This is a genomic window from Martelella mediterranea, assembly GCF_021021415.1.
Taxonomy (GTDB): domain Bacteria; phylum Pseudomonadota; class Alphaproteobacteria; order Rhizobiales; family Rhizobiaceae; genus Martelella; species Martelella mediterranea_C.
Genome location: NZ_JAINWJ010000001.1, coordinates 228,304 through 343,646 on the forward strand (window position 1 = coordinate 228,304; position 115,343 = coordinate 343,646).

Genomic DNA, 115,343 nt, shown 5'->3' on the forward strand with positions numbered 1-115,343 from the left:
ACACCACGCCGATGCTGCTCAAGACGCTGGGTGCCGGCAAGGTCGATCCGGGCAGGCTGGTAACCCACCGCTTCGCGCTCGACAAGATCATCGACGCCTATGAGGTGTTCGGCAATGCCGCCCGCGAAAAGGCGATGAAGGTCATCCTCAACGCCTGACCCTCCCCGCCCGGACGCCGGAAACGGTGTCCGGGCGGGAAGAGCCGCCGCGCATCGGATTTCAATCCCGCCAGCCGTGATGCTGCCTCAGGGCGGCGATATGGGCGGCGTTGAACGCCGCTCCCGGCTGCTGGGCATCCACGATCCCCATGAAGGGGTCTTCCACCGGGTCGCTGACGCCCGCAAGCCCAGCCATCACAGCGTGGGCGCAGAACGGCACATAGGCATCCGAATAGCCGCCTTCCTGAACGACGGCCAGCCGACCCTCGCACACCGTATTCGACAGCTTCGAAACCGCTTCGGTCATCGCCGCGAAACTGCCGGCGTGAAGCAGCATGCGCGCCAGCGGGTCGACGGCATTGGCATCGAGCCCGTTGACGACAATGATCATGTCGGGCGCAAACTCTGCGACCGCGGGCAGCACGATATGCTCAAGCGCGGCCATGTAGACCGCGTGACCGCTGCCTGGCCAGAGCGGAACGTTGAGATTGAAGCCCTCGCCGGCCCCTGTCCCGCGTGAATCGGCGCCGCCGGACCGGCCGGGCGGGAAGCAGCTTTCCTGATGCATCGAGACCGTCAGCACCGACGGGTCGTCATAAAAACACGCCTCGGTTCCGTTGCCATGGTGAACGTCCCAGTCGATCACGGCGATCCGCTTGCGCCCCTTCGCCTGCGCCGCTCTGACGGCGACCGCCACATTGGCAAGCAGACAGAAACCCATCGGCGTGTCGGGCAGGCAATGATGGCCGGATGGCCGAGTGATGGCATAGGCCCGGCGGCGCTCGCCGACGGCAACGTCGGTGACGGCGGCAAGCGCCTGCCCGGCGGACAGAAGCGCGATCTCGTAACTGCCGGCCGCGAACGGAGCCGTCGGATGCAGCGCCCCGCCGCCGGCATCGCTGACCTCCTTCAGCCGATCGAGATAGGAGGCCGGATGGATCGTCAGAAGCGCCTCGCGCGCGGCTTCGGGCGCGACCTTGCGATCATAGGCATTAAACAGGCCCGATACGGCTGCCAACGAGACCGTCCGGCTTTTCGGCTCGGGCGAATCGGCGTGGCCGCCGGACGCCGGGGGCTGCACCCAGCCGCCGACCGGCACGACCAGTGCCGATTGACCGGCGGAAAACCACAATGTCTGCTCGTGAAAGTAAAACGCTGGCCGCGTTGCCGTCGCTGCTGTCATATTGGTTGCTCCTTTGCTTTCAAACGCTCCGGGAAGGCGCGTGCCCGGAGCAATGGTCAGGTTCTGCCGGTCGCGGACCGGGTTGATGAAGGCAGCGGCCCTTTAGAGCGCCCGGAGCAGACTATCTGTAGGCTACGCAGACCGACTTGGTTTCGAGGTAGTTGTCGAGCGCACCACGCCCGTGTTCGCGGCCGATGCCGGACTGTTTGATGCCGCCGAAGGGCATGTTCTGATCCGGGATGTTGTGGCTGTTGACCCACACCGTGCCGGCCTCGATCTTCGGCACGTAGCGCATCACCTTGTTGAGATCGTTGGTCCACAGCGATGCGCCGAGCCCATAGCGGCTGTCATTGGCCATGGCGATCGCCTCATCCGGCTCGTCAAACGGCGTCATCGTGATCACCGGCCCGAACACCTCGTCCTGCATCAGCGCCATGTCCTGACGGACATCGGTGAACAGTTCCGGCGCGACGAAAAAGCCTTCCGCCGGCGCCTCGGCGCCGATAACGGGCTTTGCCCCATCTTCCAGACCGCGGGCAATGCAGGCCTTCACATGGGCCTGATGGCGAGCTGAAACGACCGGGTTGATCTGATTGTGCGGATCGAGGCCAGAGCCGATGGCGAGGCTGCGCGTCACATTCGCGATCACCTCCAGCGCCTTTTCGTAAATGCCCTTCTGCGCATAGATGCGCACGCCCGCGCAGCAGGTCTGACCCGTGTTGAAGAAGCTTCCGATGCCGGCGGCAGCCCCCAGGAGATCAAGATCCATATCGTCGAACATGATCATCGGCGCCTTGCCGCCGAGTTCCAGCGTCACCCGCTTCATGTCCTTCATCGCCTGAATGCCGATCAGCTTGCCGGTCTCGGTCGATCCGGTGAAGCCGATCTTGGCGACGCCGGGATGGGCGACGAGCGCCGCGCCGGCGGTCTCGCCCATTCCGGTCACGACATTGACGACGCCCTCGGGAAACCCCGCCTCAAGGCAGAGCTCGGCAAGCCTGATGGAGGTGAGCGGGGTTTCCTCGGCGGGCTTCAGAACAACCGTGCAGCCGGCGGCAAGCGCGGGCGCGATCTTCCAGCTTGCCATGTTCAGGGGAAAGTTCCACGGCGTGATTGCGGCAACGACACCTACCGGTTCCTTACGGGTATAGGCCTGATAGCGCATGCCCGGCGGGATCGCGATCGATACGTCGAGCGTCGAGCCTTCGATCTTGGTCGCCCAGCCGGCCATGTAGCGGAAATATTCCGCCGAGGACTGCACCTCGACAAGGCGCGACAGCATGATCGACTTGCCCTGGTTCAGCGTTTCGAGCTGGGCAAGTTCCTCGCCGTTTTCCTCGATCAGGTCCGCAAGTTTCAGCAAGAGGCCCTGCCGATGAACGGGCAGCATTTTCGACCACGGGCCTTCGAGCGCGGCCTGCGCCGCCTTGACCGCGCGATCGACATCGCCATCGCCGCAGGCCGGAACCGCGGCCAGAACGTCGCCGGTCGCCGGATTGTAGACGGGATAGGTTTCGCCGCTTTCGGCGGGTTCGGATCTGCCGGCGATCAACGCCTTTGGCGCCGCCAGGAAATCCGTGACAATAGCCGATACGTCCTCGACAATCGTGTCGGGTTGCTCAATTTTCATCTGTTCGCCTCCTCATTTTGGTAATTTTTCCTGCGAAAACGCACGCGAATTTCGCTGTTACGAAGTCTGAAGTTCGTTTCGTCGCACCTTGCGCCAGATCCTCACGAGAAACGCTCCAGCCGATAGGGCGCGGGATCGACGATCGGCGGCGCGTTCATCACCAGATCGGCGGCAAGCGCGCCCGCCGCCGGACCCGTGCCGAAGCCGTGGCCGGAAAAGCCGGTTGCCAGCGTCAGGCCGGGCAGTTTCGGCGCGGCCCCCATGACCGGCAGCGAATCCGGCGTGATATCCATCATCCCGGCCCAGACCTCGGCAATGACGGCGTTGGAAAAAGCAGGCCACGCGGCCGTGATGTTGCGCATCGCCTCGGCATTGATGGCGGCATCGGCATCCGGGTCCATGGTCCTGACTCGCTCGAACGGCGATGGCCCCTTCGCGCCCCAGCGGCGCGGCAGGCGGAGGTCGTTGACGAAGTCCCGGCCAAGCCTGATGCGCAACAGCCCCCGCTGCCCGCGCAGCATCGGCAGATAGCGCAGGCCTATCAGCAGATGATCGAGCATCAAGGGCGCGCCGAGCGCGCCGCGCTGGGTGATGGTGTAGCCGCCGTCATGGCGCTTGCGGAACGAGAAATCCGGTCCGCCGACGGCGATTTCCGTCGGCCCGTCCATCGGCTCCGTGCGGATCACGGACGAGATCAGCGGCAGTGTCGGTAGCGAAATGCCGAGATTGCCGAGAAACTTCCGCGACCACAGCCCGCCCGCGAGCAGCACTTCCTCGCAGCGGATTTCCCCGCGTTCGGTCGCGACGCCGGAGACCCGACCGCCGGCGGTCGCAAGCGTACGAACGGCGCAGTTCTCCACGATCACCGCGCCCTTTGCGATCGCCGCATTGGCGATGGCCGAGGGGGCCAGCGTCGGTTCCGCGCGCCCGTCAGACGGAGTGTATATCCCGCCCGCCCAGTTTTCCCTGCCGCCCGGCACCAGATCGCCGATCGCGCGATTGCTCAACGGCCTTGAATCGAGCGGCAGTTGCTCGACGGTTTTCAGCCATTGCCGGTGCATGTCCATCTCCGCCTCGGTGCGGGCGAGATACATGATGCCGGTCTGGCGATAGCCGACATCGACGCCGATGCGCTCCGGCATTTCTGCCCAGAGCCGGTCCGCCGCAAGCGACATCGGCACGTCCGGGGCCGCGCGCCCCATCTTGCGCACCCAGCCGAGATTGCGCGACGACTGTTCCGCGCCGACGCGCCCCTTTTCCAGCACCACGACGGGAACGCCGCGTTCGGCAAGCGTCAGCGCAGCGCTCAGGCCCACAATCCCCGCGCCGATGATCACGACAGAGGTTTTGGCGGGAAATGTTTCGGCTGTGTTCACTGGCGGCAATGCGGGAGCCATGATGGTCACCTGAAGGAATTGAAAGACAGGTATGATGCGCGGCGACCGCGCATCGTCGGATCAGAGCGAAACCTGCTTGCGCTCGGTTTCGGCCGCGCCCGCGCCGCGATAGGCGGTCACCTCGATTTCGACCTTGTAGACGGTCGAACCGAGCGGCGGGCACGTGACTGTGCTGGCGGGATCGACGCCACGAAATTTCTCGCCGACAATGGTCATGACCGTCTCCGTGTCGGCCGGGTTCTGGATAAAGACCCGGGAGGCGACGACATCCTCAAGCCCGGAACCGGCGGCCGCCAGCGCCGCGCCGATATTGGCGAAGACCTGTTCGGTCTGCGCCCTGACATCGTCGGAGATCACCTTGGTCTCGGGGTTGCGGCCGGCGGTGTTGGACACGAAGATCCAGTTGTCGAGAGCGACCAGCCGCGAATAGCTGCCATGCTCCTCGAATTTGGAGCCGGTCTTGATTTTCAGAACTTTGGTCATGTGGTTTCCCGTCATTGCGTTTGCCGTCAGAGGGCTTCTGTCTTGGCGGGCGGCAATGGGCCCGCCCGCCATTCCGGCGCTCAGCGCAGAACCGGAACGTCCCAGAGGTTGAGCTTGACGCCGATGCCCTTTTCGATGGCGTTGCGGTAAATCACCGTGCCCCAGGCGACGTCCTCGACGGGCATGCCGCCGACCGACATGATGATGATCTCGTCGTCATTCTGGCGGCCCGGCGCTTCGCCGGCGACGATCTTGCCGATGTCCTCAAGGTCCTCCTTCGCCATCCGCCCCTCGGCGATCATGTCCATGAACTTCACGCCGATGATCGGCACATGGACATGCGCGGGCTTGGGCAGTTCATGGAACCAGGCTTCATAAAGCCCGGTATTGTCGACCACCTTGCGGATGTCGGACTTTTCCATCCCTTCATCCATGTTGCAGAGCGCAGGCATCGACAGAAACGTGCCGGGCCGCACCCATTCGCGCCGGACCATGGGATAGGTGGAGGGATCGCCGACCGCGCCCGAATTGCAGAAGGTGACGATGTCGCTGTCGCGCACCACCGCCTCGATGCTGTCGACCACCTCGACCGTCGTGATCTGCGGATAGGTCTCGCGAACCCAGGACAGGAAGGAATCGAGGCTCTTCTGGCCGCGGCCTTTGACCTTGACGGTATCGATCGACGGACAGGCCGCCATGAAGGCCGAAAGCGAGGTCTTGCCCATCACGCCCGGCCCGAGAATGCCGACGACCTTCGAATCCTTGCGCGCCAGATGGCGGGCGCCGACGCCCGGAACCGCGCCCGTGCGATAGGCCGACAACAGGTTCGCCGACATATGGGCGAGCGGCGCGCCGGTATCCGTGTCGTTCAAGGTGAACATCAGGATGGAGCGCGGCAGGCCCTTTTCGCGATTGGCGATATTGGAGCCGTACCACTTCACGCCCGTGGTGCCGAAACGCCCGCCGAGATAGGCCGGCATCGCCATGAACCTTCGGTCGGCCGTCGGTTTCGGCATGGTGGGAAACGGGGAGTGCTCGGGAAAGGAGATGGCGGCGCCATGGGAATCGCTGTTGGGCCCGGCCATGCGATAGTCGCCATGGTAGAGCAGCGCGAACATTTCTTCCATCGTGTCGACGCAGGCGGGCATGTCGGTGACGCCGGCGGCCAGCATGTCCTGTTCCGACAGGTAGATGAAATCGATCCGTGTATCTTCGGTCATTTGGGCACTCTCGATAGGTTGTGACGAAGGGTTCGCGGCAGCCGAGCCGCCGCGTGAAATAATGGTCGTTGGGCAATCGCCCGGTCCCTGAGGGGGGGACCGGACCGATCGCGGTGCTATTCCTCGAAAACCTTGCCGAGCGCCTCATAGCGCGCGGGATCGGACTTGCGGATGCCGAGCGCGAAGAGGACACCGCCAATGCCGGTCAGCACGACGAGATAGGGGAAGGAATTAACGACGATGTTGGACGTTCCGGCCAGAAGCTCCAGATTGGACGTCACCAGAACCAGCGCGCCGATCAGCCCGATGAGCGCGAGCACGGGCGCCACCGCGGTGCGCCAGAGCCCGTGGCCGAGCCTGTTCTTGCGGAAGAACATGATGATCGCGACGCTGACCAGGACCTGAACCCCGAGAATTCCGAGCACCGCCAGCGCCGACATGTAGGAAAACACCACGGCGAACGGATCCTGCCCGGTGATCGCGAAGGCCGCGAGAATGATCGCGGCGATCGCCGATTGCAGGATCCCGGCCACATAGGGCGAACCGTGAATGTGATGCACCTTGCCAAGCACGCTGTGCGCCAGCCCCTCGCGGCCGAGCGCGAAGAAATAGCGGTTCAGCGTGTTGTGGAACGACAGAACGCAGGCAAACAGGCTGGTGATCAGCAGAATGTTCATGGTGAGCGCCGACCAGCCGCCCAGCACATTGGCCGCAGCGTCGAAATAGAAGGTATCGAGCGCGCCGGCCGCGGCCTCCTGAACGTTGGACGGTCCGTAATACTGGGTGATCGCCCAGGTGGAGAAGGCATAGAAGATCGCGATCAGCAAGACCGAGATATAGGTCGCGCGCGGAATGGTCTTTTCCGGATGCTCCGCCTCCTCGCCGAAGATCGCCGTCGCCTCGAAGCCAATGAACGAGCCCACCACGAACACCAGCGTTACGCCGAGCGCGGGTGTGAACACCGTGGCGGGCGCGAAGGAGGAAAAGCTCAAGCCTTCCGGCCCGCCCTGGGCGACGATGCCGACATCGAGCAGCAGCAGTATGATGATCTCCGCCAGCATGCAGACGCCTAGGATCGCGCCGGAGAAAGCGATGTTGCGCTGGCCGGAAAAGTGCACGATGACGAGAAAGGCAAGAGACCAGACCCACCAGGGCAGGTCGAGGCCGAGACCGGCGACCGCGCCCTCGGTGAAAAGCCCGAGCAGCCCGTAAACCGCGATCTGCACGGCGCTGTAGGTCAAAAGCGCCATGAACGCGCCGCCGACGCCGGCCGGCTTACCGATGCCATGGGTGATATAGGTATAAAAGGCCCCCGCCCCGCCGATATGACGGCTCATGGCGGTAAAGCCCATCGAGAAAAGGAGATAGAGCAGGCCTGCGAGAACGAAAGCGCCGGGCACCCCGGCGCCGTTTCCAAAGGCGAAGGCCGGCGGCGTGGCGCCGACGACCGCAGTCAGCGGCGCGGCGGCCGCAACGACGAAGAAGACGATGTGGGCAATGCCCACGGAATTTCTGGCCAGGCGCCCTTCAGGCGTCGGCTCGCTGGATGCGACAGACATATGAACCCCTTTTGGTTTTGATTATTGTTAATGAGAATAGGAGGAGGTTCGCTGAGGCATATTGCAATTTGTGCCGCTAACTTGATAATTTGCGCCAAACAACGCTGCATTGCACCATGAACACCGCCAAGACCAGCACCGCGACGACGCGATCCGTCACCTATATCAGGGTGTCGGCCTTTACGCCGTTGATGGACACGCTGCTGAAGTCGCATGTGTTCCTGCCGCCGCTTCTGGCGCGCCACAGCATCTCGATGCGCGAGCTGAAAGACCCCTACGCCCTGATCCCGCTTCACCGTTATGTCGCCTTTCTCGAGGACGCCGCGGCGGCGGCGGGCGACCCGGCCTTCGCGGCAAGGCTCGGCGCCCATTTCAAGCCCGCCGATATGGGGCCGATGGGCATATTGTTCTCGCTCGCGCCGACGATACGGATCGCGTTCGAACGCATCTCGAAATATGTGAACGCCCTGCAGAGCGCTACGAAATCGGGGCTGGCGGAAGAAGACGGAATGATCGTCTGGCACTATCGGATTTCGGACCGGACGATCTGGCCGCGCAGGCAGGATGCGGAATATTCGCTCGCCGCGTCCTGCCAGCTCGTGCGCAGTTGCTTCAGCACCGGCCTGAACCCGCTGGAAGTGCATTTCGAGCACGAAAGCCCCGAGGATACGGGCCCTCTGGCCCGACTGTTCCGCGCGCCGATCTTTTTTGGCCAAGCCAACAACCGCCTCGTCTATTCCGTGGAAGATGCCGACCGGATCTATCGCAGCGAGGACGCGCAGCTGACCATGATCCTCGAGCACCATCTCAACGATCTGATCGGCGAGGTCGAGGCGCAGGAGGCGTTTTCCGACAAGGTCCGCCTGCTGATCCAGCTCTATATGGGACGACGGCCCGTCACCACGCGCTTCCTGGCCGAGGAGCTCGGCATTTCCGTGCGCAGCCTGCAACGCCAGCTCGGCGCGGAAGGCCTGTCCGTCCGCCAGCTGACGCGCGAACACCGCGCGGAACTGGCCGTCGGCCTTCTGGAACAGTCCGGCACCAGCGTCTCCGATGTCGCCCAGGCGCTCGGCTATGCCGACAGCGCGGTCTTTTCCCGCGCCTTCAAGCAATGGACGGGCAACGCGCCGCGCCAGTCGAAGCGCGCGGCATCCGATCCGAAAGACTGATCCCCTGCAGAAGAACGGCCGTTTGAGCCGGACGCATCTTAAGACGCGTCCGGCGGTGCCTGGTCTATTTGAAATAGACCGGGGCGATTTCCTTGAGAACCTCGACAACATCGGGCGATTTGAAGCCGTCATAAAGGGCATCGAGCATTTTCCGCGTCCCCGCCTCGCCGGTGAACGGCCGCAGAGCTGTCTGCATGTTCGCCACGGCCTTCGCATATTCGGGATCGGCCGCGGCCTTCGCGATGGCATCCTGCCAGGCGGTCACATATTCTTGCGGCGTTCCGGGCGCGAGGACATAGATCATCTGCGCGGCGGCTGCCTGATTGAAGGCCGAAAACAGCTTGTATTTCGGCGTGTCGAGCACCTCGGGCGCATATTCGCGCACCATCGTATCGAAGGTCGGCGCATCGATCGCCGGTTCCGGATCGAACCTGTCTCCATTCGGGATGCCGACCTGGCCGAAGGGCCTGACGGACCCCGCTTCGGCGATGGCCGTGCTCTGGACGGCGTAGTAGTCACCGTTGAGGCTCGTGACGTTCGTTTCTCCCTGTGTAACCGACTGAACCATATTGCCCGCCAGCCTGTAGCCGCCGATGATGTTGACCTTGGCGCCGAAGATATTGGCGAATACGGCGAAGCGGCTGGCGTTCTCGCTGGCCGGAGAGGTTGCGCTGAACAAAAGCGGCTTCGGCGTGTGGGCGAGATCGGTCGGTTTCGACACGTTCATGTCATCGCGTATGAGGACAACGGTGTTGACCGGCTGGCTTCCGGCGATTGCGAGATCGCGCAGATCGAAGTCGAAGTCGTTGACGGTCACCCACCTGACCGGCATCGAATTACACAGGCAGATTTCCATTCCGTCAGGCGGCGAGGAATTGTGCATGTAGATGCCGGCCTGAATACCGGCCGCACCCGGCTTCGGTTCGACAACGACGGTCGGCTGCCCCGGCAGGTATTTCTGGATGAACGGCGCAATCGTGCGAGCGAAAAGATCCGTGGATCCTCCGGCGCCGTAGTTCTGGATAATGCGCAGGGTCTTGCCGGAAAAGTCCACATCCGCGGCCCCCGCAGGGCTCGCCATGGACAAAATGGCAAGGGCGCCTGATACAGCTACAATCAGTTTCAGCTTCATTTTTTCCTCCTCCTTGGGTGCACGAGACTGGTCAATCAGCAACCGGTGCACGCGGTCGCCTTTGGAAAACGGCGCTTACCTCCCTGCCCCGCCTTGCCAAGCATTCCGGTTTAGGCCCGATCGAGGCGAGCAGGCTCCTCTTCCAGCTCGTCGCACCGACCGCCCCCCTCTTTCCGCTAGGAAAAGAGGTACCAGGGCTGCGGAAGCGGAAGGCGCAGCACCCGCTCCACCACGATCACGAGAAAGACCAGCGTTGCCGCCGACGCGATAGCCGCCGTCGTCCACCGCTCGCCATGCGCCAGCATATAGCTGAGAACAAAAAGCGGCGCGGCGACGGGAAAGCCGAATGCGACGGCTCCGGCAAAGAACGCGCAAATCCAGGCCGCGTAACGCAATGTAAGGCCGAAAGGCGGCTTCTCGCCCTCAAACATCGGGGATGAGGCTTCGGACTGCGGCAGCAGCGTATGGGCAATGCCGCACACAAGCATCACCACGCAGTTGAAGATCGGGAAGCTGGCCGCCATCGTGTCCCAGCTCAGCGCCGCGATCAGGGCGACGACCGCCGCCGCGGAAAGCACAACGCCAAACCACCATGAGACATCCCGGTTCCTGACCATGTCACGCATCGGCATCTCCTTCCAGGGTCTGGGCGCGTTCCCTCGCCCGCCGAAGCAGCATCACCAGCAGGAAGGCCAGCATGACCACAAGCGTCGACAGGACGATCGGACGCTGCCACAGCCAGGAGATGCCATAGACCTGAACGGCGATGAAGAAATTCGGCTCCGCGAGTTCCCCGAGCACCATGCCGATCAGAAGCGGCACCCGAGGCCAGTCATAGGCTTTCATGAAAATGCCGAGAGCGCCGAAAACGCCAAACGCGACAAGATCTCCGAATGAATTGCTCGCGAAGGTCGCGCCGATCGCCATGAAGGCGATGATGAGGGGAGCGATGATCGACGCACGGACCTGACAGATCTTGACGATGTATCGCTGCAGGACAAGGCAGAGGATCGCCACCACGATATTGGCGAGGATGACTGTCCAGAGCATCTGGAATGTGAGCGGCAGCTGCTCGTTGAGCATTGCGCTTCCCGGTCGCAAGCCGACGATGAGAAAGACCCCCAGCATGACCGCCATTGAAGCGTTTCCGGGAATGCCGAGGGCCACGGTGGGAATGATGGCGCCTGGCTTCTGGGCGGTTGTGGCGGCCTCCGCCGACAGCACGCCGCGAATGTCGCCCTTGCCGAATTGCGACTTGTCGCGGGCGGATTGTACGGCATGGGAATAACCGAGCCACTCGGCCGCCGATCCGCCAAGCCCCGGAACGACGCCGCAGACGCCGCCTATGATAGAGCAACGCACGACCAGCCAGCCGTGGCGGATCGTATCGCGCAGCCCCGCCATCGCGCCGCCTTCAGCGGAGAAGGAATGGGCGATGGACGAGCGACGGATCATCAGTTCCATCACTTCCGGCACGGCAAAAAGGCCAAGCGCCACGGGAACGATGGGCATGCCGTCCTCGAGATAATAGGTCCCAAGCGTGTAGCGATGGTCGCCCGTGGAACCCGCCACGCCGATACACGAGATCAGCAGCCCGGCTGCCGCCACCATCAATCCGCGCGGAATATTGGGGCCAACCAAAGAGGCTGACATCACAAGGCCCATCATCGCCAGCATGAAGAATTCCGGAGATCCGAAGGAATTGATGATCGGACGGATGATCGGCAGCAGAACCAGAAAAATCGCTGAAAACACGATGGTGCCGACAATCGAAGCGAAGTAGGAGGCCGACAATGCGCGGCCCGCCTCGCCGCGTTTGGCCATTGGATAGCCGTCGAGATAGGTCGCCTGTGCCGCGGATGTACCGGGAATTCCGAGCAGGACCGCCGGAATGGCATCGGTCTGGGTGGTGACGGCATACATGCCGAGCAGGAATGAGAACGCCACCTCGGGCGGCTGCCCGATAGCGAACGGCAGCAGCAGCCCCATGCCGGTGAGGCCGGAAAGCCCCGGAATAAGGCCGAAAAACATGCCCGCTAGGATACCCACGAAGGTCCAGGTCAGGACCTTTATCGTGAGTATCGTAGTGAGGCCGAGAAACAGGGCCCCGAAAATATCCTCCATTCCCGCTTCTCCTCCACGCGGTGACGAAATTCAATTCACGCCATAGCGCGCACTTTTCAGGTTGGTGATGTGCAGATGGCTGCCGGCAGGGACATTTGTCGTGGTTATGCCGATCACCTCTCCCCCCTTGATCACATAGGTTTTGTCCGCGAGTGGTCCGACCGTGAACTTGTGGTAGCGTGGGATGACCTCCCTGATCTCCACGCGGCGCTCGCCATCCGGCGTCGTGATCAGCGCCGTGTCCCCCGGCTCAAGCGGCGTGAGCGCCAGAGCCACGTGGTCATCACTGTGGAGCATCAGGCCCGAATATTGCGTTGCGTTCTCCGTCATAGCGACTCTCCGCATCTGCTGATGGTCTCGGCCCCCTCGGACAGGATCTCGCCGTAGGTGAGCGTTCCCGAAGCGACGTCAACCATGCGCGCCAGCAGCAGTTGCGTCGCCTCGGCGAAACCGAGCGCGCCCGTCAGAATGGCGCTGGCATCGAAATCGATTTGCTCGGTCAGGTTGGCGCAGGTGTCGGCATTGGCCGACAGTTTGATGGTCGGCGCCAGCAGGCTGACGAAATTGTTTCCCGGACCGGTGGTGAACAGGATCATGTGGGCGCCCGCCGCGACGAAGCCGGAGAGGGATTCCGGGCTGTAATAGGGCTGGTCCATCAGCCATACGCCGGCCTCCTTGGGCGCCTCGCCCTGCTGCAGCAGGCCCTGTATCGGCGCCGAACCCGATTTCCTGACGGCGCCGAGCGATTTTTCCTCAAGAGTTGAAAGGCCCATCGCTATGTTGACCGGCCCCGGATTCGTGCCGATCAGGTCAATTCCGGCCGCCTCGGCGCGGTCTATCCGCCGGTTGATCGCATCGCGCAGCGCCTGCATGATTTCCGGCGTTTTCGCGCGCTTTTCCAGAAGATGTTCGGCCCCGAACCATTCCATCGTCTCACCGGCAATGACCCTGCCGCCGGCGCTGGCGATAGCATCGGCGACATGACCAACGAGGGGATTTGACGCAATCCCCGATGTCGTGTCGGACCGTCCGCACTCAACGCCTATGCACAGTTCCGACAGATCGGCCGGACTGCGGCGCGCCGCCGACAATTGCTGGAGTAAACGGGCGCCGGATCTGACGGCGGCATCGGTCAAGCGCAGGCTGTCATGACCAAAGTCATCAAGGACCAGCATTTCAACCGGCCGTCCGGACGCGGCGATCCTGTCGCGAAACCGCCGGCCTTCCGGAAAATTGCAGCTAACCACAAGCACTGCGCCGACATTTGGATGCAGTGCGAATCCTTCCAGCATGCGCAGCCTCAAGCTGGCGTCCTCGGCTATGATGCCGCCCGTATAGGCGGTCGTGATAACCTTGGCCTGTTTCAAAATGCCGCCGATCCGCTGTGCGATGGGTGCTGCCAGCCCCGATATCGAAAGGATCAGCAGGTCATTTCTCAGCCCGATCGAACCATCCGGTCTGCGATAGGCGTCAAATTGGAAATTGTCAGTCATCACAATCAACGATCCTCACTCCGAAAAATATGTTCATTCCCATTCTTGCTTCGGCCGATGGCCCACCGGCCGGACCTCCCGAAAAAGCAACGACATTCTCGTTCTGTCCTGGCGCTTGTCTGCGCCCCGGCAGGTTCTGCCGCCAGGTGGTGTATGAACGACGCCTCATTTCCCGTTTCGGTTGTGCAAACTCCCCGTTACCCCTCTCATTTGTTCGCAATGTGTCCGCCGGAAAGCTCTCCCGATGCGCTGCCGCATTCCCTTTGGAGAGGCCCGCTCAGGCAGGCTGAGACAAAGACCGAGGGCAAACGAGAAAACGCCGGGTTCATGTCTGCGCGACAGCACCCGGAATACGGTGGGAAGAAACCTCGGCGACCACGACCAGCGCGAGAACGGACACCCGCACCTAATCGGCAATACCAGTCACCGGCCTTCTGTTTCTTCCTGCCGGATCCACAACGCCCGCTGCGAAGGCCGTCGGTGGTCTACTGCCAACTTGCCCTGCATCTGCCCTCCCTCCTCTGTGCCGCCCTCCCCGGCGACAAGCTGTGAAGGCCTGAAGATTGACATGATGGAGTGAAAGTGAATAGACGTATATTCCGCTCAAGTGATATGGTTTTGTTATGGAAAGACGTCAACTCAACATTGAGCGCCTTCGCCTTCGCCACCTGAAGCTGCTGGAAATGGTGGAAAGCCATGACTCGCTGCGGGCGATCGCGGAGGTGCTGAACACGAGTCAACCGGCCCTGTCACAATTGGTCCGCGACCTCGAAAACGCCTTTGACGCTTCGCTCATCAACCGTTCGGCGCGCGGTGTGAGCCTGACCGCTGCCGGTCAACTCGCCCTGCAGCGCTGTCGTCAGGCGCTTGCAACCATCGATCATCTGGCCGAGGAACTTCAGATCGGCGAAATTCCGACCTTGCGGATTGGAACGAACCCCGTACTTTTGCATGATGAAGCCTTCCCGACGGCCTTCGCAAACATGTTCGCCGAAGGCGCCACGGTTCGCTACAAGATCAGCTCGGCGCGCGAGAGACTGATGGTTCAGGCCCTGACGGACGGCGAGATTGACTGCTATCTGGGCATTGTGAACTGGGACAGGATGCCGAGCCGCAGCGCGATCGATCTCAGCTACGAATCGCTTGGTCGCACACCGCTGACGGTCATCTGCAATCGTGAGCACCCATTGTTGAACCGTGAACCTCTTTTCGCCGAAGAATTGCTTGAATGGCAGTGGGCGCTGCAACCGGACGGTTCCTATCATCGCAACCTGTTGGAAAACGCCTTCCGCGATATTGATCTGCGGACGCCGAGCCCGGTGGTGGAAGTCTCTTCGGATCCTTTCGCCCTGGTTCAACTCATCGCGCGGACCCAACTGCTGGCGTGTATTCCCGACACGACAATCGCGCGCGCCGGGTCCGACGGCCTTGTGAAACGTTTGTCGGCCTGCGATCTCAACATCGAGGCCAGCAATATTCAATTCGTCACGCTCACCCAAAACCGCAGTTTCGAGCCGCTTAACCAGCTCTACAAGCACCTCAAAGCGTCATTTTCCGGCGATGGCAACGACGCCGCGGACTGACAACGCGAGCCCGACTATCGACACTGCTTTTCACCATGCGTGCAAACCGGCAGCCCCGAGCGAATATCGAGACATCGTATCAGTCGTCTTTCGCCGCCAGAGAACGGAGACCTGCAAATGGCCCGTGTCGCGGGAAAGTCATAGTGATACGTTTTCACTATCGGATGAGAAGATATTACGTCTTTTAATTTTCGCTATCGGGTAGACAATAGGATAAGTCGACGGGAGCACCGGCCCGGGTCATCCGGTCCCCGCCGCGGGAGGAGTTGCGGTGGCAATCTCGGAATTCACGGCAAGGCGCCTGGCGGGCGGTTAACCCGTGCGGCGAGAGGATGCCCGTTTTCTGAAGCCGCAAGTTGATTGCCCGATGGTTGCAACGCAGTTGCAGCCGTTTGTGGGGCGTCACCGGGGGCGAGATGACGAACAGATCCGAATTACAACCCGAATTTCCGAAGAGCGATGGCGACGCGCCCGCTGTTGTCGCCGATCCGCTCACGCGCGCATTGCGGGTCGTGGGCATGGCGCTGGCCGCGCTGATCGCGCTGAACACCATCTACGTTGCCTATGCCGGGCAGGTCGTGGGCCTGGAATTGTTGCGCGCAGGCTCGCTTTTCGTCTGCGCGGCGATTGTTATCTTCACCACGCCGCTTTCGGAGAACCTGCGTGTTTCCGCCAGACCCGCCGTCTATTCGTTGTGGGCCGTCGATTTCCTGCTTCTGGCGAACCTCGCCTATGCCTGCTTCAATTTCCTGAACAAGATCTACGACATGGAAAATCTTGTCGCGATCTTTTCGCCGGTCGATCGCGGGACGGCGCTGGTTGCCGTGCTGACGCTGATCGAGCTGACGCGCCGGACCTTCGGCGGCGTTCTCGCAAGCGTCGGGCTTGTCACGCTCGCCTACTGCCTGTTCGGGGCGAACCTGCCATGGATATTTCATCACTCCGGCTTCAGCCTGGAAATGACCATGGAAATCCTGTGGTTCGGCGTTCAGGGCATTTTCGGCGACCCTGTTGGGATCGTCATCCTGCTGATTTTCATCTTCATCGTGTTCGGCGCCCTGCTGGAGGGCACCGGCGCCGGAGAGGTGATGATCCGCATGGCTCTGGCCGCAACCGCCCGGACCCGGGGCGGTCCCGCTCATGCTGCGATCATCGCCTCGGGCGTCTTCGGCATGTCGTCCGGTTCCGTCGTCGCCAATGTGGTCGGCACGGGCGTGGTCACGATCCCGCTGATCAAGAAAAGAGGCTTCAAGGGCAATTTCGCCGGCGCTGTCGAGGCCGCCGCCTCCACCGGCGGTCAGCTGATGCCGCCCGTCATGGGGGCTGCGGCATTTCTGATGGTCAGCCTCGTCGGCGTTCCCTATCGCACGATCTGCATCGCCGCCCTGATCCCGGCGCTTCTCTACTATGCCAACCTCTTCCTCGCCGTGGTGCTGGAATCGCGGCGGCTGGGTCTGGAGCCAACGCCCAAGGAGCAGCGCCGCAAGATCGAACGGCGCGACTGGGTGCAGTCGCTGATGTTCTTCATTCCGATCAGCGCCATCGCCATCACGCTCGGCATCGGCTTTTCGCCTTCGATGGCCGGATTTTGGGCCGTGGTCACCGCCGTCATATCGGGGTTCGTGTTCAACAAGGCGCTTCGTCAGCGACCCTGGCGGCTCGTCGAGGCATTGGCCCGGGGCGGCGCCGCCGGAGCCCGGATTATGATGGCCGTCGGCACGATCGGCGTGTTGATCGGCGTGTTCAATCTCACCGGCCTCGGCCTGAAATTCGCCACGCAGATTGCGCTGCTCGGCGACCACTCGCTGTTTATCGCGCTGGTGCTGGCGGCGCTTTCATGCCTGATCCTGGGCATGGGCATGCCCACCTTGCCGGCCTATCTCATTATCGTTCTGGTTCTGGGCGTCGGTATCAGGAAACTGGGCGTGCCGGATCTCTCGATCCACCTGTTCGTCTTCTATTTCGGCGTGCTCTCGGCGGTGACGCCGCCAGTGGCGCTGGCGGCCGTGGCGGCTGCGCCGATCGCGGGGGCGGAACCGGTGCGCACCGGCATCAACGCACTGAAACTGTCCCTGGTCGGCTTCATCGTTCCCTTCATGTTTATCTATGAGCCGACAATTCTTCTCGTCGTATCGGACTTTCACCTGCCGGAATTCCTGTGGGCGATGGGCCGGCTGTGTTTTGCGATCTGGCTGCTGGCGACAGGCTTTATCGGTTTCGGGATTACGCCGCTGCCTTTCTGGTCGCGCGTTCTTCGCCCGTTGGCCGGGATCGCCGTCATCACAACATACCCCGAATTTCAACTGGCCGGCATAGCGGCCGGCATCGCCTTGACGAGCCTGGAGTTTATCGGCGCCCGCAAACCAGCAGGTGCGCCATGATGTGATGCCACTGAAGAAACCAAGTCTGTCAAAGGGAGGAAACAGACATGAAACGACGTGATTTTCTTGCCGCCGTCTCGGCGCTCGGGGCGAGCGTGCCATTGAGGGGCGTATGGGCGCAATCCAAGACCTTTCTGACGATGGATGGCTTTCCGCCGGGATCGTCGGCCGGCCAGCTCAGCATCGCATTCTCGCAGATCGTGCAGAAATATCTGCCGATCGAAATCCAGGTTTCCGTCGGCAAACCATCGACAAAATCAGCCCTGGATGCGGCCCAGGACAAGGTCGACCTGTTCGTCAGCGCGCCATCGATAAACCAGTACATGAAGACCCGGACGGCAATGTTCGCGAAGGTCGAGAACGCACCGGAACTTGTGACCAATCTTCGCAATATCCTGGCCTACAAGATCGGCGAGCTCCACATCGTCGCTTATGAGGATTCCGGCATCACGAAGCTTGAGGATTTCAAGGGCAAGAAGGTTTTTCTGGGGCCGCCGGGAAGTGCCGCGACCAGTGTCTATCTGAACATGGTGGAGGCCGCGACCGGCATGGTCGCCGGCAAGGACTACGAGGTCATGCGCTATGACTGGCAGTCGGCCGAGACCGCGTTTCTCGACCGGCAGATGGATGTCTACATGATCGCGACCTACCTGCCGAGCCCCTCGATCCAGCAGTTTGCCATGGTCAACCCGATCCGGCTGATCGGATTGAGCGAGGAACAGCTGGCGAAGCCGGGAATGAAGGCCGTGCTCGATCTTCCGGGCCGAACCGTTGAAGTGATCCCGGCGGGTTCCTACGAAAACCAGGTCAACAGCGAAGAAATCGTGACGCTCGGCACCTGGGGCAGTCTCGATACCAACAAGTGGCTGGACGAGGAACTGGTCTACGAGATGACCGGCGCGGTTTTCGACCACCTTGCCGAATTCCAGTCCACCGCAGCGTGGATGAGTTCCATCAACAGGAACACCGTCTTTACCAAGGGCAACATCCCTCTGCATATCGGGGCCTATCGCTATTACAAGGAAAACGGGTTCGACGTCCCGGCGGATCGCATTCCCCCCGAAGCGTGACGGCGCAAGAGCGCGGATGCGAGCGCGGCCAGTGCTCGCCCGCATCCGTGGCGTTCGGCATGGATGGCGGCGAGGCGCTGCAACGGATTTGAAAACCCGAGCGTGAGGTTTTCGGGCCGCGCAATCACCCGACATTGCTTTGGGAGGAACAGGGCCATGGATGCAATCGAGACCGCCGGTCTGATACGCAGCGGCAGGATGTCGGCCTGTGAGGCCGTGGAAGAGGCGATCCGACGGGCCAAGCGGACCGATCACCAGATCAATGCCATCGTCTGGCAGCGTTTCGATGCGGCACTCGAAGACGCGCGGACGGGCCGGTTCAATGAAGCGGGCCCGCTGGCGGGGGTGCCGACGCTGCTGAAGGATTTCGCCACCCCGGTCGCCGGCGAACCGGAGATCGAGGGCAACAGGATTTTGAGGGACCTTGGGTTGATCGCTGCCGTGGACAGCAATGTGGTCGCGAGGCTGCGGAAAGGCGGCCTGATTTCTCTCGGTCGCTCGCATTCTCCGGAATTCGCCGTCGGCAAGGCCGGCGCCGCTTGCGAGACGGAGGCATTCGGGGTGACCCGAAATCCCTGGCGCGCCGAGCTTTCGACCATGGGGTCGAGCGGCGGCGCGGCGGCGGCCGTGGCCGCCGGCATTGTGCCGGTGGCGCATGGCAATGATGCCGGCGGCTCGATACGGATGCCGGCCAGCGCCTGCGGCATTGTCGGGCTGAAGCCTTCGCGGGGCAGGATATCCTGGGGCCCGCTCGCCGGCGAAGTGCGCAATGGCGCGGCGACCCAGGGCATGCTGACCCGCACCGTGCGCGATGCGGCGTTGACGCTGGATATCCTGTCCGGATACGAGCCCGGCGACCACTATACCGCCCCGCCGCCCGAACGCCCGTTTCTGGAGGAAGTCGGTCGCGATCCGGGTTCGCAGCGGATCGGCTTTTGCACAAGCCTGCCGGAGGGGCGGGTCGACCCCGCCTGTGTTGCAGCCGTCGAAAAGGCGGCCTCATCGCTGTCGGCTCTGGGACATCATGTCGAAAGGGCGCATCCGGACGCCTATTTCGAACGTCAGGCGCTTCTGAACCACCGGTCCTATGTCGGCGCTTGCTTGGCCTCGACGCTTGATGGATATCAGACCCGCATCGGGCGTGCATGGACGGCCGACGACATGGAAGATGGAAGCTGGCTGGCCTATCAGCAGGGCAAGGCGCTTTCGGCGGCGGATTATCTGCGCATCGTCCGCGAGACCAATCAATACGCCCGCCGGCTGGCCTCCTGGTGGGAGAGGGACGCCGGTTTTGACCTGCTGGTGACGCCGACCCTTTCCGGCCCGCCGCCTGCACTCGGCTATCTGACCGAAGGAGACTATTCCGAACGCCGGAACCGGTCGCGGAACCTTGTCGCCTTCACCGTGCAGTCCAATATTTCGGGCCAGCCCGCCATTTCCCTGCCGCTTCACTGGACAGACGACGACATTCCGATCGGCGTACAGCTCGTCGCGCGGTTCGCCGGTGAGGCTTTGCTGATACGAGTGGCGGCGCAGTTGGAACAGGCGCTCCCCTGGGCGGACCGGCATCCGCCGATCTACGCCGAATGACTGTCGGTTGCCGCCGGTTCGCGCCACAGGGTTACTTTCGTCGCGCCTTTTCCGCGCCGCAGTCGTATGGCGTCATTTCCGAAACGGCGAAAGGTTTCGGAAGATGATGCCTCCAACTTATCACTTGAGAGAAAATGAGCATCTTCATTTATCACTTGAGCGGCGATACGTTTCCGCAGATGCGGTAAACGTGGACACAGGGAAACGCTCAAAGCGCCGATCCGGTTCTATGCGATGGAAAAGCGCGCTGGCAGGCCAAGGGTGGGAAAGCATGCGCCGGCGATGTCTCGAAAAATGCACCATTTCAGTTTAAGCAGCATCGAGTTCGCTGTTGGTTGTCGTTTTTGAATTCTGTGTTTGGCCTGGCACCAAGGGATAGGAGGAAATTCGTTGTCCTTGCAAAATGAGATGAATGGAGCCGAGAGTCTCGTTCGCACGCTTTTGAAGTCGGGCGTCGATACCTGTTTTGCCAATCCGGGAACCAGCGAAATGCACTTCGTTGGCGCGTTGGATCGTATTCCAGGCATGCATTGTGTCCTCGGGCTTCAGGAAAATGTCGTGACGGGCATGGCGGACGGCTATTACCGGATCGCCGGCAAGCCGGCCTGTACCCTGCTCCATTGCGGCCCGGGTCTGGCCAATGGAATGGCCAATCTGCACAATGCGCGCCGCGCGCGCGCCGGCATCGTCAACATAGTCGGCGATCAGGCGACCTATCACCGGCCGCTGGATGCTCCCCTGACCGCCGATACCGAGGGCATGGCGCGCACCGTTTCCCATTGGGTCCGCACCTGCTCCAATGCGGGGGATGTCGGGCGCGATGCCGCCGCCGCCGTGCAGGCGGCAAGCGCGCTCTCCGGCCAGATCGCGACGCTGATCCTTCCCGCGGATTCATCATGGAACACGGGCGGCGTGGTTGCGGAACCGCTTTCCGTGCCGCCGCCACCGCCGGTTGACCCGCATGCGGTCACGACGGCAGCCCGCATCCTGCGTTCCCAAAAGAACGTCCTGATCCTGATTGCCGATCAGGCGACGCTTGCGCCTTCCCAGCACCTTGCCTGGCGCGTGGCCGAGGCGACCGGCGCCGACCTTATGGGCAGCTACACCAACGGACATTTGCAACGCGGGCGCGGGCGCGTTCCCCTGCCCCGCGTTCCGTATGTCGTCGATGCCGCGGTGGCGGCGCTCGACAAATACGAGCATATCATTCTGGTGAACGCTGAACCGCCGGTTGGCTTCTTTGCCTATCCCAACCGGCCGTCGGCGTTGTATCGCCCGGATGCCCAGCTTCATGTCCTGTCCCGGCCGGACCAGGATTCCGAAGCAGCGCTTCAGGCGCTTGTGGACGAGATCGGCGCGCCGGAAATCGCCATTCCGGACCCCGGTCCCCTGCCCGACGCCGGCGCTGGCGCGCCGACGCCGGAGGGGCTGGCGCAAACCCTGGCCGCCCTGATGCCGGAGGGCGCCATCATCTCGAACGAGAGCATCTCATACGGCGGATATCTCGAGCATTTCACCTATGCCGCCCCCGCGCATGACTGGCTCAATCTCGGCGGAGGGGCGATTGGCGATGGCCTTCCCGTTGCGACTGGCGCCGCAGTGGCGGCCAGGGGCGAGCGGCGGGTGATCAACCTGCAGGCGGATGGTTCGGCCATGTATTCCCTGCAATCATTGTGGACGCAGGCGCGCGAGAAACTGCCCTGCACCACCATCCTGCTCAACAATCGCAGATACAATATTCTCATCGGGGAATACGCAAACGTCGGCGCCGAACCCGGGCCGACCGCCATGGGCATGCTGGATCTGTCCAGACCGGATCTGGATTGGGTGAAAATGGCCAACGGCATGGGAGTGGAGGCCGCCCGCGCGACGACGCTGGAGCAATGCGCGGATTTGATGCGCCAAAGCTTCAATCAGACCGGCCCGTTCCTGATCGACCTGATCATCTGACCAACGGCACCACAGGCAAAACCTGACGAGGCGAAACCTGTGGTCCGCCTCGCGAGGGACTTAGCGCTCGCCGAGCTCGATCAGGATTCCGTCAGGATCGCGGCAGAAGGCGACCTTGGTCATGATATCGCTGTTATAGGCTTTGCGCGGGGCCTCGACCAGCTCGACGCCGGCCTCTTCCAGTTTGCGGTAGAGCGCCTCGACATCATCGAAGCAGAAAGTGAGATGGCGCAACCCCGCGCGCCCGGCCGCCACGTCTTCGGCCAGAAGCGCGCCTGTCGCCGGCCCCGTCATTTCAAGCATCGCATTGCCGGCATCGAGGAAGCAGAATTCGAAACCGTGTTCGTCCTGTCCCTTTCGGCGCACGACCAGCTTCAGGCCAAGCAGGTCAACATAGAAGTTCAGGCTTTTGTCAATATTGCTGACAGTCATGCCAACATGTTCGAAACCCTTAAGCATTTATGATCTCCACCTTCTCATTCTTCCCCGCCATCGGAAGAAAACCGGCCCAGTTCGTCCGCGCGCAGCAGTTCATCCGTGACATTGTTGATATGGCGTATCATCGCATGACGCGCGGCTTCCCCATTGCGCATTTTCAACGCGGCAACGATCGCATAGTGATCGCCGATCCAAAGCGCGCGCACCTTCGGGGCATGGATGTGCCGGTGGACCCGCTGCCACATGCGCGAGGCGTCACGCTGATCCCACAAGGCCTGGATCATCGAGAGGATGATGGCGTTGCCGGTCATGTTCGCGATCGTCAGATGAAACTCCCGGTCTCCCTTTTCATTCAGGAAAACCTCGTCGGTTTCCAACTGCATGCGCTCGATGCATTCCTCGAGCTCCATGATGTCGTAGCGTGTGGCCCGCTCGGCGGCGAGCGCGGCCGCACTCGATTCAAGCGCCAGCCGGGCTTCCAGCAATTCGAACGGTCCCGGACCGATATCGGTATTGATAGCGTCGAAGCTGAGCGGGTTGACATGGGCCGGCAGCACCACGATGCCAGCACGGCCCCGCACCTCGACGATGCCACGCATCTCCAGCGCGATCACCGCCTCACGCACCACCGTTCGGCTCACCTCCAACTGTTCGGCGAGTTCCCGTTCGGATGGCAGGTGCCAGTCTTGCTTGCCCTGATTGTCTTCAATCATGCGGGCGATCCGCCGCGCCACGACCTGGTAGAGCCGCTTGGCCGCGAGCAGACGCACTTTTCGCCCCTCCCCCTTCAGGCCTTGAGCGGCCGCAGTCGATCCTTCGGTGTTCGGGTTGGGTGTGTTGGAACTGCGCACGCGCCCTGCTACTCCTTCCCCGCCTCCGGTAGCCATGACCGATAAAGCGGATGGTCCTCGGTAATCGGTAACCCTGTGGGCTTGCCGGTACGATCTGAATAATACGCTGCGGTGACCAATGCCAGCGAATTCCTGGCGTCCTCAAGCGTGACCGGCGGATCGCGATCCTCGACAAGCGCTTCGTGAAACAGTTCGAACTGGCGGGTGTAGCCATCCTCCGTAGCCACCACCTCGGCGAGAGCGGCATCGACGCGCGCCTGGTGCGCCTCGTCGCCGGCGACGAACCGCCAGGGGTCACGCCCCATCGTGTAGGGCTCATGGATACTCTCGACGGTGACGTTCTCGAAGCAGAAACGCAGTCGTGAAATTTCCTCGCGTGAGCCGAGCGTCATCGACAGGCTCGCCAGCGATCCGTTTTTCATTTTCACGGCCAGCGCCATGGTGTCCTCGACCTCGATCCTGTTGACCAGGGTTGCACCGTAAGCGAAAATCTCGGCACAGGGACCATGGACATAGTTGAGCATGTCGTGGGCGTGAATGGCGTGGCCGAGAAGGCCGCCGCCCAGTTCCGTTGCCCATTTGCCGCGCCATTCCACAGCGAAATAGGGCGGCGGCCGCCACCAGTGGGTCTCGATCGTGGTCATGAACGGTCGGCCGGTCAGGCCCTTGGCGATCAGGTGTTTCAGCTTCTGCAGGCCGGTGCCATAGCGATATTGAAAGATCGGCATGATCTTTCTGCCGGATGCGGCGGCGATTTCTTCCATGGCGTCGACATCGGCGAGCGAGCCGAACAGCGGCTTTTCGCAAATGACGTGCTTGCCCGATTCCAGCGCCTTGCGCGACAGTTCGAAATGGTTATGCGGCGGCGTGCAGACATCGATGATGTCGATATCGTCGCGGGCGAATAGAGATTCGGTATCCTGCGTGTATTCGGGCACGCCGAATTCCTCGCAAAGAGCCCGGCCACGATCCTCGTCGAGCGAGCAGATCACCCTGACCTCGAAACGCTCGGCATTCCACTTGTAGCCCACCATGTGACGGGCGGCGATACCGGCGCCGATCACGGCGACGCGAAACTTCCTGGTCATGTTCTTTCCTCCCGCTCCGCTCAGCGCGCAGTGATGTTGTGGGCTTTTTCCTGGGCCTCGAGCGACAGCCGGCAGACCTCAAAGACATGGGCCTGGCTCATGGCGGTTTCCGTCCGCTCGCGCACATCGACGACGAACTGATCGAAGTAATCGAGTTTGTCCCCGGAGCAATCGATGTATTCGGTGTGGGTCTGGTCGACGAGAAAGAGGTGATCCTTGCCTTCACGGCCGCCGATATCGACATATTTCCGCAGCTCGATATAGCCCTCCGTTCCAAGGATGGTCAGCCGCCCGTCGCCCCATGTCGGCAGCCCGTCCGGGGTGAACCAGTCGACGCGGATATAGCCGGCGGCGCGATCGCTGCGCAGCAGAACCTCGCCGAAATCCTGAAATGCGGGATGGTCGCCGGTGGCGAAATTGCCGATGCTGGCGGCGGCGATATCGGCCGTCTCGGAGCCGGTGTAGAACAGAAACTGGTCGATCTGGTGCGAGGCTATGTCAACGATGATGCCGCCGAACCGATCGAGCTTGAAGAACCAGTCCGGCCGCTGGTCCGCCGACATGCGGTGCGGCCCCATGCCGATGGTCTGCACCACCTTGCCGATCGCCCCCGCCTTCACCAGTTTGCCGGCCCTCACCGCGGAGGGAACACACAGCCTCTCGGAAAAGCAGATCGAGAAAATCCGCCCGGTTTTCTCGACCGTCTCACGTATGGCGGCAAGTTGCGCCCGCGTGGTCATACCAGGCTTGTCCACGATGACATCCTTGCCCGCTTCCATCGCGCGGATCGCCAGACCGGCACGGTCCGCGGGGATCGCCGCGATGCAGATGACATCGATACTGTCATCGTCAAAAAGCGCCTGCCGCTCGATGACAGGCACATCGGGATAGGCCCGCCGGAAGGCGTCCAGAAGCCCGGGAACCGAGGTTTTGTCGCAATATCCTGCGAATTCCGCCCCTGCGGCCAGCAATCCGTTGACGTGATCGAAAATATGTCCGTGGTCGATGCCCACGACGCCAAACCTCAACATCTACCCCAATCCTCCATGGTGTCGACAAGCCTCGCGGCATGTTTGAGTCTGACTGCTTCACTCACCAGAACCCAACTTTGGACAGACCAGACAGAAATACCACACGTCTGTCAAGCGTCGTTTTTACGTGAGTTAAACGAATTTCCGCTGTTTTTGGGGGATAATCGCCGAAAAAATTGCGGTGTTGACATTTTGGTCAGGCCAATAAATAGTTTTCTGGTCGGACCAACGTTTTCGACAGGACAAGATGTCTAGCGGAGGGCTGGCATCGTCCAATGGGAGGAGCAAAATGAGACTTTCCGCTTTCGCTTACCCGGCGGCCGCCGGCGCCTTTTTCGCATGCGCCGTTGCCGCTTCCGCACAGAATGGCGCAGCCACGATCCTTTGCGACGACACCGGTTTCGGCTGCATCACCATGCAGCCCGTGGCCGATCGCTACAATGAAGAGCACCCCGACCTGCCGGTCAAACTGGAATCCGTGAGCTATCAGACGATCGTGGAGAGCCTGCCGGTCCAGCTCGAATCCGGCGAAGGGCCGGACGGTGCGATCATTACCGATCTCGGGGGCTTGAGCCGTTTCTACCTTGATCTCACCGAATATGTCGATGCGGCACAGTTCGAGAAGGACTACGGCCAGACCCTGTCCTGGCTGCGCGGCAGCGACCCCGATGGCAACGCGATTTTCGGCATGCCAACCTCGCTCACGATCAATGGCGCCTATGTCAACAAGACCCTGTTCGAGCAGGCCGGCGTGCCGCTGCCGGAGGAAGGCGCAACCTGGGATGATTGGGCGGCGGCGACACAGAAGGTCGCCGAAGCCACCGATACCGACTTTCCGATGGAGATGGACAGATCCGGCCACCGCTTCGCCAGCTTCGCCATCAGCCAGGGCGCCGAACTGGTCGACGATCAGGGCCGACCGGTCGTTGATGACGGCCTTCGCAACGCCATCGAGAAATTCAAGAACTGGCATGAGACCGGCGTGATGCCCATGGACCTCTGGGGCGCGGTCGGCGGGGCGACCCATCGCGAATTGTTTGCCGATTTCCTCAATGCCAATGTCGTCTTTTATTTCGGCGGCTCCTGGAATCTCGGCAAGATGGATGCCGAAGTCGGCGACCTGTTCGACTGGGAGGTCGCACCCGCGCCTTGCGGCCCGTCCTCCTGCACGGTGATGCCAGGCGGCGGCGCGCTGGTGGCGTTCAAACACACCGAACACCCGGAAGCCATGGGCGCCTTCATCAACTATCTGTCTCAGCCCGAAAACCTCACCGAGGTGATCGCCGCCTCGGTCGAGATCCCGGCTTCCCGCTCGGTTGGCGATGCCGGCGTCGAATATCCGGGCGCTTCGGAGCGCACCCAGGAAGCGCTCGCGACCTTTAGCGCCCAGGTGCCGAAGATGGCCGACGCCGCCTACCGTTTCCAGGGCTGGCGCTACCAGCGCGCGATGATGAACTCGCTCACGACACGCATCAGCCAGGTGCTCAATGACGAACTGACGGTCGACGAGGCGCTTGCGCGGATCGAAGCGGATGTAAACCTGGCGATCGATGCCGCCCAGGGCAACCAGTAAAGCGGGGCCGCCAGAAGATGGCCGGTGACATGGGGGCGCCCGGTGAAGGGGCGCCCGCCTCGAAGCCAGTGGGAGGAACGGATGACCGCACGCATGCACCCCGGGCGGGTTCTGGCCAATGTGGCGACCTTGCCGGCGCGCCTGGTCGAACCGGTGATGACCGGCGTCCAGAAGACAATCGGCATCAAGCGGATGCCCTGGATTTTCCTGATCCCCAATCTGACGGCAGTGCTGCTGTTTGCCCTGCTTCCGGTTTTCATCAATATCTTTTATTCCGTCACCGGCAGCGACAGGCTCTATCCCACCGATCGGCCGTTCATCGGGATGGCCAATTACGAAACCCTGCTCGACTGCGGGAACTATCTCCAGCCGTCGACCTGCTCGCGCGATCTGTTCTGGCGCGCACTCGGCAACAGCCTCGTTTTCGTGCCGACACAGGTGGTGCTGATGATCGGCATTTCACTGCTGACCGCCATCTGCCTCAACCGCGAGATCAGGGGACGCGGCTTTTTCAGAGGCGTTTTCTTCTTCCCCGTCATGCTTTCGCCGGTGGTCGTCGCGCTCACCTGGCAGTGGATCCTGCAGCGCAACGGCGCACTCAACGGGCTCCTTGAGGCTGTCGGCCTCAGCGGCATTAATTGGCTGATTCACGCCGACACGGCCTTCGCCTGGGCCGTCGCGGTCACGATCTGGGCGCATATGGGGTTTTACACCATCATTCTTCTCGCCGGCCTTCAGGCCATCCCGCGTGATGTCTATGAGGCCGCCAAGATGGATTCGGCCAGCCACTGGCGGGTGTTCCGGCGCATCACCCTGCCGCTTCTGCTGCCCGTGCTTCTTGTGGTCTTCGTCCTGTGCGTGATCCGCTCGGTGCAGACATTCGACGAACTCTATGTCCTGACCGGCGGCGGACCCGGCTCTGCAACCATGCTGATGGTCCAGTATATCTACGAGGTCGGCTTTGCCGCCCAGCCGCGCAATTTCGGCCTCGCCGCGGCCGCCTCGCTGCTGCTCGGCCTCGTGCTGCTGGTGTTCACGGCCCTGCAGCTGAAGCTTTCCAGGAGCGCCCGGAATGACTGACCTCGACGACATCCGCATCGCCCGAAACCCGCCGACGCCCAGCCTTCTCGGCCTGATCTTCGGCAAACGCGGCGGCAGAAAAGCCGACTGGACCGACTACCTGACCTATGGCTACCTCCTGCTCGGCCTGGTCATCATGTTCGCGCCCGTGCTGTGGCTGGTGATCTCCTCGTTCAAGACGCCCGCCAATCTGCAGGATTTCCCCCCGACCCTGCTGCCGGTCACGACGGAAACGGTCTCCGTCGAAGGTTTCGATGAACCACTGCCGCTCTACGACGTCAGGACCGAGGACGGCGAGACCATCCGGCTCGCCCAGATCCGCCGCGTCGGGCTCAACGCCCAGATGATCGACCCCGCCAACCCGGGTGCGGGACGGATCGTCGTCAAGGTCGCCAATGCCGAGCCGGTGCGCAAGATCCGTTTCACGATCAACAACTATGTCAATCTTCTGACCACGGCGGGCGCGGACATCTGGCGCTATGTCTACAATTCGCTGTTCATCACGGTGGTTGCCACGGCGATCACGCTGGTGATGAATTCGATGGCGGCGTTCGCGCTGTCGAAATACCGGTTTCGCGGCTCGACGGCCGCGCTGACAGCCATACTGGCGACGCTGATGATCCCGGCCACCGTGGTTCTGGTGCCCGTCTATCTGATCGTTGCCCAGCTCGGCCTCGTCGGCAGTCTGTGGGGCGTGATCCTGCCGACCGTCGCCACGCCCACCGGCGTGTTTCTGCTGCGCCAGTACATGCTCACCATTCCCGACGAACTGCTGGAGGCGGCGCGCATGGACCATGCCAGCGAATGGCGGATTTTCTGGCGTATCGTCCTGCCGTTGTCCTCGCCGGCGCTGGCGGTGGTCGCGATCTTCTCGATCCTGTCGCGCTGGAACGATTTCCTGCTACCGCTGATCGTGCTGAACAACCGGGAATCCTTCACCCTGCAGCTCGCCCTCGCCTCGTTCCAGACGGAATTCGAGATCCGCTACGACCTGCTTCTGGCGATGACCACGCTGACCGCCCTGCCGCTCGCCTTCGCCTTTATCTTCCTGCAGCGCTACATCACCAGCGGCATCGCCTCCACCGGCATCAAGTAGGCTCGACAACATGGCAAAACTGACCCTCGAAAACCTCAATAAATGTTTCGGCGTCGTCGAAGTCATTCCCGATGTCAACCTGACGATCGACGACGGCGAATTCGTTGTCTTCGTCGGGCCCTCCGGCTGCGGCAAGTCCACCTTGCTGCGCATGATCGCCGGGCTGGAGGATGTGACCGGCGGCGACATCCGGATTGACGGCGAAAGCGTCGCGCATGTGGCGGCGGCCGATCGCGGCGTGGCGATGGTGTTCCAGTCCTATGCGCTCTATCCGCACATGACGGTGCGGGAAAATCTGAGTTTTGGGCTGGAAAACATCCGCATGCCGAAGGATGAGATCAACCGCCGCGTCGCGATCGCCGCCGAAATGCTGCAGATCGATGCGCTGCTCGACCGCCGGCCCAAGCAGCTTTCCGGCGGCCAGCGCCAGCGCGTGGCGATCGGTCGTGCAATCACCCGCGATCCGAAGATATTCCTGTTCGACGAACCGCTTTCCAATCTCGACGCCGAATTGCGCGTCCACATGCGCCTCGAGATCACCAAACTGCATGAACGGCTCGGCAACACCATGATCTACGTGACCCACGACCAGATCGAGGCGATGACCATGGCCGACAAGATCGTGGTATTGAGACGCGGCGTCATCGAGCAGGTCGGCGCGCCACTGGAACTCTACAACACCCCGCGCAACACCTTCGTCGCCGGCTTTATCGGTTCGCCCCGAATGAATTTCGTCGAAGGCAAGCTCGGCGAGGCGGTCGACGGCGCGCTGGTTTTCAATGCGGAGCACCTGCCGCCGCTTAAACTCGCGGACCATGCCGCCGGGCATGCGGCCGGACAGAAGGTAACGCTCGGCATCCGGCCCGAACACCTCGTGACGGCCGAAGAGCACGCGCTGACATGGCCCGTTACCGTCTCAGTCTCCGAGCAGCACGGCGCCAACACCTATCTGCACTGCACGCTGCCGGATGGAACACCGGTTCTGATCCATGAGCCGGGACAGAGCGCGCTTTCGCGCGGCGACGTCGTCGATGTTCGCCCGAGAGAGAGCCACTGGCATCTCTTCGACGAAACCGGCCAGCGGATCGATCTGGAATAGGCAGCCGCGCGGCAAAGCGAACGACACGCTGACACCGGGCCGGGCGCTCCAAGAAGTGCGAAGAATGGTTCAGCTTTCCTCAACGACAGAATCACGGCGATGCCTGCTTATCGCCGCACCGTCGCGCGTAAAGTGATTGTCGGTCCGCAATCCTCAAGACCATGTCTGTGAATCATTCACGCGCAGTCTCACCGCGCGCGAGAAGCTCCTGCGCCCTCGCGATCCCAGGTGTCGGCGGTTACGCCGTCCTTGCGCAGCAGGTGCTTTTGCACCTTGCCGGATGCCGTTTTCGGCAGGTCTTCGAGAACGCGCAGGTAGCGCGGCACCATGAAGCGCGGCAGCGTCCCGGCAAGCCGCTCGATGACGGAGGCCGGATCGATGCTGTGACCGCTGGCGGGCGATACCACGATCAGCACGTCATCCTCGGTGAACTCGGACGGCACCGCAACGGCGGCACATTCGCGGATCTCCGGCAGGTTCAGCACTTCGCTTTCCAGCGCGAAGGACGAGATGTTTTCGCCGCGCCGGCGGATGACGTCCTTCAGCCGGTCGACAAAGTAGTAGGTGCCATCCTCGTCCCGCCGGAAGCTGTCGCCGGTGTGGAACCAGCCATTGCGCATGGCCTCAACGGTTGCCGCAGGATTGTTGTAGTAGCCCGCCATCAGCGCCCAGGGGCGGTGCGATCGGATGATCAGCTCGCCCACCGCGCCGTCACCCAGCGGCATGTCGTTTTCATCGACGATCCGAAGCTCGCACCAGGGGCGCGGTCTGCCGGCGATGCCCTTGGTTTTGATGCCGGGGCCCGCGTGCAGGGGGCTCGCGATCTCCGTCATATTGTAGATAGTCCAGGCCTCGATGCCGAACCGTTCCGCAAACAGAGGGCCATCCTCACCGAACGGCGTAATGAAGGCGCGGCGCAGCGGATGATCGCGATCATCCGGCCTGACCGGTGCCTTGAGCAGGAAGGCAGCCATGACGCCGAGAAGGAGGCAGTAGGTCGAGCCGGTCTCGCGAACGGCCTGCCAGAACGTATCGGTCTTGAACTCGCGCATCAGGCCGATCGAAAGGCCGCGCGCCAGCATCGCGTTTACGTAAAGCGTTGAACCGCAGTGGAAGATTGGCCCGCAGATCATGCAGCGGTCATCGGCCTCGACACAGTCGAAGGCGTCCGGCCCCATCGTATAGTGCTGGGCGTAGGTGCTCATCACCCCCTTGGCGTTGCCGGTCGTGCCTGAGGTATACATGATCGCATGCAGGTCCCAGGGCTCGATCGGTTGCGAAAGGTTCAGCGCTTCCGCGTCCTCGACTTGCGGGTCGACCAACGGCTGAATGTCGTAGCCCGCGATCGCGGCAGGCTCGCCCTCGGCCACCAGCACGGTCTTCACCTTTCCAGGCTTCACATCCGCCAATCGCTCGATCAGCGCGGCCTGCGCGATCAGGACGGGCGCATCGGCATCGCTGAGGATATGTTCGAGCATGTGACCGCGCGCGCCGGTATTGATCGGCACATAGACCGCGCCGAGATAGTTGATCGCGAACCAGCTGCATAAAAGGTCGGGGCTGTTGCCCATCAGACAAAGCACGTGATCGCCGCGCCTGACGCCGGCTTGCGCCAGCGCGCTGGCCCTGAGGCGGACCCTGCGATGCAATTCGCCATAGGTCCATGTCGGACCCGGCCAGAACTGGACGAACGGTGCCTCTGGCTGGGTTTGCGCATACCCATCAAGGACATAGCGCAGAACGGAGCGCTTTCTGTCCAAAGCCGGATCGGCCGTCGCAGCGGTTTCGGGGGCCTTGCCCGGTGGCTTGAGGGCCATCTTGTCCTCCTCAGGAAAAACTCAAATTCAGGACGCGCTTCGGCTTCCGTCCTCTCATATTTCATATTGCATTGTTGTGCCTCATTGTGCAACATACTTAGTAGTATGTCGCTTGGCGACGGTGAAATGACGAGGAAAATGGCCGCTATGTCCGGTGTTGAGGTTGAGGTAGAAGGCGCGATTGCAACCGTGCGATTCGATCGTGGCGGTAAGGCGAATGCGCTGGATCACGCGATGATCGACGCGCTGGAGACGGCGGCAAGAGAGCTGTCGCTCAATCCCGACGTTTCGGTGATCGTCCTCGCTGGCACGCCGAAAATCTTCGCCGCCGGCGTGGACCTGAAGGACCCGCGGCTGTGGGACCCGCAAGGCCCGGCGGTCGCTCGCCACCTGTCGATGAATGCGGGCGTGCGCATGAGCACGGCGTGGCGGCGGCTGCCGCAGATCGTCATCGCCGCGCTTGAGGGGCCGGCCATCGGCGGCGGCGCGATCCTCGCGCTTTGCGCCGATTTCCGCGTCATGGCCGAGGATGCCTATCTGCGCTTCCCGGAAGTGCGTCTCGGCATGACGCTCGGTTGGGGCGGCCTGCCGCTTCTGACCGAGCGCGTCGGCGCGGGCCGTGCCAAGAGAATTCTGTGCTGCGACGAAACGATCGGCGCCGACGAGGCGCTGACGCTCGGCCTCGCCGACCGCACGGTTCATCAGGGCGCGGCGCTTGACGAGGCGAAAACTTGGGCGAACGCGATCGCGGAAATACCGCCGATGTCGCTGCGCATGACCAAATCCGCCATCGACGCCCATGCCCGCCGGAATTGGGCCGAAGGCGCCGAGGGCGACCAGTTTCTGCTGGCCAAGCTGCTTGCCGAAGGCGGCGGCGGGGCCTGATCACCGGCCGGCGCGTAAGATACGTCCGGCTTTTTCACGCACCCGAGCGGTGCAAAACGGGAGGAGAATATTTATGACTGTAATAACAAAGGCCATTCTGACGTCGGCCTTCTCCGTCGCGCTGGCGGCGGGAGCGCAGGCCGAGCCCTATCGGATCGGCGTTCTGACCGACATGTCGGGGATGAATTACGACCTTTCCGGCAAGGGCTCGCAAGTCGCCGCAGAGATGGCGGTCGAGGACTTCGGCGGCAAGCTTCTGGGGGAAGATGTCGAGGTCATCGTGGGTGACCACCAGAACAAGCCGGATGTCGGCTCGACGCTGGCGCGCCGCTGGATCGACGAGCAGAACGTGATCGCGATCGCCGACGTGCCGACGTCCTCGGTGGCACTCGCCGTGCAGGAAATCACCCGCCAGAGCGATACGGCGCTGCTGATCTCGACCGCGGGCTCCTCGGCGCTCACCGGCGCTTCCTGCTCTCCCTCGACCGCCCAGTGGACCTGGGACACCTATGCGCTGGCCAACGGAACCGGCCGCGCGATGACGCTGCAGGGCGACAAGACATGGTTCTTCCTGACTGTCGATTACACCTTCGGCCATGCGCTTGAGGCCGATACGGCTGCGGCCGTCGAGGCCGCCGGCGGCACGGTTGTCGGGCAGGTCATGCATCCGCGCGAAACCTCCGATTTCTCGTCCTACCTGCTGCAGGCCCAGGCCTCCGGCGCGGATGTGATCGCGCTTGCCAACTCCTCCGGCGACACCATGACCGCGCTGAAACAGGCGGAAGAGTTCGGCATCACGGCCGGCGGACAGGATATCGCCGGCATGCTGCTGTTCCTGACCGATGTCCATGGCGTCGGCCTTGACATCGCCCAGAACCTGACGCTGACGACCGCCTTCTACTGGGACATGAATGACGAAACCCGCGCCTGGTCCGAGCGGTTCGGCGAACGCATGGACGGCAAGATGCCGACCATGGTGCATGCCGGCGTCTATTCGTCGGTGATGAACTACCTCAAGGCCGCCGAGGCATCGGGCCAGGCAAAGAGCGGCTCCGAGGTGATGGAAACCATGCGCGGCATGGATATCGACGACTTCTTCAACCACAATGCCTCCCTGCGCAAGGATGGCCGCGTCGTCCATGACATGTACCTCGTCCAGGTCAAGACGCCCGCCGAATCCGAGGGTCCGTGGGACTACTACAAGGTCCTGCGCACCATCCCGGGCGACGAGGCTTTCCGGCCGCTTGACCAGAGCGATTGCCCGCTCATCGACGGGTAAGGCGACATCATGACGATGGCTACCGTTTCGGCGCGCCCCGCGCCGGAGAGCGCCCGTGCCGCACTGTCGGCACGGGGTCTCAGCAAGTCCTTCGGGAACTTTCAGGCCGTGACGGATGTCGACATCGACATCCGTCACGGCCGGATCCACGCGCTGATCGGTCCGAACGGCGCCGGCAAGAGCACGGTGTTCAACCTCCTGACCAAGTTCCTGCAGCCGAGCGCGGGGACAATCATGGTCGGCGAGACGGACATCACCCGCATGGCCCCGGCGCAGGTGGCGCGGCTTGGCGTCGCCCGGTCGTTCCAGATCTCCGCCACGTTCGGCGACATGTCGCTGGTGGACAATGTCTGTGTGGCGCTGCAAAGGCAAAACGGGCTTGCCGTGCAGTTCTGGCGCTCGCTTGCCAGCCTGTCGCGGCTGAGGCCCCGCGCGATGGAATTGCTCGGTCGCGTCGGCCTCGCCGACATGGCCGATCACAGGGCGGCGGATCTCTCCTACGGGCGCAAACGCGCTCTGGAGATTGCCACCACGCTGGCGCTCGACCCGAAAGTGCTGCTTCTTGACGAGCCGCTGGCCGGCATGGGTCAGGAGGATGTCGAGACGATGGCCCGACTCATTTCAGATGTCGCCCGCGACTGCGCCGTCCTGATGGTGGAACACAATATCAAGGTGGTTGCCGATATCGGCGACGACATCACCGTGCTGCAGCGTGGCGAAATCCTCACACAGGGAAACTATGACGCGGTCAGCGCCGATCCGCGCGTGCGCGAAGCCTATATGGGGACCGAGGACGATGACTGATGCATCCGCGACGACGCGCGAGACCCGCGGCCCGCAGCAACTGAAAGTGCGCGGGCTCGAAGCCTGGTACGGAGAGAGCCAGGCGCTTTATGGCGTCGATCTCGACGTCTACCCCGGCGAGACCGTGACTCTGCTGGGCCGCAACGGCGTCGGCAAGACCACCACATTGCGCAGCCTGATGGGGATCGTGCGCAAGCGGACCGGCACGGTCGAATTCGATCAACGGTCGATCCTACGCCTGCCGCTGCACCGGGTCGCGCATGCCGGCATCGGCTTCGTGCCCGAGGAACGCGGGATCTTCGCATCGCTCAGTGTGGAAGAGAACCTGATGCTGCCGCCGATCGTGGCCCGCAACGGCAAGGAAATGTCGCTCGACGAGATCTACACGCTGTTTCCGAACCTGCTGGAGCGCCGGCACAGCCCGGGCACCAAGCTTTCGGGCGGCGAGCAGCAGATGCTGGCGATCGCCCGCATCCTGCGCACCGGCGTCAGCCTGATCCTGCTCGATGAGCCGACCGAAGGTCTGGCCCCGGTGATCGTGAACCGGATCGGCGAGATGCTGAAGGCGCTGAAGGCGCACGGTCTCAGCGTCCTTCTGGTCGAACAGAATTTCCGTTTCGCCGCCAGGATCGCGGATCACTTCTACGTCATGGATCAAGGCGAGATGATCGACAGCTTTGCAGTCGCCGAACTGCCCGGCAGGCGCGAGGCGCTCAACAAGGCACTGGGAGTTTGACATGACAATGATTTTTGGCGTGCCGCTTGTGGTGCTCACCGGGCAGGTGATGATCGGCCTGATCAACGGCTCGTTCTACGCGCTGCTGTCACTCGGTCTGGCGGTGATATTCGGGTTGCTGCGCGTGGTAAACTTCGCCCACGGCGCCTTCTACATGCTCGGGGCCTTCGCCGCCTGGATGCTGGGACAGTATCTGGGCCTCGGCTACTGGCCGTCGCTACTGCTTGCCCCGGTCCTCGTCGGCCTCGTCGGCGCGCTGGTCGAGCGCACCATGCTGCGCCGCCTCTACGATCTCGATCACCTTTACGGCCTGCTCTTCACCTTTGGCCTCGCGCTGCTTCTGGAAGGCGCGTTCCAGCATTTCTACGGCGCATCCGGCAAACCGTTTTCGACCCCGGCCGAAATGCGGGGCGTCATCCGCACCGATTTCGTGACCGTGCCGATCTATCGCGGCTGGGTGGTGGTTGCCTCGCTGCTGATCTGCTTCGGCACATGGGCGCTGATCGAAAAGACCAAGATCGGCTCCTATCTGCGCGCCGCGACCGAAGATGCCACGCTCGTACAGGCCTTCGGCGTCAACGTGCCGCTGCTGTTGACCCTGACCTATGCCTTCGGATGCGCGCTTGCGGGCGTTGCAGGCGTCCTCGCCGCTCCGATTTTCCAGGTCAGCCCGACGATGGGCTCCAACATGATCATCATCATCTTCGCGGTGGTCGTGGTCGGCGGCATGGGCTCGATCCTCGGCGCGATTGCCACGGGCTATCTGCTGGGCGTGGTCGAGGGTCTGACCAAGGTGTTCTACCCCGAGGCGGCGAATATCGTGATCTTCGTCATCATGGCGATCGTGCTGCTCTTGCGTCCTGCAGGTCTCTTCGGAAAGGAAAACTGAGATGATCGAAGCCGAAGAATTCGAGACGGTGGCCGAGACCGCCCGCCCGCACCGGCTGCAACAGCTCGTTGTTCTGGCGCTCATTGCCCTGCTGATGCTGCTGCCACTCTGGATCTATCCGGTATTGCTGATGAAGCTGATGTGCTTCGCGCTGTTCGCGTCGGCCTTCAACCTGCTGCTTGGCTATGGCGGCCTCCTGTCCTTTGGCCATGCGGCTTTCTTCGGCGGTTCCGCCTATGTCACGGCGCATGCGCTGAAGGTCTGGGAGGTGAACCCCGAATTTGCCATTCTCTCAGGCGTCGCCGCAGCACTTGTGCTGGGCCTGATCATGGGGCTTCTGGCGGTGCGCCGGCAGGGCATCTATTTTGCGATGGTCACGCTCGCGCTGGCGCAGATGTTTTACTTCTTCTGCCTGCAGGCGCCCTTCACACACGGCGAAGACGGCATTCAGGGTTTTTCGCGCGGGCGCCTTTTCGGGATGATCGATCTCGCCGACGGCAATGTGCTCTATTACGTCATCGCCATTGTGTTCGTCGCCAGCATCTTCGCGATCTGGCGGATCGTGCATTCGCCCTATGGCATGGTCCTGCAGGCCATCCGCGAGAATGAACAAAGGGCAATCTCTCTCGGCTACTCGGTGCAGCGCTATAAGCTCGGCGCCTTCGTCATGTCGGCGGGCTTTGCCGGTCTGGCCGGCGGGCTCAAGGCGATCCTGTTCCAGTTCGCCACATTGACGGATGTGAACTGGCACATGTCCGGCGAGGTGATCCTGATGACGCTTCTGGGCGGGATCGGCAGCATTGCCGGGCCGATCGTCGGCGCGGGGCTGGTCGTCACCCTGCAGAACTACTTCGCCACCACCGGCTTCCCCGTGACCACGGCGCTCGGCGCAACCTTCATCGTCTGCGTCCTGCTGTTCCGCCGCGGGATCGTGGGCGAAATCCGCCACCGTTTCGCAGCCAGGAGCAAATCATGAGCAACGCCATATTCCAGAGCGCGTTCCGCGTACTTCCGGACTGGGTGGACTATAACGGCCACATGGGCGACTTCGCCTATGGCATCGCCTTTTCCCGTTCCGTCACAGCGCTGATGGAGGAGATCGGCCTTGACGAGGCCTATCGCGCCGAAAGCGAAGCCACGCTCTATACGCTGGAGATGCGGATCGGTTATCAGCGCGAATGCCATGAGGGCGACGCCTTTACGGTCGCCACGCGGGTTCTGGCGGTCGATGCCAAGCGGATGCACCTCTATCAGGAGATGCTGGACGAGAGCGGAGAGCGGCTGGCCTGGTGCGAGCAGGTGCTGCTTCATGTCGCCCGTAAGTCCGGTAAACCGAAGGCCGCCCCTTTTCCTCCGGATGCCGCCGCGCGTCTGAAAGAGATGGAAATGGCGCAGCGGGATGTCCCCTACCCGGACTGGCTCAACCGGCGCACTGGTCTGGGTTGAAGCTACCGTTTGCCTGCTCGAACACCGCTCTGCGCGGTTCGGCTGGCTTTCCGTCGTGCCACGAAAAGAAGACGGCCACCGCGCGCGGTGGCCGTCGCATTGCTTTGGAGCGTCCGGTTCAAAGAACCTCGAACAGCCCGGCCGCACCCATGCCGCCGCCAACACACATGGTGACCACGACATAGCGCGCGCCGCGGCGCTTGCCCTCGATCAGGGCGTGGCCGACCATGCGCGCGCCCGACATGCCGTAAGGATGACCGATCGAGATCGCGCCGCCGTTCACGTTCAGCAGTTCGTCCGGAATGCCGAGCCGGTCGCGCGAGGGGATGACCTGCGCGGCAAAGGCCTCGTTGAGCTCCCAAAGACCGATGTCGTCAACGCTCAGATCATGGGTGGCAAGAAGCTTCGTGACCGCTGATATCGGGCCGATCCCCATCTCTTCGGGCGAAACACCGGTGACGGCGATGCCTCGATAAAGACCGAGCGGCGCAAGCCCCCGGCGTTCCGCCTCGCGGCTTTCCATCAGGACAGCGGCCGAGGCGCCGTCGGACAATTGCGAGGCGTTGCCCGCTGTCACAAACGCGCCTTCAGACACCTGCTGGCCATTCTTGAATACCGGGGCAAGGCCTGAGAGACCGTCCAGTGTCGTGGAAGGTCGGTTGCCCTCGTCGCGCTCAAGGGTCACCTCGCGCATCGTGGTTTCACCGGTTTCGCGGTCGGTGACCTGCATGACGGTGCTGAGCGGCACGATCTCGTCATCGAACCTGCCGGCTGCCTGGGCGGCAGCGGTGCGCTGTTGCGACTGCAGGGCATAGGCATCCTGGGCTTCGCGGCTTACGCCATTGCGACGCGCCACGATCTCGGCGGTTTCCACCATAGACATATAGGTTGCCGGCAGCCGGTCGCTGATCCATGGGTCGTGCCAGTGACGGGTGTTCATCTCGGGCGTCTGAACCAGAGAAATCTGCTCGACGCCGCCGCCGATCGTCACCGCCATCCCGTCCGATATGATCTCTTTGGCCGCGATCGCGATCGCCATCAGGCCGGAGGCGCATTGCCGGTCGACGCTCTGCCCCGGAACGGTCACCGGAAGGCCGGCGCGCAAAAGGCCCGTGCGCGCGATGTTCATATGGGTGGTGCCCTGCTGCAGGGCGGCGCCGACAACCACATCCTCGATCTCCGCCGGGTCGACGCCGGCACGGTTGACGGCATGCTCGATGGCATGGCCGATCAGCCGGGGCGCGGTGGTGGCGTTGAACGCGCCGCGATAGGCCTTTCCGATCGGCGTGCGGGCGGTCGAAACGATAACGGCTTCCCTCATGACGGGGTCTCCTTGTTGTCTGTGGCAGGATCGCGCAGCAGAGCCTCTGCGCAGGCCCGCAATTCGGGCGTGAGCGGGATCGGGCGTCGGGTGGCGCGGTCCACATAAACGTGGACAACGCGCCCGCGAGCGGCGCATGCGCCGCCCGCCCGGTCAAAAAGGCCAAAGCCCCAGGTCAGGCTGGTGCGCCCGATGGCCTCGACGCGAGCGCCAATGCTGAGCTTCGCGGGGAAGGTAATCTCCCGGAAGTACTGCGTGCCGTTCTGCACCACCAGCCCGATCGGACCCTCGGCCTCGGCGGAGAGATCGAGCGCGCCGTGCTCGATCAGCGCCATATTCATCGCCGTATCGAAATAGGACAGGTAGGCCACGTTGTTCACATGGCCATAGATGTCGCAATCGTTCCATTGCGGCGCGGTATCGTAATGCCAGGCATAGGCGCCGCGCGGAAGCGGCACGAGACGTTCGCTCATCGCCTCAATCCTTCTTCGCCAATGCCGCGCGGGCATGCGCGACGATTCGGTCAACGTGATCGAGACCGGCCATTACCTCGATCTGCCCGTCGAGGCTGGCGATCTCGTCGAAACGCGCGCCGACGGTTTCGGGCGTGAATTCCTGGCCTGCGAAGCAGACGCCCTGGCTCTCGACCAGCGCAAGGCGCGCGACGGTGCCCGCGCCTGCGAGCAATGCGGTGCGCGAGGGCGCGTCACGGCTCACCAGCCAGACTGCGGCGGGCGACACCAGGTCGGGCGCGAGCAATTCCAGCATTGCCGGGTCCATCATGTCGCCGGTCATGCGCGTGGCGGCGGTGGGCACGATGGCATTGACGTGAATGCCGTATTTCGCGCCTTCGAGATGGAGCACGTTCATCAGCCCGAGCACGCCCATCTTGGCGGCGCCGTAGTTGGACTGGCCAAAATTGCCATAGCTGCCGGAGGTCGAGGAGGTGACGAGGATGCGGCCGTATTTCTGTTCGCGCATCTGCGCCCAGACGGCCTTGGTCGCGATCGTCGTGCCCATCAGGTGCACCTCGACCACGCGCCGGAAATCCTCGATTTCCATCTTCGCGAAGGACTTGTCGCGCAGGATGCCGGCATTGTTGATCAGCACGTCGATCCGACCGAAGGCCGAAAGCGCCTGCTCGACCATCTCCGCCATATCGGCCTCGGAGGCGACGTTGCCGGCATTGGCGATGGCGCGCCCACCCGCCGCGGTGATTTCCCGCACCACGGCTTCGCTGGCCTCGGTGGTGCCGCCGCTGCCGTCGCGCGCGCCGCCGAAATCGTTCACCACGACGGCCGCGCCGTGGCTGGCAAGCATGAGAGCGTGGGAACGGCCCAGACCGCCGCCCGCGCCGGTGACGATCGCCACCTGATCCTTGAATGAAACCGTCATGTCATCTCCTCCAAAATCGGTTGTCTTGATAATTCCGGTGTTGCTTGCGCCCGCGTCGCGCGGTCAATCCGTCTCTTGGTCCCCGCCCACCGTCAGGACCAGCCAACTGGCTGCCAGGGCCGGGCGCTCCGCCCCTTCGATTTCGACGCGCGCGTCGTAGCTGCGCAGAACGCCTCCTGCCTTGGGGGTTTCATTCTCCAGGGTAAAGCTGCCGCGTATGCGCGACCCGACCGGGACGGGGCTGAGAAAGCGCAGCTTGTCGAAGCCGTAGTTGATTTCGACCGCGCCCGTTTTTGCCGGCGGCAGGGCGCTGCGGGTGAAGGCGGTCAGCATCGAAAGCAGGTAGAAGCCGTGCACGATCGTGCCGCCATAGCTGGTTTCCGCCTTCGCCCGTTCCGGGTCGACATGGATGAACTGGTGGTCGTCGATCGCGTCGGCGAATCGGTCGACCATCGGCTGGTCGACGGTTACCCACTCGGAAAGGTGGGGGGCGTGCGCTTCATTCAACTTGGGACCTCCTTGCATATCGGCGACTTTCTTATTGCAACATACTCCGTAGTATGCCAATCCGGAACTGTCCAGACCGCAAACGCGACATCAAGTTTGTTGTGAGCCTTCGATATCGGCTTTATTGCTGGAAGGACGCAGATTGGGAATTGACCGCAGGGGGAACCGGTGGCGAAGAACGACATGCACCGCGAGTGGGCGTTGAAGACCCGAGGTCAGGAAGAATCGGGCGCTCTCGTCGAGAGCGTCGTCGAAATCCTCGATTGCGCCGCACTCTGCTTCACCGAAATGGGGTTTCAGGGAACCAGCATCGATGATGTTGCCCGTCGCCTCGGCGCGACCAAGGGTCGCATCTACCATTACTTCCGCTCCAAGACCGATCTGTTCTTCGAGGTGCACCGCGAAGGCATGAGACGGCTGATGGACGCGGTGAATGAAGCGATGTCGGCCGGCGGCACCGGTCGCGAAAAGCTCACGCGCATGCTTGAGGCGCACGCTCTGACAATGATGCAGAACATTGCCTATGAAGCGGTCGTCGTGCAGGGCGTGCACATGCACCGCCTGGGCGCGACCACCCCCGAACAGCGCATCAGCCTCGATGAACTGATGGATATCAGGCACAAATTCGAACTGCTTTTCGTGGAAGCTTTCCGCCAGGGCCAGACCGACGGCAGCATCCGGCAAGACGCCGATGTTTCCTTGGCCGTGAAGGGCATGCTCGGCGCGGTCAACTGGATGGCGATCTGGTACCGCCCCCGCTCCGGCGAAAGCCCCGAGCAGCAGCGCGCGATGGCGCGCCGTATCACCGAGCTACAGATTGGCGGAATCGCCGAATGAAACCGCCCCGCCTCGCCGGCTAAGTCGTTCTTTCGAGGAAACCATGAATAAATTCGCTTTCAACACCGCGAAATCCATCCGCTTCGGCGTCGGCGCCCTGGAGGAACTGCCGACGCTGGTGAAGGCCCAAATCGGCAACCGCATCATGCTCGTCACCGATCCGGGCATGATGGCGACGGGGATCGTCGACCGGGCGGTGGACCTTTTGCGCGACGGCGGCATCGCCGTGGAACTGTTCGGCGATGTCCAGGCCGACCCGCCCGAGCATGTGGTGCTTTCAGCCGTCGAAGCGGCGCGATCGGCTAAAGCGCAAGGGATTGTCGGCCTTGGCGGCGGGTCGTCGCTGGATGTCGCCAAGCTGGTAGCACTTCTGGTTCCGGCCAGGGAAACACTGGCGGATGTCTACGGCGTGGACAAGGCGCGCGGCCCGCGCCTGCCGCTCATTCTCGTACCGACGACCGCCGGGACCGGCTCGGAAGTCACGCCGATATCGATCGTCACCACCGGCGCCAACGAGAAGATGGGCGTGGTCTCGCCGGTGCTTCTTCCCGATATCGCCCTGCTCGACCCCGCCCTGACCTATGGCCTGCCCCCGCACATAACCGCGGCAACGGGCATCGACGCCATGGTGCATGCGATCGAGGCCTTCGCCTCGGCGAGCCCGAATAACAACCCGTTGTCGCGCATTCTGGCGACGCAGGCGCTGACATTGATGGGCCGCTCGCTTCTGAAGGCGGTCGAAGACGGCGCGGACCAGGCGGCGCGCTCCGACATGCTGCTGGGCTCGATGCTGGCCGGACAGGCCTTCGCCAATTCGCCGGTCGCCGCAGTCCACGCGCTGGCCTATCCGCTCGGCGGGCATTTTCACATCCCGCACGGTCTCTCGAACGCGCTGGTTCTGCCGCATGTCCTGCGGTTCAATATCGTCACCTCCCCTGCTCCCTATGCCGAGCTCGCGCCTTTCGTGTTTCCGGAACTGTCGGTTCTGGAGGGACAGGAACGGGCCGCGGCCTTTTGCGAGAAGCTTGCGGAACTGTCGCGCGCCTGCGGCCTGCAACCCAACCTCAGAGCGATGAATATTCCCGAGGACATGCTTCCGAAACTGGCCTCAGACGCGATGAACCAGACACGGCTACTGGTCAACAACCCGCGCCCGCTCTCCGAGGAAGATGCGCTTTCGATCTACCGCGCGGCTTTCTGAACCGGCATCGGCGCCTGAGTCTTGAGGGTTTCATACAAAGGGGCGTTTGAGTGACGACCATTCTCAAAAGGTCGGCGGCGTGCTGGCGGAGACGATGACGCAGTCTTCCGGCCCCACCTGACGGAAACGATGGGGCTCGCGGCTGTCGAAATAATAGGCGTCGCCGGGGCCCAGTATCTTGCGCTGGTCGCCGACGGTGATCTCGATTCGGCCGGAAATCACGATCCCGCCCTCCTCGCCCTCATGGCGATACATCACCCGGCCGGTATCCGCGCCCGGCCTGTAGGTCTCCTTCAGGATCATCATCGCGCGGCCGATGGAATTGCCCACCTGTTTCAGCGACAGCCGCGCCTTGCCGATCTCGGTCAGTTCCTCGGCGGCATAGAACACCGTCTTCTCGGCCTCCGGCGTAAAGGCGAAGAATTCAGACAGGCCGATCGGAATGCCCTCGAGGATCCGCTTCAGCGAACCGACCGAGGGATTGAGCCTGCCGGATTCGATCAAGGAGATGGTCGAACTCGATACATTCGCCTTTTTCGCCAACGCCCGCTGCGACAGCTTGGCCCGCTCGCGCACGGCCCTCAGCGTCCGTCCAAGCTCGATATCGTCATGCGAAGCGCTGAGCATGCTTCATATCCTCATCATTCCTGCTTCGATACCAAGTAAATCAATATCTTGCCTTCAGCAAGAAACAGACTTTTTTACCGATCGAAAGCCACATACGCTCCGGCCATGAAGACAGCGGCAAGGACCGCCAAACCAGGAGCAGCTCATGTTGAATTCGGACATCGCCACGCGGCGGGACGCGGCCATTTCGCGCGGCGTTGGCATGCAGACACAGATTTATGTCGACCGCGCCAAGAACGCCGAGGTCTTCGATGTCGAGGGCCGGCGCTATATCGACTTTGCCGCCGGTATAGCCGTGGTCAATACCGGGCACTGCCATCCGAAGGTGATGGCGGCGGTGGAAGATCAGCTCAAGCGCTTCACCCATACCTGCCATCAGGTGCTGCCCTATGAGCATTATATCCGGCTCGCCGAGCGGCTGAATGCCGCCGTGCCCGGCGATTTCGACAAGAAGACCGTGTTCGTCACCACCGGCGCCGAGGCGGTTGAAAACGCCGTAAAGATCGCCCGCGCCGCCACCGGGCGTTCGGCCGTGATCGCCTTCAATGGCGGGTTCCATGGTCGCTCCTTCATGACCCTGTCGCTCACCGGCAAGGTCGCGCCCTACAAGACCGGCTTCGGGCCAATGATGCCGGATGTGTTCCACATCCCCTACCCCGCCGAACTGCACGATACCTCTGCCGAGGACAGCCTGAAGGCGCTGAAGTCCCTGTTCAAGACCGATCTGGACCCGACCCGCGTCGCCGCCATCATCATCGAGCCCGTGCAGGGCGAAGGCGGCTTCTACCCAGCCCCTGCCGAACTGATGCGCGCCATCCGCGCGATCTGCGACGAGCATGGCATCGTCATGATCGCCGACGAGGTGCAGACCGGCATCGGCCGCACCGGCAAGCTCTTCGCCATGGAAGCCTATGATGTCGCCGCCGACCTGACGACGATCGCCAAGGGCATTGGCGGCGGCCTGCCGCTTGCCGCCGTCACCGGCCGGGCGTCGATGATGGACGCGGCCGGCCCCGGCGGGCTTGGCGGCACCTATGGCGGCAACCCGCTTTCCATCGCCGCCGCCAATGCCGTGCTCGACGTGATCGCGGAAGAGGACCTCTGCAACCGCGCCAACCGGCTTGGCTCCTACCTCAAGCAGCGGCTGGAAGCGATCCGCGCGACCACGCCCGAGATTGCCGAAATCCGCGGTCCGGGCTTCATGGTCGCTGCCGAGTTCATGACGAAAGACGGCGCACCGAACCCGGAGATGACCAATGCCGTGCGGCTGGAAGCCCAGAAGCGCGGCCTCATCCTGCTCTCATGCGGGGTATACGGCAATGTCATCCGCTTCCTCGCCCCGCTGACGATCGAGGAAGCGGTTCTGGCGGAAGGCGTCGACATTCTCGAAGCATCGATTGCCGCCGTGAAGGAGAGGCAGGCATGAGCGTGGCATCGAAGCTGAAAGACCCGTCCCTTCTGGAGCACCGCGCCTATATCAACGGCGCCTGGATCGAAGGCGGCAGAACCTTCGACGTCTTCAATCCAGCCTCCGGCGAGAAAATCGCGGCCGTCGCCGATCTTTCCGTTGACGATATCCGCGCCGCGATCGATGCCGCCCATGCTGCAAAGGCGGCATGGGCGGCGCTCACCGGCAAGGAGCGCGCTTCGTTCCTGCGCAAATGGTATGAGCTGACGGTGGAAAACGCCGACGATCTGGCGACCATCCTGACGGCCGAGATGGGCAAACCGTGGCCGGAAGCACGCGGCGAAATCCTTTATGGCGCAAGCTTCATCGAATGGTTTGGTGAAGAGGCCAAGCGCGTCTATGGCGATACGATACCGGGCCACCAGCCCGACAAGCGCATCATCGTGATGAAGCAGCCGGTCGGCGTGGTCGGCGCGATCACGCCGTGGAACTTTCCCAATGCGATGATCGCTCGCAAGGTCGCCCCCGCCCTTGCCGCCGGCTGCACCTTCGTTGCCCGGCCCGCCGAACTCACGCCCCTCTCGGCGCTTGCAATGGCGGTGCTTGCCGAGCGCGCCGGCATCCCCGCCGGGGTGTTCAATGTCATCCCCTGCGCCGATGCCGCCGCAGCCGGCGAAGAGCTTTGCGCCAACGAGAAGGTCGCCAAGATCACCTTCACCGGCTCCACCTGCGTTGGCCGCATCCTGATGCGGCAATGCGCCGACACGATCAAGAAGATGTCGCTGGAGCTCGGCGGCAATGCCCCGTTCATCGTCTTCGACGACGCCGATCTGGATGCCGCGGTCGAGGGCGCGATGATCGCCAAATACCGCAATAATGGCCAGACCTGCGTCTGCGCCAACCGCATCTATGTCCAGGCCGGCGTCTACGACGCCTTTGCCGAGAAGCTGAAGGCGAAGGTGCTGGCGCTGAAGGTCGGAGACGGGTTTGAAGACGGCGTCACTGTCGGCCCACTGATCAGCGCGCAGGCGCTGGCGAAGGTGGAGGATCATATCGCCGATGCCCAGAGCCACGGCGCGACGGTGATTGCCGGTGGCAACCGCTCAAACCTCGGCGCAACCTTCTTCGAGCCGACCGTCATGACCGGCGTTACGCAGAAAATGAAGGTCGCGCATGAGGAAACCTTCGGCCCCGTGGCGCCGCTTATTCGCTTCGAGAGCGAAGACGAGGTGATCGCGATGGCCAATGACAGCGAGTTCGGTCTCGCCGGCTATTTCTACGCCCGCGACCTCGCCCGCGTCTTCCGCGTGGCCGAAGCGCTTGAAACCGGCATGGTCGGCATCAATACCGGCCTGATCTCCACCGAAGTCGCCCCCTTCGGCGGCGTCAAGCAATCCGGCCTTGGCCGCGAGGGCTCGAAATACGGGATCGAGGACTATCTGGAGATCAAATATCTCTGCCTCGGCGGGGTTTCGTAAACCGAAGCCAATGCTTTCCGCAATATCTCCGATCTCCCCGGCGTAAAGGGGAGATCGGGTTTCACTTTGTCGCGGTCTACAGCATCGGCCCGAAAATCGGAATCGATTTTCGGAAAGCACGATGCGTAGATTCAATAGGTTAGAGCGTCGTTTGTGCATCCGAATGGATGCACGGCGCTCTAGCCGTGACTGATCATCACATGGCGGACGACCGTGTAGTCTTCCAGCGCGTATTGCGACATATCCTTGCCGTAGCCGGATTGCTTCAGCCCGCCATGGGGCATTTCATTACACAGCATGAAATGGGTGTTGACCCAGGTGCAGCCATAACGAAGCGCGGCCGACGCCGCCATCGCCTTGCCGACATCCTTGGTCCAGACCGATGAGGCCAAGCCGTAATTGGAATCATTGGCCCATCCGATCACATCGTCATCGGCCGAAAACGGCGTCACGGAGACGACGGGACCGAACACCTCGCGGCGAACGATCTCATCGTCCTGATTGGCATTGGCAACCACTGTCGGCTGATAGAAGAAGCCGGGTCCTTCCGGCACGGCGCCGCCAGTCGCCAGTTCGATATGGCCGGTATCCAGCGCGCGCTGGACAAAGCTTGCCACCCGATCGCGCTGCCGTTCGGAAATCAGCGGACCGATCTCGTTTTTGGTATCGTCGGGATCGTTGTAACGAATGGTCGATACCGCGCTCGACAGATCGGCGACCAGCTTGTCGTAGATCGACTTTTCCGCATAGACGCGGCAGGCGGCCGTGCAATCCTGACCGGCATTGTAATAGCCGAACGTGCGGATGCCCTCGACCACCGCCTCAATATCGGCATCGCCATAGACGATCACCGGCGCCTTGCCGCCGAGTTCCAGATGGGTGCGCTTCACGGTCTTGGCCGCGGCCTGCAGGATCTTGCGGCCCGTGGCGATATCACCCGTGATCGACACCATATGCACGCCCGGATGGTTGATCAGCCCGTTGCCGACGGTCTCGCCGCGCCCGAGCACGACATTGACGACTCCTTCCGGCAGGATCTCGGCCATCACCCGCGCCAGTTTCAGCGCGGTCAGCGGGGTCTGCTCGGAGGGTTTGAACACCACCGTATTGCCCCCGGCAAGAGCGGGCGCCAGCTTCCAGGCCATCATCATCAAAGGATAGTTCCACGGTGCGATCGAGCCGATTACGCCGACAGGATCACGCCGGATCATCGAGGTGAAGCCGTCCAGATATTCACCGGCGATCATGCCCTGCTGGGTGCGGATCGCGCCGGCGAAGAAGCGGTAGCAATCGACGATCGCCGGGATCTCGTCCTGAAGCACGGCATTGATCGGCTTGCCGCAATTGAGCGCCTCGAGCGCGGCGAAGCTTTCTGCCTCCTTTTCGATCCTCTCCGCGATCGCCAGCAGATAGGCGGAGCGTGTTGCCGGCGTCGTGCGCGACCAGCCGGCAAAGGCCCTGGTCGCCGCGCCAACCGCCCGGTCGATCTGGTCGGCGGATGCTTCCGGCAATTCGGCGATCAATTCTCCGGTCTTCGGATTGAGGACGGTTTCGCTCTGCTCCTCCCCGCTCACAAGGTCGGCGCCGATCAGCATTTGTTTTTCCATGTCGAAGCTCCGTTGGTTCATTTTCCGCTCCCGCCGATGTCCTCGGCGCCGCGGGTCAGGTAATAGGCAACAAGGATCGGGAAGAAGGTGACCAGCACGACAACCATGGCCACCACGTTGGTCACCGGCCGTTCGCGCGGGCGGATCAGTTCTTCCAGCATCCAGATCGGCAGGGTCTGCTGCTGGCCCGCGGTAAAGGTGGTCACAATCACCTCATCGAAGGAGAGCGCGAAGGCCAGCATGCCGCCGGCCAGAAGCGCCGTTGCAATATGCGGCAAGACCACATGCCAGAAGGTGGCGAAGCCATCGGCGCCAAGATCCATCGACGCCTCGATCAGCGACGACGATGTCCGGCGGAACCGGGCAACGGCATTGTTGTAGACCGTCACCACGCAAAAGGTGGCGTGGCCGATGACGATGGTCCAGATCGAGAAGGGAATGCCGGCCTCGCCAAAGGCGGTGCGCAAGGCGATACCGGTGACGATCCCCGGCAATGCGATCGGCAGGATGACCAGCAGCGAAATGCTCTCACGGCCGAAAAACCGCGTGCGCGAGACGGCAGCCGCCGCCAGCGTGCCGAGCACCAGCGCAACACCCGTGGCAATGGCGGCAACGCGCAGCGACAGGCCAAGCGCTGCCCAGACATCGGGACGGTTCCAGGTGGCCGCAAACCATCTGAGCGTCAGCCCCGGCGGCGGCCACTGATAGGAGCGCTCCTCCGTCGTGAAGGCATAGACGAAGATCAGCAGGATCGGCAGATGCAGGAACAGAAGCCCGCCAAAAGCCGCGAGCCTGAGCATCAGTGGGCTGCGAACATCAGAGTGCATTGAACGCCCCCGCTTTTTTGGCCAGCGCCAGATAGATGACCATGATGACAATCGGCACCACCGAGAAGGCCGCCGCCAGCGGCACATTGCCGGCGGTGCCCTGCTGCACATAGACCGCCTGGCCGATGAACAGCCGCGACGGGCCGACAATCTGCGGGATGATGTAATCGCCGAGCGTCAGCGAGAAGGTGAAGATCGAGCCGGCGACCGCGCCGGGCAGCGCCAGCGGCAGGATCACATGGCGAAAGGTCGTGCCGCCGCTGGCGCCGAGATCGGCCGAGGCCTCGATCAGGTTCATCGGCACGCGCTCCAACGCCGCCTGCATCGGCAGGATCATATAGGGCAGCCAGATATAGACAAATACGATGAAGGTGCCGAGAAAGCTCACCGATAGCGACGAACCGCCGACCACCGGCAGCGCCAGAAGTCCATCGACAAGAAAGCTCAGATGCAGCTTCGAGAGCACCCAGGTGAGGATCCCCTCCTTGGCGAGAATGAGCTTCCAGGCATAGACCTTGACCAGATAGGACGACCACAGCGGCAACATGGCGCCGAGATAGAATAGCGCCTTGGCCTTTCCCCGGGCATAGCGCGCCGCGTAATAGGCGATCGGGAAGGCGATCAGGGCGCTTGCCACCGTGACGCTGGCCGCCATCACAAGCGTGCGCAGTATGATGTCGGCATTGGCCGGTCGCAGCAGCTCCAGATAGGATTTCAGCGTGAACTGGTGGATGACGAGCCCGGAAAACTCGTCGATCGAGAAGAAGCTTTGCGCCAGAAGGTTGAGCAGCGCGCCGATATAGACGACGCCGAGCCACAGAAGCGGCGGCAACAGCAGGGCGGCGGCAAGCAGGCCCGGACGCCGCCAGAACAGATCGCCGGCGGCAATACGCAGCTTTGCGGGATGTGCCCGTCTGCCGAGATCGTCAGCGATCATGATGCCAGCACCCACATGTCAGCCCTGCGCCAGTGCACGGCGATCTGTTCGTCTGAAACCGGGGCGTCGGCGGAAACGGCGGCATGCAGCCGCTCGCCCTCGACCTCCATCGCAAGCCGCTTGGTCGCGCCGAAATAATTGACGGTCAGAAGCCGCGCCGTCACGGTGATCTCGTCCGCGCCCGTCCCTTCGCCAAGCTGGATCTTTTCCGGCCTGAGGCTGACGGCATGGTCGCCTGCCCCATGGCGTGCGGCAAAGCCCGGCGACAACACGTTGGACGAACCGACAAAATCGGCAACGAAACGCGTCTTCGGCCGGTTGTAGATGTCTTCCGGCGTGCCGGCCTGAACGATCTTGCCCTTGTTGAACACCGCCACCCGGTCCGCCATGGAAAGCGCTTCGCCCTGATCATGGGTGACGAAGACGAACGAGATGCCGAGCTGTTTTTGAAGAAGCCGCAATTCCTCCTGCATCTGCTCCCGGAGCTTCAGGTCGAGCGCGCCCAGCGGTTCGTCAAGCAGCAGCACCTTGGGTCGGTTGACCAGCGCCCGCGCCAGGGCCACGCGCTGGCGCTGCCCGCCGGAAAGTTCCGACGGCTTTCGCCCGCCCATATCGGGCAGCTTCACCATAGCAAGCGCCTTTTCGGCCTCCCGGTAGCGTTCCGTCCGGGCGACACCGCGCACCATCAGCCCGTAGGCGACATTGTCGCGGACCGTCATATGCGGAAACAGCGCATAATCCTGAAACACGGTATTGACGTCTCGTCGCCATGGCGGCACCGCGGCGATGTCCTCGCCGAACAGCGACAGCCGCCCCGCGCTCGGTTTTTCAAAACCGGCAATCATGCGCAGGCAGGTTGTCTTACCGGACCCCGACGGCCCGAGCAGGGCGAAGAACTCCCCTGCCCCCACAGTCAGATCGACGCCGTCAACGGCGCGAACCGAGCCGAAAACCCGGCTGACATTTTCAAGTTCGATGGCATTCATAAGTTTGATCATCCGCTTGGCGACCACCGGCGGCACGCATCATGCCGCCGGCAATGGCACGGGTTTCACCGGCCATTGGTTGCTGAGGGTAAGGCGCGTTTCAGCTTCGCGAGAAGCGGCCTACCGGCCGCCCAGCACCGCGATATAATCGGAGACCCAGCGGTAATAGGGAACGCAGCTGTCCTGGCTTTCGCACTTGGTCACCGGGGTGCGCCAGAACTTGATCTTGTCGAAATCGTCAAATCCGTTGGTGGAGCAACCTTCATCGGTCAACAGCGCATTGCCCTTGCAGGCAGCCGGCACCACAGGATTGGAGCCGAACCAGGCCGCGACATCGCCCTGAACCTTCGGCGTCAGCGAATGCTCCATCCACATATAGGCGCAATTGGGGTGAGCCGCATCCGCGTGAAGCATCGTCGTATCCGCCCAGCCGGTCGCGCCTTCCTTCGGGATAACCGAGGCAATGGGCTGTTCCTCATAGGCAAGCATGTTGACCTGGAACGGCCATGAGCCCGAAGCGACGACGCCCTCATTCTTGAAATCGTCCATCTGGACATAGGCATCATGCCAGTAGCGGGTGACGAGATCGCGCTGCTGGCGCAACAGATCGAGGGCTGCCGCATACTGCTCCTCATTGAGCTCGTAAGGGTCGGCGATGCCGAGCTCCGGCTTCGTGCTCATCAGGTAATTCGCGGCATCGGCGATATGGATCGGCCCGTCATAAGCCTCGACGCGGCCCTTGTTGGACTGACCATCAGGCAGGGTCATTTCCTCGAAAACGACGTTCCAGCTATCCGGCGGCGTGGTGAACACATCGGTGTTGTACATCAGCACGTTCGGGCCCCACTGATAGGGAACGCCGTAATGAACGCCATCGACCGTGAACCAGGCCGCATCCTTCAGCCGGTCATCAAGCGTGTCCCAGCCTTCGACAAGATCGGTATTGATGGGCTGAACCCTGTTTCCCGCGATCAGCCGCAGCGAGGCGTCGCCGGAGGCGGTCACGAGGTCGAAACCGCCCTCGTTCATCAGCGCCACCATTTCGTCGGAGGTCGCGGCGGTCTTGACGTTGACCTTGCAGCCGGTCTCCTCTTCGAAAGCGCTGACCCAGTCATAGGCGGCATCGGTTTCGCCGCTTTCGATATAGCCGGCCCAGGCGACGATATCGACCTCGCCCTCACCGGGCCCGATTTCGGTTTTCATATCGGCGGAAAAGGCGGGCACAGTGGCGCCGAAAACCAGCGTCAGCGCGGTTGAAAGGCACAACAATTTTCTCATCAATGTTCCCCTTTTTTGGATCGCAGCCGTTTTCGGCCTGTCCATAAAACTGTATCGGGAAACTTCGCTTTCACAATTTCTTTTATATCGACAGTGATTTCGGTTTTTCCGAATTCACTGCGTACGTAATTGAAAAAATTACCGATTTCCTAACGCAATCGGGGAATCCGCTGGGACTGGGCGAGTTCAATAAAGTGTTTGAGCGGCTCCGAGAGCGACAGGCCGCGCCGCCAGATCATTCCGACATGGACCGCCGGCAGGCTCGCCGAGATATCGCGCACCTCGATCCGGTCGCCTTCAAGCGACCAGGGCCGGTAGATCATGTCCGGCAGGATCGCCACGCCGGCGCCGGTGGCGACAAGGCTACGCACGGCCTCTACCGAACGGGTGCGAAAGGCGACCCGTGGACGCGCACCAAAGGCCGCGAGCAGCTTGCGCGTCGCTTCCTCGATTTCATCGACCGTCAGCATGATCAGCGGCTCCTCGACGATATCGGCCATGGTGATGGACTCACGCCCGACCAGCGGGTGCCCGCTTGGCAACCAGAGACTGAAAGGCGACATTTCAAGCGCCTGGGAACGCAGCGCCTGCTGGTCCCTGAGATTGTTGATAAACATCACGGCCACATCGACCTCGCCGCCGACCAGAAGATGTTCGAGATAGCTGCCGTCATCCTCCATCGTGGTCACCGTGACGGCGGGAAAGGCGCGGCGATACCGGGAGAGAAGGTCGGAAAGAACGTAACCGGCAACCAGCGAGGTCACCCCCAGATGCAGCGTGCCGGTGGTCTCGGCGGCCGCCGCATCGAACACCGTGCGCGCCTCGGCGACATCGGACAGGATTTTCGTCGCATGCCGGAGAAACTGGTGTCCCTGCTGGGTGATGGTCAGGCCGCGCGAATGGCGCTCGAACAGGCTGACGCCCAGATCACGCTCCAGCTCCTTGACCGCGCCCGTGATCGAGGATTGCGAGACCGACATGACATGGGCCGCGCCCGAAACCGTGCCCTGCTCGGCCACGGCAACGAAATACTGCAACTGTCTGAACGTAAATGCCACAGGCCCGCCATCTCACCATTGATCCGCTTCAACAAAACGCAATCAGGGAGTTTAACTTCGAATTTTTGCAAAAATCCATGGCGGAGAGGAAGGGATTCGAACCCTCGATACCATCTCTGGTATACTCCCTTAGCAGGGGAGCGCCTTCGACCACTCGGCCACCTCTCCGGTCCGGCCCTGATAGGCGTTTTTCGCACGTCGATCAAGACGCTCGTCGGTTTTCCGCTGAAAAAAGCAGACGCCGTCTCCGGGGCGCGGAAATAGGGCGGTCAAGGGGCTCAGGCCTTTCGCCGCACGGCGCCGCCGGCGACCTGGACGGCGCGGCTGCCGGCGCGGATCGCGGCGGCAAGGGCCGCGGGCAGATCCGCCCCGGAAAGCCAGCCGTCTACGAAACCGGCATTGAAGGCATCGCCCGCGCCGGTGGTATCGACGACCGGGACGGCTTCCGCCGGGTGATGCAGGAGGCGATCGGCGGAAGCGGCGTAGCCGCCCCCTTCCCCGGCCTTGATGCCGACGCAGGGGAAACGCGCCTTCAGAACGTCCAGCATGGCGGTCGGGTCGCGCTCGCCGGTGATCGCGCGGGCCTCTTCGAGGTTCGGCAGAAAAACGTCCACGCCCCGGCAGTTTTCCAGCAATGCCGGATCGCCGATCAGCGCGTCATCCCAGCTCGGATCGAGCGAGACCGTGAGGCCGGCGGCTTTGGCGCGGGCGACGAGATCCGGCATTTCCGCAAGCGTCGCATATTCGGCAATGTGCAGATGGCGGGCGCGCGGCCACGCAAGAGCCGCATCAAGCGTGGATGGCTCCGCCGCCCCTGCCCTCCGCGTCAGGAAGGCGCGTTCCGAACCGATCACCGAGGCCACGGTAAGCTGCGGCCCGGCATCATCGGCGCGTTCCACAAAGGAAAGGTCGATGCCGCTGTCGCGAAGCTGGGGATCGATCGCCATCGACATCGCGTCGCGGCCGAGGCGGCCGACGAGGGCTGCATGGCGGCCGACATCGACGAAATGCGCGGCCGAGATGAAGGCCCCGCCGCCGGCGGCAATCGTCAGATCGTCGGCAAACACCTCGCGCCCCAGCACCGGCATGCGCGAAAGCCCCGTAAAGATCAGGTCGCAGTAAATCCGGCCGACGCAGAGGACGGCCGACCTTTCATCATGTCCGGATGTCATCTGCGGCCCAGGCTCTTTTCGGTCTTGGCGTCGAACAGATAGAGTTTTCCGGGCATGACCGCACACGTGACCGCCGCGCCGACCTTCGGCGATACCGTGCCCGGCGAGGTGGCGATCACGCTCTCGCCGCCGACGACGAGATGCACCATGGTTTCCGGCCCGAGCGGCTCGACCGCCTCGACTTTGCCTTCCAGCGTCAGGATCGCGTCGAGCGGCGCTTCGCCATCAACGACGGCGACGAGATCATGCGGGCGGATGCCGACAAGCACGTCGCGGCCTTCCGCGATCCCATGGCCGGCCTCGCCGAGATTGCCCGCCTTCAGCATGTTCATCGACGGCGAGCCGATGAAACGGGCGGTGAAGACGTCGGCGGGATGCTCGTAAAGGTCCACCGGCGTGCCGGTCTGAAGGATATTGCCGTCCTTCATCACGACAATGCGGTCGGCCATGGTCATGGCCTCGATCTGGTCGTGGGTGACGTAGACGGTGGTGGTCTTCAGCTCCTGGTGCAGCTTCTTGATCTCGATGCGCATCTGGGCGCGGAGCTGGGCGTCGAGGTTGGAGAGCGGCTCGTCGAACAGGAAGGCGGATGGGTTGCGCACCATAGCGCGGCCGATCGCGACCCGCTGGCGCTGACCGCCGGAAAGCGCCGCCGGGCGGCGCTCGAGATAATCCGTGAGGCCGAGAATGCGGGCCGTGTCATCGATCCGGACGTTTTTCTCTTCCTTGGAAAGCTTGGCGGTATAGAGGCCGAAGCCGATGTTCTGGCGCACGGTCAGATGCGGATAGATCGCGTAGTTCTGGAATACCATCGCGATGTTGCGGGCTTTGGGGGCCCGCTCGTTGACGACGTCGCCGTCGATGCGGAGCGTGCCGCCGGAGATTTCCTCGAGGCCCGCGATCATCCGAAGCGTGGTCGACTTACCGCAGCCGGACGGGCCGACGAACACCACGAACTCGCCATCGGCGATCTCGAGATCGATGCCGTGAACAGCTTCGACCTTGTCGTAGCGCTTCACCAGTTTTTGCAGTGCGATTGAAGCCATTATGCTTTTCCCCTCAACCGTTCGAAGCGGGCAGCGAGCTCCGCGCTTGCCGCCGCCAGGCGGGCGGCCTGCTCATCGGCCTGTTGCTGATACTTCCCGAGCGTATGGCGGTAGCCGGCAATGGCGTTGCCGAGCGGTTCTTCCGCCGGCCCGCCGTAACGGGCGCGCACGCTGACAAAATATTCGGGCGAGACGATCTCGCGGAAGGCGGCCTCATCCAGCGCGGTTTCACGCCCGGCATGAGCGGCAAACGCCTTGCGGAAGGGCGCATAGCCATCGCTTGCAAGCGCGCCGGAAGCGGCAACGACGGCGCGGGCGACATCGGCGGCGATCTCGTGGGCCTGGCGGAAGGAGAGCTGCTCGCGGCGCACCAGCGAATCCGCAAGCTCGGTGATGGTGATGCAGGAGCGGTCGAGATTGGCCGCCACCCGCTCGCCATTGACCTTTACGGCGGATATCAGGCTCGCCATCAGGTCGAGCACCCGGAAGCCGGTCTCGAACGCCTGATAGCCCATCGCCTGGGTCTCGCCCTCGCTGTCGTTCATGTCGGTGAACGGCGTATTGTGCATCACCGTCAGCACGGTCTGGGCGCGGCCGACGGTCTGGCTGGCGAGATGGCGCATATGCTCGATCGGCACCGGGTTGCGCTTCTGCGGCATGATCGAGGAAATCTGCACCAGCGCGTTCGGCACGTAGAGCTGGCCGACCTCGAAGCTGGTCCAGAACTGGAAATCCTGGATCAGCCGGCCGAGATGGAGGAACATCAGTTCGAGTGCGGCATAGGTGCCGGTGATGTAGTCGACGGCGGCGATGCAGCTATAGGAATTCTGCAGCGGTGCCTCGAATCCCAGAAGCTCCGCCATCATGTGCCGGTCGATGGGGAAGCCCGACGTGGTGATCGCGGCGGCGCCCATCGGCGACAGGTCGACGGCCTCGCGGGCGGCAAACAGGCGCTCGATGTCGCGGGCAAGCACCTCGATCGCAGCACCCAGATAGTGGCCGAAGGTCGTTGGCTGGGCGGGCTGGCCGTGGGTATAGGCAACGATCAGCGTCGCCTTCTCGCGCTCCGCCGTATCGATCATCGCCGAGAGCAGGCCGAGCGCCTTGCCGAGCGCGGCATCGATATAGTGCCGGAGGCCGAGCTTGAACAGCGTGTGGTCGATGTCGTTGCGCGAACGGGCGGTGTGGAGGCGTCCGCCGAGATCGGGGCCAAGGCGGGATTTCAGTTCCTTCTCGATCAGGAAGAAGAAGTCCTCGACCTCGCCGGTATATTCGAGCGACGAAGGATCGACTTCGGCATCGATGGCAACAAGCGCATCGGCGATCTTCGATGCCTGTTCGGCGGTGAGGATGCCGGTTTCGGCAAGCATCACCAGATGGGCGCGGTCGATGGCGCGGAAGCCATCGACGAAATGGGTTTTAGCGCCGTCGAACAACGGCTTGAGCACGGTTTCCTTGTAAACGGAATCAGGAAAGCGGCTGGTATCGCCGGTGGCGGGATTGGTGTGTTTCATTGGTCTATCCCTTGACGCCGGCGAGCATGACCCCGCGCACGATATAGCGCTGGAAGATCAGGAACACGACGAGCGTTGGTATGGTGGCAAGAGCGGCGCCGGTCATGATCATCTCCCACTCGATCTGGGCCTCGACGGCGAAGGAGGAGAGGCCGACCGGCAACGTGTAGAGCTCGCTCGATGTTGTGACGATCAGCGGCCAGAAGAACGCCGTCCAGTTACCGAGGAAAGTGAAGATCGCGAGCGCCGAAAGCGCGGGCGCGACCAGAGGCATGGCGATCTTCCACCAGATGACGAACTCGTTCATGCCGTCGATCCGCGCGGCTTCCATGAAATCATCCGGCACGCCTTCGAAGAACTGGCGCATCAGGAAGGTGCCGAACCCGGTCATCATGCCCGGAAACATGATGCCCCAATAGCTGTCCAGCCAGCCGAAATTGGCCGACATCAGATACCACGGGATCACCAGCATTTCCGTCGGGATCATCAGGGTCGAGAGGATCGCCAGGAAGATGAAGCGGCGGCCGCGGAACCGGAACTTTGCCAGCGTGTAGCCGACGAGGCTGTCGAAGAACACGTTCGAGCAGGTGACGATGGTGGCGATCAGCAGCGAGTTGAAGAACCAGCGGGCGAAGCCGGAAGAGGTCAGCACCTCGATGTAGTTCGCCAGCGTCGGGTCCTGCGGGATCAGCCGGAGGTCGTAGACCTGGCTCGACGGCTTCAGCGAGGTCGCGAACATGAACAGGATCGGCGTGATCATCACGATGCCGCCGATCAGGAGCAGCGTCCACATCAGCACATAGCCGGGACGCACCTTAGGACGGTAGCGGGACACCGCGTTTTCGCCGGCAATATCGGTCATTTCTTGTCCCTCAATATCCAGAGCTGCAGGAGCGAGATGACCAGCAGGATGAGAAAGAGAACCACGGTCTGCGCGGCGGCATAGCCCATCTGGTAGGATGAGAAGGCTGACTGGTAGATCATCAGCACCAGCGGCTTGGTGGAGCCGAGCGGGCCGCCGGGATCGTTCGTGGTCATGTTGTAGACCTGATCGAAGATCCTGAGAAACCCGATCGAGGACAGCACGACAAGGAACACGGTGGTGGGCTTCAAGAGCGGCAGCGTGATCCTGCGCAGGATCGCCCATTCGCCGAGACCGTCGATCCGCGCGGCTTCATAGAAGGTCGTGGGAATGGCGCGCAGCCCCGCCATGAAGATGATGACCTGGAAGCCGAGACCGGCCCAGATCGCCGTCACCATGATCGATGGCAGCGCCTGCGTGGTGGAGCGCAGGAAGGGCTGTTGCTGAAGCCCGAATTGCGCCAGAAGGTCGTTGATGACGCCGATCGGGGCCGGCTGGTAGAACCAGCGCCAGACCCAGGCCATGGCCGCCGCCGTCGTCAGGAACGGCAGGAAATAGAGCGCACGGATGAAACCGTGGCCGAAGCGCACCCGGTCGAGGAAGAAAGCAATGGTGAAAGACAGCACCAGCGAGATCGGAGTGCCGAAGATCAGATAGGCGAAGGTGTTCTTGAACACCTGCCAGAACGCCGGATCGGCGAACATCTTCCGGTAGTTTTCAAGACCGATGAATTTCGGCGGCTTCATCAGGTTCCAGTCCGTCAGCGACAGCCGGAAGGCGTCGAGGGTCGGATAGAAGCGGATAACGCTGTAAAACAGCACCGGCAGCGCCAGAAAGGTCCAGACCCAGATGAGCCGCTTGGTGTGCATCGAAAAACGGTCGGAAAAGCCGCCGCCTTCGGGGCGGTCATGGGGGCGGCTCGTGGCCGCCCCTGTTTCAGACTGAACGGGCATTTGCCGCCTCACATCGCTTCGTCGATGATCTTCTGTTCCTGCGCGGCGGCTTCCTTGATGCTGTCGGCGGGCGACTGGCCATTGAGGAGCACGCGGTTGGCCATGTCGATGGCGACCTGACGCTGGGCCGATTCATCCACGAACAGCGTGGTGTGGGCGTAATCCAGCCCCTTGAGGAACGGGCCGTAGATCGGGTTGGAGACGTTCTTTTCCGTCAACGCCACCTCGCGCCGCGCCGGCAGTTCGCCAACGACGTCGAGCCAGACTTCCATCGCCTCCGGCGAAGTCAGATAGGCCAGGAATTTCTCCGAGGCTTCCAGTTCCTCGCCCTTCACCTTGGCGCCGATGCCATTGGCGAAATAGCTCGAATAGTTGGAGCGCATGCCGTCGGCATTGGCCGGCAGTTCGGTCACGCCCCATTCGAAATCCTCGATCTGGCCGAAGGAGCCGAGGCGGAAGGTGCCGTCGATGGTCATGCCGGCGCGACCGCCCTTGAAGGCTGCCTGGGCCTCGTCCATGAAGCCCGCCTGGCCGACCTTCTCCTTGAGCTGCAGGTCGGTATAGAACTGCAGGGCCTCGGTGCCTTCCGGGCTGTCATAGGTGACCTTGCGGTAGTCGTCGGTATAGGGAACGCCGCCAAACTGGCGCACCAGCACTTCGCGCCACCACTGGTGATCCTGGCCCGCCATATCGAGCGTCATGCCTTCAACGGTGATATTGCCGGCATCGTCATGCTTGGCGATCGCCTTGGCGGCCGCAACCATGTCGTCGAGCGTCTGCGGCGGGCTGTCGGGGTCGAGGCCGTTCTCCTCGAACAGCTTCTTGTTGTAGAACAGCGCCAGCGAACGGACCGCCGTCGGCAGGCCGTAATATTCGCCGTCGCGCTTCATCGCGGTCACGATCGGGAAGAACTCGCTCTCGATCTTGTCCTGCGGGAATGCGTCCTGCGACAGCGGCTGCAGCAGATTGCCCGCCACGAACTTGTCGAGCCAGCCATAGAAGAGTTGCATCACGTCCGGCCCCTTGCCGGCCATGTTGGCGGCAACGATGCGGGTCTGGTAATCGGCGTAGGGGAAGGTCACCTGCTTGACGGTGATATCCGGATTGGCTTCCTCGAACTTCTCGATCAGCTGATCCATCGCGTTGACGCGGGTCTCGTAGATATACTGCCAGTATTCGATCTCGACCGCATTGGCCGAGCCGACCGAAAACAGGCTGATACCGGACATCAGCCCGGCGAGCATAAGTGCCTTGCGCATAATTCTCTCCACTTCCCAGTAAGGCCGCCACGGACCTCAGGGCTCTTGTTCCCGAAAAGCCGTCATCCCTCTCGGCGGCGGCCGTTGTTCATTGTTGCGGATGCCCGCTTGCGCGGCCTCCGGGGCGTCGTTGCCCGACGCCTCCACGATACGGTCGCGTGACATCCGGGTTTTGTCAATAACATAATCTAATTGAATTAATATATTGACGTTAGAAACAGCGCGGATCAGACTGACGACATCAGAAAGCGGAATGAAATGAACGAGAAGACGCGCGGGCAGTTCGCCATCGGCAACAATCCGGAACGCAACAGGGAGCACAATCGCCGGGTCGTGCTCGATCTGGTGCGCCAGCACGGCATGCTCGGCCGCATGGAGATCGCGCGTCAGACTCAATTGACCGCCCAGGCCGTCGCCAATATCGTCGACGATCTCGTCGGCTCCGGCCTGCTGATCAGCACCGGCCGGCGCCGTTCCGGCCGCGGCCAGCCGCCGATCCAGTTCGCCGTCAACCCGGAAGGGGCCGCCACGATCGGCGTCGAGATCGCGACCGACCAGATGGTGGTCACCGTGCTCGATCTGACCGGCGTGCTCCGCTACAAGCGGATCGTTCCGCTCGCCGACACAACGCCGGAACGCTGTCTGCCGGTGTTCGCCCTCGAGGTCGAGCGCGCACGAAAATCGTTCGATTCGCCGCTGCTCGGCGTCGGCGTGGTGATGCCCGGTCCGTTCGGCATCGAGGGCATGAGCTTCGTCGGTCCGACCACACTCCCCGGCTGGAGCGGCATCGACGTAAAGGCGGCGCTGAGCGAGGCCTGCGGCATGGACGTGGCGCTCGAAAACGATGCCGCCGCCGCCGCCGTTGCCGAACGGCTGTTCGGCGCGGGCCATGCGATCTCGCATTTCTGCATGCTCTATTTCGGCACCGGCATTGGCCTCGGCATGATCCAGGACGGCGCACCCTATCGCGGCGCTTTCGGCAATGCCGGCGAGATCGGCCATGTGCCGGTGGTGCCGTCCGGGCGGCTCTGCCCCTGCGGCCAGCGCGGTTGCCTGGAACGCTACGCCTCGCTCCATGCGCTCCACGAAAAATTCGACCAGAGCGGCAGGGAACGACCGCAGATATCTGAAATCGAAAGACTTTTTCAATCCGGTGACCAGGTGGTCCAGGCGTGGATCGACGAAGCCGCCGCCCATCTCTCCACGGTCATCGGGCTGCTCGAAAACATCTTCGATCCGGAAACCATCATCTTCAGCGGGGCGTTCTCCGACAGCGTCATGGATGCGGTGATCGCCCGACTGCCGCCGCTTCCGCCTTCCGTCGCCGCCCGCGCCGGGCGCACCCAGCCGCGGGTGATGCGCGGCCAGACCGGGCAGTACACGGCAGCACTCGGCGCTGCCGCCCTGCCGCTTTTCGAAATCCTGACACCGAAACTCGAAACATCGCCGTCTGATCAACAGGTGGCCTGAAAAAATCACGGGGAACAGCATGCTCACGCCGCGCCAACGCATCGAACAGGAAATGTCATCCTCCGCCCATGTGCGGCTCTACCGGGCGCTGACGCGGCTGACCTCGCCGGTGACGATGATGAACACCGGCGCCCATCCCGATGACGAACAGTCCGGCATGCTCGCCTGGTTCAGCCTCGGCCTGGGCATGCGCGTGATCATTGCCTGTTCCACGCGCGGCGAAGGCGGGCAGAACGTGCTCGGGCCGGAACGGCTCGGCGCGCTCGGCGTGCTCAGAACCCGCGAACTGGAAGAGGCCGCCCGCGCGCTCGATGCCGATATCCACTGGCTGGGCCACGGGCCGGACGACCCGGTTCACGACTTCGGCTTCTCCAAGGATGGCGACGCCACCTTCGCCCGCTGGGGCGAGGAGCGGATCGTTGAGCGGCTGGTGCGCGCCTACCGCACCGAGCGGCCGGATATCGTGATCCCGACCTTCCTCGACGTCCCCGGCCAGCACGGCCACCACCGCGCCATGACGCGGGCCGCCGAGACCGCCCTGCGTCTTGCCGCCGACGAGACCGCCTTTCCCGAGCATTTCGCCCAGGGTCTGAAACCCTGGAGGGTTGCGAAATACTATCTGCCGGCATGGTCCGGCGGCGGTGGCACCTATGATGACGACCTGCCCCCGCCTCCTGCAACGCTCACCATTGACGTCCGCGAACAGGATCCCGTGACCGGCGCCGACTACGATCGCATCGGCGAATGGTCGCGCTATTACCACGCTTCGCAGGGCATGGGCTGGTGGCCGGAGCGCCCGGACCATGTCTGGCAACTCCATCTGCTGCGCGGCGACAATGCCGGCATGCCGGAAGCCACGATCCTCGACGGCCTGCCGTCCTCGCTTAGGGATCTCGCCCCCGAAGGCGCGCTCGGCGCGGCGCTGGCCGCCGTCGATGAGGTGATAGCCGCGGCACTGTCCGCTTTCCCGAATGCCGATGCCGTGCAGCAGTGCCTTGCCGAGGCGGCGGCTCGGATCGAGACGGCGCAAGCCGCCGGCGATGACGCTTTCCGTGCGCTTCATGGCCACCGTCTCGCCCGCAAGCGCGCCGAGATCGACGCGGCGCTGTTCGAAAGCGCCCGCATCTTCGAGCGCGCCTATGGCGAGGCCGACTACCTGACGCCCGGCGGAACCGCGACGCTGACCATGGTGCTCGCCGAAGGCGCCGACGCCACCGTGACGCCGAGCCTGCCAGAGGGCGTCCGCGTCGCCGACACCGCCGTGGTCGATGGCATCCACCGCTTCACGCTTGCCGCCGATGCCGACGCGCCGCTTTCCAACCAGTACCCGCCGCTCTGGTCCTCGCTTGGCGGCAATGGACCGGTTTCGGTGACGCTTTCGGCCGGCATCGCCGGACGCGAAGTGACGCGCAGCGTCGACCTCGAAACCGCCCTTCCGCTTGCGCCGGCCCATTCCGTCACGCTGAAGCCATCCGCATTTATTCTTCCACTTCAAAAGCTTCCGTCGGAAATCTCATTTACCGCTGACGCTGACCTGCCCCTTCGCTTCAAGAGCGTTAACGGTTTCGAGGTCACCGGCGAAGGCGAAAGCTTCAAGATTAAAATACCTTCCAACCCCTCCTCCAGCCTCACCGTCATGACGCCCGAGATCGACGGCAAGCCGGCAGCCAATATCACCAGCTTCAGCTATCCCCATATCGGCCGCAACCGCTTTGTCCGACCGGAGATGCTGAACGTTCTGACGCTTGACCTGACGCTGCCCGAAGGCGCGAAGATCGGCTATGTCGGCGGCGGGGCGGACAATGTCGGCGTCTGGCTTCAGCGCATGGGCCTCGACGTCACCGAGCTCGACGCCAACGCGCTGTCGGGCGATCTTTCGGCCTTCACCACGATCGTGATCGGCATCTTCGCCTTCGGCACGCGGCCGGACCTTGCGGCGGCCACGAAGAAGCTTCATCGCTTCGTGGAAGACGGCGGCCACCTCGTCACCCTCTACCATCGTCCTTCCGACGGCTGGAACCCGGAGACGACCCCGCCGCGCTATCTGAAGATCGGCTCGCCGTCGCTGCGCTGGCGCGTCACCAATCCGCAGGCCGAGGTCGAGCTGCTGTCGCCCGGCCACACGCTTCTCGCCGGTCCGAACGTGATCGGACCGGAAGACTGGGCCGGCTGGCACAAGGAACGCGGGCTCTATTTCGCTTCCGGATGGGACGATGCCTACGAGCCGCTGCTCGCCATGCATGATGCCGACGAGAAGCCGCTCACCGGCGCGCTTGTCTCCGCCGTGATCGGCAAGGGCCGGCACACCCATACGAGCCTCGTGCTTCACCACCAGATGGACCGCCTCACCCCCGGCGCCTTCCGGCTGATGGCGAACCTCGTTCAGCCGGCGTGATCCCGTGAGCGCCGAGCCAGCGGCACCGCCGACCGAGGATAAGAACGCGGCGGGCCAGGGCGTCGCCTGGCTCTTGGCCGACATGACACTGGTGACCTTCATGAGCGTATTGGTGAAGGCCAACAGCGTCGCCTATCCGGCGATCCAGCTCGTCTTCATCCGCGCCCTGATCGGCCTCGTCTTCATCCTGCCGATGATCGTTCGCAATCGCGCGGCGCTGATGAACATCCGCTATCCGCTGCGCAATGCCTTCCGCGTCACCTGCAACGCGATCGCGCTGACCTCGAACTTCCTCGCCTTCGCCATGCTGCCGCTCGTCCTGGTAAACGCGCTTGGCTTCACCCGGCCGCTGGTGACCATGGGACTTGCCGCCCTGCTGCTTAGCGAAAGGGTCAGCCGGCTCCGCTGGCTCGGCGCGGGCCTCGCCTTCAGCGGCGCGCTGATCATCGTCGCGCCCGGCGAAATGGCGTTTCATCCCGGCCTGCTGGTGGTGCTCGCCAGCATCGTGTTCGGCGCGATGGCGACGATCCAGACCCGGCGACTGAAGGATGAAAGCACGATCGTGATGATGGTGTTCTACACCGTCGGCCTCGCGCTGCTGACCGGCATCCCCGCCCTCATGCTGTGGCAACCCGTGCCGCTCGCCCACTGGCCGGTGCTGGCGCTGATCGGGCTATTGGCGCAGGCCGGACAATATTGCTGGCTGAAGGCCTACCAGAAGAGCGACGCAAGCGTGCTCGCCCCCTTCGGCTATCTCTCGGTGTTCTTCTCCGCCACCGCCGGCTTCTTCTTCTTCGCCGAGGTCCCCTCGCCGCGCATTTTCATCGGCGTGGCGGTGATCCTGCTTGCGTTACAGGGAACGCGGTGGTTGGAGGCGCGGCGGCGATGAGTGACCTAAACCTGGACAGGCCGCTGACAGTATGGGTAGTAGGCGTTCGGAGTATTCAGGTTCCGTCCAACAAGCAGGACACAGGCGGCAATTCCCTCGCTCGGTCGGAGAAAAAATAGCGCTCTATTCATATCGTTCTGAACATTGCTGGCACGTGACCGAGCCATTAATGCAGTGTCGAGTTGAGAGGTCGGATGCGTGAAGCCGTATGGTTGCGATCATCAATATCCTTTTCTATCCCGGCTTCTGCTATCCGTCGTCATCTTCTCTCTATAAATTTCGCCCAAGCGCGCCTTTGCTCGCCACGGACGAGCCTTCTGAAGCGGGACATCGTATCTAGGATCAAGTCGATCGAGAATGGAAGTTACGAAGCTTGTGTCGTTGGATACATCACAAAGGGCGGCCCATTTTCCATCTGGCCCTACAATCCCGGCAGGTCCCTTGTGTGCTTTCTGAGCGGGCGTCGACGCGCTGATCCATAGGCAATTCAGGCCTGCATGCGCTCTGAGCGCAATCTGAAAATGCTCGGGAATTCCGTATGATGAGAACAGTACTGCATCGGCTCCCAACCGTTCGTACTCCATGAAAACTTCGGGGAATTGGGACTCAATGCAGATCGCGCAGCCGAAGCGGAAGCCATCGACTTCAAAAACTATCGGATCGGCCCCCGGCGTGTACCAGCCGTTGATCTCGCTGTTCGAGAGGAACCTCTTGTCATACCTTGTCAACAGGTCGCCAGAATCCGAGAACACATAAAGGCTGTTGTGCGGGCGTTCCATTGCCGACAGCCTGTGCGCACCGCCAACGACCGCGAAAATACCGAGCATTCCGCAGAGTTCGGCAATGCTCCTCAACTCTTTCTCGTAACCGAACCAATCAAAGAAGCGCCAATCGTCCGGAGTGGCAATTTGCGCCTTCGAATATCCCGACAAGGCGCCTTCGCAGAAGCTGACGAGCCTGACACCTTCTGCAGCGGCATCCGAAATCACCTGTCGAATAAGTGCGGCGTTCGTTGATATGTCTTTTGAAACGGCAGTTTGGGCGGCGGCTATCTTCACACATGCTCTCCTTCGCTCAGGCCTGTATTCTCGGCTTTTTCAGGTCCTTTAAGAACCTCGAAACTGCGCGATTGAGCACCGGGGCTGCCAACAAGCCGAAATGGCCTACGCCACCTTCACGATCAGCCGTCCGCGCACCTTGCCGGCAAGAATGTCTTCGGCGGCCTGGGGCAGGCCCTGAAGGTCGATTTCGCCGGCGGTGACGAGGTCGATATGTTCCGGCGTCAGGTTGTTCTGCAACAGCCGCCACGCGGCCTCGCGGCGCTTTGGCGGCGCGAAGACGGAATCGACGCCGATCAGCGTGACCGCGCGCAGGATATGCGGCAGCACGGTCGCGGGAAGATCGGGCCCGCCGGCAAGGCCGCAGGCGGCCACCGCGCCGTCGCGCACCGTCTGCGCCAGAACATTGGCGAGCGTGGTCGAGCCGACGCTGTCAACGGCGCCGATCCAGCGCTCCTCCTGCAGCGGCCTTCCGGCTTCCGAAAGCGTCTTGCGGTCGATGAAATCCCTCGCGCCGAGCCGGCGCAGGTAATCATGGGTTTCCGACCTGCCGGTGGAGGCGGTCACATGGAAGCCGAGTGCGGCAAGCAGCGCCACCGCATAGGAGCCGACGCCGCCGGCCGCCCCCGTGACCAGCACGCTGCCGCCATCCTGAGACAGATTGCCCCAGGCGAGAAGCTGGTTGACGCAGAGTGCGGCCGTCACGCCCGCCGTGCCGATCGCCATCGCCTGACGCTGGTCGAAGCCTTCCGGCTGTTTCATCAGCCATTCCTGTTTCAGCCGCTGATAGGCCGAGAAAGCGCCCCACTCGGTCTCGGACAGGCCGGAGCCGGTGGCGATCACGCGGTCGCCGGGCTGAAACGAATCGCTTGCCGATTCGACGACCGTGCCGGCGATATCGATCCCCGGCACCATCGGAAACCGCCGCGCGATCCGGCCCTTGCCCGTGACCGAAAGCCCGTCCTTGTAGTTCAGGCTGGAATAGTCGACCCGCACCAGCACCGGCAGGGCGGGCAGGTCGTCGCGGGTCAGCTCCGTCATCTCGGCGGCGGGATGGTCCTTGTCGCGGATCAGCAGCGCGGGAAAGGTCTCGGTCATCACGGTCTCCTCGGGTTCGGCGATTTTGCACCGGAGAGTAACGAGGCGCGCGCGAAACGCAATCCGCCTTCAGGCGCGTGCTGCAACCCTTGCCGCCGCGATCCGCGCGGCGAGCGCGGCATTGTTCTTCACCAGCGCGATGTTGGCCTTCAGGCTGCGCCCTTCCGACAATTCGTTGATCCGCGCCAGCAGGAACGGCGTCAGTTCCTTGCGGGCGATGCCGCGTTCCTCGGCCTCGCGCACCGCATCGTCGATGGTGCCGTCGATGAATTCCGGCGTCAGCGCATCGGCTTCCGGCACCGGATTGGCGATCAACATGCCGGTTCCGGTGGAAAGCCCGTCATGGGCGATCATGGCGGCGGCGATCTCCTCGGCGCTGTCCAGCCGGTGGTCGGCCTTGAAGCCGCTTGAGCGGGTGAAGAAGGCGGGAAAATCATCGCTGCGATAGGCGATCACCGGCACGCGCTGGGTTTCGAGATATTCCAGCGTCTTCGCAATATCGAGGATCGATTTGACCCCGGCGCAGATCACCGTCACCGGCGTGCGGCCGAGCTCGGTCAGATCGGCGGAGATGTCGAAGGTCTGCTCCGCGCCGCGATGCACGCCGCCGACGCCGCCGGTGGCGAAGATCGGGATGCCAGCCAGTTCGGCGATCTTCATGGTCGCGGAAACCGTGGTGCCCGCCGTCTGTCGCTTGACGATCGCGACCGCGAGATCGCGGCCGGACGCCTTGACCACGCCGTCCTCCACCTTCGCAAGCCGCTCGATCACGTCGCGGTCGAGGCCGGCATGAAGCCTGCCGTCGATCACGGCGATGGTGGCCGGCACCGCGCCGTTTTCGCGCACCACCGCCTCGACACCGAGCGCGGTTTCGAGATTGGCGGGATAGGGCATGCCATGGGTGATGATGGTGGATTCCAGCGCCACGACGGGCTTGCCCTGTGCCAGCGCTTCCCGGACTTCCGTGCCGAGTACGATTTCGATATCAGACACGTGCTTCTCCTTCGATTGGTGCGAGGCGGTGAAGATTGGCCTCGACAAAGTGTGGGGACATTTGCGGATGGACGCTCGCCGCGCTTTCGGTTGTCAGCGCCGCGATCAACGCGCCGCGCCGCACGGCCTCGTGCAGCGTGCCGCTATGCAGGTAATGGTGCAGGGTTCCGGCAATCATCGCATCCCCGGCTCCGGTCATATCGACGGGCCGGGCTTCGACCACCGGGACGAGGTTCACTGCGCCGCCATTGGCAACCACCGCGCCGAGCGCGCCGGACGTCAGGATGACCGCGGAGGCGCCGGCTTCGATCAATGCCTTCGCGGCCTTCCCCATGCCATTGATATCTCTTGGAAAAGACGATTCAAGATAGGCTGAAGCCTCGTCCAGATTCAGAAACAGCAGGTCGACGCCCGAAAGGTCCTTCGGCAGCTTCTTCACTTTCGGCGTCGACACCGCGTCGATCGCGAGTTCGAACCGTCCCGCGCGCCTCTGCTCGATCAACGCGGCAAGGGTCGCGGCCGGCAGATTGCAATCGACAAAGACGAGCCTCGCGGCGGCAAGCGATGGAGCGGCGTTGGCGAGAAGCTCCGGCGTCATGCGGTCGAAGATCGCCATGTCGGCAATGCCATAGGCGAGGTCGCCGCCGGGCTCGAGAATGGCCGCATATTCCGCCGTCCGCTCCTCCGGCAACTGAAACAGATTGGCGACATCGATGCCGCGGGCGCCGAGATGCCGGGCGAGATCGCGCCCGCTTTCATCCGCGCCGACGGCGGAGACGAAGCTGACGCCGGCACCGAGCGCGGCCAGGTTTTCGGCGACATTGCGGGCAACGCCGCCAAAACTGCGCATGCCCTCGACCGGATTGGAGGTGCCGGCGATCAGCGGCGCGCGGGCGATGTATTTGCGGTCGATCACCGCCCCGCCGACAACCGCCACCCGCCCCTCTTGCGGCAACAGATAGCCCCGCCCGAGAATATGGCCCTTCTCGGTAAGCCGCACCACATGCGCCGCCACGGCGGAACGCGACAGGCCGAGCTGATCGGCCATCTGCTGCTGGCCGGCAAACGGGTTCTCCCGGATCAGCGCCAACAGCGCCTGTTCGGCTTCGCTCAAATCGGACATGTCACCTTCCCTTGGCGCAGTGATGCGGGACGTTCCTTCGCGCGGAAGAATCCCCATAACAATAGTTATACTAATAACATTTGTTATGCTGCCAATCCAGAGGCGGACCCTGCCCACACGCACTTTTCGCAAAGTTTCGGCGTGCCATGCCTTTTTTCCCCGCGACCGCAATGCTATAGCCCTCGGGAAACGTTAAAACACGGGCTTTCAGGCCCCGCAGACGAGGAAGAAGCATGACGAAGATCAAGGTGGCTAACCCGGTTGTCGATCTCGACGGCGATGAAATGACACGCATCATCTGGCAGTTCATCAAGGACAAGCTGATCCTGCCCTATCTCGACCTGCCGATCGAATATTACGACCTGTCGGTCCAGAACCGCGATGCCACCGACGACCAGGTCACCGTCGATGCCGCCAACGCCATCAAGAAGCACGGCGTCGGCATCAAATGCGCGACCATCACGCCGGACGAAGCCCGCGTCGAGGAATTCGGCCTGAAGAAGATGTGGCGCTCGCCGAACGGCACGATCCGCAACATCCTTGGCGGCGTGATCTTCCGCGAGCCGATCATCATGCAGAACGTGCCGCGCCTGGTGCCGGGCTGGACCCAGCCGATCATCGTCGGCCGTCACGCCTTCGGCGACCAGTACCGCGCAACCGATTTCAAGTTCCCCGGCAAGGGCAAGCTCACGATCAAGTTCGTCGGCGAGGACGGCCAGGAAATCGAGCATGAAGTGTTCGACGCCCCCTCCTCCGGCGTTGCCATGGCGATGTACAACCTCGACGATTCGATCCGCGACTTCGCCCGCGCCTCTCTGAACTACGCCCTGATGCGCGGCGTTCCCTGCTACCTTTCCACCAAGAACACCATCCTCAAGGCCTATGACGGCCGCTTCAAGGACCTGTTCCAGGAAGTCTATGAGGCTGAGTTCAAGGCCGAATACGAAAAGAAGAAGATCTGGTACGAGCATCGCCTGATCGACGACATGGTCGCGGCCGCGCTGAAGTGGTCCGGCGGGTATGTCTGGGCCTGCAAGAACTATGACGGCGACGTTCAGTCCGACATCGTCGCCCAGGGTTTCGGCTCGCTCGGCCTGATGACCTCGGTCCTGATGACGCCGGATGGCAAGACGGTGGAAGCCGAAGCCGCCCACGGCACGGTCACCCGTCACTACCGTCAGCACCAGAAGGGTCAGGAGACCTCGACCAACTCGATCGCCTCGATCTTCGCCTGGACCCGCGGTCTCGCCCATCGCGGAAAGCTGGACGACAACCAGGACCTGATCCACTTCGCCGAGACGCTGGAAAAGGTCTGCGTCGACACCGTCGAAAGCGGTCACATGACCAAGGACCTGGCGCTCTTGATCGGCCCCGACCAGCCCTGGCTCTCCACCACCGCCTTCCTCGACAAGATCGACGAGAACCTCAAGAAGGCCATGGCCGCCTGAGGCCGACGCCTTCAGCGATAACGACCGAAAACCCGGCCTTTGTGCCGGGTTTTTGCTTGTGGACTTGCATTATCGCCGTCAATCAGCGAGAACATAAAAAGAACATCGGGAGACACTCATGAGCAAGATCACATTTTACACAAACCCGCTATCGCGCGCGCGGATCGCCCGCTGGATGCTGGAGGAAGTCGGGGCCGATTATGAGCCTCGCATCTTGACGTATAACGGCACGATGAAGGACCCCGCCTATCTGGCGATCAATCCCATGGGCAAGGTGCCGGCAATTGTCCATGACGACAAGGTGGTGACGGAGTGCGCCGCGATCTGCGCCTATCTCGCTGACGCCTTTCCCGAGGCCGGGCTTGCGCCGCCGCCCGCCGAGCGCGCTTCCTATTACCGCTGGCTGTTCTTCGCCGCGGGCCCGTTCGAAGCAGCCATCGTCAACAACAGTTTCGGCTTTGTCGTTCCCGCGGAACGGGAACGCTCGGTCGGCTACGGCAACTTCGAGCATGTCATGGATACGCTCGATAATTTGTTGTCGCAGAACAAGTTCGTTGCCGGCGACAAGTTCACCGCCGCCGATGTCTATGTCGGCGCTCAGGTCGGCTGGGGCCTTCAATTCGGCACGATCGACAAACGCGATTCGTTTGCGGCCTATGCCGAACGCATTGCCGCCCGCCCGGCCTTCATTCGCGCGAGCAAGCTGGATGACGAGGCCGCCGCGCAGGCCCAAACCTGACTTGTCCAGTCAAACAGCCGGTGTAGAATGAAGCGATGATGATGAAGGCAACATTTTTTCCGCTGAACTGAGAACACCGCCATGAGCGGATTTTCAGATTTGGTTTTAACGGGGCCGCGAGATGCGGCACCCGCAGGAGAAATGTTGATATGCCAGAACATCATTCTGTCGGCCTGAGCGACGCTCAGGTCTCATCCTTTATCAAAGACGGTTATGTGCGGGTCGATCAAGCCTTCAGCGCCGCGCTTGCGGAAGAGTGCCGCGCAGCGCTGTGGTGGGCGATGGGGTTGTCGCCGGACGCGCCGGAGGCCTGGACCGAACCGGTGATCCGGATCGGGTCGATGGCTGCGCCGCCCTTTGTGGAAGCCGCCAACACGCCGCGCCTTCAGCGCTGTTACGACCAGTTGGCGGGCAAGGGACGCTGGATCGCGCCCCGCGGCCTAGGCACCTTCCCGATCCGCTTTCCCTCGCCAACGCCTGCCGGCGATGACGGCTGGCATGTCGATGTCAGCTTCGGCTTCGACAATCCGGACTTCATGGAATGGCGCGCGAATGTGAAGAGCTCCGGACGGTCTCTCCTGATGCTGTTCCTGTTTTCCGATGTCGGGAAACACGACGCGCCCACCATCATCCGGGTCGGGTCGCACGCCGCAATCGCGCGGCAGCTTCTGCCGCATGGCGAGGCGGGCCTGTCGCTGCGGGCGCTCTCGGCCGACGGCTACGCCTCGACCGCGGATTGCCCGGAAGTGGAGGCGACGGGACCGGCGGGCACGGTCTATCTCTGCCATCCGTTCCTGGTGCACCGCGCCCAGCCGCATCGCGGCACGACGCCGCGTTTCATGGCCCAGCCGCCGCTGCTGCCGGTCGGCGAGTTCGATCCGGCGCTTCCGCCCTCTCCGGTTCAGATCGCGATCCGGCGGGCTTGCGGGCTCACATTGTGATGCCGGATGGCGCCGCCGGTCAGGCGGCGTCATCCACCGGCTTTGCGTCCGCCGGGATGTAGTTGAGGATCGGGGAGAGCCAGCGTTCAGTCTCCTCGATGCTCATGCCCTTGCGCCTGGCGTAGTCCTCCACCTGGTCGCGCTCGACCTTGGCGACGCCGAAATAATAGCTGTCGGGGTGGCCGATATAGATGCCGGAGACCGAGGAGCCGGGCCACATCGCGTAGCTTTCCGTCAGCTCCACGCCGGTCGCATCGGTCGCATCGAGAAGATTGAACAGTGTCTTCTTCTCGGTATGGTCCGGCTGGGCCGGGTAGCCGGGTGCCGGGCGGATGCCGCCATAGGCTTCGCCGACCAGCTCCGCATTGGAAAACGCCTCGTCCGGCGCATAGCCCCAGTATTCGCGGCGCACCTGTTCATGCATGCGTTCGGCGAAGGCTTCGGCGAAGCGGTCGGCGAGCGCCTTGACCATGATCGAGGAATAATCGTCATTGGCGCGCTCGAAGCGCTCGGCGATCGCGATTTCCTCGAAACCGGCCGTGACAACGAAGCCGCCGACATAGTCCTTTTTGCCGCTGTCTTCCGGTGCGACGAAATCGGACATCGCAACATTCGGACGGTCGCCGCGCTTGGAAAGCTGTTGACGGAGCGTGAAGAAAGTGGCGAACTCTTCCCGGCGGTCGTCATCCTTGTAAAGCCGGATGTCGTCGCCGACCGCATTGGCCGGCCAGAAGCCGATCACGGCGCGCGGGCGGAACCACTTCTCGTCCACGATCTTCTTCAGCATCGCCTGCGCATCGTCAAACAGCTGACGCGCGGTTTCGCCCTGCTTCTCGTCCTTCAGGATATCCGGGTAACGCCCCCTCAGCTCCCAGGTCTGGAAGAACGGCGTCCAGTCGATATAGCGCGCCAGCGTTTCGAGGTCGTAATCCTCGAACGTCTTCGTGCCCAGGAAGGACGGGCGCGTCGGCTCATAGGCGTTCCAGTCGATCTTCACCGCATTGGCGCGGGCCGCCGGCAGCGGCAGGCGGTTCTTGGCGGCCTCGGCCTTGCGGTGGGCATCGGCGACCTTGGCATATTCGGCGCGGATATTGCCGATATAGGTGTCGCGCATCTCCGGCGTCAGCAGCGAGGAGACCACGCCGACGGCGCGGCTGGCGTCGGTCACATAAATCGCCTGGCCCTTTTCATAGGCCGGATGGATCTTCACCGCCGTATGCACCCGGCTGGTGGTCGCCCCACCGATCAGCAGCGGAATGTCAAAGCCCTGCCGCTCCATTTCGGCGGCGACATGCACCATCTCGTCGAGCGAGGGCGTGATCAGGCCGGACAGCCCGATGATATCGGCCTTGTGCTCCTTCGCGGCGGCGAGGATCTTTTCCGACGGCACCATCACGCCAAGATCGATGATCTCGTAATTGTTGCAGGCGAGCACGACGCCAACGATGTTTTTGCCGATATCGTGGACATCGCCCTTGACGGTCGCCATGATCACCTTGCCGGCGGCCTGGCCCTCCTCACCGCCATTGAGCCGCTTTTCCTCCTCCATATAGGGCAGCAGCACGGCCACGCCCTGCTTCATCACCCGGGCGGATTTCACCACCTGCGGCAGGAACATCTTGCCCGCGCCGAACAGGTCGCCAACGACATTCATGCCGGCCATCAGCGGCCCTTCGATGACGTGCAGCGGACGTTCGGCGACTTGGCGGGCCTCCTCGACATCGCCTTCGATATATTCGGTGATGCCGTTTACCAGCGCATGCTCCAGCCGCTTTTCGACCGGCCATTCACGCCAGGCGAGATCCTGCTTGCGCTCCTCGGTCTTGCCCGTGCCGCGAAAGCGCTCGGCGATATCCAGCAGCCGCTCGGTCGCATCCGAGCGGCGGTTCATCACCACGTCCTCGCAGGCCTCACGCAGCTCCGGATCGATGCTCTCATAGACGATCAGCTGACCGGCATTGACGATGCCCATGTCCATGCCCGCCTGAATGGCGTGGTAGAGGAACACGGCATGCATGGCCTGCCGCACCGGCTCATTGCCGCGGAAGGAGAAGGAGAGGTTCGAGACCCCGCCGGAAATATGCGCGCCCGGCAGCGTCTCGCGGATCGTTTTGGTCGCCTGCAAAAAGTCGACGCCGTAATTGTCGTGCTCCTCGATGCCGGTGGCGACGGCAAAGATATTCGGATCGAAAACAATGTCTTCCGGCGGAAAGCCGACCTTTTCCGTGAGGATGTTATAAGCCCGCGTGCAAATCTCCACCTTGCGCTCATAGGTGTCGGCCTGGCCCTGCTCGTCGAACGCCATCACCACGGTTGCCGCGCCATAGTCGCGGATAAGCTGCGCGCGCTCGATGAATTGTTCCTCGCCTTCCTTCAGCGAGATCGAGTTCACCAGTGACTTGCCCTGCGCGCATTTCAGCCCGGCCTCGATGATCTCCCATTTGGAAGAGTCGATCATCAGCGGCACGCGGGCGATATCCGGTTCGGCGGCGATCAGGTTGAGATACTCGACCATCGCCTTCTGCGAGTCGATCAGACCCTCATCCATGTTGATGTCGATGATCTGCGCGCCGGCCTCCACCTGATCGCGCGCCACGTCGAGGGCCGCGGCATAATCGGCATTGGTGATCAGCTTGCGGAACTTGGCGGAGCCGGTGACATTGGTGCGCTCGCCGACATTGACGAAGGGAATGTCCTTGGTCAGCGTGAACGGTTCGAGGCCCGACAGCGACATGACGGGGCGATGCTCCGGTACTTCACGCGGCGCGAACGCGGCCACCGTGTCGCGGATTTTCTCGATATGCTCCGGCGTAGAGCCGCAGCAGCCGCCGATGACGTTGACAAGCCCCTGCTCCGCAAACGGCCGGATCAGCGCGGCCATCTCGTCGGGATCCTGATCATACTGGCCGAATTCGTTCGGCAGGCCCGCATTGGGATAGGCGCAGATGAAGGTATCGGCGACGCCGGAGAGTTCCTGCAGATGCGGCAGCATCGCATCCGCGCCCAGCGCACAGTTGAGACCGATCGTGAAAGCGTCGGCATGCGACAGTGAATTCCAGAACGCCGTCGGCGTCTGGCCGGACAGCGTGCGGCCGGAAAGATCGGTGATCGTGCCGGAAATCATCAGCGGCAGTTCGATGCCCTTTTCGCGGAAGGCCTGGCGCGCGGCGAACACCGCGGCCTTGGCATTGAGCGTATCGAAGATCGTCTCGATCAGGATCAGATCAGATCCGCCATCGATGAGCCCGTTGATCTGCTCGCGATAGGCATCCCGCAATTGGTCAAATGAAACAGCGCGGTAGCCGGGGTTATTGACGTCCGGCGAGATCGAGGCCGTGCGGTTGGTGGGGCCGACGGCGCCGGCCACGAAACGGCGGCGGCCATCTTCCTTCTCAGCCCGAATCGCGGCGCGGCGGGCAACCCGCGCGCCATCCCGGTTGAGATCGTAGACAATGTTCTCCATCTGGTAGTCGGCCTGCGCGATCCGCGTACCGGAAAACGTGTTGGTCTCGATAATGTCCGCGCCGGCCATGGCATAGGCGAAGTGGATATCCTCCACCGCCTTGGGCTGCGACAGGATCAGCAGGTCGTTATTGCCCTTCTGGTGGCAGGCGCAGCCGATGAAGCGGTCGCCGCGGAAATGGTCCTCGTCGAAGCCGAGCCCCTGGATCTGCGTGCCCATGGCGCCGTCGAGAACCAGAATGCGCTCGCGCGCGGCCTTTTCCAGCGCGGCGCGGATTTCCTTGCCGTCGCGCTTCGGCGCTTCTTCCCCGAACAGGTCGTCAAACATCACTCATCTCCAGAATTTGAAGCCGCGAGATCACATAAAGATATCTTTATGTCAATATATAGCGACTGATTTCAAGCCTTTCAGCGCGCGCCGCAGCTGTCACCTATGTGCTTCATTGTTTGCGCATGATCAAGGACGATGCAAATCAGAATTGTGATGATGGCCTGAGCGCGATATACCTTAATCGATCGACCCACGCCGCATTTTCCGGCGCGTCCGCATAGCATGGCCGGCTCCGGCCGCACAAATTGGAGGATTTGCCATGAAGCCGAAGATCAATACGCTGGTCGCCCCGCCGCGCTGGATCAAGAGGCCCTATCACCGCGAATGGCTGATGCAGCAGGCAAACAACCTCTTCGATTACTTCCAGTATCGTTCGATCAATCCGAAGGGCGGCTTCTACGAATTCGACAAACACGGCAAGCCGACCGGCGGCGATAACCCGGTGCGCGGCATCCACACGACAACGCGCATGGTCCACTGCATGGCGATCGGCCATCTTCTCGGCCGGCCCGGCTGCGACGACCTGATGGACCACGGCATGAATTATCTGTGGGAGCATCACCGCGACAAGCAGCATGGCGGCTATTTCTGGCAGGTCGACAATGACGGCCCGTGCGGAGAACCCACCAAGCAGGCCTATGGCCATGCCTTCGTGCTGCTGGCCGCCTCCTCCGCCAAGTTCGCCGGCCATCCGCTGGCCGACGCCATGATCGCGGACGTGACCGAGGTGATCAACACCCGCTTCTGGGAAGACAAGCATGGCGCGGTCGCCGAGGAGTTCGAGACCGACTGGACGCCGGTGCCCGGCTATCGCGGCCAGAACTGCAACATGCACATGACCGAAGCGCTGATGGAAGCCTATGAGGTGACCGGCGATGTCGAATACCTCACCAAGGCCAAGCGCATCGCCGAGCTGATCATCAAGAAGCACGCGACGGCGTGCGAATATCGCGTGGCCGAACACTTCACCGAAGACTGGAAGGTTGATTACAACTATTCCGGCAACGAGATGTTCCGCCCCTCCGGCACCACGCCCGGCCACTGGCTGGAATGGACCCGGCTTCTGCTCCAGCTCTACACGCTCACGGGCCGCTCGCATGAGTGGATGCCGAAGGCGGCGCGCGAACTGTTCGTCTCGGCCTTCAAGTTCGGCTGGGACTTCGAAAAGCGCGGCATCTTCTACACGCTCGACTGGAACAACCAGCCGAAGAACCGGGCGAAGCTCTGGTGGCCGCATGCCGAAGGCATCGGCGCCACCCACTTCCTCACCGCCCATTTCGGCGAGGACATGCATATGTATGCCTATCGCAAGCAGTGGAGCTTCATCGCCAACCACCTGCTCGATCATGAAAACGGCGGCTGGCATGAGGAATTGTCTGAGGATCTGGTGCCGCAGGCCACGCTGTTTCCCGGCAAGAGCGATATCTATCACGCCCTTCAGGCCTGCCTCATTCCGCTCTACCCGGCCGTCGGCAGCCTCCCGGAGATGATCTTCCGGGATGTCAAGCAGCCCTGACGCCGCCATCCAAACTGCATGATTAGGGGACAGAATGATTGCGGGTCTGCCCGGCCCGCTCTATATAACGCTGCATAATCCCCATCTAAGGACGAAACAATGGCAGCAAAAATCTTCATCGACGGCGAACACGGAACCACGGGGCTGCAGATCCGCAGCCGCATGGAAAGCCGCCGCGATGTCGAGATGCTGTCGATCCCGCATGAGGAGCGGCGCAATGCCGCCATGCGCGAGGATATGCTGAACAGCGCCGATATCGCGATCCTGTGCCTGCCGGATGACGCCTCTCGGGAGGCCGTCGCCATGCTTGCCGGCAACAACAAGGTCCGCGTCATCGACACCTCCACCGCCTACCGCACCGATCCCGACTGGGCCTATGGCTTCGCCGAGATGGACAAGGCCCAGGCCGGACGCATCCGCTCTGCCCGCCATGTGGCGAACCCCGGCTGCTATCCGACCGGCGCGATCGGCCTGATCCGGCCGCTCAGGACCGCCGGCATTCTGCCCGACAGCTACCCGGTCACGATCAACGCGGTCTCAGGCTATACCGGCGGCGGCAAGAACATGATCGCCCAGATGGAGGATGCGACCCGCGAGGACCATATCGACGCACCGTATTTCCTCTACGGTCTCAACCTCAAACACAAGCACCTGCCGGAGATGACGACCCACGGCCTGCTTGCCCGCGCGCCGATCTTCTCGCCCTCCGTCGGGCGTTTCGCGCAGGGCATGCTGGTGCAGGTGCCGCTCTATCTGGAAGACCTCGAAGGCGACCAGACGGCGGAGAGCATCCACGCGACGCTTGCCGAATACTATGCCGGCCAGGACATCGTGCAGGTCGTACCGCTCGACAAGAGCGGCGCGCTTGCCCGCGTCAACGCCGAGGAGCTTGCCGGCCAGGACATCATGAAGCTTTATGTCTTCGGCGGCGGCAGCCACATCAATCTGGTGGCCCAGCTCGACAATCTCGGCAAGGGCGCTTCCGGTGCTGCCGTGCAGAACATGGATCTGATGCTCTCGGCGTGAGGATGCGGAGCCGCTCAGGTTCGGCGGCAGATGCAGGAGCATTATGCCTTTCCACATCTCAGGAACTCTCAGCCATAATCTCCCCCCTTGAGGGGGAGATTATGGCTGAGAGGCCTCAGCAAAAAACAACGTTCTCAAAAGGCTGAACCGTCGTAACAAGCCGAAACAACTCCCCCATATCGTGAACGCTCCGTCGACCGGTTGAGCCATCGTCGCCGGGCCTGCGCCTCGCTATATTGCATCCAAGCAATCAGCGAGGTTTCCGGTCATGTCAGAAAAAACGCGCCTTCCCGTCCTGTTCATCCCCCATGGGGGAGGCCCGTGGCCGTTCATGCACGGCACCGAGGGCCGGCTTCCCGATGATGATCCGTGGAAGGAATTGGAGATTTTCCTGAAGGGGCTGGATGCCGCGATCGGCCGCCGCCCGAAAGCGGTGCTGGTGGTTTCCGCGCATTGGGAAAAGGTCGACAAGCTTACGGTCTCGACGGCCGCCAAGCCGCCGATGCTGTTCGATTATTACGGCTTCCCGCCCCACACCTATCAGCTCGACTACCCGGCCCCCGGCGCGCCATTCGTTGCCGAGCATGTCCGCGACGCGCTGCGCGAGGCCGGCATCGAGACAGCGGCAGATTCGGAGCGCGGCTTCGACCACGGCGTGTTCATCCCGTTCATGATGATCTATCCGCATGCCGATGTGCCGATCATCATGATATCGCTCGATCCGGACCTTTCCGCCGAAACGCACTTCCGCATTGGCCAGGCGCTGGAAAGGCTGCGGGACGAGGATATCCTGATCGTCGGCTCGGGGCTTTCCTACCACAACATGCGCATGTTCCGCCGCCGGGATGCCGATCATGAGCAGGCCGCCGCCCGTTTTGACAACTGGCTGACGGAGGCGGTGGCGATCGAGAACCCGGTGGCGCGCGCCGAAAGGCTTGCCGCGTGGAAAGACAACCCGGACGCCCAGGCCGCCCACGTGCCCGACCACGACCATCTGGTGCCGGTGTTTGCCGCGGCGGGCGCGGCCGGCCCGGACGCCGGCGAACGCATCTTTCGCGGCGAATATCTCGGCAAGCCCTATTCCGCCTACCGCTTCGGCTGACGAGCCGTTCTTGTTTTGCATCGGGTTATCGAAAAACCGGACTCCACTTTTTCGCCCGATGCCCTACGCCAATTCGAAGCGCGGCGCGCGATAGCCGCGCAGATGGGCGGTGGCGGTGATCAGCACGATGATCGCCATCGCCTGATGCGTCAGCGCGATCGGCAGCGGCATCATCGTCACCAGCGTGATGATGCCGATCACGGCCTGGATCAGCACGGCGGCCAACAGGATCAGCGCGCCCCGGGCATGCTGGGAAAGTTCCAGATCAAGCCCGCGCGCCACGGCGCTGCGCCATTCGATGACGAAATGCGCGAGCGCCAGAAGCAGCAGGATATAGCCGCCGCAGCGATGGGCGAACTGCACCGTCTTCGGGTTCTCGAAGAAATTGATCCATGCCGGCTGCTGCAACAGCAGGCCGCCCGGCACCACCGCGCCATCCATCAGCGGCCATGTGTTGTAGGAAAGGCCGGCATCAAGCCCGGCCACCAGAGCGCCAAGATAGAGCTGCACGAAGGTGGCGACCAGCAGGAGCGCGGCAAGCCAGTGCGCACCGCCGACATGCTCATGCTTGCGCGGGGTCAGACCGCGACCAATATAGACGCATGAGGCGATGATCAGGCAGGCCATGATCAGATGCACCGCGAGACGGTACTGGCTGACATCGGTGCGCTCCGAAAGGCCGGACGACACCATCCACCAGCCGATGAAACCCTGAAGCGCGCCAAGCGCCAGAACGCCGACCAGCGGCAGCCCCAGCCCCTTGGGCAGACGGCCGGTGATCCAGAACAGGAACAGCGGCACGGCGAAGATCAGCCCCACCGCGCGCGCCAGCAGCCGGTGCGCCCATTCCCACCAGAACAGGTTCTGGAACTCGGCGAGCGACATGCCCTTGTTCACGAGCTGATACTCCGGGATGCGCTTGTAGAGCTCGAATTCCTCCTGCCACTGGGCCAGGTTAAGCGGCGGGATGACGCCATGCAGCGGCTTCCACTCCGTGATCGACAGCCCGGAATGGGTGAGCCGGGTCGCGCCGCCGACGATCACCAGACAGAACAGCACCAGCACCACGAAATACAGCCACCCCCGCACCATGGCGGCATTGAACCGGAGTTCCTCCGCGCTCCACGTGATGTCTTTACCAAACGCCATCATTCCTGCTCCGCTCGCTTTGCCATTTGCGCCGATCTGGCATACGCAGTTCACACCTGCCGCTCAACGGCATAATCTCGAACACCCATCAGGAGGGCATCGCCGCCGTGCCAGTCAGATTGCGCAAATTCATCGGGACGATCGCAATCGTCACCCTCGTCATCGTCTATGCACTGACAGCCACCATGCTGGCAACAGTCGTGCTCGACGGCCGCTCCGCCGTCGCCGCCCTGATCTATTTCGTCCTCACCGGACTTCTGTGGATCATCCCGGCGATGTTCATCATCAAATGGATGGCTGGCCCGCCGGCAAACCGCAAATGAATGCCGCGATAATTATTGCGGATTGCGCGGAACCGCCGAAGATTTGGCACATTGGACATGGTAAGAGAAGATTTGAACTTCACGGAAGGCTTCGATGACGACACCGCACCAAATCCGCGCCGCCCGCGCGCTCCTCGGCCTCTCGCACGATCAGGCCGCCGCCATGACCGGCATTGACCGCGACCTTTTGTTGCAGGCGGAAGACGACGCGGCCGAGCGCGATCTCGCCATCGCCGACGCGCTTGAAAAGGCATTCGTGAAGCAGGGCGTGGTCTTCATCGAGGATGGCGAGGGCGGCTTCGGCCCCGGCGTCCGTCTGAAACAGCAGATCGGCAAGTGCGGCAGTATTCGGCCGGAGAATTTGAATTCGGCCAACGACGGGTGACAGCGCACTGGCAACAGGGTTCAAGCCCTGTCGCCACATAACCTCCCAGCGGGCGGCTTCTGACGTCATCAAGGGGAAGGCGTTTGCCAGCGGCCTCGGCGTGTAGACGAGCCTGTCCCCAAGTTCCGCGTCATCCTCGGGCTTGACCCGAGGATCCAGGAAACACGACGGGCGCTTGCCAAAGAATCTTTTTGATCAATGCCTTAAGCCGCCTGGATGCTCGGATCAAGTCCGAGCATGACCCGTGTGGGAAGGCCGATGGAGGCAACAAGCTGTGCGTCTCCGGCTATGTCGACACACGGCAGCAATCACGCCGCCGCGTCGCCATGCTCCCCTTCCCCGATCACCTTCGCGGTCTGCTTGGCCAGAACCACTTCCTCGTCGGTCGGGATGATCCGCACCTCGATTCGGCTTTCCGGCGCTGAGATGATGGCGGCGTTCGCGGCGTTGGCCTCCTCATCGAGCGTCACCCCGATCCAGGCCAGCCGGTCGCAGATCATCTTGCGCATGACCGCGGAATTCTCGCCGATGCCGGCGGTGAACACCAGTGCGTCCATGCCCTCCATGCTTGCCGCCATCGACGCGATTTCGCGGGTTGCGGAAAACACATAGAGCGCAATCGCCTGGGCGGCGTGCGGATCATCGCTTGCAAGCAGATCGCGCAGGTCCGGCGAGATGCCGGAAACGCCAAGCAGGCCGGAATCGTAATAGAGCATGTGTTTCAGATCGGCCGGCGAAAGCCCCTCGGTCTCGATCAGCGCCAGCACCAGGCCGGGGTCCACCGTGCCGGAGCGCGTGCCCATCATCAGCCCGCCAAGCGGCGTCATGCCCATCGTGGTATCAACCGCCTTGCCGTTGCGCATGGCGCACAGGCTGGAGCCGTTTCCGAGATGCGCCACCACGCTGCGCTTGCGCGCCAGATAATCCGAAATCTGGTGAATACGCTCCGCGATATAGGTGTAGGACAACCCGTGAAAGCCGAAGCGCCGATAGCCCTTGTCGCCATAGCGGCGCGGGATCGGATAACGCGCCGCGCGCTCATCGATATTGACGTGAAAGGCCGTGTCGAAACAGGCCACCTGCGGGAGGTCGGGCCTGATCTTCCTGAACAGCTTGACCGAGGCAAGATTGGCCGGCTGGTGCAGCGGGCCCATCGGCACCAGCGTCTCAAGATAGTCGAGCACGGCATCGTCCAGCAGCACCGGCGCCGAAAACCGCTCGCCGCCATGCAGCACGCGATGGCCGACGGCGCGCAGCGGGTTGTTGACGGTATAGGGCACGATGATCTCGAAGATACGCCCGAGCATGTCCTCGCGCATATTCTCCTCCAGCACCAGGTCGAGATCGGCGATTTCCTTGCCGCTCGCCTCCTTGACCGTCAGATGCGGCGTGGCGTTGAGCCCGTCGAACTGGCCGCGCAGGATCAGCGTAAACTGCTCGCCATGCACTTCGTAAAGACGGAATTTCAGGCTGGAGGAACCGGCGTTCAGCGCCAGAATGCTGCCGTTCATATTGACTTTCCATAATGTGCCGCACACCGCCGCCTGTTTAGACGGCGGCATGGGTGTTGTCTGGTCCCCGGATCAGCCCCTGGGATAGGGCCATTTCCAGTCAGCGATCTCCGGCATGTCCTCGCCGTGCTCACGCACATAATCGTGATGCTTGGCGCGCATGTCGTTCAGGTAGTTGATCGCCGCGGCACCCCGTTCGCCGAACCCGCCGGCCCGCTCGATCGCATCGATGGCCAGATGGTAGCGGTCGAGGCGATTGAGGACAACCATGTCGAAGGGCGTCGTCGTGGTCCCCTCTTCCACATAACCGCGCACATGGATGTTGTTGTGGTTGTGGCGGCGATAGGCCAGACGATGGATCAGCCACGGGTAGCCGTGATAGGCGAAGATCACCGGCTTGTTCTCGGTGAAGATCGCGTCGAAATCGACATCGCGCAACCCGTGCGGATGCTCTTCCTTCGGCTGCAGCGCCATCAGGTCGACGACGTTGACCACCTTGACCTTCATTTCCGGCAGCTTCTGGCGCAACAGGTCGACGGCGGCCATCATTTCCAGCGTCGGCACGTCGCCGGCCGCGGCCATCACCACGTCGGGCTCCTCGCCGTCGGGTACGTTGCTGGCCCAGCGCCATTCGCCAAGGCCGGCCTCGCAATGCACGATCGCTTCCTCGATCGACAGCCATTGCGGGCTCGGCTGCTTGCCCGCGACCACCACATTGACGCGGTTATAGGTGCGCAGAATATGGTCGCCGACCCACAGCAGCGTGTTGGCATCCGGCGGGAAATAGGTGCGCACCACATCCGCCTTCTTGTTGACGACATGGTCGACGAAGCCCGGATCCTGATGGCTGAAGCCATTGTGGTCCTGCCGCCAGACATGCGAGGTCAGGAGATAGTTCAGCGACGAGATTGGCTTGCGCCATTCCATCGTCCGCGTGGTCTTCAGCCATTTGGCGTGCTGGTTGAACATCGAATCGATGATGTGGATGAACGCCTCGTAGCACGAGAACAGGCCATGACGCCCGGTCAGCAAATAGCCTTCCAGCCAGCCCTGGCACAGATGCTCGCTCAGCACCTCCATGACCCGCCCATCGCGGGCGATGCCCTCGTCATATTCGAGGATGTCGGCCATCCACACGCGGTCGGTCGTGGTGAACACGTCCTGAAGCCGGTTCGAAGCGGTCTCGTCAGGCCCCATCAGGCGGAAATTGCGCTCGTCCTTGTTGAGCTTCATCACCTCGGCGAGCAGCATTCCGAGATGCTTGGTGGCCGAGGCCATTACCTCGCCCGGCTGTTTCACATCGACGGCGAGCGCCCGGAAATCGGGCATGTTCAGTTCCTTGCGCAACAGGCCGCCATTGGTGTGCGGATTGGCGCTCATCCGGCGATTGCCAGCGGGCGCGAGCGCCTTCAGTTCCGGCACGAGCCTGCCGTTTTCGTCAAACAGCGTCTCCGGCGCATAACCGCGCATCCATTCTTCCAGTTCCGCGCGGTGCTCACCGTTCTTGCGAGCCTCGGCGATCGGCACCTGGTGGGCGCGCCAGAAATTCTCGACCTTCTTGTTGTCGACGAATTTCGGCCCGGTCCAGCCCTTGGGACTGCGCAGAATGATCATCGGCCAGCGCGGCATTTCGTAGACCGTGCCGTCGGCCCGCGCCGTTTCCTGGATTTCGCGGATGCGGGCGTAGCAATCCTCCATCACCTCGGCCATGCGCTGATGCATGTATTCCGGATCGTCGCCCTCGACATAGAAGGGCTCGTAGCCATAGCCGGTGAAAAGATCGGTCAGGTCCGACTTCTTCATACGGGCAAGCACGGTCGGATTGGCGATCTTGTAGCCGTTCAGGTGCAGGATCGGCAGCACCGCGCCGTCCACGATCGGGTTCAGGAACTTGTTCGAATGCCACGAGGCGGCAAGCGGACCGGTCTCGGCCTCGCCATCGCCGACGACGCAGGCGACGATCAGGTTCGGATTGTCGAAGGCCGCGCCGAAGGCATGGACCAGCGCATAACCGAGTTCGCCGCCCTCGTGGATCGATCCGGGCGTTTCCGGCGCAACGTGGCTCGGAATGCCGCCGGGGAACGAGAACTGCTTGAACAGTTTCTGCATGCCCTCCTCGTCCTCGGTGATCTCGGGGTAGACCTCGGTATAGGTCCCATCGAGATAGGCATTGGCGACAAGGCCGGGCCCGCCGTGGCCGGGGCCGCAAATGTAGATCATGTCCGCATCGTGCTTCTTGATGATGCGGTTGAGATGGACATAGAGAAAGTTGAGACCGGGCGTCGTGCCCCAGTGACCGAGCAGGCGCGGCTTGACGTGTTCGGGCGCAAGCGGCGCTTTCAGCAGGGGATTGTCCATCAGATAAATCTGACCGACCGACAGGTAGTTGGCCGCCTGCCAGTATCTGTTCATCAGATCGAGCTCGTCCTGCCCGAGAATATTTCGAGTGGCATCAGGCGTTATCTGTTCCATGTCGATTTCCCCTTTCAAGTGGAAGGTCATTCTGAACCGCTATCGGTATCCCGCAACCCCGCCGCCCGCGACATGATATAAGTCAAGTTTTTCTCGCACTGCGGCAAAGCTTTTTAAATCGGATAGCCCTTCTGATTTGACGCCGCCTTGCGCCGGCAGCCGAAATCCGTCGGGCACTGCTTCCCTTCCAATAGTTTGACAATTGCAAAGCGCCTTTCAACAGCCTACCTCATAAAAGATGTCGCGTGTTTGACGAGGACAGTAATTTTCTGCCCCTCCCCCTCCCGCGATTTCTGCGCGCCGGACCTCGACGGCGGCGGCGGCTTCTGGCATGTGCAGGGGCAATGCGGTATTCAGCCGCGGCCGCGCAGAAGCGCGATGAGCCCCTGAACTCCAGTCTGATTGAGGCACCCATGTCCGAGCACAAACCCATACATGTCATCGGCGGCGGCCTTGCCGGTTCCGAAGCCGCCTGGCAGATCGCCAATGCCGGCATCCCGGTCATTCTACACGAGATGCGCGGCGTGCGCGAAACCGCCGCCCATAAGACCGACGGGCTTGCCGAACTGGTCTGCTCCAACTCGTTCCGCTCCGATGATGCCACCAGCAATGCGGTGGGCGTGATCCATGCGGAGATGCGCCTTGCCGGATCGCTGGTCATGGCCTCGGCGGATACCCACCAGGTGCCGGCGGGGGGCGCGCTGGCGGTCGATCGCGACGGCTTTTCCGCCGCCGTGACCGCGATGCTCACCGACCATCCGCTGGTCACCATCGTGCGCGAGGAAGTCGCGGCCCTGCCGCCGGAAGAGTGGGACCAGGTAATTATCGCCACCGGGCCGCTGACCGCGCCCGCGCTGGCGGAAGCCATTCAGGAAAGAACCGGCAGCGAGGCTTTGGCCTTCTTCGACGCGATCGCCCCGATCGTCTATCGCGATACGATCGACATGGATATCTGCTGGTTCCAGTCGCGCTATGACAAGGTCGGCCCCGGCGGCACGGGCAAGGACTATATCAACTGCCCGATGGACGAGGCGCAGTACAACGCCTTCATCGACGCGCTGATTGCCGGCGACAAGACCGATTTCCGCGAATGGGAAGGCACGCCCTATTTCGACGGCTGCCTGCCGATCGAGGTGATGGCCGAGCGCGGCCGCGAGACGCTGCGTCACGGCCCCATGAAGCCGATGGGCCTCACCAATGCCCACAATCCTGAGGTCAAGCCCTACGCGGTCGTCCAGCTCCGCCAGGACAATGCGCTTGGCACGCTCTACAACATGGTCGGCTTCCAGACCAAGCTGCGTTATGGCGCGCAAAAGGAAGTCCTGCAGATGATTCCGGGCCTTCAGGAGGCGGAATTCGCCCGCCTTGGCGGCCTCCACCGCAACACCTATCTGAACTCGCCGGTCCTGCTCGATGGCACGCTGGTGCTGAAGGGCCGGCCGGGTCTGCGGTTCGCCGGCCAGATCACCGGCTGCGAGGGCTATGTGGAAAGCGCCGGCATCGGCCTTCTCGCCGGCCGTTTCGCCGCCGCCGAGCGTCTTGGCAAAACGCCGGTCGTCCCGCCGCCGGAAACCGCGCTCGGCGCGCTGCTCGGCCATGTCACCGGCGGGCACCTTGCCCATCAGGAGGAAGGCGGCAAGCGCTCGTTCCAGCCGATGAATGTGAATTTCGGGCTATTTCCGGAACTTGAACCCGGCGCGCTGATCGATCCCGAGACCGGCAAGAAGCCGCGCGGCAAGGCGAAATCCAGCGTCAAGAAGCAGCTGATGGCAACGCGCGCGCTCACGGCCTGCAAGGCCTGGCTGGAGAGCTGAGAGGCAGCCTGCCCGGGCTCAGCGGGCGTTGAGCATCCATGTGGACACATCGGCGGCATCCTGTTCGCTCTGGAACAGGTAATTGCCGCTGAAGAAATCCGCCTCGGGATAATCCACCTGAAGACCGTTCGCCTCCGGCAGCGCCCTCAGCCGGTACTCGCTCTGCACCACGATGATCGCCTGCCCCTTGCCGCGCCGCGAGCGGTAAATGCCGACCTTGCCATTAACGAGCCGAAGGAAGAAGGTCTCCATCTCCTTGTCGCCGATCACGCTCGCAACCCTCTCATCGGGATAGCTGCGCCTGAACTCGCTCGCAGCCCATTTATAGGTCTCGTCGACCGAAACATCAGACGCGGAGGGCTGGCTCTTGGGACGGAGCAGGAAATAATAGGCAGCGACGACGGCCGCGATGGCGATTGCGACCCATATCCAAGTTTCCATGCGGCCACTTCCTCTGCTGCTGCATCACGCGCGCCCTGCCCTCCGGACGGAAATGCTGAATGGTTGAAAGCCTGTGCCCGGAACCGGCAGGAGAACCCAAGGTCGACGCGTTATATAAATCAAAACTTACGAAACAGCAAAGAGCGCATCATCGCGAACTGCCTCTTCCACTGCGGCGGCTGGATTGAGTTATCGAGCACATTTTCACCCAAACGCTCGGCCTTTACAAGAATGTTCTTGCAGCTCGATACCGGCAGATAGGCAGGCGCGATTTCCCTGGCAACAGGGCCCTCCGCCTCGAATTTCTCCAGATGGGAGCGGCCGAAGCCGGCAAAGGCGCGGATCGCGTTACCCACGCGATCACGATCGCTGGCGATCAGGAATGATTCGCGATCGAGCCCCGTCGCCGACAGGATTTCGGTCGGGATGAAGACCTGGCCATTGGCGCGATGCCGGCTCATCAAGAGCAGCGAGCCCGACACCGCCTGCGCCACGCCGGCATGGCCGGCCGCTGTGGAAGCCGCGGCGGCCTTTTCGCTGTCGAGCACCAGGCTTGCAAGCTGGATCAGGGCGGAGGCGGTTTCGCCGGCATAGCCTTCGAATTCGGAAAGACTGCCCATCGGGTCGTCATAGAGGTCGAATATCCGCGCCTCGCTCATGCCGATCAGGGGCGTGGCGGGCAGGCGGTAAGCCTCAAGCGTCTGCAACAAGCGGGCAGCCAAGGGGTTGCGCTGGCTCTCGCCATGGCCGCTGCCCTCCAGCAGGTCGCGCCAGTATTGCAGGCGCACCTCGCCCGGCAGCGGCTCGCTGATCCGCTCGCGCACCCGGGCGAGTTCGGCATTGAACAGATAGAGCGCCGTCAATGCCGGCCGGTGTTCGGCCGGCGAAAGCAGCACCGCGAGATAGCGGTCGCGATCGGCCTCGCGAAGCTCGGCGAGCAGCGGATCCGGCCCTTCTTGTGCGTCGGCCAATGGTTTCTCCGGTATCAGGATCGAGGCTACTTGAAACTATACCGCGATCAGCGCCGCGGCCACCGCGCGGGATTCTTCCAGCAGGATATTGTAGGTGCGGACCGCTGCTCCCGTATTCATCGGATCGGCGACAATGCCGCGTTCCTTAAGCGCGTCCTTCAACGGACGCGGCAGCAGCGACAGGTCCAGCCCCGTACCGACCAGCAGAACCTCGATCCCGTCCGCTTCGGCAAGCACGCGCTCGAACGTCTCGACCGCCATCTCCTGCGGCGACGTCACATCCCAGCCGTGGATGCCGGACGGCAGGCACAAAAGCGAGCCGCGATGCGACATGTCGGCAAAGCGGAAGCCGCCATTGCCGTAGGTGTCGATCGGCGCGCGACCGGGAAAATGCGCCTCGTGTATTTCGATGCCGCGCGCCATATCGTCAGATCGTCTCCACGGTTCCATGCTCTTCGGGCGCGCCCTCGTCCTTCTTGTTGAAGGTGTCGGGGCGCAGTTTGAAGGCGATCAGCACGGGGGCCGCGATATAGATCGAGGAGAAGGTGCCGACCGCGACGCCGAACAGCATCGCGAAGGTGAAGGAGCGGATCACCTCGCCGCCGAAGACGTAGAGGGCAGCCAGCGCCAGCATCGTCGTCACCGCCGTCAGGATGGTGCGCGACAGCGTGTGGTTAATCGAGATATCGATCAGTTCCGGCAGCGGCATCTTCTGATAGCGTCTCAGATTTTCGCGTACGCGGTCATAGACCACCACCGTATCGTTCAGCGAATAGCCGACGATGGTCAGCACCGCCGCGATACTGGTGAGATTGAACTCGACCCCCGTCAGCACGAAGATACCGATGGTCAGGATCACGTCGTGGGCGGTGGCGATGATCGCGCCGACGGCGAACTGCCACTCGAAGCGGAACCAGATATACATCAGGATCGCGATCAGCGAGGCAAGCACGCCAATGGTCGCAGAGCGGCTGAGTTCGCCGGAGACCACCGGACCCACCACCTCGACGCGCGAGAAGGTGTAGTCGCTCTCCAGCGCGGAGCGGATCTTCGAAATCGCGCTCTGCTCGGCATTCGCCCCGCCATCCTGGGCCGGAATGCGGATCAGCACATCCTTGTCGGAACCGAAGCCCTGAGCCTGCACCGCGCCGATATTCAGCTCGTTCAGCGTGGTGCGGATATCGGAGAGGTTCGCCGCGCCGGATTTCGCCTCCACCTGCACGACCGAGCCGCCGGTGAAGTCGATGCCGAGATTCATACCCTTGGTGCCGAAGCCGACGACCGATGCGATGACCAGCACCACCGAGATGATGAAGGTGACCCGGCGGAAATTCATGAACGAGAAATTGATCCCGTCGAACATGCCGGTGCGGATGCCCTTCGGCAGTTCCTTCGGGCGCTTGCGGCGCACCCATTCGGCAATCATCCAGCGCGTCAGGTAGAAGGCGCTGAAGATCGTGGTGATGATGCCGATCGCCAGCGTCACCGCGAAGCCGCGCACCGGCCCCGAACCGAGGAAGAACAGGATGACGGCGGCAATCAGCGTCGTCAGGTTGGCGTCGATGATGGTGCCGAAGGCGCGCGAGAAGCCGGCGTCGACGGCCTGCACAATGCTGCGGCCATTGCGACGCTCCTCGCGGATACGCTCGTAGATCAGCACGTTGGAGTCCACCGCCATGCCGATCGTCAGCACGATGCCGGCGATACCCGGCAGGGTCAGCGTCGCCCCGATAACGCTCAGTAGCGCAAGCAGCATCACGATGTTGAAGAACAGCGCGATGTTCGCGACGAGGCCGAACATGCCGTAGAAGGCGACCATGAACACGACCACGGCGGCCGCGCCGATGACAGAGGCGGTCACACCGGCCCGGATCGAATCGGCGCCGAGACTCGGCCCGACCGTACGTTCCTCGACCACCGTCAGCGTCGCCGGCAGCGCGCCGGCGCGCAGCAGCACGGCAAGGTCGTTGGCGCCCTGGACGGTGAAATTGCCCGAAATCTGGCCCGACCCGCCAAGGATCGGCTCGTTGATCACCGGCGCGGAAACGATCTGGTCGTCGAGCACGATCGCGAAGGGGCGGCCGACATTCTGCTGGGTCGCCTGGGCGAAGCGCTGGGCGCCGCGCGAATCAAAGCGGAAATTGACCACCGGCTCATTGGTGCGCTGGTCGAAGGCGGCCTTGGCGTCGACCAGGTCCTCGCCCGAGATCAGCGCGCGCTTCTCGATCACGTAGGGCACCGGCGGATCATCCATCGAGTAGAGCACTTCGGTGCCCGCCGGCGGCCGGCCCTCGATCGCGTCCTGCGCCGAGGTCGTGGTATCGACCATGTGGAACGTCAGTTTCGCGGTCTTGTTCAAGAGCGCCTTCAGGCGCTGCGGATCGTCAAGGCCCGGCACCTGCACGATAATGCGGTCGTCGCCCTGGCGCTGGATCAGCGGCTCGGTGGTGCCGAGCTCATCGACGCGGCGACGGATCACCTCGATCGACTGTTCGACGGCGGAGCGCATGCGGTAATCGATGCCCTGTTCCGTGAGCGTCAGGCGGATGAGGCCGTTGCCGTCATCATCCATCGTGACTTCCTGGAAGGTGCCGCCGTTCAGCGTGCCGGCATTGACATATTCGGCAAGCGGCTCGAGCGCGGCTTCGGCTTCCACATACTGCGCCGGATCGGTGATCCGCACCTGGGCGCTGTCGCCGGAACCGGAAAGGCCAGTATAGCGCACCTGCGCCTCGCGCAGGTCGGCGCGCACATCGTCCACCAGCGTGTTCAGCCGGTCGGTGACGATGTCATCCCGATCGACCTGCAGCATGATGTAGGAGCCGCCCTGAAGGTCGAGGCCAAGCGTGATCTTGCTGTCGGGCATCCATCCCGGGAGCTTCGACAATTGCTGGTCGCTGAATATATTCGGCAAAGCGATGACGATGCCCACCGCAACGACTAGCCAGATGAAGAAGGTCTTCCAACGGGAAAAATACAGCATGAAGGTCTCGGTTCGTCGGTTTCACGAAGCAGGCGGCAGCCTGGAAGGCCCCGCCTCTGTTTCGGCGCTCGGGCCGAAGGCATGCAATAGAATTACGGCCGAACCGGGCTTTTTCACGGTTCGGCCGTAATGAAATCAGGACTTGGCGTCTTCAGTCTTCACCGGCTCGCCCTTGACGCGGACGTCGGAGACATAGGCGCGCATGATGCGGATGCGGACGCCGTCGGCGATCTCGACTTCAAGCTCGTTGTCGTCGATGACCTTGACCACCTTGCCGACAATGCCGCCGCCGGTAACGACCTGATCGCCGCGGCGAATGGCGGAGAGCGTTTCCTGGCGCTTCTTGGCCTGGCGGCGCTGCGGCCGGATCAGCAGGAAATACCAGATCGCCATCAGCGGCACGAACAGGAAGATCATTTCCATGCCGGATCCGAACGGACCTGCGGCGCCCGCTGCCTGGGCGTAAGCCGTGCTATACATCTTGTCCAAAACTCCTCAAACCAGAACCAGGGCCACGCCCGGCGTCAAGACGGGGCCCACCCCCGCAAACGTGTCGCCGGTATATAGTCGGAGCCCCGTTCAATGCAACAATAGCCTATGAAACACCGATGCTTTTTGCGCTTTAGTGGCCTTTTTACCCGGGAATCGACCTTGCATCCGCTTCCGAAACCGGAAATCTGGACGACAAAGACGATAGCATTGGAGAACAACGTGAACACCGAGACGACAGACAAGCTCCTTGCGGAGGTAACGCGGATCGCCAATGCGCTGGAGCGCCTGTCAGGCCCACAGCCGCGCCAGAACGATCTCGACGCCGCCGATTGCTTTGTCTGGAAGCCGGAGAAGCGCTACCTCGCGCCGGTCGCGAGCCCCAGCCGCGTCGATCTGTCGCTGATCCGCGGCGTCGATCATGTCCGCGACATCCTATTTGAAAACACGCTGCGCTTCGCCGAGGGCTTTCCGGCCAACAACGCGCTGCTCTGGGGCGCGCGCGGGATGGGCAAGTCCTCGCTGGTGAAGGCGGTTCACGCCGCGATCATCGCCGAACACAAGCCGCCGCTGAAACTAGTGGAACTCTACCGCGAGGATATCGGCACGCTCGGCGACCTGCTGGAGATCATCAAGGCATCCTCCCACCGATTCCTGCTGTTTTCGGACGACCTCTCCTTCGATCACGATGACGCCGCCTATAAATCGCTGAAGGCGGCGCTCGATGGCGGCGTCGAGGGACGGCCGGAAAACGTGCTGCTCTACGCCACCTCCAACCGCCGCCACCTGATGCCGCGCGACATGATCGAAAACGAGCGCTCCACCGCGATCAACCCGTCCGAGGCGGTCGAGGAAAAGGTTTCGCTCTCGGATCGCTTCGGCCTCTGGCTCGGCTTCCACAAATGCTCGCAGGACGATTATCTGGCGATGATCGACGGCTACGCCGCCCATTTCGGCCTCGAAGGCACGACCGAAACCCTCCACGCCGAAGCTCTCACCTGGGCCACCACCCGCGGCGGCCGCTCCGGCCGCGTGGCGTGGCAGTTCGTGCAGGATCTGGCAGGACGGCAGAGGAAGCGGCTGGATTTGTGATGGAATGGGCCTGCGAAGACCTCGGGCTCGCAAAAGCAAGCGTGTTGCCTGAGGTGATGCAGCTTGCTCCCAATACTCTCTCCCGATGGCGGGAGAGATGCCCCGAAAGGGGCAGTGAGGGTGGCGCGGCATTTCAAATCGTGAGGGCGTTCGTGGTGATATTCTCCCCCCTCACTGTCGCTGTCGCGACATCTCTCCCCTCCGGGGCGAGAAGACTTGGGGGCTATGCGGCAATGGCTTTCAACCGCCGCATAGCCACTGGATCGACTACCGAGTCAGCCGCTTATACGAAACCCGGCTGGGTTTGACGCTCTCAGGCCCGAGCCTTCTGATCTTGTCTTCCTCGTAGTCTTCGAAGTTGCCCTCGAACCATTCCACGTGGCTGTCGCCCTCGAAGGCGAGGATGTGGGTGGCGAGGCGGTCGAGGAACATGCGGTCATGGCTGATGACCACGGCGCAACCGGCGAAGTTTTCCAGCGCGTCTTCAAGCGCGCCGAGCGTCTCGGTGTCGAGGTCGTTGGTCGGTTCGTCGAGCAGAAGAACGTTGGAGCCGGACTTCAGCATCTTGGCGAGGTGAACGCGGTTGCGCTGGCCGCCGGAGAGATTGCCGACCTTCTGCTGCTGGTCGCCGCCCTTGAAGTTGAAGGCGCCGCAATAGGCCCGCGAGTTCATCTCGAACTTGCCGAGCTTGATGATGTCGTTGCCGCCGGAAATCTCTTCCCAGACATTCTTGTCGCCATCGAGCGAATCACGGCTCTGGTCGACATAGCCGAGGTCCACGGTCTCGCCGACGCGGATGTCGCCGGAATCCGGCTTTTCCTGACCGGTGATCAGCTTGAACAGCGTCGATTTACCCGCGCCGTTCGGGCCGATGACGCCGACAATGCCGCCGGGCGGCAGCTTGAACGACAGGTCCTCGAACAGCACCCTTCCGTCATAGGCTTTCGACAGGTTCTCGGCCTCGATCACGACATTGCCGAGACGCTCGCCGACCGGAATGATGATCTGCGCATCGCCGGGACGACGGTTTTCAGCGGATGCCACCAGTTCGTCATAGGCGCGGATACGGGCCTTCGACTTGGCCTGGCGGGCTTTCGGGCTGGAAGCGATCCACTCCTGCTCGCGCGACAGCGCCTTCTGGCGGCTGCCCTCTTCGCGGGCCTCCTGCGCCAGGCGCTTGGCCTTGGCCTGCAGATAGGCCGAATAATTGCCTTCGTAGGGAATGCCGCGGCCGCGGTCGAGCTCGAGGATCCAACCGGTGACATTGTCGAGGAAGTAGCGGTCGTGAGTGACCATCAGGATCGCGCCCGGATATTCGCGCAGGTGCTTTTCAAGCCAGGCGATGGTCTCGGCGTCGAGATGGTTGGTCGGCTCGTCGAGAAGCAGCAGATCGGGCTGGCGCAGCAGAAGCTGGCAGAGCGCGACGCGGCGCTTTTCGCCGCCGGAGAGGTTTTCGACATTGGCGTCGCCCGGCGGGCAGCGCAGCGCGTCCATCGCCATCTCGACCTGATTTTCGAGGTCCCAGAGGTTCTGCGCGTCGATCTCGTCCTGAAGGCGCGCGCCCTCGTCCGCCGTCTCGTCGGAATAATTCATCATCAGTTCGTTGTAGCGGTCGACGATCGCCTTCTTGTGGGCGACGCCTTCCATCACGTTTTCGAACACGGTCTTTGTCGGATCGAGCTGCGGTTCCTGCGGCAGATAGCCAAGGGTTGCGCCCTCGGCGAGCCAGGCCTCGCCGGTCCACTCCTTGTCGAGACCGGCCATGATCTTCAGTACCGTCGACTTACCGGCGCCGTTCGGGCCGAGAATGCCGATCTTGGCGTCCGGGTAGAACGACAGATGGATGTCTTCGAGAATCTTCTTGGCGCCGTAGGCCTTCTTGAGCCCGGCCATGTGGTAGATGAACTGTCGTGCCATATCTTTCCTGCTTCCCGTCAATTGGATGCTTGGGCCGCTATGTATGCGAAAGCGGCTTCGGAAACAATGCGCCTTCCGGAATTGCTCTCGCTGTCACAAACACGTCATGAAATGAACAATCGCCCGCGTCAGACGTTTAGACCTGCAGAACTGAAACAATGGCATTTGGGAAGGAAGCGACAATGGTACTGAAAAAAGCGGCTTTCTACGGCGATCCGGTTGAAGACACCGAGGAATGGAATCCCGACGCCCGCCGGGAGGATGCAATCGCCAGCGAACTGGCTTCCTCCGGCCTGCTCGATGCCACGGAAGTCCATGTCACCGTCAAGGGCGAAGAGGCGCGGCTGACCGGCGAAGTCTACATGCGCGAGGAAATCGCGGTCGCCGGCAATATCGCGCTCTCCGTCGAGGGCATCAAGCGGGTGCGCAACGCCATCCGACCGAAGCAGCGTCATCTGCGCAGTTCTGGCAAGGAAGACGATGCCCGCGCCCAGAGCCGCACGCTCTGAGGAATTATTGCAGGCCGGCGGGGTCAACGATCCCGCTGTCGCATCCGATCGCCGTCCTGCCGGCACCCTGTATCAGGTCTTCCAGAGACGTGCCCGGTGCATATTTGTCCGAAAGGCCGATCGTGATCTCATCGATCAACTGGCGATCTCCATCGGCAACACAGCTGATCTTGATGCGATTCCTGGCGTTGCGCCCGAATGCGCTGTCAAACGCCTTGGCAATCTCGTCGGCCGAGAGCTCCCTGCCGATATTCGACTGAAACAGCCTGGCGACCTCCGAACCGTTCAATTGCTCAAGTAGGTCCACAGACGTCTGGAAATAGTTTTCCGGCGTGAACCTGGTGCAGGTGCCGTGCTTCACCCATTCGTGGCGCTGGAGATTGGATTGCGTCCCCGGCATCACCTTCGCCAGCGATTTACGCAGGCCATCGCTCAGCGTGAGCGCAGGCAAGGCGTTCCAGTTTCCGTTTTCATCAGTCGCGCGAACGTCCCCCGCAACGCCGCAATAGTTCTCGCCGAGCGGCCAGAGCCCATGCAGCGAGAAATGGCCGGCATCATAGCGGCTTTCCGTCTGGCTCTTGCATTCGGGCTTATCCTGATGGCCTTCGCAGAAGGCCGGCTGCCAGCTGACGGCCAGGATCGCCGCGGTTTCGCGGGCCATCGCCGACGTCGCCGCAGTCGCCATCATCGATATTCCGATCAATGCTGCCTTGATTTTCATGTTGTCCCCCACCCCAAAAGTTGAAACCGTCGCAAAAGAACTGCCGGCTGAACAGTTTTAATACATGCCGCCGGAATGGCCTGGATGCGCCCCAGGCCATTCCGGCGGCAAACGGCGCAGCGATCAGTCCAGCGCGGCGATCACGGTGAACTCGACGAGAATATGCGGCGCGGCAAGTTCGGCCTGGCTGGTTGCGCGCGCCGGCGTGTTCGCCGGATCGACCCAGTCTTTCCAGACCGCGTTCATCTCGGCGAAATTGCCCATGTCCTTCAGATAGACCAGCGTCTGCAGGATCTTCGACTTGTCGGTCCCGGCCTCGGCCAGAAGCGCGTCGACCTTGGCGAGGCATTCCTTCGCCTGCGTTGTCACGTCCGCGCCCTCACCGGTCTGGCCGGAGAGATAGACCGTGTTGCCATGGACAACCGCGCCGGACATGAGGGGGCCGGGCTTGATACGTCTTACCGTCATCGCATTCACTTTCTTTTGCATGCAGAAACAGAAGGCGGCCCACCGGGACCGCCTTGATTAGGAGAACTCAGCCGCGCAGGCGCTTGGCTTCCTCGTAGATCCGGGTCGAGCGCGCGCCCGAGCGGCAATAGGCCAGCACCGGCTTTTCCATGTCATCCAGCGCATCGACCATGCCGGTCACGGCCTCGGGTGTCAGGCCCATGCCGCCGACGGGCACGTGAGCGAAATAGAGGCCGGCACCCTCGGCCGCCTGCTTGATCTCGGCAAAGGTCGGCTGACCCGGCTCCTCGCCGTCCGGCCGGTTGCAGACGATGGACTTGAACCCCGCCGCCTTGATCTCGGCGATCTCGTCCGGCGTGATCTGCGGGCTGACGGCATAAAACTCATCGATCGGGCGGATATTCATGACGGTATCCCTGTTGCGTTTGCTACGCAGAAACTAAGAAGATTTTGACGATTTGCAAGTCGGCGGACGGTCTGGCTATTCGAAACGAATTTTTAGCGAAAACCGCTTCGAGCCGCCCGGCGCCACCGGTTCCAGCTCGCCGGCTTCGGCAAGCTTGCGCCGCGAGGTCCAGCGATGGGAGACCGGCTCGATGCCGAGAATATGCGCCGGCGCCTCCTGATTGCGCCAGACCTGCAGGTAAGGCAGCGTCGCCGTATCGACGGAAAGCGTGAAGGAGCGCCCGCCAAGGGCCGCGATCGGGCCGAGCCGGGTCGTCGACCAGCCATCTTCGCCGCGTGCCGCCGGCACGCAGAAGATGCCGTGATCGCCCTCGCCGAACCGCCAGGGCAGCGCGCCCTCGGGCAGCGAGGCGCTTTCGAGCCGCACGCCATCGTCGAAATGCTTCGCGCCGAAATTGATATGATACATCACCATGATCGGCAGCGCCCGGTCGGACCGGTTGATGACCGTGTCGGCGAGCGTCAATTCGCCGGTTGCAGCCTCCAGCGTCCAGCGGCGCTCGATCAGCATCTCGCCGCCATTGGCGGTCTTCACCGGGATCGCGGCAATGCATTCGGCGCCGGCCGGTCCCGTCTCCAGAGACTTGACCACAGCCGCATTGGCGGAGGCGGAGCCGTGCAGCGGATAGAACCGCCCTTCCTCACCCTCCACCGGCTCCGGATGGCGGATATGCTCTGGGCCGCAGGTGAACAAAAAGCCTTCCAGCGAATGGTCGATGCGCGGGTCGCCATCATCCGGAATGGCCCGTTTCGGGGCGATGTCGACGCCCGCCACGACGCAGCCGCCGATATCGAGAACCGATGTCGGATCAAGTTGAAAGGAAGGGCCGTCCGGGATGCTGAAATCGATCATGAGGCGTCCGTCATAAAACCAAATTTAACCACGTTTGCACGATAATGAAACCTGCCGGTTCAGCCGACGTTCATTCTCCAGGGCCTTGAATCCATCCTATGCGAATCCTGCCCAATGCGAATCCGGCAAGGGTTTCGCCGATTATAACGGTCACACGGTCGAAGACATGCGAAAAGCGACATTGTACACCATTCCCTTCTATCTGGCGCTGGCGGCGGTGCCCGCGGTCAGCCCGGCCCATGCGCATGAACCGCTCTACAGGGATGGCCGGCAGATCCTGCTGATCGCGCCCGATGGCGCAATGCTCGACTATGTGCCGGAAGCCGGCAGCGTGGTCTTGAGCCGCGATGCCGATGGCCGCCAGATCCTGCTCGACGCGTATGGAAACCTCGTGGCGACCGAGTTTTATGCTGACGAATATCGTCCCGCCAATGCCGGTTACGATACCGCGTCAGGCTTCGACCGGACGTGGCAAGGCGGCGGCAACTGGGGCGAACGACCGTTCGGCACGAATGGTCACGCCCGCTGGAGCCGCGATTTCGGCAATCAGAACGCCTACCCTCCGCCGCCGTCCAATGATTTTCCTTCAGCGCCGCAAACCGTGACGCCCGACCGCCCGGAGCCTAGTGCCCCGGTTGCCAGAACATCGGCAAAGCCGGATATGAATGTCGTCGCGACCCAGGTGTTTCTCGACCGCAAGGGCTTTTCCCCGGGCGTGATCGACGGCCTGATGGGCGACAATGTCAGGAAGGCGCTGGACGCCTATGCCGAGGCCACCGGCGAGCGGCTCAATCCCGTTGCCGACAGCGAAAAGATCATGCAGGCGCTGTCGCTGGAGGGCGGGCTGCCGTTTACCACCTACACCATCACCGCGACGGATGCCGCAGGCCCCTATGTCGCCGCGATCCCGTCCGACTACGCCGAAAAGGCCGAACTGCCGGAGATGTCCTATACATCGGTCTCCGAAATGCTGGCCGAGAAATTCCATATGGACGAGGGTTTCCTGAAAAGGATGAATCCGGATGCCGATTTCTCCCGGCCCGGCACCACGGTCAAGGTCATCAGCATCGGCAAGCCGAAAAAAGCCAAGGTCGAGCGAATCCTCGCGGACAAGGCCCTGAAGCAGTTGCGCGCCTATGATGCCGAGGGCACGCTGATCGCGGCCTATCCGGCCACGATCGGCTCGGCGGACACGCCCTCGCCCTCCGGCACCGTCTCGGTCCAGCGGATCGCGATCGATCCGAACTACACCTATAATCCGCACAAGAACTTCAAGCAGGGCGACAACAACCAGGTGCTGACGATCAATCCCGGCCCGAACGGCCCCGTCGGCAATGTCTGGATCGCGCTCTCGAAGCCGAGCTACGGCATCCACGGCACGCCCGATCCTGACAAGATCGGCAAGACCTCAAGCCATGGCTGCGTGCGGCTGACCAACTGGGACGCCAAGGAGCTGGCCGGCATGGTCTCGCCCGGCGTGACGGTCGAATTCATCGACTGAACCCGTTTGCCACGCCGCATCGCCTTGCGACCTTTGCCATCCGCTGTCAGCGCCCTACATCAAGCGCGGAACAAACGGATGACGAGGGACAATGGCGAAACCGGCAATTTACTGGATCCGCAACGATCTGCGCCTTTCCGACAACCGCGCGCTCGCCGCCGCCCTGGAAGATGGCCGGGCCGTGGTGCCGGTCTATATCCGCGAGGATAACGGCAACGGGCCGCTTGGCGCGGCGCAGGCGTGGTGGCTGGAGCGCTCGCTGGAAAAGCTGACATCCCGCTATGATGCGCTGGGCGCGCCGCTGGTGTTGCGGAGCGGCGACCCGCTGAACGTGTTGCGCGCGTTGATCGAAGAATCCGAGGCCGAGGCCGTGTTCTGGAACCGGCGCTACAGCACCGAAGGCATCCGCGCCGACAAGGCGGTGAAGGCAGCGCTCGGCGAGGACGGGATCACGGTCAGGAGCTTTTCAGGCCAGATCCTGCATGAGCCTTCAAACTTCAAGACCAAATCCGGCGGTCCCTACAAGGTCTACACCCCGTTCTGGAAGGCGTTTTCCGCTGATCAGCATGTGCCCGACGCGGTCGATGCCCCGAAACGTCTTGAAGGCGTATCGAAGACGGTCAAATCCGAGAAGCTGCAGGACTGGAAGCTCTACGAGGCCAGGCCCGACTGGGCGGCGGGCTTTTCCGACATCTGGCAGCCGGGCGAGGATGGCGCGGTGGAGCGGCTCGAACATTTTGTCGAAGATGTCGTGCAGGATTACGCCGAGAAGCGCGACCGGCCGGACCGGCAGGCGACCTCCATGCTCTCCCCGCATCTGGCGCTCGGCGAAATCTCACCGGCGACGGTCTGGCACCGCATCGATGCCGAAAAATCGATCTCTGCGGAAAACAGGAAGAAATTCCTGCAGGAACTCGTCTGGCGCGATTTCTGCCATCACCTGCTGTTCCATGCGCCGGACCTTGCAGAGAAGAACTGGAACGGGCGCTTCGACGATTTTGCCTGGAAGGATGACGAGGACGCGTTTGCGGCCTGGACCCGGGGCGAGACCGGCTATCCGATCGTCGATGCCGGCATGCGCCAGCTCTGGCGCGAGGGCACCATGCATAACCGCGTGCGCATGATCGCGGCCTCCTTCCTGATCAAGGACTTGATGATCGACTGGCGGCGCGGAGAGAAATGGTTTCGCGACACGCTGGTCGATGCCGATCCCGCCTCCAACGCGGCGAACTGGCAGTGGGTCGCGGGCTCGGGCGCGGACGCGGCCCCGTTCTTCCGGATATTCAACCCGGTCCTCCAGGGCGAAAAGTTCGATCCGGCCGGCGATTATGTTCGCGCCTATGTGCCGGAACTGAAGGATATGCCGAAGAAACACATCCACGCCCCGTTCGATGCGCCCGACGACGTGCTCAGCCAAGCCGGCGTGACGCTTGGCAAGACCTACCCGAAGCCGCTCGTCGACCACAAGGCCGCGCGCAAACGCGCACTTTCCGCCTTCGAGGCGATCAAGGAATGAAATGGCTTTGCTCCAAAGCCGAAAGCGGCGAAAACTAAATCCTTGGCAAAGCCCGACCCCGGCGGCACAAGTACGGAAAAATCGAAAGCGAGACCATGACCACGCATTCCTCCGTTATCGACCTGATCGGCAATACGCCGCTGGTGAAGCTCCGCGCCGCCTCGGAGGCGACGGGCTGCACCATTCTCGGCAAGGCCGAATTCCTCAATCCCGGCCAGTCGGTCAAGGACCGCGCAGCACTCTACATCATCCGCGATGCGGAGAGGCGCGGCCTGCTGAAGCCCGGCGGCACGATCGTGGAAGGCACTGCCGGCAATACCGGCATCGGGCTGACCATGGTCGCCAACGCGCTCGGCTACAAGACCGTGATCGTGATTCCCGAGACCCAGGCGCAGGAGAAGAAGGACGCGCTGCGCCTCCTCGGCGCGGAACTGGTCGAGGTTCCCGCAAAACCCTATCGCGACCCGAACAATTACGTAAAACTTTCGGGCCGGCTTGCCGAGAAGCTCGCCAGGGAAAACCCGAACGGCGCGATCTGGGCCAACCAGTTCGACAATGTCGCCAACCGCAACGCCCATATCGAGACCACGGCCGAGGAAATCTGGCGCGACACCGACGGCAAGGTCGACGGCTTCATCTGCGCGGTCGGCTCCGGCGGCACGCTTGCGGGCACGGCGATCGGCCTGAAAGCGAAGAACAAGGACATCAAGATCGGCCTTGCCGATCCGGAAGGGGCCGCGCTTTACGAATTCTATGCCCATGGCGAGTTGAAGAGCGAAGGCGGCTCGATCACCGAGGGCATCGGCCAGGGCCGGATCACCGCCAATCTGGAAGGCTTCACCCCCGATTTCGCCTACCGCATTTCCGACAGCGAGGCGCTGCCGCTGATATTCGATCTGGTAACGGATGAGGGCTTGTGCCTCGGCGGCTCATCGGGCATCAATATAGCGGGCGCCATGCGTCTGGCGCGCGAGCTCGGCCCCGGCCACACCATCGTCACCATATTGTGCGACTATGGCAACCGGTATCAGTCGAAGCTTTTCAGCCCCGAATTCCTGAAGGATAAAGGGCTGCCGCTGCCGCAATGGCTGACCCGAAAAACGGAGATTGCCGCTCCGTTTGAATAGAAAGTAACCCATGCCTGTTGATGCCCTCTACCGCAACGATTTCACCCTGACGAGTTGCGATGCGGTGGTCACTTCAGTGCATGAGAACGGCACGTTCGAGACCGACCGCACCTGTTTTTACGCCACCTCCGGCGGCCAGCCGGGGGATACCGGCATCGCCCGGCGCGCTGACGGCTCGGCGATCGCGCTTGCCGTTACCCGCCATGGCGAGACCAAAGACATCATCCTCCATGTGCCGGCCGAAGGCGAGACGCCGCCCGCCCTCGGCGACAGGCTCCACCTTGAAATCGACTGGCCGCGGCGGCTGAAGCTGATGCGCATGCACACCGCCTGCCACCTGCTTTCCGTCGTCTGTCCCTATCCGATCACCGGCGCATCCGTCGGCGAAGACGAATCCCGCGTCGATTTCGACATGTCGGAAACGATCGACAGGCAAGCAGTCACGGCTGCGATGATGAAGCTGGTTGCCGAAGACCATCCGGTCTATGTGCAGTGGATCACCGATGAAGAGCTGGCCGCCAATCCCGGCATTGTCAAATCGAAGAATGTCCGCCCGCCGATGGGCATGGGCCGGATCTCGCTGATCGCGATCGGCGAGAATGCCAGCGTGGACAGCCAGCCCTGCGGCGGCACCCATGTGCTTTCCACCGACGAGGTCGGCGGCATCCACATCGGCAAGATCGAAAAGAAGGGCCGCGAGAACCGCCGTTTTCGAATACGGTTTGACGCCTAGAGCATCGGGCGAAAAAGTGGAATCCGGTTTTTCGATAACCCGATGCGTCAAAACAAAAAGCTAGAGCATCGCATGAGGAGTGTCGTCAGATGAATTTTGTCGTTTCGCCGGAATGGGTCGAGGAAAGGCTGGGCAAGCCCGGCTTTTCGGTCATCGATGCCTCATGGTATCTGCCGGCCCATAACCGCGACCCGAAGGCCGAATACCTGGCCGGCCATCTGCCGGGCGCGGTGTTTTTCGATCACGACGCGGTTGCCGACACATCCTCCGGCCTGCCGCACACCCTGCCTGCGCCGGAGATGTTTGCCGCCGAAATGGAAGCGCTCGGCGTCGGCAGCGATCACACGATCGTGGTCTATGACGGCCCGGGCTACCTGGCAGCCCCGCGCCTGTGGTGGATGCTCAGGATGATGGGCGCGAGCGACGTCTACGTGCTCGATGGCGGCCTTGACGGCTGGCGCGGCGAAGGCCGCGCCCAGGAGACCGGCGCCCCCGCGCCTCAACCCGCGAAATTCGTGCTCGACTCCAAACCGCACCGCGTCACCTCTTTTGAAGACATGCGCGACATCGTCGCCTCCGGCAGAAGCCAGATCGCCGATGCGCGCAGCGCCGCCCGGTTCGAGGCGGCGGAGCCGGAACCCCGCGCGGGCATGCGCGCCGGCCACATGCCGGGCGCTAAAAGCCTACCATCCTCGTCCTTTGCCGAAAATGGCCGGTTCAAATCGCCCGAAGAGCTTCGCGCCCTGTTCGATGAGGCCGGGATTGACCTTGGGAAACCGGTGGTCACCACCTGCGGCTCCGGCGTCACCGCCGCGATCATCACGCTTGCGCTCGAAACGCTCGACCACACCGACAATACGCTTTATGACGGCTCGTGGTCGGAATGGGGCAGCCGCGATGATACGCCCGTCGCGACCGGAAAGGCCTGAGCGCGATGACGAAAAAGACGACAGCACCGATCCCGGTCCACGTCACCCGGCTTGAAATGACCGCTGCGCCAAAGGCCCATTTGCTGGCGCCGGCGAATCTTCATATCGCGCTGATGCGGGTGCCGGAAATTCCGCTTGCCTATTACCGTTTTCTCTATCGCCAGGTCGGCTCGCGCTGGGAGTGGGTCGACCGGGTGCGCATGAGCGACGAGGACCTTGCCGCCACCATCCACAACGACCGCACCACGGTGACCGTGTTCTATCTGGAAGGCGCGCCGGCCGGCTTTTACGAATACCACCGCGAGGATGACAGCGTCACGCGTCTTGTGCATTTCGGCCTGTTCGAACGCGCGCTCGGCTTTGGCGTCGGCAAGTGGTTCCTGCTTCAGGCGCTGAAGGCGATCTGGGCCGACCAGCCCGAGAAAGTGATCACCGAGACCAACAACCTCGATCACCCGCGCGCGCTCCAGCTCTACCAGCAGTTCGGCTTCTCGCCGGTCTCCACCCATGAAAGCGAAATCGCGCCGTTATCGGATGCCGAGCTTCTGGCATTGGCGCGGCGGTTCTAGTGCCCTTCAGGGGGAGATGACCGGCATGAACCTGCAGACCATTGCTGACGATATCGTGCGCGAGCTCCAGCCGCGCCTCGGCGAGGGCAAGGTGGCGGATTACATTCCCGAACTCGCGAAGGTCGACCCCAATCAGTTCGGCATCGCCATCACAACCGTTGACGGCAAGACCTACCTTGCGGGCGATGCCGAGACACAGTTTTCGATCCAGAGCATTTCCAAGGTGTTCATGCTCACGCTGGCGCTCGGCAAGATCGGCGAGGCGATCTGGAAACGGGTCGGGCGCGAGCCCTCCGGCTCCGCCTTCAATTCGATCGTCCAGCTCGAGCACGAGCACGGCATTCCGCGCAATCCCTTCGTCAATGCCGGCGCGATCGTGGTGACCGATATCGTGCTGGCCGGCCATGCGCCGCGCGAGGCGATCGGCGAATTCCTGCGCTTCATGCATTTCATCGCCAATGACGAGACGCTTTCGATCGACGAGAAGGTCGCGCAATCGGAACAGCGCACGGGCTTCCGCAATTTCGCGCTCGCCAATTTCATGCGCGGCTTCAGGAATATCCACCACCCGGTCGACCACGTGCTCGGCGTCTACTTCCATCAATGCGCGCTGATGATGAACTGCGTCCAGCTTGCCCATGCCGGGCTTTATCTGGCCAATCACGGCACCAATCCGCTGACGGGCTTTTCCGTGGTCTCGCCGCGCAGGGCGCGCCGCATCAACGCGATGATGCTGACCTGCGGCCATTATGACGGTTCCGGCGATTTCGCCTTCCGCGTCGGCCTTCCCGGCAAATCCGGCGTCGGAGGCGGCATTCTGGCGGTCGCGCCCGGCAAGGCCTCGATCGCGGTCTGGTCGCCGGGGCTGGATGCGACCGGCAACCCGGCGCTCGGTTCGGTCGCGCTCGAAATGCTGGCGGCGCGCACCGGCTGGTCGGTTTTTGCGGGTTGAACCTTTCGGTGTAAACGGGCATTCCCTTTGAGCGCGTCCAGGAAAAGTGGATACCGGTTTTCCGTCCGGACGAGCGGAAAACAAAAGGTTAGAGCCGGTTCGCGATTCAACGAAAAGCAAACAGGCTCTAGCAAACCAAGCGCCCGGAGCGATGATGAACGAACTGGCTGACGATACCCTGCCCGATGCCTTCCAGGCATTGTTCGCCGATGCGCCCTCCTCCGTCGGTTTCGGCAAACTGCGCAAGCGGCTGCTCAGGCAGGTGCGCCAGGCGATCGCCGATTTCGACATGCTGAAGGGGCAGAAGCGCTGGCTGGTGGCGCTGTCGGGCGGCAAGGACAGCTATGGTCTGCTTGCCGTGCTGCTGGAGCTGAAATGGCGCGGCCTGCTGCCGATCGACATCATCGCCTGCAATCTTGATCAGGGTCAGCCGAATTTTCCCAAGCACGTGCTGCCGGATTACCTCACGAAGGTCGGCGTTCCGCACCGGATCGAATATCGCGACACCTATTCGATCGTCACCGAGAAACTGGCTCCCGGCTCCACCTACTGCGCGCTCTGTTCGCGGCTGAGACGCGGCAATCTCTACCGGATCGCGCGCGAGGAGGGCTGCGATGCGCTGGTGCTCGGCCACCATCGCGAGGATATTCTCGAAACCTTCTTCATGAACCTGTTCCATGGCGGCAAGCTCGCCACCATGCCGGCGAAACTGCTGAACGATGAAGGCGATCTGATGGTGCTGCGCCCCCTCGCCTACGCCGCCGAGGACGATCTCGCCCGGTTTGCCGAGGCGATGCGGTTTCCGATCATCCCCTGCGATCTCTGCGGCTCGCAAGACGGACTGGAGCGCAATGCCATGAAGCAGATGCTGGCGGACATGGAAGCGCGCATGCCCGGCCGCAAGGATGTGATGCTGCGGGCGCTTTCAAGCGTCAATCCCTCGCATCTTCTGGATCCCTCGCTGTTCGATTTTTCCGGGCTAACCGCCACTAGACGATAGCTGGGAATTTCAGGCCTCCGCGATTTGTGACAGAACGGCAAAACTTTTCGGCCGCCCGGCGAAAAGCGCCGGTTTTGCGCCGCCACGTCTTGCCGTTTGTCCGTGGCGGTGCCACAAAAGGCCAACCCCGGCTCGTCGCGCACTCCCCGGCGCAGTTGAAGGCAATCCGGGTTTTCGAAATTGCGCATCATTGCCCACGGCAATCCACATGATGCGCCAAAGACAAGAGGTGATGTCTTGGAAAAAGCAGAAATCGGACTGATCGGGCTCGGAGTGATGGGCTCCAACCTCGCCCTCAACATTGCCGAGAAGGGCAACAGGATCGCGGTCTACAACCGCACGGCCGACAAGACGCGCGCATTCTACGCCGGCGCCGGCGAACTGCAGAAGAACATCGTCCCGACCGAGACGCTTTCTGATTTCGTCGCGGCCATCCGCCCGCCGCGTCCGATCATCATCATGATCAAGGCCGGCGATCCTGTTGACGAGGAAATGGAAAAGCTGCGTCCCTATCTCGGCAATGGCGACATCATCATCGATGCCGGCAACGCCAATTTCCACGACACCCGCCGCCGCTTCAAGGAGCTTGACGGCACCGGCCTGACCTTTATCGGCATGGGCGTGTCGGGTGGCGAGGAAGGCGCGCGTCATGGTCCCTCGATCATGGTCGGCGGCACCGAGGACAGCTACAAGCGCGTCGAGAAAGTGCTGACCTCGATCTCCGCCAAATTCGACAACGACCCTTGCTGCGCCTGGCTCGGACCTGATGGCGCCGGTCATTTCGTCAAGACCATCCATAACGGCATCGAATATGCCGACATGCAGATGATCGCCGAAATCTACGGCATCCTGCGCGACGGCTGCGGCATGGATGCCAACGACATCGCCAACGTCTTCGGCGAGTGGAACAAGGGCCGCCTGAACTCCTTCCTGATCGAGATTACCGAGAAGGTGCTGCGCGCCGCCGATCCGGAAACCGGCAAGGCCATGCCTGACGTGATCGTCGATGCCGCCGGCCAGAAGGGCACCGGCCGCTGGTCCGCGATCGAGGCCCAGCAGCTTGCCGTGCCCGCCACCGTGATCGAGGCGGCCGTTGCCGCCCGCTGCATCTCCGCCATGCGCGGCGAGCGCGCCGCTGCCGAGCCGATGTTCAACAAGGAAGAGCTTTCCTTCGGCATCGAAGCCGGCCCCTGGCTCAACCGCGATCTTGAACTGGCGCTGTTCGCCGCCAAGATCGCGGCTTACGCCCAGGGCTTCGATGTGATGGCGTCTGCCTCCGAGGAATATGGCTGGAACCTGCCGATGCCGGAAATCGCCCGCATCTGGCGCGCCGGCTGCATCATCCGCTCGCAGTTCCTGGACGAGATCACCAAGGCATTCTCCGATACCCCGGATGTCGCCAACCTGATCGTGACGCCGGCCTTCTCCGAGATGGTCAATGAGTGCATGCCGTCGCTGCGCCGGATCGTGTCGGCGGCAACCGCCGCCGGCCTGCCTGTTCCGGGCCTTGCCTCGGCGCTCACCTATTTCGATGCCTATCGCCAGTCGCGCGGCACCGCCAACCTGATCCAGGCCCAGCGCGATTTCTTCGGCGCCCATGGCTTCGACCGTCTCGACGGCCTCGATATCCATCACGGCCCCTGGGGCAGCGGCGCGGCCTGAGCCGGCCGCAAGGCGTAGCAAATTAGAAAATCGGAAAGCCCCGGCGACGGGGCTTTTTTCGTATTCCCGGGTGAGCCTCAGGCGGAACGGGTCTTCTGCCTTCGGTCGGTTTCGGGTTGATAGGTGCACACGCGGTTGCGGCCGCTGTTCTTGGCATCATAGAGCGCCTTGTCGGCATGTTCTATGACCTGGAACACGGAGAGGGCCGAAGCGTTCGCTTCGGCGACCCCGATGCTGACCGTCACGGTGACCTCCTCCGTCACCGCCTGGAAGCGCTCTTCCATGATCTGAAGCCTGATATCCTCGGCGATGCGCTGGGCATTGTGCAGCGTGGCTTCCTTGACCACCACGCAGAATTCCTCCCCGCCATAGCGCACCACCAGATCGAAGCCGCGCATGCGTCCGCGGACAACCTCGGCAAGCCGGCGCAGAACCCTGTCGCCAAAGGCATGGCCGTGAATGTCGTTCAGGGATTTGAAGCCATCGATATCTATCATCAGGACGGCGAAGGGATGACGCTCCGCTTCGGCGGCGACCTGCCGGTCGAACGCCTCAAGCGCCCGTCTGTTCTTGAGGCCGGTCAGCGGATCGCGTTCCGCCTCGCGCTTGTAGGCGCGATACTCGGCCTCGCGACGATCCTCCATGGCAAGCAGATAGCCGAGGATCATGGTTCCGAGCAGATTGCGGATAATGAGCGCCGGCGTTGTCGACGATACCAGCGGCACGGGCGCGAAAACGCCCGCAACCAGTGACAACGACAGCAAAAGCCCCAGAATGGCAAGGCCGATGGGGTCGCGTCGCCCGCCGCTAAGCCGCGCATAGACAAGACCGATCACCGCGGCAAGCGCAATGGCGACACAGCCGGCAAGCGCGCCCGCACCGCCAATATTAACACGCATCGCGATGGTCAGGGCGGATGCGATCAAAGCGGCGAGCGGACCGCCGAAGAGCGCCGCAAGCGCAACCATGGCCGTCCGGATATCAAGGATGACGCCCGGCACGACCTCGAGCGGATTGGCCATAGCGACCACCGCACCGAATCCGAACAGAAGACCGATCGCCAGCGATGAACGGACGATTGAAAAGCGTGCGCGCCGGATCAACCTATAGGCGAGCACGATGAGGGCCGCCATGCCGACCTTTTCAAGCATGGCAATGACGATTTCCAGATTCTCAAGCATCGCGTCCTGAACCGCCAGGTCTTTCTTTAATCTTCGAAGCCGCTAAAACACAGCCATCGAGTTTCAACAACAAGGCCCGCATCTCGCTGAAGGGCGCCGTCGGAGCAAGGAATGTCCGATACATATCGCTCCGCCGCAAAGTTGGTAGGGTTAACGCTGGACCAGCGCAACTTAAGTTCCTACTTTGCGGCCGGTTTTGCTTCATCCGGCCCGACGTTGGAGCCAGGCTGTTGTCAAAATGCACCTGTCATGGTTCCCGCTTTCAGGACAAACACCGATGTCATCATTCGTCATACCCTCTCCGCCCGCCGTGACCCTGCCCGTCAGAGGCAGTGCAAGCACATTTCCCGTTCGCCGGGTCTATTGCGTGGGTCGCAACTACGCCGCACACGCGGTGGAAATGGGCCATGATCCCAGCCGCGAAGCGCCGTTCTTCTTCCAGAAGAACCCCGACAATCTCGTCGCCCACGGCAAACCCTTTCCCTATCCCGTCCAGTCGCGGAACGTCCACCACGAGGTTGAGTGTTTCGTTGCCCTGAAAAATGGCGGCGCCGATATCAGCGTCGGTGAGGCCCTGGAGTGTGTATACGGTTATGGCGTGGCTGTGGATTTCACCCGGCGCGACATTCAGGACGAAGCCAAGGCGAAATCGAGGCCGTGGGAAATGGCCAAAGCCTTCGAGGGTTCCGCGCCCGTCTCCGCAATCGCGCCCGCCGCCGAAATCGGCCACCCCGCGCGCGGCGCGATCAGCCTTGTGCGCAACGGCACGGTGGTCCAGAACGGCGATCTCTCGCAGATGATCTGGAAGACCGCAGAAATCATCGCCGAGCTTTCCCGTTATGTGCGCCTTGCCGCCGGCGACGTCATCCTCACCGGCACGCCCGCGGGCGTTGGACCGGTCGAGCGCGGTGATCGCATTGCGTGCACCATCGAGGGCGTTGGAGAGCTTGCATTCGAGGTAATCTGATATAGTGTCTGTCTGCGTTTGAGAGGAGATAGACGTGCCGCTTTACAACCTCGCCGATAAACGGCCGCAGTTGCCGCCTGAAGGCAGATTCTGGATCGCTCCCGACGCGTCGGTGATCGGCGACATCATCGTCGGCGAGGATGTCGGCATCTGGTTTGCCGCCGTGCTGCGCGGCGACACCGAGCCGATCACCATCGGCAGGGGCAGCAATATCCAGGATGGGGTCATCATCCATACCGACTTTGGATTCCCGACCACGATCGGCGAAGGCTGCACCATTGGCCACCGCGTGATCCTGCATGGCTGCACGATTGGCGACAACAGCCTTGTCGGCATGGGGGCCACGATCCTGAACGGCGCGACGATCGGCCGCAACTCGCTGGTCGGCGCCAATGCGCTGGTGACCGAGGGGAAATCCTTTCCCGACAACAGCCTGATCGTCGGATCGCCGGCCCGCGCCGTGCGCGAACTCGATGCCGATGCCATCGCCGGCCTTCGTCAGTCGGCCGAAAACTACATCGCCAACTGGAAGCGTTTCAGCCGCGATCTCGGGCCGGCGGAGTCCCGGACGTCATGATGCTGCGACGCGTAGCGAGCCTGTCGAGCACGGACCAGTTGCTCGACGAGCAGATTGAACTCAACCTGAGAAAACGGGGTGTGCTGCTTCGCTTCACGCGCCCGCTCGAGCGCCGCTTCGTGGAGGAGATGCATCGCAGCCGCCACCGCCAGCTCGTCTGGGCGGGCGCGATCGGCATCTTGGTGATTGCGGGTTTTGCCTTTATCGATCTGATTTATCGGGAAGAATTGCTGGCCCGCATGACCCTGATCAGATCCGGCGTTGTTCTGGCCTTGCTGTCAGCGCTAACAGTTTTGATCATGCGCGATCTCGACACCCGCCTTCCGGGTTGGATTTCGGTTTTCGGCGTCGCTGTCTCGGCGATCGGCACCGGGCTGATGCTGAAGACGCCCGGCAACCCGATCGTGGAATTCGAACCTTACACTTTTATTCTGCTGGCCATCGTCGGCAATATCGCGCTGCCGCTGCGCACGTCACAGGCCGTAGTTGCCGCCTCGGTCAACTTCGCCATCGCCGCCTTCTTCATTCTTCCGCTGCCGACACTGCTGCCGATGGAAAAGGCCTCTCCGCTGATCTTTCTCGGCGTGACAAGTCTGCTCACTTTGCTGGCGAGCTATCGCATCGAGTCGGTCGAGCGGAAGGTGTTCCTCCTCTATCTGCGGGAAAAGGTCTATGCCGACGCGCTCTATGCCAAGTATCGCTCGCTCAACGATATCTCGAACACGGATGCGCTCACCGCGCTCGCCAACCGCCGCCTGTTCGACGATTTCCTGAAACAGAGCTGGACGGCAGCAGCGGAGGCGGACCAGCCGCTGAGCATGCTGATGATCGATATCGATCACTTCAAAGGCTATAACGATACCTACGGTCATCCCGCCGGCGACGAATGTTTGAAACGGGTCGCCGCCGCGCTCAAGGCATCGACCCGGTCCGACGAGGATCTTCCCGCCCGCTTCGGCGGCGAGGAATTCGCACTGGTGCTGCCGAACAGCGACGAAGATGCGGCCCTTGCCCTCAGCGACCGTATTCATGACGCGATCGCAGATCTCGCCATCCCGCACGCATCGAGTCCGAGCAAGCGGCTGTCGGTCAGCATCGGCATCGCCGTCGAGCATCCGGCGACGACCCAGCACGATTCGCGCAACCTCTTGATCAGGGCCGACCGGGCGCTTTATGCCGCCAAGCGCGCGGGCCGCAATTGTACGCAGGTCGACCTCTCCATGGATCCCGCTCCGGAATTTGCCGACAATGCCGCGAAGGCCGCGAAGGCCGCCCTGCGAAACTGAGCTCGCATAGACGGCATCATGCCTCGCCGGCAGCGCATTCCGCGCATAACCCACGCATTTCCACGGTCATGGCGCCGGGCCGGAACCCTTTCGACCGCGCCAACTCGCCAAGCGCGTCCTCGATATCGTGGGCATGAAACTCGATCACCGCGCCGCAGCCCTCGCAAATCGCGAAGGCCGTCATGCCGTGATGGCTGCAATCCTGATGCGGATGGGCGCAGGCGACATAGGCGTTCAGGCTCTCCAGCCGATGGACCAGCCCGGCCTCGGTGAGTTTTTCAAGCGCGCGATAGACCTGCAGCGGCGCTTTGAAGCCGTGATCGCGCAGCCGGTCCAGAATGGTATAGGCGCTGATCGGCGCCTCGCTGCCGCTGAGGCAGTCGAACACCAGCGCCTGGTTGCGTGTCAGCTTTTCGTCGGGCCTTTTCATCTCGTCCCTCGTTTTCATCGCGGCCGCCTTGCCGCTTCGGGCACCAGCGTCACCAGAAAGATCAGCATGGCGGCCACCACGATCGAAGGACCGGATGGCGTGTCATAATAGAGCGAGGAATATAATCCCGCCACCACGCTCACAACCCCGATCAGCGATGCGAACACCGCCATCATCTCCGGCGTGCGCGCGAAGCGGCGGGCGGTGGCGGCCGGCACGATCAGGAGCGAGGTGATCAGCATGATGCCGACGATCTTCATCGCGATCGCGATCACCAGCGCCATCAGCAGCATGAAGATGAAGCGCACCGTCTCCGGCCGCATGCCCTCGGCCTGGGCGATCTCGGGCGAGACCGTCGCTGCCAAAAGCGGTCGCCACAGGCCCGCGACGGCCGCGACCACCACCAGCCCGCCGAGCCAGATCGTGGCGATATCGGTACGGGTTACCGAGAGGATGTCGCCGAACAGGAAGCTGATCAGATCGACCCGGATCCAGGTCAGGAACGATACGATCACCAGGCCGATCGCCAGCGTGGAATGGGCGAGGATGCCGAGCAGGCTGTCGGTGGAGAGCGCCCGCCGCCGCTCCAGCATGATCAGCATCACCGAGACGATGGTGGCCACCACGAACACGCTGAGCGTCAGGTTGACCGTGAACAGCAGCGACAGCGCCACGCCGAGCAGGGCCGAATGCGCCATGGTGTCGCCGAAATAGGCCATCTTGCGCCAGATGATGAAGCAGCCGAGCGGACCCGCCATCAGCGCGACACCGATGCCGGCGACCAGAGCGCGGACGAAGAAATCGTCAAGCATGTTCCTGCGCCTCGTGATGATGGCCGTCATCGGGATGGCAATGTTCGGTGACCGAGCCATCGGCATGGCGCACCTTGCCATCGGGCAGATGGGTATGATCGTGATCATGGCGATAGAGCGCGAGCGCGCCATCGCCGCGGGCGCCGAGTAGCGACTGATAGGCCTCGCTTCCGCTCACGACCTCCGGCGTACCGGTGCAGCAGACATGGCCGTTGAGACAGACGACCGTATCGGTCCGCGCCATCACCACATGCAGGTCGTGCGAGATCATCAATATGCCGCAGCCCTGGCGTTCCCGGATGCGCGAGATCAGAGCGTAAAGCGCGATCTCGCCGGCATGGTCGACGCCCTGCACCGGCTCGTCCAGCACCAGCAGGTCGGGCTTGCGGGCAATCGCACGCGCCAGCATCGCGCGCTGGAACTCGCCGCCGGACAGCGTCTGGACTTCGGTCCTTGCGAGATGGGCGATGCCGACCTCCTCCAGCGCTTCGGCGATCGCGTCGGCTGGGAGCGGCCCGGTCAGGGTCATCAAGCGACGCACCGTCAGCGGCAGGGAATGGTCGATGGCAAGCTTTTGCGGCACATAGCCGACGGTCAGCCCCGCGGCGCGCTCGACGCTGCCCTCATCGGGCGCGAGAACTCCGAGCGCCATCCGCGCGCTGGTAGATTTGCCCGCGCCATTCGGCCCGATCAGGGTGACGATCTCGCCGCGGCGCACGCTGAAGCCCACGCCGCGCACGAGCCACCTTCCATTGCGGTGGAGCCCGGCATTGTCGAGCGAGACCAGCAGGTCATTCGAGTGCATTTTTTCAAAACTCCGTCTTGTCCGCGTCTATGGCATACGTTATAGCGTAACGCAATTGATGTAATAACATTACGTCGAACTGCAATCCCCGGGCTTCCCGCCTTCGAAAAGAATGAGGATCTCATGAAAACGTCCCGCCTGCTTCTCCTCACGACGGCCGCGATGGCCCTCGCCCAGACCGCAGCGGCAGAAGATGCCCTCAAGGTCGTGACGTCGATCAAGCCGCTCTATTCGCTGACGACCGCGCTTACCGCGGGAACCGCGACCGAAACGACGCTTCTGGTGAAGGGCGCCGCCTCGCCCCACACCTACAGCATGACGCCATCCGAGGCGCGCGCGCTCCAGAATGCCGATGTCGTGTTCTGGATCGGTCCGGCGCTGGAGCATTTTCTCGACAAGCCGCTCGACGCGCTCGGCGGCAATGCCGAGATCGTGGAACTGGAAGACGCCCCCGGCGTGGAGACGCTGGCCCCGCGCGAAGGCGGCGCTTTCGATGCGCATGACCATGATCACGAAGGCCATGATGAAGACGGGCACGACCATGCCGACCATGATCACGAAGCCGGTCATGACGATCACCATGACCACGGCGAAGTCGACCCGCATATGTGGCTTGACCCGATGAATGCGAAGGC

The 115,343-nt window shown here is 62.6% G+C and carries 104 protein-coding genes and 1 tRNA gene (2 of these 105 only partly in view); 49 read left to right on the forward strand and 56 right to left on the reverse strand.

The window, feature by feature from the left end:
• Positions 1-158, forward strand: the 3' portion of a protein-coding gene (locus K7H91_RS01055; protein ID WP_230718329.1) for a zinc-dependent alcohol dehydrogenase family protein. The gene continues 880 nt to the left of window position 1, outside the view; the window shows 158 of its 1,038 coding nt (coding positions 881-1,038); the start codon falls outside the window, past its left edge; it ends in the stop codon at positions 156-158.
• 61 nt (positions 159-219) lie between these two features.
• On the opposite strand, the gene K7H91_RS01060 is transcribed toward K7H91_RS01055, so the two are convergent.
• The 6 genes from K7H91_RS01060 to K7H91_RS01085 form a co-directional block, all read right to left on the reverse strand.
• Entirely contained in the window at positions 220-1,341 is a 1,122-nt protein-coding gene (locus K7H91_RS01060; RefSeq protein WP_230718330.1) for a class II histone deacetylase, read from the reverse strand.
• 121 nt (positions 1,342-1,462) lie between these two features.
• Positions 1,463-2,971 carry an aldehyde dehydrogenase family protein gene (locus K7H91_RS01065; protein ID WP_230718331.1) on the reverse strand — a complete coding sequence of 503 codons (1,509 nt, stop codon included), beginning with the start codon at positions 2,969-2,971 and terminating at the stop codon, positions 1,463-1,465.
• Positions 2,972-3,072: 101 nt separating this feature from the next.
• A complete protein-coding gene (locus K7H91_RS01070) occupies positions 3,073-4,368 on the reverse strand; it encodes an NAD(P)/FAD-dependent oxidoreductase (protein WP_230718332.1) in 1,296 nt (431 codons plus the stop codon).
• A 60-nt stretch (positions 4,369-4,428) separates the two neighbouring features.
• Positions 4,429-4,851, reverse strand: coding sequence for a Rid family hydrolase (locus K7H91_RS01075; protein ID WP_230718333.1), 423 nt, complete (start codon positions 4,849-4,851; stop codon positions 4,429-4,431).
• An 80-nt stretch (positions 4,852-4,931) separates the two neighbouring features.
• Positions 4,932-6,071, reverse strand: a complete 1,140-nt coding sequence (locus K7H91_RS01080; RefSeq protein WP_230718334.1) for a tyramine oxidase subunit B — start codon at positions 6,069-6,071, stop codon at positions 4,932-4,934.
• Between the two features lie 116 nt (positions 6,072-6,187).
• Positions 6,188-7,630 (reverse strand): APC family permease, encoded by a 1,443-nt coding sequence (locus K7H91_RS01085; protein ID WP_230718335.1) that lies wholly within the window; start codon positions 7,628-7,630, stop codon positions 6,188-6,190.
• A 116-nt stretch (positions 7,631-7,746) separates the two neighbouring features.
• On the opposite strand from K7H91_RS01085, the gene K7H91_RS01090 reads away from it, so the two are divergent.
• Entirely contained in the window at positions 7,747-8,799 is a 1,053-nt protein-coding gene (locus tag K7H91_RS01090) for an AraC family transcriptional regulator (protein ID WP_230718336.1), read from the forward strand.
• Between the two features lie 64 nt (positions 8,800-8,863).
• On the opposite strand, the gene K7H91_RS01095 is transcribed toward K7H91_RS01090, so the two are convergent.
• From K7H91_RS01095 to K7H91_RS01115, 5 genes are all read right to left on the reverse strand, one after another.
• A complete protein-coding gene (locus tag K7H91_RS01095; RefSeq protein WP_230718337.1) occupies positions 8,864-9,931 on the reverse strand; it encodes a hypothetical protein in 1,068 nt (355 codons plus the stop codon).
• Positions 9,932-10,107: 176 nt separating this feature from the next.
• A complete protein-coding gene (locus K7H91_RS01100) occupies positions 10,108-10,557 on the reverse strand; it encodes a tripartite tricarboxylate transporter TctB family protein (RefSeq protein WP_230718338.1) in 450 nt (149 codons plus the stop codon).
• Positions 10,550-12,055, reverse strand: a complete 1,506-nt coding sequence (locus K7H91_RS01105) for a tripartite tricarboxylate transporter permease (protein ID WP_230718339.1) — start codon at positions 12,053-12,055, stop codon at positions 10,550-10,552. Before K7H91_RS01105 ends, K7H91_RS01100 begins: the two co-directional genes overlap by 8 nt.
• 30 nt (positions 12,056-12,085) lie before the next feature.
• Positions 12,086-12,385, reverse strand: a complete 300-nt coding sequence (locus tag K7H91_RS01110) for a UxaA family hydrolase (protein WP_230718340.1) — start codon at positions 12,383-12,385, stop codon at positions 12,086-12,088.
• Positions 12,382-13,548: a UxaA family hydrolase gene (locus K7H91_RS01115; protein ID WP_230718341.1), complete on the reverse strand. Its 1,167-nt coding sequence runs from the start codon at positions 13,546-13,548 to the stop codon at positions 12,382-12,384. The genes K7H91_RS01110 and K7H91_RS01115 overlap by 4 nt, the downstream gene beginning before the upstream one ends.
• Positions 13,549-14,171: 623 nt before the next feature.
• Between K7H91_RS01115 and K7H91_RS01120 the strand changes: the two genes are divergently transcribed.
• From K7H91_RS01120 to K7H91_RS01140, 5 genes are all read left to right on the forward strand, one after another.
• Positions 14,172-15,131 carry a LysR family transcriptional regulator gene (locus K7H91_RS01120; protein ID WP_230718342.1) on the forward strand — a complete coding sequence of 320 codons (960 nt, stop codon included), beginning with the start codon at positions 14,172-14,174 and terminating at the stop codon, positions 15,129-15,131.
• Between the two features lie 416 nt (positions 15,132-15,547).
• Positions 15,548-17,512 (forward strand): TRAP transporter permease, encoded by a 1,965-nt coding sequence (locus K7H91_RS01125; protein WP_230718343.1) that lies wholly within the window; start codon positions 15,548-15,550, stop codon positions 17,510-17,512.
• Between the two features lie 47 nt (positions 17,513-17,559).
• Entirely contained in the window at positions 17,560-18,582 is a 1,023-nt protein-coding gene (locus K7H91_RS01130) for a TAXI family TRAP transporter solute-binding subunit (RefSeq protein ID WP_230718344.1), read from the forward strand.
• Positions 18,583-18,738: 156 nt separating this feature from the next.
• Positions 18,739-20,172, forward strand: a complete 1,434-nt coding sequence (locus K7H91_RS01135; RefSeq protein ID WP_230718345.1) for an amidase — start codon at positions 18,739-18,741, stop codon at positions 20,170-20,172.
• 408 nt (positions 20,173-20,580) lie between these two features.
• The gene (locus K7H91_RS01140) at positions 20,581-22,122 is read left to right on the forward strand and encodes an acetolactate synthase large subunit (protein ID WP_230718346.1); all 1,542 of its coding nucleotides are present in this window, start codon (positions 20,581-20,583) and stop codon (positions 22,120-22,122) included.
• A 60-nt stretch (positions 22,123-22,182) separates the two neighbouring features.
• On the opposite strand, the gene K7H91_RS01145 is transcribed toward K7H91_RS01140, so the two are convergent.
• The 4 genes from K7H91_RS01145 to K7H91_RS01160 all read right to left on the reverse strand — a co-directional run bounded on the left by K7H91_RS01145 (position 22,183) and on the right by K7H91_RS01160 (position 25,530).
• A complete protein-coding gene (locus K7H91_RS01145) occupies positions 22,183-22,581 on the reverse strand; it encodes a VOC family protein (RefSeq protein WP_018066143.1) in 399 nt (132 codons plus the stop codon).
• Positions 22,582-22,598: 17 nt separating this feature from the next.
• The gene (locus tag K7H91_RS01150; RefSeq protein WP_330165982.1) at positions 22,599-23,330 is read right to left on the reverse strand and encodes a FadR/GntR family transcriptional regulator; all 732 of its coding nucleotides are present in this window, start codon (positions 23,328-23,330) and stop codon (positions 22,599-22,601) included.
• Between the two features lie 89 nt (positions 23,331-23,419).
• Positions 23,420-24,499, reverse strand: coding sequence for a Gfo/Idh/MocA family protein (locus K7H91_RS01155; RefSeq protein ID WP_230718347.1), 1,080 nt, complete (start codon positions 24,497-24,499; stop codon positions 23,420-23,422).
• Positions 24,500-24,519: 20 nt separating this feature from the next.
• On the reverse strand, positions 24,520-25,530 hold the full coding sequence (locus tag K7H91_RS01160; RefSeq protein ID WP_230718348.1) for a Gfo/Idh/MocA family protein: 1,011 nt from the start codon (positions 25,528-25,530) through the stop codon (positions 24,520-24,522).
• Between the two features lie 289 nt (positions 25,531-25,819).
• On the opposite strand from K7H91_RS01160, the gene K7H91_RS01165 reads away from it, so the two are divergent.
• The 4 genes from K7H91_RS01165 (at position 25,820) to K7H91_RS01180 (ending at position 30,378) form a co-directional block, all read left to right on the forward strand.
• Entirely contained in the window at positions 25,820-27,103 is a 1,284-nt protein-coding gene (locus tag K7H91_RS01165) for an ABC transporter substrate-binding protein (RefSeq protein ID WP_230718349.1), read from the forward strand.
• An 81-nt stretch (positions 27,104-27,184) separates the two neighbouring features.
• A complete protein-coding gene (locus K7H91_RS01170; RefSeq protein WP_419197423.1) occupies positions 27,185-28,183 on the forward strand; it encodes a carbohydrate ABC transporter permease in 999 nt (332 codons plus the stop codon).
• On the forward strand, positions 28,176-29,279 hold the full coding sequence (locus tag K7H91_RS01175; RefSeq protein WP_230718350.1) for a carbohydrate ABC transporter permease: 1,104 nt from the start codon (positions 28,176-28,178) through the stop codon (positions 29,277-29,279). Before K7H91_RS01170 ends, K7H91_RS01175 begins: the two co-directional genes overlap by 8 nt.
• Positions 29,280-29,289: 10 nt before the next feature.
• Positions 29,290-30,378, forward strand: coding sequence for an ABC transporter ATP-binding protein (locus tag K7H91_RS01180; RefSeq protein WP_230718351.1), 1,089 nt, complete (start codon positions 29,290-29,292; stop codon positions 30,376-30,378).
• A gap of 188 nt (positions 30,379-30,566) precedes the next feature.
• Here K7H91_RS01180 and K7H91_RS01185 read toward each other — a convergent pair whose 3' ends face one another.
• Positions 30,567-32,195: an AMP-binding protein gene (locus K7H91_RS01185; RefSeq protein WP_230718352.1), complete on the reverse strand. Its 1,629-nt coding sequence runs from the start codon at positions 32,193-32,195 to the stop codon at positions 30,567-30,569.
• 147 nt (positions 32,196-32,342) lie between these two features.
• Between K7H91_RS01185 and K7H91_RS01190 the strand changes: the two genes are divergently transcribed.
• The 7 genes from K7H91_RS01190 to K7H91_RS01220 all read left to right on the forward strand — a co-directional run bounded on the left by K7H91_RS01190 (position 32,343) and on the right by K7H91_RS01220 (position 38,234).
• Positions 32,343-33,080: an enoyl-CoA hydratase/isomerase family protein gene (locus tag K7H91_RS01190; protein ID WP_230718353.1), complete on the forward strand. Its 738-nt coding sequence runs from the start codon at positions 32,343-32,345 to the stop codon at positions 33,078-33,080.
• Positions 33,081-33,153: 73 nt separating this feature from the next.
• Positions 33,154-34,359, forward strand: coding sequence for an ABC transporter substrate-binding protein (locus K7H91_RS01195; RefSeq protein ID WP_230718354.1), 1,206 nt, complete (start codon positions 33,154-33,156; stop codon positions 34,357-34,359).
• A 9-nt stretch (positions 34,360-34,368) separates the two neighbouring features.
• Complete coding sequence (locus K7H91_RS01200) at positions 34,369-35,163, forward strand: ABC transporter ATP-binding protein (RefSeq protein ID WP_230718355.1); 795 nt, start codon at positions 34,369-34,371, stop codon at positions 35,161-35,163.
• Positions 35,156-35,899, forward strand: a complete 744-nt coding sequence (locus K7H91_RS01205; protein ID WP_230718356.1) for an ABC transporter ATP-binding protein — start codon at positions 35,156-35,158, stop codon at positions 35,897-35,899. The genes K7H91_RS01200 and K7H91_RS01205 overlap by 8 nt, the downstream gene beginning before the upstream one ends.
• A 1-nt stretch (position 35,900) precedes the next feature.
• On the forward strand, positions 35,901-36,788 hold the full coding sequence (locus tag K7H91_RS01210) for a branched-chain amino acid ABC transporter permease (RefSeq protein ID WP_230718357.1): 888 nt from the start codon (positions 35,901-35,903) through the stop codon (positions 36,786-36,788).
• A 1-nt stretch (position 36,789) separates the two neighbouring features.
• On the forward strand, positions 36,790-37,764 hold the full coding sequence (locus K7H91_RS01215; RefSeq protein WP_230718358.1) for a branched-chain amino acid ABC transporter permease: 975 nt from the start codon (positions 36,790-36,792) through the stop codon (positions 37,762-37,764).
• Complete coding sequence (locus tag K7H91_RS01220) at positions 37,761-38,234, forward strand: thioesterase family protein (RefSeq protein WP_230718359.1); 474 nt, start codon at positions 37,761-37,763, stop codon at positions 38,232-38,234. The genes K7H91_RS01215 and K7H91_RS01220 overlap by 4 nt, the downstream gene beginning before the upstream one ends.
• A 118-nt stretch (positions 38,235-38,352) precedes the next feature.
• Here the strand turns inward: K7H91_RS01220 and K7H91_RS01225 are convergent, their stop codons facing one another.
• The 4 genes from K7H91_RS01225 to K7H91_RS01240 form a co-directional block, all read right to left on the reverse strand.
• Positions 38,353-39,555: an acetyl-CoA C-acyltransferase gene (locus K7H91_RS01225; protein ID WP_230718360.1), complete on the reverse strand. Its 1,203-nt coding sequence runs from the start codon at positions 39,553-39,555 to the stop codon at positions 38,353-38,355.
• Positions 39,552-40,028 carry an acyl-CoA thioesterase gene (locus tag K7H91_RS01230; RefSeq protein WP_230718361.1) on the reverse strand — a complete coding sequence of 159 codons (477 nt, stop codon included), beginning with the start codon at positions 40,026-40,028 and terminating at the stop codon, positions 39,552-39,554. The genes K7H91_RS01225 and K7H91_RS01230 overlap by 4 nt, the downstream gene beginning before the upstream one ends.
• 4 nt (positions 40,029-40,032) lie before the next feature.
• Positions 40,033-40,950 carry an SDR family NAD(P)-dependent oxidoreductase gene (locus K7H91_RS01235; RefSeq protein WP_230718362.1) on the reverse strand — a complete coding sequence of 306 codons (918 nt, stop codon included), beginning with the start codon at positions 40,948-40,950 and terminating at the stop codon, positions 40,033-40,035.
• Positions 40,951-41,013: 63 nt separating this feature from the next.
• Positions 41,014-41,457, reverse strand: a complete 444-nt coding sequence (locus K7H91_RS01240; protein WP_230718363.1) for a MaoC family dehydratase — start codon at positions 41,455-41,457, stop codon at positions 41,014-41,016.
• Positions 41,458-41,625: 168 nt separating this feature from the next.
• Between K7H91_RS01240 and K7H91_RS01245 the strand changes: the two genes are divergently transcribed.
• A complete protein-coding gene (locus K7H91_RS01245) occupies positions 41,626-42,294 on the forward strand; it encodes a TetR/AcrR family transcriptional regulator (RefSeq protein ID WP_230718364.1) in 669 nt (222 codons plus the stop codon).
• 43 nt (positions 42,295-42,337) lie between these two features.
• Positions 42,338-43,495 carry an iron-containing alcohol dehydrogenase gene (locus tag K7H91_RS01250; RefSeq protein ID WP_230718365.1) on the forward strand — a complete coding sequence of 386 codons (1,158 nt, stop codon included), beginning with the start codon at positions 42,338-42,340 and terminating at the stop codon, positions 43,493-43,495.
• A gap of 63 nt (positions 43,496-43,558) precedes the next feature.
• Here K7H91_RS01250 and K7H91_RS01255 read toward each other — a convergent pair whose 3' ends face one another.
• A complete protein-coding gene (locus K7H91_RS01255) occupies positions 43,559-44,122 on the reverse strand; it encodes a cupin domain-containing protein (protein WP_230718366.1) in 564 nt (187 codons plus the stop codon).
• 145 nt (positions 44,123-44,267) lie between these two features.
• On the opposite strand from K7H91_RS01255, the gene K7H91_RS01260 reads away from it, so the two are divergent.
• Positions 44,268-45,548, forward strand: coding sequence for a 4-aminobutyrate--2-oxoglutarate transaminase (locus K7H91_RS01260; RefSeq protein WP_230718367.1), 1,281 nt, complete (start codon positions 44,268-44,270; stop codon positions 45,546-45,548).
• Positions 45,545-47,008, forward strand: coding sequence for an NAD-dependent succinate-semialdehyde dehydrogenase (locus K7H91_RS01265; protein WP_230718368.1), 1,464 nt, complete (start codon positions 45,545-45,547; stop codon positions 47,006-47,008). The genes K7H91_RS01260 and K7H91_RS01265 overlap by 4 nt, the downstream gene beginning before the upstream one ends.
• 179 nt (positions 47,009-47,187) lie before the next feature.
• Here the strand turns inward: K7H91_RS01265 and K7H91_RS01270 are convergent, their stop codons facing one another.
• The 13 genes from K7H91_RS01270 to K7H91_RS01330 form a co-directional block, all read right to left on the reverse strand.
• Complete coding sequence (locus K7H91_RS01270; RefSeq protein WP_230718455.1) at positions 47,188-48,615, reverse strand: gamma-aminobutyraldehyde dehydrogenase; 1,428 nt, start codon at positions 48,613-48,615, stop codon at positions 47,188-47,190.
• 17 nt (positions 48,616-48,632) lie between these two features.
• Entirely contained in the window at positions 48,633-49,442 is an 810-nt protein-coding gene (locus K7H91_RS01275) for an ABC transporter permease (protein WP_230718369.1), read from the reverse strand.
• Positions 49,432-50,379: an ABC transporter permease gene (locus tag K7H91_RS01280; RefSeq protein ID WP_330165983.1), complete on the reverse strand. Its 948-nt coding sequence runs from the start codon at positions 50,377-50,379 to the stop codon at positions 49,432-49,434. The genes K7H91_RS01275 and K7H91_RS01280 overlap by 11 nt, the downstream gene beginning before the upstream one ends.
• Positions 50,376-51,377, reverse strand: coding sequence for an ABC transporter ATP-binding protein (locus K7H91_RS01285; RefSeq protein WP_230718370.1), 1,002 nt, complete (start codon positions 51,375-51,377; stop codon positions 50,376-50,378). The genes K7H91_RS01280 and K7H91_RS01285 overlap by 4 nt, the downstream gene beginning before the upstream one ends.
• A gap of 108 nt (positions 51,378-51,485) precedes the next feature.
• Positions 51,486-52,643, reverse strand: coding sequence for an ABC transporter substrate-binding protein (locus K7H91_RS01290; RefSeq protein ID WP_230718371.1), 1,158 nt, complete (start codon positions 52,641-52,643; stop codon positions 51,486-51,488).
• Positions 52,644-52,792: 149 nt separating this feature from the next.
• Positions 52,793-53,701 carry a LysR family transcriptional regulator gene (locus K7H91_RS01295; RefSeq protein ID WP_230718372.1) on the reverse strand — a complete coding sequence of 303 codons (909 nt, stop codon included), beginning with the start codon at positions 53,699-53,701 and terminating at the stop codon, positions 52,793-52,795.
• Between the two features lie 78 nt (positions 53,702-53,779).
• Positions 53,780-53,869 (reverse strand) — tRNA-Ser (locus K7H91_RS01300).
• Positions 53,870-53,979: 110 nt separating this feature from the next.
• The gene (locus tag K7H91_RS01305; RefSeq protein WP_230718373.1) at positions 53,980-54,873 is read right to left on the reverse strand and encodes a carbohydrate kinase family protein; all 894 of its coding nucleotides are present in this window, start codon (positions 54,871-54,873) and stop codon (positions 53,980-53,982) included.
• Entirely contained in the window at positions 54,870-55,919 is a 1,050-nt protein-coding gene (locus K7H91_RS01310) for an ABC transporter ATP-binding protein (RefSeq protein WP_230718374.1), read from the reverse strand. The genes K7H91_RS01305 and K7H91_RS01310 overlap by 4 nt, the downstream gene beginning before the upstream one ends.
• A complete protein-coding gene (gene argH / locus K7H91_RS01315; RefSeq protein WP_230718375.1) occupies positions 55,919-57,433 on the reverse strand; it encodes an argininosuccinate lyase in 1,515 nt (504 codons plus the stop codon). Before argH ends, K7H91_RS01310 begins: the two co-directional genes overlap by 1 nt.
• Before the next feature lie 4 nt (positions 57,434-57,437).
• Positions 57,438-58,295: a carbohydrate ABC transporter permease gene (locus tag K7H91_RS01320; RefSeq protein WP_018064286.1), complete on the reverse strand. Its 858-nt coding sequence runs from the start codon at positions 58,293-58,295 to the stop codon at positions 57,438-57,440.
• Positions 58,292-59,248 carry a carbohydrate ABC transporter permease gene (locus K7H91_RS01325; RefSeq protein ID WP_230718376.1) on the reverse strand — a complete coding sequence of 319 codons (957 nt, stop codon included), beginning with the start codon at positions 59,246-59,248 and terminating at the stop codon, positions 58,292-58,294. The genes K7H91_RS01320 and K7H91_RS01325 overlap by 4 nt, the downstream gene beginning before the upstream one ends.
• Before the next feature lie 8 nt (positions 59,249-59,256).
• Positions 59,257-60,507, reverse strand: coding sequence for an extracellular solute-binding protein (locus K7H91_RS01330; protein ID WP_230718377.1), 1,251 nt, complete (start codon positions 60,505-60,507; stop codon positions 59,257-59,259).
• Between the two features lie 258 nt (positions 60,508-60,765).
• Between K7H91_RS01330 and K7H91_RS01335 the strand changes: the two genes are divergently transcribed.
• Genes K7H91_RS01335 through K7H91_RS01345 form a run of 3 tightly spaced genes read left to right on the forward strand, consistent with a single transcriptional unit; the run spans position 60,766 to position 65,261 of the window.
• Complete coding sequence (locus K7H91_RS01335; RefSeq protein ID WP_230718378.1) at positions 60,766-61,977, forward strand: ROK family transcriptional regulator; 1,212 nt, start codon at positions 60,766-60,768, stop codon at positions 61,975-61,977.
• Between the two features lie 19 nt (positions 61,978-61,996).
• Positions 61,997-64,372 (forward strand): PIG-L family deacetylase, encoded by a 2,376-nt coding sequence (locus K7H91_RS01340; RefSeq protein WP_230718379.1) that lies wholly within the window; start codon positions 61,997-61,999, stop codon positions 64,370-64,372.
• Positions 64,373-64,376: 4 nt separating this feature from the next.
• Complete coding sequence (locus tag K7H91_RS01345; RefSeq protein ID WP_230718380.1) at positions 64,377-65,261, forward strand: DMT family transporter; 885 nt, start codon at positions 64,377-64,379, stop codon at positions 65,259-65,261.
• 221 nt (positions 65,262-65,482) lie between these two features.
• Here K7H91_RS01345 and K7H91_RS01350 read toward each other — a convergent pair whose 3' ends face one another.
• The 4 genes from K7H91_RS01350 to K7H91_RS01365 form a co-directional block, all read right to left on the reverse strand.
• Positions 65,483-66,319 carry a carbon-nitrogen hydrolase family protein gene (locus K7H91_RS01350; RefSeq protein WP_230718381.1) on the reverse strand — a complete coding sequence of 279 codons (837 nt, stop codon included), beginning with the start codon at positions 66,317-66,319 and terminating at the stop codon, positions 65,483-65,485.
• Positions 66,320-66,424: 105 nt separating this feature from the next.
• Positions 66,425-67,417 carry an MDR family oxidoreductase gene (locus K7H91_RS01355; protein WP_230718382.1) on the reverse strand — a complete coding sequence of 331 codons (993 nt, stop codon included), beginning with the start codon at positions 67,415-67,417 and terminating at the stop codon, positions 66,425-66,427.
• 69 nt (positions 67,418-67,486) lie between these two features.
• The gene (locus tag K7H91_RS01360; RefSeq protein ID WP_230718383.1) at positions 67,487-68,410 is read right to left on the reverse strand and encodes a pseudouridine-5'-phosphate glycosidase; all 924 of its coding nucleotides are present in this window, start codon (positions 68,408-68,410) and stop codon (positions 67,487-67,489) included.
• Positions 68,403-69,533: a carbohydrate kinase gene (locus tag K7H91_RS01365; RefSeq protein WP_230718384.1), complete on the reverse strand. Its 1,131-nt coding sequence runs from the start codon at positions 69,531-69,533 to the stop codon at positions 68,403-68,405. The genes K7H91_RS01360 and K7H91_RS01365 overlap by 8 nt, the downstream gene beginning before the upstream one ends.
• A 233-nt stretch (positions 69,534-69,766) precedes the next feature.
• Between K7H91_RS01365 and K7H91_RS01370 the strand changes: the two genes are divergently transcribed.
• The 3 genes from K7H91_RS01370 (at position 69,767) to K7H91_RS01380 (ending at position 72,661) form a co-directional block, all read left to right on the forward strand.
• Positions 69,767-70,981 (forward strand): NADP-dependent isocitrate dehydrogenase, encoded by a 1,215-nt coding sequence (locus K7H91_RS01370; RefSeq protein ID WP_230718385.1) that lies wholly within the window; start codon positions 69,767-69,769, stop codon positions 70,979-70,981.
• 118 nt (positions 70,982-71,099) lie between these two features.
• Complete coding sequence (locus tag K7H91_RS01375) at positions 71,100-71,720, forward strand: glutathione S-transferase family protein (RefSeq protein WP_230718386.1); 621 nt, start codon at positions 71,100-71,102, stop codon at positions 71,718-71,720.
• A 149-nt stretch (positions 71,721-71,869) separates the two neighbouring features.
• Positions 71,870-72,661 (forward strand): phytanoyl-CoA dioxygenase family protein, encoded by a 792-nt coding sequence (locus K7H91_RS01380; protein ID WP_230718387.1) that lies wholly within the window; start codon positions 71,870-71,872, stop codon positions 72,659-72,661.
• 19 nt (positions 72,662-72,680) lie between these two features.
• On the opposite strand, the gene metH is transcribed toward K7H91_RS01380, so the two are convergent.
• Entirely contained in the window at positions 72,681-76,451 is a 3,771-nt protein-coding gene (metH, locus tag K7H91_RS01385; RefSeq protein WP_230718388.1) for a methionine synthase, read from the reverse strand.
• Between the two features lie 262 nt (positions 76,452-76,713).
• On the opposite strand from metH, the gene K7H91_RS01390 reads away from it, so the two are divergent.
• The 3 genes from K7H91_RS01390 (at position 76,714) to K7H91_RS01400 (ending at position 80,098) form a co-directional block, all read left to right on the forward strand.
• Complete coding sequence (locus tag K7H91_RS01390; protein WP_230718389.1) at positions 76,714-77,970, forward strand: AGE family epimerase/isomerase; 1,257 nt, start codon at positions 76,714-76,716, stop codon at positions 77,968-77,970.
• 99 nt (positions 77,971-78,069) lie between these two features.
• Positions 78,070-78,996 carry an N-acetyl-gamma-glutamyl-phosphate reductase gene (argC, locus tag K7H91_RS01395; RefSeq protein ID WP_230718390.1) on the forward strand — a complete coding sequence of 309 codons (927 nt, stop codon included), beginning with the start codon at positions 78,070-78,072 and terminating at the stop codon, positions 78,994-78,996.
• Between the two features lie 268 nt (positions 78,997-79,264).
• Positions 79,265-80,098, forward strand: coding sequence for a DODA-type extradiol aromatic ring-opening family dioxygenase (locus K7H91_RS01400; protein WP_230718391.1), 834 nt, complete (start codon positions 79,265-79,267; stop codon positions 80,096-80,098).
• A gap of 63 nt (positions 80,099-80,161) precedes the next feature.
• Here K7H91_RS01400 and K7H91_RS01405 read toward each other — a convergent pair whose 3' ends face one another.
• The gene (locus K7H91_RS01405) at positions 80,162-81,250 is read right to left on the reverse strand and encodes a COX15/CtaA family protein (protein WP_419197424.1); all 1,089 of its coding nucleotides are present in this window, start codon (positions 81,248-81,250) and stop codon (positions 80,162-80,164) included.
• Positions 81,251-81,354: 104 nt separating this feature from the next.
• Here K7H91_RS01405 and K7H91_RS01410 point away from each other — a divergent pair, with 104 nt between their 5' ends.
• Both K7H91_RS01410 and K7H91_RS01415 read left to right on the forward strand, forming a co-directional pair.
• Positions 81,355-81,570, forward strand: a complete 216-nt coding sequence (locus K7H91_RS01410) for a DUF2842 domain-containing protein (RefSeq protein WP_230718393.1) — start codon at positions 81,355-81,357, stop codon at positions 81,568-81,570.
• A gap of 94 nt (positions 81,571-81,664) precedes the next feature.
• Positions 81,665-81,955 carry a helix-turn-helix transcriptional regulator gene (locus K7H91_RS01415; RefSeq protein WP_230718394.1) on the forward strand — a complete coding sequence of 97 codons (291 nt, stop codon included), beginning with the start codon at positions 81,665-81,667 and terminating at the stop codon, positions 81,953-81,955.
• Between the two features lie 308 nt (positions 81,956-82,263).
• Here K7H91_RS01415 and K7H91_RS01420 read toward each other — a convergent pair whose 3' ends face one another.
• Both K7H91_RS01420 and K7H91_RS01425 read right to left on the reverse strand, forming a co-directional pair.
• Positions 82,264-83,466, reverse strand: a complete 1,203-nt coding sequence (locus K7H91_RS01420) for an acetate/propionate family kinase (RefSeq protein WP_230718395.1) — start codon at positions 83,464-83,466, stop codon at positions 82,264-82,266.
• Between the two features lie 72 nt (positions 83,467-83,538).
• Complete coding sequence (locus tag K7H91_RS01425) at positions 83,539-85,938, reverse strand: phosphoketolase (RefSeq protein ID WP_230718396.1); 2,400 nt, start codon at positions 85,936-85,938, stop codon at positions 83,539-83,541.
• A 413-nt stretch (positions 85,939-86,351) separates the two neighbouring features.
• On the opposite strand from K7H91_RS01425, the gene trmFO reads away from it, so the two are divergent.
• On the forward strand, positions 86,352-87,752 hold the full coding sequence (gene trmFO / locus K7H91_RS01430; RefSeq protein WP_230718397.1) for a methylenetetrahydrofolate--tRNA-(uracil(54)-C(5))-methyltransferase (FADH(2)-oxidizing) TrmFO: 1,401 nt from the start codon (positions 86,352-86,354) through the stop codon (positions 87,750-87,752).
• A gap of 18 nt (positions 87,753-87,770) precedes the next feature.
• Here trmFO and K7H91_RS01435 read toward each other — a convergent pair whose 3' ends face one another.
• The 5 genes from K7H91_RS01435 to yajC form a co-directional block, all read right to left on the reverse strand.
• Entirely contained in the window at positions 87,771-88,193 is a 423-nt protein-coding gene (locus tag K7H91_RS01435; RefSeq protein ID WP_230718398.1) for a hypothetical protein, read from the reverse strand.
• Between the two features lie 119 nt (positions 88,194-88,312).
• Positions 88,313-89,164, reverse strand: coding sequence for a phytoene/squalene synthase family protein (locus K7H91_RS01440; protein WP_230718399.1), 852 nt, complete (start codon positions 89,162-89,164; stop codon positions 88,313-88,315).
• A 36-nt stretch (positions 89,165-89,200) separates the two neighbouring features.
• Positions 89,201-89,587 (reverse strand): Mth938-like domain-containing protein, encoded by a 387-nt coding sequence (locus K7H91_RS01445; RefSeq protein WP_230718400.1) that lies wholly within the window; start codon positions 89,585-89,587, stop codon positions 89,201-89,203.
• Between the two features lie 4 nt (positions 89,588-89,591).
• Entirely contained in the window at positions 89,592-92,147 is a 2,556-nt protein-coding gene (gene secDF / locus K7H91_RS01450) for a protein translocase subunit SecDF (RefSeq protein ID WP_230718401.1), read from the reverse strand.
• A gap of 135 nt (positions 92,148-92,282) precedes the next feature.
• Complete coding sequence (yajC, locus tag K7H91_RS01455) at positions 92,283-92,627, reverse strand: preprotein translocase subunit YajC (RefSeq protein WP_230718402.1); 345 nt, start codon at positions 92,625-92,627, stop codon at positions 92,283-92,285.
• A gap of 231 nt (positions 92,628-92,858) precedes the next feature.
• Between yajC and K7H91_RS01460 the strand changes: the two genes are divergently transcribed.
• Positions 92,859-93,728, forward strand: a complete 870-nt coding sequence (locus tag K7H91_RS01460; protein ID WP_230718403.1) for an ATP-binding protein — start codon at positions 92,859-92,861, stop codon at positions 93,726-93,728.
• Positions 93,729-93,995: 267 nt separating this feature from the next.
• On the opposite strand, the gene ettA is transcribed toward K7H91_RS01460, so the two are convergent.
• The gene (gene ettA, locus K7H91_RS01465; protein ID WP_230718404.1) at positions 93,996-95,645 is read right to left on the reverse strand and encodes an energy-dependent translational throttle protein EttA; all 1,650 of its coding nucleotides are present in this window, start codon (positions 95,643-95,645) and stop codon (positions 93,996-93,998) included.
• Between the two features lie 182 nt (positions 95,646-95,827).
• Between ettA and K7H91_RS01470 the strand changes: the two genes are divergently transcribed.
• On the forward strand, positions 95,828-96,154 hold the full coding sequence (locus tag K7H91_RS01470; RefSeq protein WP_230718405.1) for a BON domain-containing protein: 327 nt from the start codon (positions 95,828-95,830) through the stop codon (positions 96,152-96,154).
• Positions 96,155-96,158: 4 nt separating this feature from the next.
• Here K7H91_RS01470 and K7H91_RS01475 read toward each other — a convergent pair whose 3' ends face one another.
• From K7H91_RS01475 to K7H91_RS01490, 4 genes are all read right to left on the reverse strand, one after another.
• A complete protein-coding gene (locus tag K7H91_RS01475; RefSeq protein WP_230718406.1) occupies positions 96,159-96,875 on the reverse strand; it encodes a ribonuclease T2 in 717 nt (238 codons plus the stop codon).
• Between the two features lie 123 nt (positions 96,876-96,998).
• Positions 96,999-97,343 (reverse strand): RidA family protein, encoded by a 345-nt coding sequence (locus tag K7H91_RS01480; RefSeq protein WP_230718407.1) that lies wholly within the window; start codon positions 97,341-97,343, stop codon positions 96,999-97,001.
• 67 nt (positions 97,344-97,410) lie between these two features.
• Entirely contained in the window at positions 97,411-97,749 is a 339-nt protein-coding gene (locus K7H91_RS01485) for a TIGR01244 family sulfur transferase (protein WP_230718408.1), read from the reverse strand.
• Between the two features lie 75 nt (positions 97,750-97,824).
• Positions 97,825-98,661, reverse strand: a complete 837-nt coding sequence (locus K7H91_RS01490; RefSeq protein WP_230718409.1) for a DUF4432 family protein — start codon at positions 98,659-98,661, stop codon at positions 97,825-97,827.
• 166 nt (positions 98,662-98,827) lie between these two features.
• Between K7H91_RS01490 and K7H91_RS01495 the strand changes: the two genes are divergently transcribed.
• From K7H91_RS01495 to gndA, 9 genes are all read left to right on the forward strand, one after another.
• On the forward strand, positions 98,828-100,162 hold the full coding sequence (locus K7H91_RS01495) for a L,D-transpeptidase (protein WP_230718410.1): 1,335 nt from the start codon (positions 98,828-98,830) through the stop codon (positions 100,160-100,162).
• 91 nt (positions 100,163-100,253) lie between these two features.
• Positions 100,254-101,678 carry a cryptochrome/photolyase family protein gene (locus K7H91_RS01500; protein ID WP_230718411.1) on the forward strand — a complete coding sequence of 475 codons (1,425 nt, stop codon included), beginning with the start codon at positions 100,254-100,256 and terminating at the stop codon, positions 101,676-101,678.
• A 95-nt stretch (positions 101,679-101,773) separates the two neighbouring features.
• Positions 101,774-102,805, forward strand: a complete 1,032-nt coding sequence (locus K7H91_RS01505) for a cysteine synthase A (RefSeq protein ID WP_230718412.1) — start codon at positions 101,774-101,776, stop codon at positions 102,803-102,805.
• Between the two features lie 10 nt (positions 102,806-102,815).
• Complete coding sequence (locus K7H91_RS01510) at positions 102,816-103,538, forward strand: alanyl-tRNA editing protein (RefSeq protein WP_230718413.1); 723 nt, start codon at positions 102,816-102,818, stop codon at positions 103,536-103,538.
• A gap of 89 nt (positions 103,539-103,627) precedes the next feature.
• The gene (gene sseA / locus K7H91_RS01515) at positions 103,628-104,467 is read left to right on the forward strand and encodes a 3-mercaptopyruvate sulfurtransferase (RefSeq protein WP_230718414.1); all 840 of its coding nucleotides are present in this window, start codon (positions 103,628-103,630) and stop codon (positions 104,465-104,467) included.
• A 5-nt stretch (positions 104,468-104,472) separates the two neighbouring features.
• Complete coding sequence (locus K7H91_RS01520; protein WP_230718415.1) at positions 104,473-105,036, forward strand: GNAT family N-acetyltransferase; 564 nt, start codon at positions 104,473-104,475, stop codon at positions 105,034-105,036.
• 25 nt (positions 105,037-105,061) lie between these two features.
• Positions 105,062-105,988, forward strand: coding sequence for a glutaminase (locus K7H91_RS01525; protein WP_419197425.1), 927 nt, complete (start codon positions 105,062-105,064; stop codon positions 105,986-105,988).
• A gap of 151 nt (positions 105,989-106,139) precedes the next feature.
• The gene (gene ttcA, locus K7H91_RS01530; RefSeq protein ID WP_419197426.1) at positions 106,140-106,988 is read left to right on the forward strand and encodes a tRNA 2-thiocytidine(32) synthetase TtcA; all 849 of its coding nucleotides are present in this window, start codon (positions 106,140-106,142) and stop codon (positions 106,986-106,988) included.
• A gap of 237 nt (positions 106,989-107,225) precedes the next feature.
• Positions 107,226-108,650, forward strand: a complete 1,425-nt coding sequence (gene gndA / locus K7H91_RS01535) for an NADP-dependent phosphogluconate dehydrogenase (RefSeq protein ID WP_230718417.1) — start codon at positions 107,226-107,228, stop codon at positions 108,648-108,650.
• 77 nt (positions 108,651-108,727) lie between these two features.
• On the opposite strand, the gene K7H91_RS01540 is transcribed toward gndA, so the two are convergent.
• Entirely contained in the window at positions 108,728-109,831 is a 1,104-nt protein-coding gene (locus K7H91_RS01540; protein ID WP_230718418.1) for a sensor domain-containing diguanylate cyclase, read from the reverse strand.
• 277 nt (positions 109,832-110,108) lie between these two features.
• On the opposite strand from K7H91_RS01540, the gene K7H91_RS01545 reads away from it, so the two are divergent.
• The 3 genes from K7H91_RS01545 to K7H91_RS01555 are packed head-to-tail and all read left to right on the forward strand — an operon-like array spanning position 110,109 to position 112,661.
• The gene (locus K7H91_RS01545; protein WP_230718419.1) at positions 110,109-110,798 is read left to right on the forward strand and encodes a fumarylacetoacetate hydrolase family protein; all 690 of its coding nucleotides are present in this window, start codon (positions 110,109-110,111) and stop codon (positions 110,796-110,798) included.
• Positions 110,799-110,832: 34 nt separating this feature from the next.
• Positions 110,833-111,375 (forward strand): gamma carbonic anhydrase family protein, encoded by a 543-nt coding sequence (locus K7H91_RS01550; protein WP_230718420.1) that lies wholly within the window; start codon positions 110,833-110,835, stop codon positions 111,373-111,375.
• Complete coding sequence (locus K7H91_RS01555; RefSeq protein ID WP_230718421.1) at positions 111,375-112,661, forward strand: sensor domain-containing diguanylate cyclase; 1,287 nt, start codon at positions 111,375-111,377, stop codon at positions 112,659-112,661. Before K7H91_RS01550 ends, K7H91_RS01555 begins: the two co-directional genes overlap by 1 nt.
• Positions 112,662-112,677: 16 nt before the next feature.
• Here K7H91_RS01555 and K7H91_RS01560 read toward each other — a convergent pair whose 3' ends face one another.
• Genes K7H91_RS01560 through K7H91_RS01570 form a run of 3 tightly spaced genes read right to left on the reverse strand, consistent with a single transcriptional unit; the run spans position 112,678 to position 114,708 of the window.
• On the reverse strand, positions 112,678-113,109 hold the full coding sequence (locus tag K7H91_RS01560) for a Fur family transcriptional regulator (RefSeq protein ID WP_419197427.1): 432 nt from the start codon (positions 113,107-113,109) through the stop codon (positions 112,678-112,680).
• The gene (gene znuB, locus K7H91_RS01565) at positions 113,106-113,903 is read right to left on the reverse strand and encodes a zinc ABC transporter permease subunit ZnuB (protein ID WP_230718422.1); all 798 of its coding nucleotides are present in this window, start codon (positions 113,901-113,903) and stop codon (positions 113,106-113,108) included. Before znuB ends, K7H91_RS01560 begins: the two co-directional genes overlap by 4 nt.
• Positions 113,896-114,708, reverse strand: coding sequence for a metal ABC transporter ATP-binding protein (locus tag K7H91_RS01570; RefSeq protein ID WP_230718423.1), 813 nt, complete (start codon positions 114,706-114,708; stop codon positions 113,896-113,898). Before K7H91_RS01570 ends, znuB begins: the two co-directional genes overlap by 8 nt.
• Before the next feature lie 123 nt (positions 114,709-114,831).
• On the opposite strand from K7H91_RS01570, the gene znuA reads away from it, so the two are divergent.
• Positions 114,832-115,343: the 5' portion of a zinc ABC transporter substrate-binding protein ZnuA gene (znuA, locus tag K7H91_RS01575; protein ID WP_230718424.1), read on the forward strand. 475 nt of this gene lie beyond the right edge of the window; the window shows 512 of its 987 coding nt (coding positions 1-512); its start codon is at positions 114,832-114,834; its stop codon lies off the right edge, out of view.

Bases quoted from the DNA above. Each gene is read 5' to 3' on its own strand.
- K7H91_RS01060 (WP_230718330.1), bottom strand. From the start codon at position 1,341: ATGACAGCAGCGACGGCAACGCGGCCAGCGTTTTACTTTCACGAGCAG.
- K7H91_RS01065 (WP_230718331.1), bottom strand. From the start codon at position 2,971: ATGAAAATTGAGCAACCCGACACGATTGTCGAGGACGTATCGGCTATT.
- K7H91_RS01070 (WP_230718332.1), bottom strand. From the start codon at position 4,368: ATGGCTCCCGCATTGCCGCCAGTGAACACAGCCGAAACATTTCCCGCC.
- K7H91_RS01075 (WP_230718333.1), bottom strand. From the start codon at position 4,851: ATGACCAAAGTTCTGAAAATCAAGACCGGCTCCAAATTCGAGGAGCAT.
- K7H91_RS01080 (WP_230718334.1), bottom strand. From the start codon at position 6,071: ATGACCGAAGATACACGGATCGATTTCATCTACCTGTCGGAACAGGAC.
- K7H91_RS01085 (WP_230718335.1), bottom strand. From the start codon at position 7,630: ATGTCTGTCGCATCCAGCGAGCCGACGCCTGAAGGGCGCCTGGCCAGA.
- K7H91_RS01090 (WP_230718336.1), top strand. From the start codon at position 7,747: ATGAACACCGCCAAGACCAGCACCGCGACGACGCGATCCGTCACCTAT.
- K7H91_RS01095 (WP_230718337.1), bottom strand. From the start codon at position 9,931: ATGAAGCTGAAACTGATTGTAGCTGTATCAGGCGCCCTTGCCATTTTG.
- K7H91_RS01100 (WP_230718338.1), bottom strand. From the start codon at position 10,557: ATGCGTGACATGGTCAGGAACCGGGATGTCTCATGGTGGTTTGGCGTT.
- K7H91_RS01105 (WP_230718339.1), bottom strand. From the start codon at position 12,055: ATGGAGGATATTTTCGGGGCCCTGTTTCTCGGCCTCACTACGATACTC.
- K7H91_RS01110 (WP_230718340.1), bottom strand. From the start codon at position 12,385: ATGACGGAGAACGCAACGCAATATTCGGGCCTGATGCTCCACAGTGAT.
- K7H91_RS01115 (WP_230718341.1), bottom strand. From the start codon at position 13,548: ATGACTGACAATTTCCAATTTGACGCCTATCGCAGACCGGATGGTTCG.
- K7H91_RS01120 (WP_230718342.1), top strand. From the start codon at position 14,172: ATGGAAAGACGTCAACTCAACATTGAGCGCCTTCGCCTTCGCCACCTG.
- K7H91_RS01125 (WP_230718343.1), top strand. From the start codon at position 15,548: ATGACGAACAGATCCGAATTACAACCCGAATTTCCGAAGAGCGATGGC.
- K7H91_RS01130 (WP_230718344.1), top strand. From the start codon at position 17,560: ATGAAACGACGTGATTTTCTTGCCGCCGTCTCGGCGCTCGGGGCGAGC.
- K7H91_RS01135 (WP_230718345.1), top strand. From the start codon at position 18,739: ATGGATGCAATCGAGACCGCCGGTCTGATACGCAGCGGCAGGATGTCG.
- K7H91_RS01140 (WP_230718346.1), top strand. From the start codon at position 20,581: ATGAATGGAGCCGAGAGTCTCGTTCGCACGCTTTTGAAGTCGGGCGTC.
- K7H91_RS01145 (WP_018066143.1), bottom strand. From the start codon at position 22,581: ATGCTTAAGGGTTTCGAACATGTTGGCATGACTGTCAGCAATATTGAC.
- K7H91_RS01155 (WP_230718347.1), bottom strand. From the start codon at position 24,499: ATGACCAGGAAGTTTCGCGTCGCCGTGATCGGCGCCGGTATCGCCGCC.
- K7H91_RS01160 (WP_230718348.1), bottom strand. From the start codon at position 25,530: ATGTTGAGGTTTGGCGTCGTGGGCATCGACCACGGACATATTTTCGAT.
- K7H91_RS01165 (WP_230718349.1), top strand. From the start codon at position 25,820: ATGAGACTTTCCGCTTTCGCTTACCCGGCGGCCGCCGGCGCCTTTTTC.
- K7H91_RS01170 (WP_419197423.1), top strand. From the start codon at position 27,185: ATGACCGCACGCATGCACCCCGGGCGGGTTCTGGCCAATGTGGCGACC.
- K7H91_RS01175 (WP_230718350.1), top strand. From the start codon at position 28,176: ATGACTGACCTCGACGACATCCGCATCGCCCGAAACCCGCCGACGCCC.
- K7H91_RS01180 (WP_230718351.1), top strand. From the start codon at position 29,290: ATGGCAAAACTGACCCTCGAAAACCTCAATAAATGTTTCGGCGTCGTC.
- K7H91_RS01185 (WP_230718352.1), bottom strand. From the start codon at position 32,195: ATGGCCCTCAAGCCACCGGGCAAGGCCCCCGAAACCGCTGCGACGGCC.
- K7H91_RS01190 (WP_230718353.1), top strand. From the start codon at position 32,343: ATGTCCGGTGTTGAGGTTGAGGTAGAAGGCGCGATTGCAACCGTGCGA.
- K7H91_RS01195 (WP_230718354.1), top strand. From the start codon at position 33,154: ATGACTGTAATAACAAAGGCCATTCTGACGTCGGCCTTCTCCGTCGCG.
- K7H91_RS01200 (WP_230718355.1), top strand. From the start codon at position 34,369: ATGACGATGGCTACCGTTTCGGCGCGCCCCGCGCCGGAGAGCGCCCGT.
- K7H91_RS01205 (WP_230718356.1), top strand. From the start codon at position 35,156: ATGACTGATGCATCCGCGACGACGCGCGAGACCCGCGGCCCGCAGCAA.
- K7H91_RS01210 (WP_230718357.1), top strand. From the start codon at position 35,901: ATGACAATGATTTTTGGCGTGCCGCTTGTGGTGCTCACCGGGCAGGTG.
- K7H91_RS01215 (WP_230718358.1), top strand. From the start codon at position 36,790: ATGATCGAAGCCGAAGAATTCGAGACGGTGGCCGAGACCGCCCGCCCG.
- K7H91_RS01220 (WP_230718359.1), top strand. From the start codon at position 37,761: ATGAGCAACGCCATATTCCAGAGCGCGTTCCGCGTACTTCCGGACTGG.
- K7H91_RS01225 (WP_230718360.1), bottom strand. From the start codon at position 39,555: ATGAGGGAAGCCGTTATCGTTTCGACCGCCCGCACGCCGATCGGAAAG.
- K7H91_RS01230 (WP_230718361.1), bottom strand. From the start codon at position 40,028: ATGAGCGAACGTCTCGTGCCGCTTCCGCGCGGCGCCTATGCCTGGCAT.
- K7H91_RS01235 (WP_230718362.1), bottom strand. From the start codon at position 40,950: ATGACGGTTTCATTCAAGGATCAGGTGGCGATCGTCACCGGCGCGGGC.
- K7H91_RS01250 (WP_230718365.1), top strand. From the start codon at position 42,338: ATGAATAAATTCGCTTTCAACACCGCGAAATCCATCCGCTTCGGCGTC.
- K7H91_RS01255 (WP_230718366.1), bottom strand. From the start codon at position 44,122: ATGCTCAGCGCTTCGCATGACGATATCGAGCTTGGACGGACGCTGAGG.
- K7H91_RS01260 (WP_230718367.1), top strand. From the start codon at position 44,268: ATGTTGAATTCGGACATCGCCACGCGGCGGGACGCGGCCATTTCGCGC.
- K7H91_RS01265 (WP_230718368.1), top strand. From the start codon at position 45,545: ATGAGCGTGGCATCGAAGCTGAAAGACCCGTCCCTTCTGGAGCACCGC.
- K7H91_RS01270 (WP_230718455.1), bottom strand. From the start codon at position 48,615: ATGGAAAAACAAATGCTGATCGGCGCCGACCTTGTGAGCGGGGAGGAG.
- K7H91_RS01275 (WP_230718369.1), bottom strand. From the start codon at position 49,442: ATGCACTCTGATGTTCGCAGCCCACTGATGCTCAGGCTCGCGGCTTTT.
- K7H91_RS01280 (WP_330165983.1), bottom strand. From the start codon at position 50,379: ATGATCGCTGACGATCTCGGCAGACGGGCACATCCCGCAAAGCTGCGT.
- K7H91_RS01285 (WP_230718370.1), bottom strand. From the start codon at position 51,377: ATGATCAAACTTATGAATGCCATCGAACTTGAAAATGTCAGCCGGGTT.
- K7H91_RS01290 (WP_230718371.1), bottom strand. From the start codon at position 52,643: ATGAGAAAATTGTTGTGCCTTTCAACCGCGCTGACGCTGGTTTTCGGC.
- K7H91_RS01305 (WP_230718373.1), bottom strand. From the start codon at position 54,873: ATGACATCCGGACATGATGAAAGGTCGGCCGTCCTCTGCGTCGGCCGG.
- K7H91_RS01310 (WP_230718374.1), bottom strand. From the start codon at position 55,919: ATGGCTTCAATCGCACTGCAAAAACTGGTGAAGCGCTACGACAAGGTC.
- argH (WP_230718375.1), bottom strand. From the start codon at position 57,433: ATGAAACACACCAATCCCGCCACCGGCGATACCAGCCGCTTTCCTGAT.
- K7H91_RS01320 (WP_018064286.1), bottom strand. From the start codon at position 58,295: ATGACCGATATTGCCGGCGAAAACGCGGTGTCCCGCTACCGTCCTAAG.
- K7H91_RS01325 (WP_230718376.1), bottom strand. From the start codon at position 59,248: ATGCCCGTTCAGTCTGAAACAGGGGCGGCCACGAGCCGCCCCCATGAC.
- K7H91_RS01330 (WP_230718377.1), bottom strand. From the start codon at position 60,507: ATGCGCAAGGCACTTATGCTCGCCGGGCTGATGTCCGGTATCAGCCTG.
- K7H91_RS01335 (WP_230718378.1), top strand. From the start codon at position 60,766: ATGAACGAGAAGACGCGCGGGCAGTTCGCCATCGGCAACAATCCGGAA.
- K7H91_RS01340 (WP_230718379.1), top strand. From the start codon at position 61,997: ATGCTCACGCCGCGCCAACGCATCGAACAGGAAATGTCATCCTCCGCC.
- K7H91_RS01355 (WP_230718382.1), bottom strand. From the start codon at position 67,417: ATGACCGAGACCTTTCCCGCGCTGCTGATCCGCGACAAGGACCATCCC.
- K7H91_RS01365 (WP_230718384.1), bottom strand. From the start codon at position 69,533: ATGTCCGATTTGAGCGAAGCCGAACAGGCGCTGTTGGCGCTGATCCGG.
- K7H91_RS01370 (WP_230718385.1), top strand. From the start codon at position 69,767: ATGACGAAGATCAAGGTGGCTAACCCGGTTGTCGATCTCGACGGCGAT.
- K7H91_RS01375 (WP_230718386.1), top strand. From the start codon at position 71,100: ATGAGCAAGATCACATTTTACACAAACCCGCTATCGCGCGCGCGGATC.
- K7H91_RS01380 (WP_230718387.1), top strand. From the start codon at position 71,870: ATGCCAGAACATCATTCTGTCGGCCTGAGCGACGCTCAGGTCTCATCC.
- metH (WP_230718388.1), bottom strand. From the start codon at position 76,451: ATGTTTGACGACCTGTTCGGGGAAGAAGCGCCGAAGCGCGACGGCAAG.
- K7H91_RS01390 (WP_230718389.1), top strand. From the start codon at position 76,714: ATGAAGCCGAAGATCAATACGCTGGTCGCCCCGCCGCGCTGGATCAAG.
- argC (WP_230718390.1), top strand. From the start codon at position 78,070: ATGGCAGCAAAAATCTTCATCGACGGCGAACACGGAACCACGGGGCTG.
- K7H91_RS01400 (WP_230718391.1), top strand. From the start codon at position 79,265: ATGTCAGAAAAAACGCGCCTTCCCGTCCTGTTCATCCCCCATGGGGGA.
- K7H91_RS01405 (WP_419197424.1), bottom strand. From the start codon at position 81,250: ATGATGGCGTTTGGTAAAGACATCACGTGGAGCGCGGAGGAACTCCGG.
- K7H91_RS01415 (WP_230718394.1), top strand. From the start codon at position 81,665: ATGACGACACCGCACCAAATCCGCGCCGCCCGCGCGCTCCTCGGCCTC.
- K7H91_RS01420 (WP_230718395.1), bottom strand. From the start codon at position 83,466: ATGAACGGCAGCATTCTGGCGCTGAACGCCGGTTCCTCCAGCCTGAAA.
- K7H91_RS01425 (WP_230718396.1), bottom strand. From the start codon at position 85,938: ATGGAACAGATAACGCCTGATGCCACTCGAAATATTCTCGGGCAGGAC.
- trmFO (WP_230718397.1), top strand. From the start codon at position 86,352: ATGTCCGAGCACAAACCCATACATGTCATCGGCGGCGGCCTTGCCGGT.
- K7H91_RS01435 (WP_230718398.1), bottom strand. From the start codon at position 88,193: ATGGAAACTTGGATATGGGTCGCAATCGCCATCGCGGCCGTCGTCGCT.
- K7H91_RS01445 (WP_230718400.1), bottom strand. From the start codon at position 89,587: ATGGCGCGCGGCATCGAAATACACGAGGCGCATTTTCCCGGTCGCGCG.
- secDF (WP_230718401.1), bottom strand. From the start codon at position 92,147: ATGCTGTATTTTTCCCGTTGGAAGACCTTCTTCATCTGGCTAGTCGTT.
- yajC (WP_230718402.1), bottom strand. From the start codon at position 92,627: ATGTATAGCACGGCTTACGCCCAGGCAGCGGGCGCCGCAGGTCCGTTC.
- ettA (WP_230718404.1), bottom strand. From the start codon at position 95,645: ATGGCACGACAGTTCATCTACCACATGGCCGGGCTCAAGAAGGCCTAC.
- K7H91_RS01470 (WP_230718405.1), top strand. From the start codon at position 95,828: ATGGTACTGAAAAAAGCGGCTTTCTACGGCGATCCGGTTGAAGACACC.
- K7H91_RS01475 (WP_230718406.1), bottom strand. From the start codon at position 96,875: ATGAAAATCAAGGCAGCATTGATCGGAATATCGATGATGGCGACTGCG.
- K7H91_RS01480 (WP_230718407.1), bottom strand. From the start codon at position 97,343: ATGACGGTAAGACGTATCAAGCCCGGCCCCCTCATGTCCGGCGCGGTT.
- K7H91_RS01485 (WP_230718408.1), bottom strand. From the start codon at position 97,749: ATGAATATCCGCCCGATCGATGAGTTTTATGCCGTCAGCCCGCAGATC.
- K7H91_RS01490 (WP_230718409.1), bottom strand. From the start codon at position 98,661: ATGATCGATTTCAGCATCCCGGACGGCCCTTCCTTTCAACTTGATCCG.
- K7H91_RS01495 (WP_230718410.1), top strand. From the start codon at position 98,828: ATGCGAAAAGCGACATTGTACACCATTCCCTTCTATCTGGCGCTGGCG.
- K7H91_RS01500 (WP_230718411.1), top strand. From the start codon at position 100,254: ATGGCGAAACCGGCAATTTACTGGATCCGCAACGATCTGCGCCTTTCC.
- K7H91_RS01505 (WP_230718412.1), top strand. From the start codon at position 101,774: ATGACCACGCATTCCTCCGTTATCGACCTGATCGGCAATACGCCGCTG.
- K7H91_RS01510 (WP_230718413.1), top strand. From the start codon at position 102,816: ATGCCTGTTGATGCCCTCTACCGCAACGATTTCACCCTGACGAGTTGC.
- sseA (WP_230718414.1), top strand. From the start codon at position 103,628: ATGAATTTTGTCGTTTCGCCGGAATGGGTCGAGGAAAGGCTGGGCAAG.
- K7H91_RS01520 (WP_230718415.1), top strand. From the start codon at position 104,473: ATGACGAAAAAGACGACAGCACCGATCCCGGTCCACGTCACCCGGCTT.
- K7H91_RS01525 (WP_419197425.1), top strand. From the start codon at position 105,062: ATGAACCTGCAGACCATTGCTGACGATATCGTGCGCGAGCTCCAGCCG.
- ttcA (WP_419197426.1), top strand. From the start codon at position 106,140: ATGATGAACGAACTGGCTGACGATACCCTGCCCGATGCCTTCCAGGCA.
- K7H91_RS01540 (WP_230718418.1), bottom strand. From the start codon at position 109,831: ATGCTTGAGAATCTGGAAATCGTCATTGCCATGCTTGAAAAGGTCGGC.
- K7H91_RS01545 (WP_230718419.1), top strand. From the start codon at position 110,109: ATGTCATCATTCGTCATACCCTCTCCGCCCGCCGTGACCCTGCCCGTC.
- K7H91_RS01555 (WP_230718421.1), top strand. From the start codon at position 111,375: ATGCTGCGACGCGTAGCGAGCCTGTCGAGCACGGACCAGTTGCTCGAC.
- K7H91_RS01560 (WP_419197427.1), bottom strand. From the start codon at position 113,109: ATGAAAACGAGGGACGAGATGAAAAGGCCCGACGAAAAGCTGACACGC.
- znuB (WP_230718422.1), bottom strand. From the start codon at position 113,903: ATGCTTGACGATTTCTTCGTCCGCGCTCTGGTCGCCGGCATCGGTGTC.
- K7H91_RS01570 (WP_230718423.1), bottom strand. From the start codon at position 114,708: ATGCACTCGAATGACCTGCTGGTCTCGCTCGACAATGCCGGGCTCCAC.